Raw genomic sequence first — 115,343 nt, forward strand, 5'->3', positions numbered from 1 at the left:
TCCTCGCGCTCAAGGGCGAGTTCGGCATCGGTGTCAACGACGGCGAGGTCAAGCAGCTGCTCACCGAGCTGGCCCGATTCCTGCCGGACGCCAAGGCTTCCGGTCAGCTGACCGACCAGGAGCTCGCCGAGGTCTCGCGCCGCCTGGCCGTGACCAACATCGTCGACTTCATCGCCGACCGCATCAGCGCGACCGTCTGAGACCGGCGGCAGCACGCGAGCCACGGGAGTGACCAGTGGGTGAACAGGTATGGATCACCGGTATCGGCGCAGTGACGCCAGCCGGGTGGACGGCGGCGGAGACCTGGTCGGCGGTGGCCGCCGGTAAACGGTTCGGCCAGGCGCTGCGGCGGTTCCCGCTGTTCGACGCGGCCACCAAGGTCGGCGCCCCGGTGCCGGGCCGCGAACTGGTCGCGTCCGAGGGCTCGCACGCCATCGAGTTCGGCATCGCCGCGGCCGGCGAGGCGCTGACCAGCGCCGGGCTGGCCGAGGACGAGGCCATCGACGTGGCGATCGTCGCGACCCACGGCGAGCGGCAGCTGCCGGGGCCCGGCCGCCCGGCGCAGCTCGGCAAGGTCGCGGACATCGTCGCGGCGGTGCAGGGCAGGGCGAACGCCGCCCGCCGGACCGCGCTGTACGGCGCGTGCGCGGGCGGCGGGCTCGCGGTCGGCTCCGCGGCCAAGCTCATCCGCTCCGGGCAGGCGGACATCGTGCTCGCGGGCGGTACGGACAACCTGTTGCGGGAGATCGACTTCTTCTCCTTTTGCAGCCTGTACGCGATGACCTCGCGCGACTGCCCGCCGGAAGAGGCGTCGGCCCCGTTCGACGCGCGGCGTGACGGCTTCCTGCTCGCCGAAGGCTCCGGGTTCGTTGTGCTGGAGTCTGAGCGGCACGCGCGGGCGCGCGGCGCCGAGCGACTGGCCACTGTGGACGGTTTCGGCTTCTCGCAGAACGCGTACCACATGGTCGCGTCGCCACCGGACGCGCTCGGCCCGCAGTACGCGATGCAGCGTGCGCTCGACGACGCCCAGCTCAACCCGGCGGACATCGACTACATCAACGCGCACGGCACCAGCACCCGTGACAACGACTGGTGCGAGACGCTCGCCATCCGGCAGGCGTTCGGCGCCGAGGCCGACGGCATCCCGGTGAGCTCGGTCAAGGGCGTGCTCGGCCACAGCATGGCTTCGGCGGGCGCGATCGAGACGGTCCTTTGTGTCCAGGCGCTGCGTGACCAGATCGCGCCGCCGACGGCCAACATCACCGTGCCGGACCCGAAGTGCGACCTCGACTACATCCCGAACGGCGCCCGTGAGATGAAACTGGACAAGATCGTGAACAACAGCTTCGGCTTCGGCGGCCACAACGCTTCGCTGATCCTGGGCAAGGGGTGACCCATGCGGGAAATCGGTTCGTTCGACCAGTTCTCCGTCATCGCGTCACTCGGCTCCGACGAGCTGCCGGAGGATCTACGCGAGTATTCCAAGAAAGCCTCGCAGCGCAAGGTGAGCAGGCTGCTCGACCGGGTCTTCTACGCGCCGTACGTCGCGGCCGTCGAGCTGCACAAGCAGCACGGGTTCGGTGAGCTGGACCGGATCGCGCTGTACACCGTGAGCGGCTGGGACCCGTCGATCCCGGTGCCGGACTACGCGTTCGAGGACGCGCCGGACCGCGTCGAGAAGCTCAGTCATTTCTACACCCACCCGGCCAATCCGACCGACTGGCTGCGCCGGATGCCGAACAACCCGATCTGCAACATCGCGATCACCACGCTGTTCCGCGGGCCGTGCATGCACTACATCGGGGACGCCGAGTCGCTGTCGATGCTGACCTCGATCGCGATCAGCACGGTCGCCGACGGGTCCGCGGACGCGGCGATCGTCGTCGCCTTCGACCTTCCCGAGGGCGAGCAACATTTGCTCGCGCACGAGGGTGACTCCAGCGCGGCGGCTGTCCTTATCGGACCCGGCGGCCAGGGTCCTTCGGCGGGCGGACTGGTCGAAGCGGGCAAGCCCGGCACGTCCGCGCTCGCGGCCATGCAGGAGTTCATCGTGGGCACGAGGGCGGGTGCGCGATGAAGACCGCCTTGGTCACCGGCGCCTCGGGCGCGCTCGGCGCGGCGATCGCGAAAGTGCTGGACGGCAAGGGTTACCGGCTCGCGCTGCACTACTCGGCCAACGAGGAGAGCGCGCGCAAGCTCCAGGCCGAGCTGACCAACGAGTCCATTGTGGTCCAGGCGGACGTCGCGGACTGGGAGTCCGTCAAGGCGATGGACGAGACCGTCCACGGTGAACTCGGCGTGGTCTCGGTGCTCGTCAACTCGGGCGCCATCCGCAAGGACGGCCTGATGGCCACGCAGTCGGTCGCCGACTGGCACGAGACCATCCAGACCAATCTGATCGGCACCTTCCACACCTGCCGGGCCGTGCTGCCCGGGATGCTGCGGCAGCGCTGGGGACGGATCATCAACGTCGTCTCCCCCGCCGGGCTCATCGGCAGCCGCGGCCAGACCGCGTACTCCGCCTCGAAGGCGGGCGTGATCGGGATGACCCGGTCGCTCGCGCTGGAATGCGGCAAGCGCAAGGTCACGGTGAACGCGCTGTCGCCGGGTTTCATGGAGACCAAGCTGACCGACGAGGTCCCCGAAGAGGTGCGCAAGGCGTTCTACGACCGCACCGCGATCCGGCGCTTCGGCACCCCGGACGAGGTCGCGGCCGGCGTCGGCCTCCTGGTCGACGCCGAGTACATGACCGGGCAGGTGCTGTCCATCGACGGCGGGATCTCGATCTCATGACCGATCACATCCTGCCTGGCGTCGCTTTTCCCGGCCAGGGCAACAAGCCCGACGCGACCGTCGCCGCGCTGCGTGAGCATCGTGGACACTTCCTCGTCGCGGAGTTCCTGCTCCGCAACGGCACGGTCGATCCGTCCACAGTGGATCTCGGCGACACTTCGGTGTCGCAGCCCGCGACCTACGCGGCGGGCATCGCCTCGGCCGAGTGGATGCTCGGCAAGGCCGCCCCGGTTCCGCTCGTGCTCGGGCACAGCCTCGGCGAACTCACCGCCGCCGCGTACGCCGGGATGATCGACCCGGCCGACGGTTTCCACCTGGCCGTGCGGCGCGGTGAGATCTGCAAGGCACAGCAAGGCATCCGCGCCGGGGCGATGCTCGCCGTGATGGGCACCGACATCACCGGCGTGGAATGGCTGCGGCGCCAGGCGATCTGGCGCTCCGGCGCGATACTGGAGGTCGCCGGGCTCAACGGCCGCAGGCAGACCGTGCTCTCCGGTGACGTCGCGGCCATCGAAGCGGGGATCGCGATCGCCGCCGAAATGGGCGTGCTGGCCGAGATCATCCCGGTCGGCGGCTCGTTCCACAGCCCGCTCATGCTCGACGCGGTCGCCGAGTGGCGCGAGACGGTCGACTCGGTCGAGTTCACCACCGGCCACACCCCGCTGATCTCCACTGTGGACGGCCGGGTGCACACCGATCCGGCCGAGGTCAAGGAACTGCTCGTCCGCGCGCTGCTGCTGCCGGTCCGCTGGCTGGACGCGCTGCGCGCGGCCCGCGACTTCGGCGTCACCACGCTGTGGGACGCCGGTCCCGGCCGCACGCTGGAAAAGCTCGGCCGCCGCGAGGGCGTCGTCGAATTCGCCAGGCTGACCCAGCCACTGGCCGCTTTGGAGGCAGCCGAATGACGCTGTTGGTATCCGGTGGGACGGGGTTCCTCGGATTGGCACTGCTGCGGCAAGTCCGCGAGCCCGTGGTCGCGGTCATCCGCGGCAACGACTTCGAGCACCGCGCCCGCTCGCTCGCCCGCAAGAGCGGCGCCGAGATCGAGGGTGTGCGGGGCGATCTGTCCCTGCCGAACTGGGGGCTCACCGACGAGAAGATCGCCGAACTGCGCGGCCGGATCCGCGCGGTCGTCAACGTCGCCGGTGACGTCGCCTGGTCCGCGCCCTGGTCACGGCTCGCGCAGATCAACATCGACGGCGCCGCGCACGGCGCCGAGCTGGCCCACCGCCTGAACGCGAAGCTACTGCACGCGGGCTCCCTCTATGTCGGGTACGAGTCCGGCGACGAGGTCGGCGAGGTGCTGCTCGAGGAGAAGGAAGGCCTCACCAAGTACGAGCGCAGCAAGCTGCGAGGCGAGTGGGCGGTCGCGCGCGCTGCGAAGAAGTACGAGGTGCCGACCGTGCTCGCGCGCATTCCCGCGCTGTCGGGCGACCTCGACCCGGTCGAGGGCGACAACGGCGCGAAGAAGGTCCCGCTGGCCAGGCTGATCACCAGCGGCTGGTGGCGGGTGCTGCCGTACGCCACCGGCGCGCGGCTCGACGTCTGCCCGCGTGACCTGGTGGCCGCCAAGCTCGTCGAGCTGCTCGGCGAGGACCACTCCGAGCTGGTCGACGTGCGCAATATCGGCCAGGCCGCGGCGGCGCCGTTCGTCGAGTCGTTCATCCGGGAGGCCGCGGTCGCCAGCGAGCGCGAGCCGCGGTCGTTCCCGCGCCCGGTGCGGATGCCGGCGACCTGGCTGAAGGCCGTGTCCAAGCAGGCAGACCGGCTCGACGAGCATCCGAAGAACGCGGCGGCCATCGGCCTGCGGTACTTCGCGTCGCGGACCGTCTACACCGGATCCGGGCTGGGCCGCGAGGTCTCGGTGCGCAGCCTCGTCAAGACGCTCGGCATGCCGCTGCACGACGATCCTCCGAAAATCAACGGTTTCTACGCGGGGTGGCCGACATGAGCGTCCTGATCATCGGTGCCGGCGGGCAGCTCGGCTCGGCGCTGGCCGAGTCGGCCGCCAAGCAGGACCTCGAGGTCGACGGCCTGGTCCGCCGCCCGGCGCCGCGCATCGAGAGCTTCGGCAAGGTGCATGTCGGCGACGCCAGGCGCGCCGGGCTGGGCCTGGCCGAGGACGAAGCGGCCGAGCTGGCGGGCAAGGTCGAGAGCATCGTCGTCACGGTCGGCTCGTTCGACCTGTCGATCTCGCTGGCCCGCGCGCAGGCCGAGCACGTCGTGCCGCTGCGCGGGGTGCTCGACTTCGCGAAGGGCTGCGGCAAGCTGCGCAACGTCGTGCTCGTGTCGAGCCTGCTCGCGCTCGGCGACGTCGACCAGCGGCTGCGCAGTGACTTCATGCCGCCGGGCATGCGGCACCGCAACTTCTACGAATGGGCCAAGCTGCACGGCGAGAAGCTCGCGCAGGCCTCCGGGCTGCCGGTGGACATCGTCCGCGCCGGGCACATCGTCGGCACCGGCGACGCTCCCCCGCAGGCGCTGTTCGAGCTGCTCAGGATGCTCGCGGCGGGCTGGCCGCTGCCGGTGGTCGGGTCCAACCGCTACTGGGCGTGCCCGCCGGACTTCGCCACCGACGTGATCATGGACAAGGTCCGCCACGGCACCGGTGGCTCTTCGATCTGGGCCGTCGACCCGGCCTCGCCGACGTACGCGGAGATCTTCGACCTGATCAACGCGCGGTTCGGCGTGCGCACCAAGCGGGTGCGCAGCGCGAAGCTGGCCCGCGCGCTCGGCGCGGTGGTCAAGCCTTCGTGGCTCGACCTGCCGATGTCGCGTGAGGTGTTCGACTACTGCACCGCGCGCTGGGATCTGGAACTGCGGTGCCTCACCGCGCTGCTCGACACCGGCCGGGTGACCGCGCCGTCCGACCGCGGCTACCTCGTCCGCGCGCTCGACCACGAATTCGCCCGACTGCGGGAGCTGCTGCCGTGACCACACTTCCGGGTTTCTCACTCGACACCCCGCCGACCGACCGCCACACCATCCACAGTGGACACAACTTCCGCGAGGTCGCGCCCGAGCTGATCTCCCCGCTCGCCTGGTCGATCATCGGCGCCGGGATGGAGCAGGGTTTCCGGGGCGCGGCGCAGAAGTTCGGCAGGGAGCGCCCGCGTGGCGCGCGGCCGTACTACGTCAGCTACTTCGGGTTCCGGCCGTTCTTCAACATGACCACCATCGAGCGGCTCGCCGACGAGCTGCCGCTGGTCGACCCCGAGGACATCTGGGAGCTGCTGCTCGGCGGGCCGGCGCCGGACGTCAAGCGCGAGAAGCGGCCGAGCCAGCTGCACCGCTGGAGCAGGCTGCGCGGCGGGCTGTCGTTCCTCGGCTCGAACGCCGACGCGTTCGGGAAGGCACAGGCCGACCTCGCCGCGGCGGAGAACGCGACGCTCGACGCGATCGACTCCGGCAGCGCCTGGCAGAACGGCGTGGCCTGCGAGAAGGCGATCCAGGCCGGGCGCTCGGCGTGGGCGTTGCACATCCGCACCACCTGCGTCGCGTATGTCGCGGCTTCGGCGGCCAAGCGGATCCTGCGGCTGCAGTACGACGAGGACACCGCGCTCGAACTACTGCGTGCGAGCGCGCACCGCGACGACGACGGCCAGGGCGCGAGCGCCAGGGCCGGGCTGCTGACGGTGGACCTCGACCGGCTGAACAACTACGAGGTCGCGGACGGCACGTCGGCGTTCGGGCGGTTCACCTCGGCGAGCCTGTCCTCGGCGGCTTCGCTGCTGCGTGCTTCGCCCGCGCCGGCCCGGAGCGCCGTCGTGCCCGATCATGTGGGTGTTCCGCTGGGTACCGCGCTCGGGCCGCTGTACGAACGCGTCATCAAGTTCATGGGGCTCGCGCTGGGTGAGCGTGAACGGTCCAAAGAGGTCGGTCTGCGGGCGCTGCACTGCACGCGCGTGCTGCTCGACCACGGCGCGTTCGGCACGGACCTCGAAGAGGCTTCGCTGCTCGGCGTCGACGAGCTGCGGTCGGCGACCGCGGTGGAGCGCAAGCGTCTCGCGGCCATGCGGTCCGAGGAGCTGGAGGCCGCGGCGGCGCTGGACTACCCCGTCGACCTGCAGCATCAGCCGCGCGGGCTCACCGAGGCCCGGCGGACCAAACGGCATGGCGGCGGTTCGGGCAACGCGCTCGCGCCCGGCTGGGCCGAGGGCACGCTCGTCCGCGAGAGCGACGGCGAGGAAGGCCGGATCGTGGTCGGCGACCGCGTCGACGGCAACTACGTGCTCGCGGTGCTGCCCGACGGCGTGGTGAGCAAGTACGGCAGTGTGCTCTCGCATGTGGCGATCGTCTGCCGCGAACTCGGGATCCCTTTCGTGGCAGGGGTTTCCGTGCCGCCGGAGGACCTGGGCAGTCATGCCATCGTGGACGGCTGGACCGGCGCCGTCACCGTCACCCCGAAGACGGTGGCGAGCTGACCATGATCCAGCCGATACGGCGCTCAGCGGGCGGGTGGCACAGCCCGCCCGCTGAGCGCGCGGTGCGCGGCGCCGGTCACCAGCACATACGTGGCATGCTTCACGAAGTCGACGGCCAGCTCCCGCTTGCCGATCCTGGTGTTCTTGGCCTTGCTGGCCGCGAGCAGCAGCCGCCACGGCAGCCAGATCACGGCGAGATGCGCGACTTCGGCCTTGGCGCCGGTGAGCTTCTTCGCGACGAGAGCCCTGGCGATGCCGCCCCAGGCACCGTAACCCCAGTGCAGGGACGCGTTGACCATTGTGGACTTCGCGCTCTCCGGCTCACGCGCGGTGAGCGCGGTCAGCGGCTGAACCGACTCCTGGCGCACGGCCCGCTTCTTCAGCCGGGAACTCAGGACGGTGTAGGCGGCGGTACCCGCGAGCCCCGCGACAACTCCGGCCGCGAGGTCGTTCTTCTTCGTACTCATAGGAAAAACCCTATGTCACCCCCAACTTCGAGCGCCCCCGCAAGTGCGGGACTAGAGCCCGAAAGTGGCTTTCGTCAGGTCCTATCTGACAAAAGTGGCTTTCGGGCTATCACATCTGACGAAAGTCACTTTCGGGCTCAAGGGGGCGAGCGATGACGGTGGTCGGTGAGGCGCCGGCGATCTCGGCCGGGCAAAGGGTTCAGGCGTTCGCCAGGCTGGGCAAGGTCAAGCTGTTCGAGATCTGGCTCGGGCCGGTGCTGGCGTGGTCGCTGGTGATCGGGGCCGGGCTGGTCGACGTGAAGTCCGGGGTGCTGTGCGCGTTGTTCTTCGGCGCGCTCGCGACCGGGATGTGGGCGACGCACGCGTTCGACGACATCACCGGGTTCAAGGACGGCAGCGACGTCAGGACCTACGCGCCCGAGCGGAAGCGCAGCCAGGTGAAACCGTTGGTGCACGGGCATCTTTCGGTCAAGCAGGCGCAGGTCTTCGCGTACACGACCGCCGCGGTCGCCATCGGGTGCGTGGTCGCGTTCTGCGCGGTCACGGCGTTCCGGCCGTGGTGGCTGTTCGTCGGCGGGCTGGCCGTGATCGTGTTCGGCGCGCAGTATTCGGCGGGCATCAACTTCAGCTACCGGTTCATCGCGGGCGGGGAGACGCTGACCGGCGTCACGCTCGCGGCCAGCGTCATCCTGCCGTACGCGGCCGCGTTGCAGCGGGTCGACTGGGTCGCCGTCGTGCAGGGCGTGCTCTTCGGGACCTGGCTGGTGCAGGTGCTGATCTGCTCCAACAGCGCCGACGCCGAGGACGACCGCCAGGTCGGCAGGCGGACCGTCGCGGCGCGGACGTCCGTGCAAGGCAACAAGATCTTCGTCGCGTCGGTGTTCGGGTTCACCTGGGCGCTGGCCATCGTGGCCGTCGCGACCGGGGTGATGACGTTCTGGGCGATCCCGGCGCTGCTGCCCGCCTGGGCACTGCAGGCGTACGTGCTGCGCAACGGGATGCGCGGCCAGTGGCGTAACCGCCGCAACTACGGCTTCCAGGCGTTGCGGCTCGCTATCGCAGGATTGGTGATCGTCAATGTCCTCACCTAAGAAGTCCTCACCCAAGACAACCGATGTCGTCGTGGTAGGCGCCCGGATCGCGGGCGCCTCACTGGCGATCCACCTGGCCAGGGCCGGGTTCTCGGTCACACTGGTCGACCGCGCCAAGTTCCCCAGCGACACGCTGTCCACCCACCTGATCCAGGTCAGCGGCGTGCGCTGCATGCAGCAGCTCGGCGTGCTGGACGAGCTGGTCAACACCGGCGCCCCGTTCCTCACCGCGATGCGGCCGATCTACGACGGCATCAGCCTCGACTCCGTCGTCCAGGCGCACGAGGACTGGCCGCCGGGCGGGGTCAGCATCAACCGCAACCTCCTCGACAAGATCCTCATCGACGTCGCCGAGAAGGAAGGCGTCGAAGTCCGCCTGCGCACCACGGTCACCGGGGTGCGCAAGGACATCACCGGCCGGGTCACCGGTGTCGAGCTGCGCGGCGGCGAGACGCTCGGCGCGCGGCTGGTGATCGGCGCGGACGGCCGGAACTCCAAGGTCAGCGAGCTGGTCGGCGCGCGGACCTACAATGTCACCGCGAACCAGCGGTTCGTGTACTGGGCGGACTACGAGGGCGCCGTCGAGCCGGGCCCGGCCGCCGTGCACCACTACCGGTCCGGGCCGGACCTGACGCTCGGTTTCCGCTCCGACAGCGGCCGCTTCACCGTCATGGTCTCCCCCGGCCTCGACGAGTTCGCGGCGTTCAAGTCCAACCTGCCGGAGAGCTTCGACAACGCCGTCGCCGCCTGCGAGCCGCTGAAGCCGTTCATCGCCGACGCCACCCGGGTCGGCGGGCTCACCGGAACCGCTTACGTGCCAGGGTACTTCCGCGACTCGGCCGGTCCGGGCTGGGCGCTGGTCGGAGACTCCGGGCACTTCAAGGACCCCACGGTCGGACAGGGCATCTCGGATGCCTTGCGCCAGGCCGAAAAGCTGGCCGGGTTCATCGCGGGCGCCAACCTGCACGACCGCGCGGCCACCGACCGCGCGCTCCAGCGCTGGTGGCGCTGGCGTGACCGTGACGCGACCCCGATGTACTGGCTCGCCTGGGACCTCGCCAAAGCCGGTCCGATGGCGCCGCTCGAACGCGAACTCCTGCGCTGCATCTCCGCGAATCCCGTGCTGCGGCATCGATTCGTCGACGAAGTGCTGTCGCACCGGGCTTCCCCCTACGCGGTGCTCACCCCCGCACTGATGCTCAAGGCCGCGGCCGGGTTGCTGCGCCGCGGCGAGCTGAACGCCAGGCAGACGGCCGCGCTCATCGGCGAGCGCGTCAAGCTCGAAATCCAGCGGCAGTGGCTGCTGCGCAGACCGAAGTACGCCCCGCTGCCCAAACCACCCGGCAAGGCGGCCCGCGACGGTGACGCGTGGGCGGGCGACATCCGGCACGACGATCTTGTGGAGCGACGATGACGACAGTGGAGACCGTGGACTTCGCGCTGGACGACCCGGCGTTCCGCGCCGACCCGAACGGCATGTGGCGGCGGCTGCGCGAGCAGCACCGCATCTTCTGGCACGAGGGGTTCAACGCGTACGTCGTGCCGAGGTACGACGACGTCGCCGAGGTGCTCAAGAGCAGCCGCTGGCACGTGCGCCCCGGCGCCGACTTCATCGAGCGGCAGAAGGCCGCCAACGAGACGGTCGACCAGCTCATGCAGGGCTTCTACTACTTCCTCGACGAGCCTGCCCACCGGCGGCTGCGCAGTGTCGTCTCGACGACGTTCACCCCGCGCATCGTGACCGGTTTCCGGCCCCGTATCAAGGAAATCGCCGACGAGCTGCTCGACAAGTCACTCGGCGAACGCGGCGAGATGGAGTTCATGGCCGATCTCGCCTATCCGATGACCATCCGCGTGGTCACCGAGATCCTCGGCGCCACCAGCCCCGAGGACCAGGCGTTCTTCTACGAGAAGGGCGCCGCGCTCGCGGGCCTGCTCGAGTGGGACGCGCCCGCCGAGCGCGTCGAGGCGGGCGGCCAGTCGATGCTGGAGATCAGCGAGCGCTTCGTCGACATCCTCGAAGCCCGCCGCGACAAGCCGGCGAACGACCTGGTCAGCAGCCTGATCGCGGCGCACGCCGAGGGCCGCGCCTCGGACAGCTTCGAGATCATCTTCATGTGCGTCCTGCTGGTCACGGTCGGCTATGAGACGACCATGAACCACCTCGGCAACGGCGTGCACTCGCTGCTCACGAACCGCGACCAGTTCGAGCGGATCCAGCGCGAGCCCGGCCTGGTCGTCCCCGGCGTCGACGAGCTGCTGCGCCACGAGGCGCCGGTGCAGGTCACCGCGCGCAAGGCCATGGAGGACATCCAGGTCGCGGGCACCACGATCCGCGAGGGCGAGATGGTGGTCGTGCTGCTCGGCGGCGCCAACCGCGACCCGAGTGTCTTCCCCGAGCCCGACCGCCTGGACCTGACCAGGGAGAACGCCAACCGGCACATGACGTTCGCGCACGGCCCGCACTTCTGCCTCGGCGCCGCGCTCGCCAAGGCGGAGGCCGAGATCGTCTTCGGCGCGCTCGCCGAGCGGTACCCGGGCGTCCGCATCACCGGCGCGCCCCAGTGGCGTGAAACCTCGATCCTCCGCTCGCTCGACAAGCTCCCCCTCGGTCTGGAGAAGTAGACATGACAAGGCTCAACGACCCGCGTGTGCTGCGGCTGGGCGGCTGGCTCGCGATCGCGGGCACGATCCTCTCGGTCGTGGTCAACGCGCTGCATCCGCACCAGGACATCGGCACCGACCCGTTCATGGTCGAGGTGCACGAGGCGGGCGGGATGTGGATCCCGCTGCACTACGGCATCTCCGTCGCGGTGGTGCTCGACCTGTTCGCCATGCTCGCGATCGGCAAGACACTGCGCGGCATCGACCGGCCCGACATCGTCCGTTACGCGAACGGGACCGCGGTGGTCTCGGCGGCGGTGATGCTCGTGCTGATGGGCATCGACGGCTTCTCCACCAAGCACATCGCGGACTTCTACGTCGCCGCCCAGGGCGCGGAGAAGACCGCCGCGTATCCGGTGGCGTACCTGATCTTGTTGCTGCTGCTGGCTTTGCTGGGTCTTTGGTACGCGTTGTTCTTCGGCGTGGCGATGCCGCTGTACTCGATCGCGATGCTGCGCAGCACCTTCTACCCGCGGTGGCTCGGCCTGCTCGGGCTGACCGCGGGCATCGGCGGCCTGATCACCGGTTCGCTCACGTATCTGCTCGGCTCGTCGTTCCTGGTCACCACGCTGATGTTCCTGCTGTTCTCCTCACTCGGTTTCCTGTGGCTGCTGCTGGCCGGTGTCCGCCAGCTCAAGGTCGCTTCCGAAGAGGCCAAGGTTCCCGAGACCGCCGAAGGAGCCTTGCGATGACGACCGTGACCGATCCAGCGGTGGCGGTCGTCCAGCGGCTTTACGACGCCTACAACAAGCAGGATCTCGACGGCGTGATGGCTTGCTGGCACCCTGACGGCACGGAATTCCTGCCGCTGGTCGGCGAGATGGCCCCGGACCGGCTTTGCGAGCACCTCAAAGGCTTCTACGCCGCGTTCCCCGACGCGCGCACCGAGGTCGTGAGCATCTTCTCCGACGGAGAGGGCCACGTCTGCGCGCAGGTCCAGCTGTCCGGCACGTTCACCGGCGGGAAGTTCGACGGCCTGATCGCCAACGGCGCGCACTGGTCGGCGCGGATGGCGGAGGTGTTCACCGTCACCGGCGGGCTGATCCTGCGGATGGACGCCTACATGGACAGCATGGACCTCGCGCGCCAGCTGAACCTGCTGCCGCCCACCGGCAGTCCCGCCGAACGGTTCATGCGCGGCGCGTTCAACCTCAAGACCCGCCTCGGCAGGCTCTTCCACTGATCAAGGGGTCGTGAGTGGTATGGCCGGTTCTAACCGGCCATACCACTCACGACTCTTTGCTATGTGCGTAGTTGGCCGTGGCTTGCCGCCGCGCGATTGCCGCGTCCGACGCGCCGACCCTATGCTCGGATTCGGTTGGGTGGGCCTTTCTCATAGGGTGGTCGTCTTCAGGTGAAAGAATTCACGAAGCGGAAATCGAAAAACGTTCTGTACGCCGCGATCGCCATCTTGTTCGTGACGCTCGGCGTCGGAATCGGAGTCGTTCCCCACCTTTCCGGCGGCGGTTTCGACGCCAGTGACACCGAATCCGCGCGGACCACCGAGAAGCTCGAAAAGGAATTCAAGGTCGGCGAGTCCGACGCGGTGTTCCTGCTGACGGCGAAGACCGGCACGGTCGACGGCCCGGAGGCCGCGGCCGACGGTTCTTCGATCGCGGGCGACCTCAAGCGCGAGCCGATGGTCAAGTCGGTCGTCTCCTACTGGGAGGCCAAGCAGCTCGGCGGGCTGCGCAGCAACGACGGCGCCTCGGCGATCGTGATCGTCCAGCTCGACGGCAGCCAGAACGACAAGAGCGAGTGGCTGCGCTCGATGCACGAGCGCTACGACGCCCACCAGGGCGCGGTCGGCGTGCGCATCGGCGGCAACGCCGAGGTGTTCCGCGCCATCCAGGACCAGATCATGGCCGACCTGCTGCTCGCCGAGGCCATCGCGGTCCCGATCAGCATGCTCCTGCTGCTGTTCGTGTTCCGCAGCGTGATGGCCGCGCTGCTGCCCATCGCGATGGGCGCGCTGTCGGCGTGCGTGACGCTCGCCGTGCTCCGCCTGCTGACCACGTTCACCGAGGTCTCGATCTTCTCGCTCAACCTCACCAGCGCGCTGGCGCTGGGCCTCGGCATCGACTACGCGCTGCTGATCGTCACCAGGTACCGCGAAGAGCTCGCACTCGGCCGGACCGTGGACGACGCGGTCAAGCGGACCATGAAGACCGCCGGGCGGACCGTGCTGTTCAGCGGCATGACGGTCGCGCTCTCGCTCGGCACGCTCCTGCTGTTCCCGCTGCCGTTCCTGCGCTCCTTCGGCTTCGCCGCCGTGCCGGTGGTCTTCGTCGCGATGCTCGGCGCGCTGCTGGTGCTGCCCGCGATGCTGAAACTGCTGGGCCACAAGGTCGAAAAGGGCTCACTGCACCGGCTGCCGAGCATCAACCCGAGCGAGCGCAGCTGGGAACGGCTGTCGCAGTGGACGATCCGGCACAAGGCTCCGGTCGCGCTGGCCGGGGTGATCGGCTTGGCGCTGCTGGCGATCCCGTTCTTCCACGTCAGCATCGGCAAGTCCGACGACCGGGTGCTGCCGCAGGACGCGTCCGTGCGCGCGGTCGGGCAGGAGATCCGCGGCAACTTTCCCGGCAACACCGCGTTCCCCGTGAACGTCTACCTGCCGGAACTCGGCAAGGCGCCGGCCGATCAGCAGGCGCTCAACGAGCTCTCGGTGAAGATCTCCGGGCTGCCCGAGATCGGCCTGGTCCGCGGCGGCGAGGGCATCTACGAAAAGGGCAAGCTGGTCCAGCCGATGCCGGGCGTGGCCGCGGTCATGTCGACCGAGCACAGCTCGTTCCTGTCCGTGCTGCTCCGGCCCGACATCGAGGTCTACTCGACCGAGGCGGCCGACGCGATCACGAAGATCCGAGAGCTGGGCGGCGCCCAGCACGCCATGGTCGGCGGCGAGTCGGCGCGGCTGGTCGACAACAAGGACGTCATCGGGCAGCGGCTGCCGATCGCCATCGGGCTGATCATCCTGTTCACGCTGATACTGGTCTTCCTGCTCACCGGCAGCGTGGTCGTGCCGATCAAGGCGCTGGTGCTGAACCTGCTCAGCCTGACCGCCACCTTCGGCGTGATGGTGTGGGGCTTCCAGGACGGCAACCTGGCCGGGCTGCTCGGGTTCACCTCGTCCGGGTATCTCGACAACGCCATGCCGGTGCTGATGTTCTGCGCCGCGTTCGGGCTGTCGATGGACTACGAGCTGTTCCTGGTCGCGCGGATCCGCGAGGAGTACCTCAAGTCCGGCGACAACAACACCGCGGTCGTCGAGGGGATCAAGAAGACCGGCGCAGTGTTCACCTCCGCTGCGCTGCTGCTGGCCGTGGTGTTCGCGGGCCTGATCGCGTCGAAGGTGTCGATCATCCAGATGGCCGGGCTGGGCATCGTGCTGGCGATCCTGCTGGACGCGACCCTCATCCGCTCGATACTCGTGCCGTCGCTGATGAGCCTGATGGGCAAGGCGAACTGGTGGGCGCCCGGCTTCCTGCGCAAGGTCCACAACCGGTTCCAGCTCTCGGAAGGCCCGGCAGCCGGCGAGCCCGACCAGGCGCCGAAGGTGCGCGATGCCGTCAACCACTGACACCTGGCTGGTCTCGACCGCGACGTGCCTGCCCCCGCCGGTCAGCGCGGAAGACGCGGTGGCGCGCGGGATCTTCAACCGCAAGAGCTTCCGCCGGTGTGAGATCGAGGCCGTCCGCGTGGCGGGCGAGGAGTCCGCGCCCGAGATGGCCGCCACCGCGGCGGCGGAGGCGTTGACCGGCATCGATCCCGGGCGGATCGAGCTGCTCCTGCACGCGAACATGTACTACCAGGGCCGCGAGATGTGGCCGGCGGCGTCGTACGTGCAGCGGGTGGCCGTCGGCAACCGCTGCGCGGCCATCGACGTGCGGCAGATGTCCAACGGGGGCATGGCCGCGCTGCATCTCGCCAAGTCCTTTGTGGACGGCCGGTCCGACGAGACGCTCGCGCTGGTCACCACCGGCGACAAGTTCTGCGAGCCGGGCTTCGACCGCTGGAACACCGACCCCGGCACGGTCTACGCCGACGGTGGCACGGCGGCCGTGGTGTCCAACCGGCCCGGGTTCGCCAAGATCCTTTCGCTGGCCATGGTTTCGGACTCGTCGCTGGAGCAGATGCACCGCGGCACCGACCCGTTCGAGACCGCGGCCTCGGTCTCACCGCAGCCGATCAGCCTGGAGCTGCGCAAGGACCAGTTCGTCGACACGGTCGGCATGCAGTTCGCGATCGACCGGGTCGACCGCGGCCAGGACGAGGTCATCGACCAGGCGTTGAGCGAGGCCGGGATCAAGCTGAGCGAGATCGACTGGTTCGTGCTGCCCGCGTTCGGCAGGCGGCGGCTCGACCTCGGGCTGTTCCGCAAGCTCGGCGTCGATCCCGGGCGCACCACGTGGCCGTGGGCGCGCCAGGTCGGCCATCTCGGCGCGGGCGACCAGATCGCCGGGCTGCACCACCTCGTCACCTCCGGTCAGGCCGTGCCCGGCCAGACCTGCCTGCTGATCGGCACCGGCGCCGGCTTCTCGTGGTCGTGCGCCGCCGTCGAGATCCACCGTCCTTGAGCCACGCCTGGGAGAGAAATGCCTGCACTGAGCCGACCGGCCGCCTTCATCGTGGTCGGCGTGCGGATCGCGGTGAGCCTCGCGTTCGCGGCGCTGCCCGACCGGACGATGACCGGGCTGTTCGGTGTCCCGGCGAAGGGCAAGGCCGCCAAGGCGGTGGCCGTGCACTACGTGCTGCGTGACCTGGCGCTGGGCGCGGGCCTGTGGCGTGCGCTGCTGCGGCGGCGCGGTGAGCGGGCGTGGATGGTCGCGGGCACGGTCGCCGACATCGTCGACTACGCCGCGATCGTCGCGACGGCCAGCCGCAAGAAGCCCACTGAGCAGAAGTTCCTGATCGCGCAGATGAGCACCGTGGTGATACTGGACTGCGCCATCGCCGCGACGGTGGGCCGTGCTCCGGTCAACGACTGAGCGGTCTCCGGGCGTTCTCGCGCCCGCAGCCGTCGCGGCCGGCGGGGCGCTCGCCGCGGTACTGCTCGGGACGGCTTTCGTCACGGTCACCCCGATTCCCGGCCTGCTCTCGCCGGGCGACGGCGTCCGCTTCGGGCTGCCGGTCGCGAAGGCCACGCTGAACCTGGCCGGGGTGGCGACGATCGCGTTCCTGCTCACGCCGCTGCTCGGCGGCCCTGACCGCTGGCGTCGCTGCGCGGTGCTGAGCAGCGCGCTGTGGTTCGTGGCGGCGCTCGTCGCGTTGTGCTTGCACACGGCCGAATTGCGGCCGGGGCGGACGCTCGACCTGTCGGCGGTGGCCACGTTCGCGACCACCGTGACCACCGGGCAGGCGCTGCTCGGGGTGCTGGCCTGCCTGGTGCTGCTGCTCGCCTGCACGGTGCTCGGCGTCCGCAAGCCCGGCGCGGTTCCCGCCGAACTCCGGCTGATACTGGCGTTCGCCACGCTCGTGCCGTTGCCGGTGACCGGGCATTCCGAAGCGTCGGCCGCGCACGGTGTCACCACGCCGATGCTGCTGGTGCACGTGGTCGCCGCGGCGGGCTGGCTCGGCGGCCTGTTCGCCGTCCTTTTGGGACTCTCGGCCGACCGGAAGTCGATCGAGACCACGCTGCCCAAGTTCTCGATGATCGCCACCGGCGCGCTCGCCGCCAGCGCGGTGACCGGTGTGGTGCTCGCCCTGATCCAGCTGCTGAACAGCCGCTTCGGGCTCGCCGGTCTGGTCACCACGCAGTACGGGCAGCTGTGCCTGGCGAAGGCGGCGTGTCTGGGCGCGGCCGCGTGCCTCGGCGCGCACATCCGGTTCCGGCTGCTCCCCGCGATTTCGGCGGGCGTCGGCTCCGCCGTCGCGCGCTGGGCGACGGCGGAGCTGGGCCTGCTCGGGTTCGCCTTCGGGCTCGGCACCGCGCTGGCGAGGACCCCGGTCGGCGGGTGAGCTCAGGACTCCAGATGGGCCTTGAGCCTGGCGAGCTCCGCGGGCACGTCCTTGGCCAGCCACCGGTTCAGCAGCGGGTCCATCAGCCACGAAAACGGCTTGGCGAACGTGAATTCCAGCCGCCTGCGCACCCGTGTTCCGGAGCCATCGGCGGTGCATTCGAGCAGCCCCGCGAACCCGGCGACCCGGTCCATCGCGCTCGGCACCGGGGTGATGTTCACCCGCTCCCCCGGCGTCAGCGCCACCCGCTGCGTGGTCATCGGGCCGGGCAGTCCCATCAGCTTGGGCCGGAACCGGAACGTCGTGATGCCCGGCTCCCGCTTCACCCACTTGATCGTCTTCAGCCGCGGGTCGACCGCGCGATAGGCCTCGACATCCATGATGAAGTCGAGGATCTCCGCCGCGGGCCTGGCCACCACCGTGGTGGCTTCACCGACTGCCATCCGTCCCCCTTACACGCGTTAGCTTGACAGCTGTCAGGTAGCACTCGTAGGCTACCTGACAAATGTCAGGCAAACCAGTGCGTCCACCACGGGAGCGGCTCTCGTCGAGCGAGCGGCGTGCAGTGATCCTCGCCGCCAGCACGCAGGTCATCGCCGCGCAGGGCTACGACAAGGCGTCCATGCGCGACATCGCCAAAGCCGCGAACGTCACCACCCCGGTGCTCTACGACCATTTCTCCTCGAAGACGGACATCTACCTGGAGGTCGTGCAGCACCACGCGAGCAACCTGATCGCGAGCTGGAGCGAGACGAAGGAGGCAGGCAGCGCCGAGGAGTTCTTCGTGCAGGCCACCACCACGTTCTTCACCTGGATCAAGGAGAACGAGCTCAGCTGGCGGATCCTGTTCCTGGATCAGCCACGAGCACCCGAGGCGATCGAGATCAACCGGCAGGTCCGCAGGCTCGCGGACGAGGCGATGGCCGCGATGATCACCCGCTTGCCGCCGCTCGACCTGCCGGAGTCACTCGACATCGAGGTCGCGACGAGGGCGATCTCCGCGCAGGTGACCGGGGCGGGTAACGCTTTGGCGACCTGGTGGTGGGAAAACCGTCATATTCCGGTCAAGACTGTTGTAGAACTGAACCACGGACTGGTCTGGTCCGGTTTGGAACGTCTCATCAAATGAGACGGCAGTACCAGCTGTAGAGGGATTCTTGCCGCCGGGGGGCATAGCGGAGTCGAGGGGCACAAGCAAGAAACACTCACTGATTGTTTCTTCTTTTCGGCTGAATGAACTTTATGGGGGGCTTTACCAATGGGGAACGTCAACAAGACTCAGTACGAACAATGGTTGAAAGTGGTATATGACCGAATAGCACCGAACTTCACCCGCGCGGAACCCCGCCGCCGGGCCTGGACTTATCTGCTGGACCTGCCGAGCGCCTATTCGGCAGGCCTGCGTGGCGGCGACAACGTCGGCCACTACGAAGGCGAACGCCGCGCCGACGGCGCCCAGCGGCTGCTGACCTCGGCGCAGTGGGACGAATCTGTCGTCCGCGACGAGCTGCGCACGATCGCCGTCCAGCACGGCGGCCACACCGGCGGCAGCTTTTACGTCACCGAGGTCGCGTTCCCGAAGAAGGGCCGCAGCGCCGTCGCCGTCGAACGCCAGTACAGCAACGACACCAAGAAGGCCGAGAACTGCCAGATCGGGCTCGTCCTGTTCTACGTCACCATGGACGGTCTCGCCTTCCTCATCGACCGCGAGCTCTACCTCCCGAAGAGCTGGGCCGACGACGCGTCCCGCCGCCGCCGCGCCCGCATCCCCGCCCACGTCACGTATCGCAGCAAGTCCACCATCGCCGCCACCATGATCAACCGCGCCCTCAAGGTCAACATCCGCCCGGAGTGGGTCGCGATCTCGTTGGTGTGCACCGAAAAAGCCCAGCTGCACCACCTGCTCCGGCAGAAGCAGCTCCAGCACATCATCACCAGCACCGCCGGCGAGCTGCACACGGGTTCGTTCGGCACCCCGTTCACCACCCCGCACACGACCTTGCGCCTGAAGGCCTCCCCGCCTGGCCACGAGGTCTACACGTACCACCGCGACGCACTCCACCGCTTCGCGGCCGAACCCGCCGAAGCCACCAAGTTCGACACCGCGTTCCTCGTCACGGCGACCGCGGGCCACTACGCCAAGCCCCGCTCGTACTTCCTGGCCCACACCCGCCGTCACACCAGCCTGGCCGACGTGGCCCCGATCGTCTTCCTGATGGAGTCGGCAGGCGCGTACTGCCGACTGGCCAAAGAGGACATCGGACTCGGGCATTACGAGGTCCGCAGCTGGCGAGGCTGGTACCGCCACATCACCCTGGCCGCGGCGGCCCACACCGCACTCGAGCTAGCCAAGTCCCACAGCCGCCGCGCCGCCCTGGCCGGCTGACCCGCCCAACACCCGGGGGTCGTGAGTGGTACGACCGGTTCTAACCGGCCTAAACACTCACGACACCCGGGTCACCAGCGAGAGTTCGCGGCCGCCTGAACCGACGGCGTGGCTTGCGTTGTCAATCGACGCGTGAGCACGCGAAACCCGAGTCTGGGCCATCCACTGGCCCAAACTCGGGTTTCGCGAAGGCCGGGCCACCGTCAGCGGGGAGGGTGGACGTAATGAGCGGGGCGTATGCGTCGCTCAGCGTTGTGAACGCCCCGTTCACAACGTTCGACTGGCCCTGCGGCACCCGCCGAACAGCGGGTCACTGGACGTCGGGGCCGGTCGTGCCGCCGTAGGTCGCGATCTTGTACTCGGTCGCGGTGAGCGACAGCGTCAGCTCACGAATCCGCCGCCGGATGGTGTCCCGGTGCTCGATCAGCATGTCCAGCCGCTCGGGCACCGTCTCCGCGCCGGCGTCCACCAGCGACACGTAGTGCTGCAGGTCCCGCATCGGCATCCCCGACAGCCGCATCCGCGTGAGGAAGACCAGCCGCCGCACCGCTTCCTTGTCGTAGAGCCGGTACCCGTTGGCGTCGCGCGCCACCTCGACCAGCCCGGCCCGCTCGTAGTAGCGCAGGGTGTGCGGCGTGAGGTCGAGCAGCTCGGCGACCTCGGCGATCGCCAGCGGCGCGGGTATGTCGGCCAGGTCGGTGAGGAGGTGGATCACCTCGACCGAGGCCTCGTCGTCGCCGAGCGAGTCGAGTGCGCGGGTCATCAAGTCGTCGGTGGCCATGATCAGCAGCCTAGACCGGCCGGACCGACGCCGGGACGCCCTCGAAGTCGGCGCTGCGCGCGGTCTCCGCCCAGCGCTCGACCTCGGCGAGCCCCCGCCGGTAGGCGCCCGAGATCCGTTCGACGGCCTCGCGGCCCAGCGCGAGCCGCAGCGGCACGTCGTCGCCGTGGGCCAGCTCGACGATGATCTCGGCGGCCTTGACCGGGTCGCCCTCCTGCTTGCCGTCGACCCCGGCCAGGTCCCCGCGCACGGCGGCGAGGATGTCGCGGTAGGTGTCGGTCGCCTCGGCGAACTCGAGGACGTCGGAGGCGTTGAAGTCGGTGCGGAACCGGCTGGGCTCGACGAGCATCACCCGGATCCCGAACGGCGCGACCTCCCCGGCCAGCGCCTCGGACCACCCCTCGAGCGCGAACTTCGACGCGCAGTAGGCGGAGACGCCGGGGTACGCCATGCGCCCACCCTGGCTGCTCATCTGGACGATCGTGCCGCTCTTCCGCTCGCGCATGCCGGGCAGCGCGGCCCGGACGAGCGCGGCGGGGCCGAACAGGTGCAGGTCCATCAGGTCTTTCAACGGCGCGTCCCCGACTTCTTCGGCGGCACCGACGATGGCCCGGCCCGCGTTGTTGACCAGGACGTCGAGGCGGCCGAAACGGTCGACGGTGGCCTGGACGAGGCCGTCGGCCGCGGCGGTGTCGCGGACGTCGAAGGCCTTGACCAGGCAGGTGCCCGGGTAGGCGGCTTCGAGGTCGGCGACGCTTTCGGGGCGGCGGACGGCGGCCACGACGTTGTCGCCGCCTTTGAGCGCCGCCTCGGCCAGTGCACGGCCGAAGCCTCGGGAAGCGCCGGTGATGATCCAGGTCTGTGTTGTCATGAGAAGGACGCTATGGCTTTGAGCGCGCTCAAACGCAAGCCTCGAATTCGCCTTGCCCCGGACTCTCCTCGACGGAGTCCGGAGCCGGGCCCTCGGCCTCCACCGGGGCCTCGCCGCGCTCCTCGGCGAGAGCGGCGAGCATCCCCGGCAGGTGATAGAGGCACATCAGGACGCGGCCGCGAGGGAAGCGGCCTCCCACGCGAACCCGTCCGGGTCCGTGAACGGCCCGGCGCCGCCGATCGCGATGCGGTGCGAACCAGCGCCCTCCGGGGCCACGCCCGCGTCCTTCGCCAGCGCCTTGTGCCGGTAAAGGGCCAGCTTGACCGGGCTCGAGCCGCTCTCGAACTCCACGTACATCCGGCCGAAGCTCTTGCCGACCGTGAAGCCCTGCTCGGTGTAGAAACGCTTGCTGGCGGCCACGTCCGCGACGCCGAGCAGCAGGACCATGTCGTCGAACGTCTTGGACGCCGGGGCGGTGTCCTTCTTGGCGGAGGTGGCGATCTTCCAGATCGTGCCGTCAGGGGCTTGGACGGTGCCGCCGTAGCCCCACATCGACTTCGTGGCGGGCTTGAGGGTGGTGGCGCCCGCGGCGAGTGCGGCGTCGATGAGGGCGTTGACGTTGGCGGGCTGGGACACGGTGAGTGACAGGGTGAAGCCGCGGAAGCCAGTGGTGGGCTCCTGCGACGGGCGGACGCGGAGGCGGGAGCCGAGGCCGAAGGCCGTGTTGTAGAAGCGCTCGGCGGCGGGGGCGTCGGCCGCCTCGATGGTGATCGCGGTGATTGAGGTCATGCCGGTAACGCTAGGCGCGGGGCGGTGACCTGTGCTTCTTGATTCCTGATCGGTCTCAGCAGGGCTTGACGGCGAACTCGTACTTCGCCCGGAGCGCGCCCCGAGAGGCGTCCGCGACGAGGAAGCTGCGCTTCGACGGGTCCGTGGTGCGGACTCGTAACTCCGCGTTGATGTTGAGGTTGCGGTCGTCTCCGCACGGGGAGTAGACGATCTCGGCGGGGCGGTAGTCCGAGCGCCACTCGCCGGTCAGCGGGCCGGTGAACGGGTGGTCCACCGCCACGGTCGGCGAGGTGCCCTGGAAGTAGAAGCTGACGCGGTGCAGGGCGGACGCGCCCTCTTCCACGTGCGCGAACCCGGTGTACGAGGTGGCCGCGAGGCCGTAGGTGTAGCCGGGCGGGAGACTCACACGCAGGCTCAGCTGGCAGTTCCTGCGGGAGTCGGCCGGGTTCGCTCCCCCGCCCGCCTGCGCGAAGAACGCGCGGTAGGACACGCTGAACGTGTTACCGCTGGCCGACGTGTCCGCGGTGCCCGCGGGGCAGCCCGAGCCGTTGACCGAGGCGACCTCGACGCTCGCCGGGACCTCGTCCGTTCCGGTGGCCGGGACGACCGCTGAGGAGACAGCCAGAAGTGTTGCCGCAGCCGTGGTCAGCATGAGGAGCCTCTCTGGATCCGTGCGCGGTGACGGCGGTAGCACCGAAAACGGTATCGGAAGCCGCGGCGGCGGAACTCCGCCAGAAGACGGATCCGCCGCCGCGCCGCTCAGCCGAGTACGGCGCCGCCGAGGATGACCGTGCGGACGGTCCTGGTGTTGGCGATGTCGTCGAGCGGGTTCGCCTGGAGCAGCACCAGATCCGCGGTCATGCCGGGCGCGATGGCGCCGAACCTGTTGCCCGCGCCGAGAAACCGCGCGGGCGCGACGGTCGCGGTGCGCAGCGCCTCCAGCGGGGTCAGCCCGGCGCGGACGAGCAGGCCCAGCTCGTCGTGCAGGCTGTGGCCGGGCACGAACGTGTCGGTGCCCGCGAGCAACGGGACACCGGCCCGGTGCAGCTCGCGCACCAGATGCAGGCTGTGCTCGAACACCTCCCGCTCGCCCGTCCCCGCCGACCACGAACCGACGCGGGACCATGCGGGCCGCAGCGCCGGTTCGATGTCCGGAAGGTATGGGGTGAGCGGAAAATCCGGGGTGCCGACCGTGGACTTGGCGTGCAGCACCGCCAGCGTCGGCACATGCCAGGTGCCGCGTTCAAGGAACACGTGGCACAACGCGGCCAGCCGAGCGGGATCGTGTGTGGTGGCGGCCAAGTGATTGAGCCTGCCGAACTCGGCGAACATCGCCGCAGGATCACTCGGATCCAAAGTGGACAGACCACGCCGGATTTCGGCTTCACGAGAAGAAGTGCCCAGTGCCAAGCCATCCAGGTGTTCCACACTGTGCTGCCCGGACAACGCGGCCGTCTCGATCGGCACCTCGAACGGCACGTGACCGGCGAAGGGAACGCCCGAGGCGGCGATGGCGGCGTAGGCCTCGGCGGGCAACCCCGAGTAGACCTTGAGGAACTCGGCGCCGTCCGCGACGCTGCGGGCCACGGCAGCCTTGGCGTCTTCGGCCGTCGTCACCGCGATCGAGCCGGGGCGGGTCGGCCTCGGTCCGTCCAGGATCGGGCTCGCGAACACCATCCGGGGTGCTTGCCAGTCACCACCGTGCAGCTTGGCCTGCCATTGGGCGTGCACGGGCGCGGCGCCCATGTGCCGGATGCCGGTGACGCCGCGGGCGAGGAACTTCGGAAGGGTGGCCTCGTCGAAGGTGTGGACGTGCATGTCCCAGAATCCGGGCAGCGCGACCAGGCCCGCGCCGGGCAGCACTTCCGCTTCGGGATCTCTCAGCGCGGCGCCTACTCGCACCACGCGACCTTCGGCCATGAGGATGTCTTGACCGGTGCTCACCGAGCCGGACGCGGGGTCGACCACATCGACCTCGGTGACCAACAACGGCTTACGAGCGCGGAAACCGGCCAGTTCGGGAATCGCACGAAACTCTGTCATGCCCTCCCAGAATAACATCTCGCTCTACAGTCGGCGGCATGGATGAACCTGTCACCCCGTGCGTGTTCTGTGAGATCGCGGCGGGCCGCGAGGGCGCCGGGCGGGTGCTGTTCGAGGACGAGCACACGATCGCGTTCCTCGACCACACCGCCGTCATGCCGGGTCACACCCTTGTCGTGCCCCGGATCCACGCCGCGGACCTCTGGGAGATCTCGGCAGGCGACGCGGCCGCCGTGATGCGCACCGTCCACTTGATGGCCGCGCGGATCCGGGACGTGCTGCGGCCAGATGGCCTAACTTTGTTCCAGGCCAACCGATCCGCGGGCTGGCAGGATGTTTTCCATCTGCATGTCCATCTCGTGCCGCGATCGGCGGATGATCACCTGGCCAGACCCTGGGTCGCCGCCCCGAAAAGTGACGCGGAGTTGGCGGCCGTGCGCGCCCTGCTCGTGAACGGCCACCGAACTCCACCCGAACCGTGAGATCTCTCTTGACAGCAAGGCAACCCGGTTGCAGAATTAAATAGGAAAGTTTCTTTACTATTTACCGCCGCATCGTCGCGGATCCGGAACTGGGGGACAGTTCACGGCATTCGTCCATAGTGGACAGCTGATGGCGCCCCCTTCATCCCGCACTCCACCAAAGAAGGAAGTCCATCGCCGTGACGCGTCCTGAGCCTGCCGTCCTTCGCGCCAGAATGGCCGTGGTGGCCGTTTTCTGGCTCTGCGGGCTGATCTGCGCCATCTGGAGCGCGTCGCTGCCCGCGATCAACGCCCGGCTGCACCTCGGCGAGGGCCGGATCGGACTGGTGCTGCTGCTCACCGCGCTCGGTTCGATGGCGTGCATGCCGGTCGCCGGGCGGCTGGCCGACGCCTGGTCGAGCCGCGCGGTGCTGCGCGTGATCGCCCCCGTCGCGGCGCTCGCGCTGCTCGGGCCCGCGCTGGCGCCGAACTTCCCGATCCTGCTGGTGGCCGCGTTCGCGCTCGGCGGCACGCTCGGCTCGCTCGACGTCGCGATGAACGCGCAGGCCGTCGAGGTGGAAACTCGGTACGGGCGCTCGATCATGTCGACGTTCCACGGCGTGTGGAGCTTGGGCGGGGTCGTCGGCGGGCTCACGATCACCGTCGGCTTGCACCTCCACACGAGCGGCACCGCGCTGATGATCGGCGCCGGTGTGGTCGCCGCCGTGCTGTTCCTCTTACCCGGCAAGCACTTGCTGACAGGCAAAGCCCCACGTGAGGACGGCGAGCCGGTCGTGTCGTCCGGCGGCCTGCCCACCCTCACCATCCTGCTGCTCGGGGTGGTCGCGCTGGCCGGGTTCGTCAGCGAAGGCGCTGGCTACAGCTGGGCTTCGCTGCACGCCGAAGAAATGCTCAACGCGGATCCGGCGACGGCTTCGTTCGCCTACACGGTGTTCGCGGCCGCGCTGACCGTCACCCGCCTTACCGCCGATCGGCTTAGGTCGAAAGTGGACCCGGCGAACTGGATGCGGCTCGCGGGTTCGGTCGCGGTGCTGGGTTACGCGCTCGTGCTCGTCGCGCCTTTGCTCCCCGGTGGACGGCTGGCTTTCGGCCTGGCCGGCTGGGTGGTCGTCGCGGCCGGGCTGGCGACCGTCGTCCCGGCGATCTTCAGCGCGGTCGGCGCCGGTGGCGCGAACGTCGGGAAAGCGCTTTCTTGGGTGACCACCATGGCCTACGCGGGACAGCTGGGCGGCCCCGCGGTCATCGGCCCGCTCGCCGACGTCACGTCGCTGGGCGTCGCCATGCTGGTGCCCGGCCTGCTCGCGGCGGTGATCGCCGTCGCCGGGCCGCTCGCCGTCCGGCGCACGGCCGCCAAGGAACTCGCCACCGTCTAGCCCGTTCGAACGCACACTGGGGGTAAATCGATGCTGTATGCCGGAATCGGCTGGACCGCGGCGGGTTTCGAGGTCGCGGTCGTGGACGGGAACGGGCGCGGTGACCGGCCCGCCGTGCGGTTCGCCGCCGACCGCAGCAAGGAGATCGCGTCCTATCTGAAAGGCCTCGGCGGGCCGGTGACCACGGTCGTCGACAGCACCAACGGCATGCTGGACGGCGGTTTCATGGCCGCCGGGCTGGACATGTACCGCGCCGACCCGGCGATCCTGCCGCGCCGCCCGGATTTCGGCTCGGTACCGGCGGCCGAGCTGGCGCGAGCGGCGTGGCGTGATCCCGCTTCCGTCGTGCGCCTGGTGATCGAGTCGGGCTCGCTGACCGGCAGGCTCGACGAACACCGCGCTGCGATGGCGTCCAGCGACGAGGCGCTCGCCGCGATGACGGCGGCTGGGCGCTCAGTGGCGCACGGCGACCGAAGCCGCCAGCAGATCGCGCTCACCTTCGACGACGGCCCGCATCCTCCTTACACCGGAAGGATTCTCGACGTCCTGGAGTCGTACGGGGTGTGCGCGACCTTCTTCTGTGTCGGCCTCAACGCGGGCGCGCGCGGCGAAGACGTCCAGCGCATGGTGGAGCAGGGCCACGGCCTCGGCAACCACACGTGGTCCCATCCGTACCTGCCCGACCTGTCCACGACCGAGCTGGCCGATCAGCTCACCCGCACCGGCGACGTGATCGAGGCGGCGGCGGGCACCGCGCCTGCCTTCTTCCGCCCGCCCTATGGATCGCGGACGCCCGCGGTGCTCCGCTCGCTGGCGAACCTCGGCACGCGGATCGCGCTGTGGGACGTCGACACCGAGGACTGGGCGATGCCCGGACCGGACGTGATCGCGCACACCGTGCTGAGTCAGGCACGGCCCGGCTCGATCGTGCTGATGCACGACGGCGGCGGCGACCGGTCCCAGACCGTCGCCGCGCTGCCCGCCGTGATCGAAGGACTGCTTGCCCGCGGACTCGAGTTCGTCCGCGTCGAAGACCTGGCCACCCTCGCGACAGAAACGAGATAGCGATGCATCCCATCGAGCTTGCCGAGACCCACGTCGGCCCGAGCATGCTGCGCAGGCTGGCGGCGGCCTGGCCCAAGCGCGCGACCATCCGCACGGACATGGCCGGGGTCGTCAACCCCGGCGAGTACGACCCCGGCCTGCTGGACTACCCACTGCACCTGATGCCGTTCTCCCGGCACCCGCGCTTCCTCGAAGCGTCGGAAGAGCAGCGGTTGCTCGTGAACACGCTGGCGTGGATCGCTTACAACGAGCGTGTCATCGCCGCCGAGGAGCACGTGGCGAACCCGACGTTCGAGAAGCTCGCGCACGGCGTGTTCCCCGGCGTCGACCGGTACGAGGTCAAGGAAGTCGTGCAGCAGTCCCACATCGACGAGGTGTGGCACACCTACATGCACATGATGGCAATGCAGCGCACCCGCGAGGCACGCGAGATCACCCTTGAGGATTCCTTTGTGGAGCCCGTGACCAACCGCAGGCTCTACGCGCTGGCGGGCAGCATGGACGAGCAGTGGCAGAAGGACCTGCTCTATCTGATGTGGACGGTCGTCGGCGAGGTCAGCATCAACGCCTTCCTCGACCTGCTGGCAGGCGACAAGTCCATCCAGCCGATGCACGCGCTCATCGCCAGGCTGCACGCCCGCGACGAAGCGGCGCACGGTCCCGTGCTGGCCGAGCTGATGAAGGAGATCTACCCGAAGCTGGAGCCGGAGCAGCAGGAGTTCTTCATCCAGTACCTGCCCGACGCGATCACCGCGTTCGGCGCGGAGGACTACGAACTCTGGCCGCAGGTACTGCGGTTCGCGGGGATCGAGCACGTCGACGAGATCATCGCGGACTGCCGCGCGCAGGAGGACGGCGAGATCATGATGAACGACTTCGCGACCGTCCGAAGGCTGCTACGCGACCTCGAGATCGAAGACAAGGTGAAGTACGACTTCGTGACGGCCAAGGGCGGCGTCAAATGATACTGACCGGGCCGGAGATCACCGAGTCGGTGACCGACGGACGGATCGCGATCTCGCCGTTCAGCCCCGACCAGGTCAACCCGAACAGCTACAACGTCAGGCTCGGCGGCACGCTGCTGTCCTATCGGGACAAGATCGTCGACGCGTATCACCCGAACCCGACCAAGACGATCCAGCTGCCCGAAGACGGGTACGTGCTCCAGCCCGATCAGCTGTATCTCGGGCACACCGAGGAGCGCATCGGCTCGGACATCTACGTCCCGCTGCTGTTCGGCCGGTCCTCGGTCGGCAGGCTCGGACTGTTCGTCGAGATCACCGCGCCGATCGGGGACATCGGCTTCCACGGCCAGTGGACGCTCATGCTCTCCCCCGTGCAGCCGCTGCGCGTCTACCCCGGGATGAAGATCGGCCAGATCATGTTCTTCGTGTCGTCCGGCGAGATCGATCTGTACGCGGGCAAATACCAGGCCGCGGTCGGCCCGCAGGAATCGCGCTACTGGCGTGACCGGGTGGCGGTCGCCTCGTGATCCTCACCCGCAAGGCGATCGAGAAGGCGCTGGAGAGCGGGGACATCGTGATCGATCCGTTCGAGCCGGATCGGTTGTCCCCCAACGCCTACGACTGGCGGCTCGGCGAGAAGATGCGCGTGTTCGACTCGGAGCTGGACGCGGCCAGGTCGACGCCGTTCACGGAGCTGGTGATCCCGCCGGAGGGCCTGGTGCTCGAACCGGGGCGGCTGTATCTGGGCGTCACGCATGAGCGGACGCACTCCGAGCGATACGCGCAGATGATCAACGGTGATCACACGATCGGCGGGCTCGGGATCTGGGTGCACGTGTCGGCGCCGCTCGGGCATGTCGGGCACGCGATCAACTGGACGCTGGAGATCCGGGTCGCCAGGCCGGTCCGGGTCTATCCGCTGATGACCTTCGGCAAGATCATCTTCCTGGTCGCGCACGGATCGCTGGCGAGTTATCAGAACGTCGGCGTGAAGTACACGAGCACGGCCGGTATCGACATTTCGCGGCTGTACGAGGAACTCTCGTGAAGACACTGACGGGAATCGACCTCCCGCTGGGCAGCCCCGGCGGGAGCGTCGAGCTGCTCAAGGATCTGTATCTCGGACCGGAGGCGCCGATCAACGCCGGTGTCTTCATGCTCGGCTCGGGCACGGCCGAGCCGGAGCTGCTGGATGTCCCGGGGAAGCAACTCGACGGGCCAGGCTTTTGGTCCTATGTAGACGCTCTGGCTTCGGCGATACGGTCGCGGTTCGATCCGGCCGACTTCGGCGCGGTGCACTGGCAGCACTTGAGTTTCGGCGCCACGCCCGCCTTGCTCCGTGCGTTTCCAGACCATCCGCGGGTCGCGCTGGTGCACGGCACCGATCTGCTGTTCGCGGCCGATCATCCGACGCAACGCGATGTGCTGCGTGAGGCGGGCGCGGCGGCCGACGCGGTCGTCGTGCCGACTTCGGCGATGGCTGATCTACTGCGTGCGGTCACGCCGGTCGAACCTCGGCGAATCGTCCACGTGCCTTGGGGAATCCCGGACCGGCTGCTGCACTCGCCGCCGCCACGGCCTGAGGCGCGGGAAGGGTTCCGCGTGCTCTACGCGGGACGGCTGACCGCGGAGAAGGGTGCGGCTGAGCTGATCGCGGACCTGACCGGGCTGCCCGGCGTGACCCTGTGCGTCGCGGCGCCCGAGCACGAGTTCGCCGCGCTCACTGTGGACACCACTGAGGTCGAGTACCTCGGCTGGCTCGACCGGCCGGCGTTGTGGGCGGCGTTCGCGCGGCATGACCTGCTCGTGGTGCCGTCGACGACGTTGGAGGCGTTCGGGCTGGTCGCGGTCGAGGCGCAGGCGTGCGGGCTGCCGGTGGCGTATCAGCCGGTGCCGGGACTGACCGAGGTGCTGGGCGACTCGGCGCTCCGGGTCGCGCGGGCCACGCTCGCGGAGACCGTCCGGCTGCTCGCCAAGGACAACGGCGCGCTGACGGACCTGCGTGCGGCCGGTCTGCACAACGCGGCCCGGTTCCCGCTGTCCCGGACCGCGGCCGAGCTGACCGCGCTGACCGCCGAGGTGCGCCGGTGATCGCGCAACGCGGCCTGTTCGCCGGGCCGGATCCGGTGATCAGCAAGGATCTCTACGCGCAGGTCATCTCGGGCGGCGCGAGCCGTGAGCGGTCCACGCTCACGGTCGAGCCCGCGTCGAAGGTCTCCGGCAACACGTACTTCGGGCGGTTTCCGGCGAGCTACTGGCAGCGCTGGACCGCGGTCGAAGCCGTCGAAGTCTCGCTGGAGGTCAGTGGTTCCGGCGTGGTCTCGTTGCTGGCCTCGGATTTCGAAGGCGAGCCACGAGTCGTGGCGGCGCGAGTCGTCGACGACGAGGCCGTCTCGCTGACGGCTCCGCTCGACCGGTTCGTCGACGGCGGCGCGTTGTGGCTGGAATGGGAAACCGAGCCAGGACAACGGCTTTCCGTCCGCGACGTGCGCTGGACGGTCCCGGAGGCGGAACGGTCACGGCCGACGTCGGTGACCATCTGCACGATGAACCGCCCAGCCGACTGCCTCGCCACGCTGACCGCCATCGCGATGGACAGCCTGGCGTCGGCGTCACTGCATTCGGTGTACGTGGTCGATCAGGGGACCGATCACGTGCGGGCCGACGGTGTGCTGCCGGGGAAGCTGCGGTACCTGCGGCAGCCGAACCTCGGTGGCGCGGGCGGGTTCACGCGTGGCCTGCATGAGGTCGCGGACGAGAACGTGAACGTGCTGTTCATGGACGACGACATCGTGCTGGAGCCCGATCTGATCGTCCGGATGACCGCGTTCTCGGCGTCCACTGTGGAGCCGCTGATCCTCGGCGGGCAGATGCTGAACCTGTTGCATCCCACCCGGTTGCACGCGGCGGCCGAGTACACGGACCTGGACGGCATCCGGCCGGGCATGCCGATCCGCCGCAGCCTGCACGCGGTCGACCTGCTGGCCACGGATCCGGCGACCGGCAGGCCATACCGGCAGGAGTTCCGCGTCGATGCCGGGTACAACGGCTGGTGGGCCTGCCTGATCCCGTACGAGGTGGTCAAGGAGATAGGTTTTCCGCTCCCCCTGTTCTTCCAGGGTGACGACGCCGAGTACTCGTATCGGGCGCGGGAGCACGGGTTCCCGACGGTGACGCTGCCGGGCGCGGGCCTGTGGCACACGGACTTCCCGTGGAAGGACGCCGACGAGCTGAACCGGTACTTCATCCTGCGCAACTACACGATCATTTCGGCGCTGCACGGGGACTTCCCGGTGCTGAAGATCGCCGGAACGCTGCTCGCCGAGCTGATCCCGTACTTGCTCGGGATGCAGTACGGCGCCGCCGCGACATTGATCCAGGCAGTCTCCGATTTCCTGGATGGACCGTCCATTCTGGACGATGGCGGCGCGTCCGCGCTGACGCGGGTCCGTGAGCTGCGCGCCCGGTATCCGGAAACGGTCGCGCATCCGCCGACGGCCGCGCCGGGGCTCGCGTCGAACGACATCGTGATCAGCGAACCGAGCGTCTTCGACCGGCTGGCGCTCGGGCCGTTGCTCGGCGTGCACCGGCTGGCGGTGGGGTCGGTGCCGGTCACGGAAGCCGACTGGTGGCGGGTCGGCGCCCTGCGCACGGCTGTCGTGACCGACGCGTCCCAACGCGGCGTCCGGGTCCGGACATATGACCGCTCGCACCTGGTTCGCCTGGCAGCTCAGGGCGCGCGGGTGCTCACCCGGTTCCTCCGTGACGGCCCAGCCGTCCGCGAGCAGTACCGCGCGGCGCTGCCGCGGCTGACCAGCCGGGCCGCGTGGTCCGGATTGTTCTCGACCGAAGGACTGATTCCATGACGCCCTTGCTGGTGGCGACGGACCTCGACGGCACGGTGGTGCGCCCGGACGGCACGATCTCCGAGCGGACGGTGGCGGCGTTCGCGCTGGTCGAAGCGTCGGGCGCCGAGTTCGTGGTCGCCACGGGGCGGCCACCCCGGCTGGTGGACGAGATCGCCGAGAAGTTCGGCGGCCGGGGCCTCGCGATCTGTTCCAACGGCGCCTACCTGTACGACATGCGCGCCAGGAAGGTCGTCGAGGAATACGCCATCACGACGCCGGACCTGGCCGAGGCCGTCGCCCGGCTGCGCGCGGCGATCCCCGGCATCGGCATCGCGGTGGAGCACGCCGACCGGCTGGTCGCGGACTCGCTCTACGAGCCGTGGGACTGGGACCGCGGCGCGAAGCTCGAACGCGCCGATGACGCGACGCTGCTCAGCCTGCCCGCGCCGAAGCTGCTCGGCCGTCACCCGTCGCTGTCGGCCGACGAACTCCTCGCGCTGGCCAAGCCCGCGCTGGACGGGCTCGTCGCCGCGTATCACTCCAACGGCTCGCGCCTGGTGGAGGCGATCGCGATCGGCGTGAACAAGGCGGCCGCTTTGGCCCGGCTGGCGGAGCGCAGCGGAGTGGCGGCGCAGGACGTGATCGCGTTCGGCGACATGCCCAACGACCTGCAGATGCTGTCGTGGGCTGGCACGTCGTACGGCGTCGCGAACGCGCATCCCGACGTGCTGGCGCTGGTGGATCACGTGATCGGCGGCAACAGCGAAGACGGCGTCGCCGTCGTACTCGAACAGCTCTACGCGAAGGAGAACTCCGTTGTCGGTGACTGAACTCGACCGGCTCGTCAACGCTTGCCTGCTGGGCGGCTACACCGGCGCCGAACCGCCGTCGTGGGTGCACTCGGCGCTCGAGCACGGGCTCGCGGGCGTCACCCTGTTCCCGTCCAATCTGGACGGTGGCAGGCAAGCGGTCGTCCGGCACACCCGCGCGCTGCGGCGTACCGCGCCCGACGCGCTGATCGCGCTGGACGAGGAAGGCGGTGACGTCACCCGCCTCGACTACGAGTCCGGCAGCGCCTACCCGGGCAACCTGGCGCTCGGCGAGATCGACGACCTGGCGCTGACCGCCGAAGTCGCCGCGGCCATCGCGGCGGAGCTGAAGGCGTGCGGGGTCAACCTCAACCTGGCCCCGTCGATCGACGTCAACAGCGACCCCGACAACCCGATCATCGGCGTCCGGTCCTTCGGCGCGCGGCCGGACCTGGTCGCCGCGCACGGCGCCGCGTTCATCGAGTCCATGCAGGACGGTGGCGTGTCCGTCTGCGCCAAGCACTTCCCCGGCCACGGCGCCACGGTGACCGACCCGCATCATGCACTGCCCATTGTGGACGTTTCGGCCGAGACGTTCCGGGCGCGTGAGCTGGCGCCGTTCGTGTCGGCGATCAAGGCGGGCGTCCACGCGATGATGACCGCCCACGTCGTCTACCCGGCGCTGGACCCCGACAACCCGGCGACGCTGAGCCGCCGTCTGCTGCACGACCTGGTCCGCGAGGAGCTGGGCTACAACGGCGTGCTGCTGTCCAGCGCGATCGCCATCGAGGCCGGTCAGGGCAACCCGGACATCGGCGCGGTGGCCGTCCGGGCGTTCCAGGCGGGCTCGGACCTGCTGCTGCTCGGCCCTGACGGCCCGGACCTCACGGCCACCATCCGCGCCTCGGTCACCGAAGCCGTCCGGGCAGGCACCCTTTCGCTGGAGACGCTGGAAACCGCGGCGGCGCGAGTGTCCACTTTGCGCACACTGGCCGCTCCGCGCGCACTCGGGCTCGAAGCCGCCCGGCGGGCTCTGCGCGTCGACGGGCCGGTCGAGCTGACCGCTCCCGCCACCGTGGTCGAACTGCGTGCGGGTGGGAACGCGCTGGGTGAGGCGCACTGGAGCCTCGCCGACCGGTTGACGGCTCTGGGCGCGGCCTCGTCGACGCTGCTCGTCGGCGAAGGCGACCCGGTGGCCCTGCCGTCGAGCGGTCCGGTGGTGCTGGTGGTCAGGGACGCTTACCGGACCCCTTGGCAGGCGGACTGGGTCGCCGCGGCGCTGGCGGCCCGGCCTGACACGATCGTGGTGGCCGTCGGCCTGCCCGACGACGTGACTCCGCAGGTCAAGGCCAGTATCCGGACTTACGGAGCCGGCGCGGTCAACCTCGAGGCGGCGGCGGAACGGCTCTCTGGGCGCGATCTGGGCGGCGAGTCCTGATACTGGGGCCTTATGACGAAAGCAAAGGTCGCAGGGGTACTGGCAGGCGCGTTCATGCTGATGGGCTTCGGCGCCGAAATGGCTTCGGCGGCCCCCGTCGAGACCGCGGCGCCCACGGTCCGCATCATGACGGACGGCTGCACCAACGTCCCGGACTCCTTCTTCGGCGCGAACTTCAAGCCGGCGTGCGACACGCACGACCGGTGCTACAGCCGCAGCAGCACCACCAGCAGGCTCAACTGCGACAAGCGCCTCTTCACCGACCTCAAGAAGGCGTGCACCTCGAAGTTCGGCAAGTTCAACCCGCTCCGCTACGAGTGCGTCAGGATGGCGGGCGTCTACTACGTCGGCGTCCGCGAACTCGGCCGCTCCCACTACCACGGCAAGGGCGACCCCTCGTAAGCACTCGGGGATCCCCGTTTCACGGCGTGGCCGCGGACACTGGGGGTCGTGAGTGTTGCGGCCGGTTCTAACCGGCCGCAACACTCACGAGCCATTAGCAGGGGTCGGCTTCGGCCGTGGTCTTGAGGGCGCCGAGCCAAGCGTCGAGGCCCATCTTGAGGAACTCGTTGGCCAGGCCCACCTCGGTCTCGATCTGCTTGCCCGCGTGGGTCTCCTCGGTCCGCACGAGCACGCCGCCCGGCACCTCGACGAAGTTCCAGACGTGGACGCCACGGTCGATGCGCAGGCCGTCGCCGATGGCGGGGCCGGTCCAGCGGAGGCACTTGCCGGGCTGGAGCTGCTCCACCGTCGAGGTGATGACCAGGGTGGTGGCCGGGCTGACCGGGGTCGGCGGCACCGGGGTGGTCCACCGGAACCGCGAGCGCGGCCGCAGCGGCCCGTGGTCGAGCCGCTTCGCACTCGTGACCGGCTCCTGCCAGGACGGCCACCGCGCCACGTCGGTCTGGAGCCGCCAGATGGTGCTCAAAGGCGCCTTGACCAGCGTTTCGGCGCGGTAGCGGATCTTGGCGTCCGGGTCGACGCCCTGGCCGCGGCAGGTCAGCGAAGCGGAGCCTGGAGCAGGGGCCGGGGTGGCCGCTTGGGCCGGGGTGGCGCCGAAGATGGCGGCGGCGACCAGCGGGATGGCGAGCAGGGTGCGCATGAGGTGCTCCTCGGTTTCGGCTTCGTTCGGTGTCGAAGCCGACCTTGCCGCCACCGCCCGGGCTCCCGCGTCGGTAAGACCTACCTAGATCGGCCCCTTAGGCAATCCGCCGAGACCGGGCCCATCGTGCGCCCCCTCGACGCACGATGAGCCAGCCTCAGATGTTCTAACAAGCACCGCTGACATCCCGATGACTTCTCGTTGACTCCGCCGGAGCCGTCGCTCCCACTGACCTACGATGAGTAGTGATGCGAGGACAAGTAGTTCGTTGACCGCCGACTTCCACCTTCTGGGGCCTTTGACAGCCGCTGTAGACGAAACGCCCGTTCCGCTCCCGTCGGCCAAGGTCCGCATCGTGCTGGCCAGTCTTCTTCTCAGGTCGAACCGGTTGATCTCGGTCGACGAACTCATCGCCCGGCTCTGGGACGAAGATCCGCCGAAGGGCGCACGCAACGCGACACAGACCTACGTCATGCGCCTGCGCAACGCGCTGGGCAGCGCCGGGAACCTCGTGCGCACGCAGCCGAACGGCTACGTGCTCGATGTCGCACCCGCCGCGCTCGACCTCGATCGGTTCCACGACCGAGTCGCCGCGGCCGATCTGGCCCGGTCGACCCAGGACATGGCCGCGGAAGCGTGGGAACTACGCGACGCGATGGCGTTGTGGCGCGGCGACCCGCTTTCCGATGTCCCGTCGGAGTTCTTGCGTGCCCAGGAGGGGCCACGGCTGATAGAAGAGCGCCTGCGAACGCGGGAACGGCTCACCGACGTCGAACTGGCGTTGGGCAGGCACACTGAGCTGATCGGCGAGCTTTACGTGCTCACCGAGGAAAATCCCCTCCGCGAACGTTTCTGGGGACAGCTGATGCTCGCACTGCACCGCTCGGACAGGCAGTCGGACGCGCTGGCCGCCTATCAGAAGATCACCGCGGTGCTGCGTGACGAGCTCGGCGTGGATCCAAGCGGCTCGCTGCGGGAACTACACCAGCGGATACTCGCCGACGACTGCTCCGATCCACCGCGGAGCCTGCCACGGGCCGCGACCTTCCAGGTGCCCGCGGACATCCCCGATTTCGTCGGCCGCGCCGACCTGCTGGACAGGCTGCTGGACCTGACGACCAGCCCCGCCTCGAACCGGCTCGCGGTTCCCATCGGGATCCTGTCCGGCCCACCGGGGGTGGGGAAGACCGCGCTGGCTGTCCATGTCGCTCACCGGCTGCGCCCCCACTTCCCCGATGGCCAGCTCTACGCCGACCTGCGCGGCTTTTCCACCAGCCCACCGCTCGGCCCCGACGACGCGCTGACCCGGTTCCTGCGCGCGCTCGGCGTGCCCGGCGACCGGATTCCCGGAGACACCGACGAACAGGGTGCGCTGCTGCGGTCCCGGCTGAGCGGACGCAAGGTGCTCATGATCCTCGACAACGCGGCGAGCCCGGACCAGGTGCGACCGCTGCTCCCCGCCGACGCCGGCTGTGCGGTGCTCATCACCAGCCGCAACGACCTGCGGGGCTTGGCCGCGCTCAACGGCGCCCGGCCGTTCCCGGTCGGCATGGTCTCGGCGCAGGAAGCCAAGACGATACTGGCCAATGTCATCGGCGCCGAGCAGGTCGCGGCGGAACCGGAGGCCGCGGACGCGTTCGTCGCCGCCTGCGGGCTGCTGCCGCTGGGCCTGCGGCTCGCCTCGAGCAACCTGGCGAGTTCGGCCAGCCCGAGTATCGCGGACTACCTCCGTAAACTGCGGCCCGGCGGCAGGCTCGACGCGATGCAGATCGAAGGCGACTCCCAGGCCGCCGTCCGGGTCACCTTCGATTTGTCGTACAGCGCGCTGGAGCCATCGCTGTCCCGCTTCTTCAAGAAGCTGAGCCTGATTCCCGGCCCCGATTTCGACGCGGGCGCCGCGGCGGCGGTGAGCGGGCTGGATCCATCCGGGGCCTTACGCATGCTCGACAGGCTGACCGCGTCGAACCTCCTCGGCAGGCACACCCGCGAGCGATTCCATTTCCACGACCTGATCAGGGAATTCGCCGCCGAGCGAGCCGGCGAAGAAGACAGCGCGGACGAACGCGGACAAGCCTTGGGCGAGCTGTTCGCGTTTTATCTGCGCTGGGCACGTCCGGCGTGCCTCCTGCTCTACCCGGACGCGCACACCTTGGCGGCACCGGATTCGGCCGGACAGCCATGGGAGGACCCGGCCGCCGCCATGGACTGGCTGGACACCGAAGCCGAGAACCTCGTGGCCATGGTCGGCGCGCCGTCCGCGACCGGCCTGCCGGTCTGGTCGCTCGCCGACGCCATGCAGACCTATTTGCAGCGTCAGCGCCATGATTCGAGCTGGCTCGCCGTCTTCAGCACGGCTCTCGCCGCCGCCGAACGCTCCGGCGATCCGCTCGCCCAGGCGGGCATGCATCGCGGACTGGGGCAACTGCATCTCCACCACACGCGGTACGCCGAAGCACGAGCGCACATGGCCGAAGCAGCCCGGCTGTTCCACGCGGCGGGCGACGCGGTCGGGGAAGCGAGGGCGCACACCGGTATTGGCGCCATCTCCTTCGAGACCGGCTACTACGACAAGGCGATCGAGCACTACGAAGTCTCACTCCTGCTCGAAGTCGGCGACGCCGACCCGGCAGGGCTGAGCATCACGCTGTTCGACCTCGGCCTGGCCCTGGTCCACATGGGTCACCGGAACCGCGGCGAGACGCGCCTGAGACAAGCCCAGCGGCTGGCGGCCGAGCTACGCTTGCCCAACACGCAGATGCGCTGCGAACTCATCCTCGCGATGAGCGATCTGTACTGCGGTGAACTGGGCTCCGCGCTTCAGGGATTCACCAGGGCCCTCGACGGTTGGCAAGGCCTGAAGGACCAAATGGGCATGATCGAGGCGGTCACCTACCTCGCCGAGACCAGTTTGGCCGCCCAGCGGCCCGATCTGGCATTGACGCTGGCTCAGCGGACGCTGACGCGCGCGCGGCGGTTCAACTCGCCATGGCTCCAGATCAGCTCACTCGTGGTGCTCGGGCGCTCGGCACTGGCGACAGACGATGTCGAGGCTGCCGGCCGACACCTCAAAGAGGCTCGGAATCTCGCACAGGACAACGACGACCTGACCTATTGGAACCCGGCGATCGCGCAGAGCCTGGCCGCCTACCATCGGCGATCAGGCTGCCTCGCCGAGGCGGCGAACCTGGCGTCGGCGGGCACGACGGAGCCTCGACCGCGCGAACGGGCACGCGCGTACCTCGAACTCGCCGCCATCCGGCTGGCTGACGACGATCCCGCCGACGCGATCCGGCACGCACGCCAAGCGTGCGCGATCACGGCCGAACACGGCTACCGCCTCGACGAGGCCCGCGCCCTGCAGACGTTGGCCATGGCCGAAACCATCGACGGTGATCCGGTTTCGGCTCAGCGGGCAACGGATCGAGCTGCGGCGATTTTCAAGCCGGTCAAGGAAGACACCGAGCAAGCGCTGACCGACGTCATGGCGCGCCTTCACGGCTGGGTCTAGCTAAAGATCCGGGATGCCCAGGTCCAGGTTCGGGCCTTCGATGCCGCCGTCGACCTGCAGCACCTTGCCGGTGAGGTACGAGCCAGCCGCCGACGACAGGTACAGGACGGCGGCCGCGACGTCTTCGGCCTCGCCGAGCTTCCGCAAAGGGGTCGCCTGCTCCATGGGTTCGCGGACCGCGTCGTTCGCCAAGATGTCGCGCAACCCCGAGGTCGCCACCGACCCGACCGCGACGGCGTTCACCCGGATCCTCGGTGCGAGGTCAGCCGCCGCGAGTCGCGTGTACTGCAGGCACGCGCCCGAAGCCGCGCCGTAGGCGAGAAAACCGCGGCCCGGCGCCCTGCCGAGGACGGCCGAGATGTTCACCACCGAACCGCCACCGCCGCCGAGCATCGCCGGGATGGCCGCGCTCGTCAGCGCGTGCGCGACGGAAACGTTGAAACTGAAGGCTTCTTCGAGATGCTCGACCGTGGTGGACAGGATATGTCTCGGCAACGCGCCGCCGACATGGTTCACCACGATGTCCAGCCTGCCGAAAGTGTTCACGGCCTCTTCCGCGAGCGCGGCGGCGGCCTCGGGCTCACGCAGATCCGCGACGACGACATGGGCTTTGCGTCCGGCCGATTCCACTCGCGACGCCACTTCGGTGAGGTCTTCCACGGTGCGGGAAGCGATTACCACGTCGGCGCCCGCCTCGGCGAGCGCGATCGCCGTGGCGGCCCCGATTCCCCGGCCCGCACCGGTGATGACCGCGACTTTGTCCGTGACGAGAAACCGTTCGAGGATCATGCTTCGCACGCTAGCGACGGCATCCGGCGCCCACTAGGCGGTAAGTGACCGACTAATCATAAAACGGCGGATCATCGGCCCTTATGACCCCGGGATAAAGCCCGCTTTATCCCGGGGTCCACAGTGGACTCAAGCGAGCTCGCGGACCGGGGTCGTGAGTGTTGCGGCCGGTTCTAACCGGTCGGAACACTCACGACCCCGGCGCGACGTCACGGGGCCCAGTAGTTCCCGGACATCACGAGGTAGACGAGCATCTTGATGGTCTCGCCGTAGTAGCCCTCCCCGTACGGGTTGGTCGCGAGGTAGTTCCAGTGCGCGTCGGTCCACGCCTGGTCGCCCGCGGCCATCGCGGCCACGCCGACCGGGTTGGTGGCGCACTCGCACGTGTCGCTCGTGTCGTACGGGGTGCCGTCGAGCTTGGTGTGCGGGTAGATCTTCGCCGGGTTGCCGCCCGAGCGGCTCTTGTAGCTGGCGGATTCCTTCTTCGCGATGTTCAGCGCCACCGAACCGCCGTACACCAGCGCGTCGGTGCCCATGTGCCACGGGACGCGGACGGAGTTGTAGCCGACGATGTTGTCCGGCTGCTCTTCCTGATAGTCCGCGGGCGCGGGCTTCGGGCTGCTGCCGTCGGCGCCGATGACGAAGTCGGAGAGCAGGCCGGCGGTCGGCGAGTACTTGTTGGTGAACGCGGTGATGATCGCCTCGGTGCGGGTGACGACCTTGTCCCAGTCGTGCGCGGTGTCGTACTTGGCGAACGCGCGCAGGTGGTCGAGCATGAAGTCGGACGGCCGCGTGTCGTTGCTCGGCCCGTCGTCGGCGGTCCTCAGGTGACCGTCCGAGGTGACGTCGGCCTTGTAGAGCTTGTCCAGCCAGTCCTTGGCCGCGGTGGTGTAACCGCCCCACTGCTTGTCGGCCAGTATCAGGCCGTAGCCGACGTCGAGGTCGCCGTCGGTGGCGGAGTCAGGGGTGCCGCCGTCGGCGTACTTGCAGGACTTGCCGTCGATCTTCCACTGCATCATGCCCTTGCCGGTGCGGTGGCTCTGCACGACCTTCCACAGGCCGTCGAACTCGGCCTTGGCGTTCGTGTCGTAGCCGGCCATCAGCGGCACGATGTTCATGCCGTAGCCCTGCGCCTCGGACACGGTGCCCTGGTTGGGCGCGGTGCCGGAGTCGACGGCGACCAGGTAGCCGCCGCAGGCGGAGCGCAGGTACTTCGACTTCCAGGAGTCGTACTGCTTCTTGACCGCGGCGTCGCGCGACGACTGGCTCGCCGACGGCAGGACACCGGTCTGGTAGGTGACGTGGGCGGGGAATGGGTGGTTCTCCGCCGCGGCGGACGCGGACGTCCCAGCGGAGAGAGCCATCGGCACCATCAGGAAGGCGGCCGCGGCACAGGCGGCTCTCCGAAGTGAAGGCATAGCAGGACTCCTTGTTAGTAAAGGTTCCTAACGAGGCGGCGGGTTGAAAGAACTTTCGGTCTCCGTCAACGGAATGTCAAGCAACCTGCGAACAGGACGAAGACGACTTACCGGACTACACATCGCCGACGGGAAGTGCCGGTCGATCAGCGCGTTGACCAGGCAAAGTGCCTGCGTATAGCCCTGCGGACGGCCGGAGACGACGTTTCTGTACGCCACGGCGACGTGCGGTGTAGAGCAGCCCGTGCCATTTCGGGCAGCACGCTTGCACTGAACTCGGCATTCGTCATTACCGAGAATTCACAAGTGCTTTAGCGCCACGACGGCAGCCACAACTCCGCCTGCCAGCGCTCGCCGGTGATGGCGTCGGCGTTCAGGATCGGCCACAGCCACACGAAGTTCGCGACCACGAGGCCGACGTAGAGCGCCACGACGAGCAGACCGGTGCCCCGTCTTTCGAAGCCGCGCCGCGCGCTGCCGAGGATCTGGCCGAGTATCAGCGTCAGCCCGAGGATGAGGAACGGCGCCATCGGTGTGGCGTAGAAGAAGTACATCTGGCGGTCGAGGTTGAGGAACCAGGGCAGCAGGCCCGCGAGGTAGCCGACCAGCACGGCGGCATACCGCCAGTCCATTGTGAACAGTGAGCGCCACAGGCCCCAGCCGAGCATCGGCAGCGCGAGCCACCACAGCGCTGGCGTGCCGATCAGCATGGTCGCGCGCACGCAGTCCCGGTCGCCGCAGCCGGTGACCGTGTCCCCGGATTCGTAGTGGTACAGCATCGGCCGCAGGCCCATCGGCCACGTCCACGGCTTCGACTCGTACGCGTGCGGGCTGTCCTTGGGCGTCAGCAAATGCGCGTGGAAGTCCAGCACGCTGACGGTGTACGCGCCGAGCGAGCGCAAGGCCGCCGGTACCCAGGCCCAGAAGCCGGGATCGAGGTTCTTCGTCTCGGCGAGATTGCGGTCGGTCGCCGTTTCGCTGGCGAACCAGGCCGCGTAGTCGCCGAGGTAGACCAGGACCGGGATCGCGACGATCGCCCACAGCGCGGGCGCGACATCCCGCACGACCGTGCCGAGCCACGGGCGCTCGACCCCGGCGGCGCGGCGGGCCGCGACGTCGAAGAACACACAGAGCAGGCCGAACGCGAGCATGTAGTACAGCCCGGACCACTTCACGGCGAACGCCAGCCCGAGCATCAGCCCGGCCCCGAAGCGCCACCAGCGGAATCCGAGCCGGGGCCCGAACTTCGACTCGTCGGCCCAGCCTTCGCCGACCGCAACGGCCAGCCGCTCGCGAACCTGGTCGCGATCGCACAGCAGACAGCCGAAAGCCGCGAGCACGAACAACGCGATGAAGATGTCCAGCATCCCCATCCTGGACTGCAAATGCAGCACACCGTCACAGATGACGAGCACGCCCGCGATCGCGCCGAGCAGGGTCGAACGCGTCAGACGCCGCGCGATCCGCACGGTCAGGAAGACGATCAGCACACCGGCCAGCGCGGCGGAAAGCCGCCAGCCCCAACTGTTGTAGCCGACCAGCCACTCCCCTGCCGCGATCAACTGTTTCGCCAGCGGCGGATGGACGACGAGTTCGTAGCCGTAGTTGTCCTCGTACCCGCCATTGCGCAGCATTTGCCACGCCTGGGGCACGTAATGCTTCTCGTCGAAGACCGGAGTGCCTTGATTGGTGGGGAATCCCAGGTTCTGCAGGCGCAGGTAGCCGCCGACGAGCGTGATGATCCCGGTGATCACCCAGCCGCGCACCCGGTCGTCCGGCATGGGTTTACCCAGCAGCGCAGCTTCGCGATCGGACGGCGGCTTCGTCGGCGATACCTGAATGAGCTGATCCTGTCGTCGGAATTGTTGATCTTCCGGCTTCGACCTTACAACCTCTTGCCGTCTCGGACGTCCTTCAGTGCATGACGTGGAAGAAGTCAGTCGCGCTGCTGTCCATGATCATCGCCACCTCGGTTTCGGTGGCGGTGCCCGCGTCCGCCGCGAGCGCGGGCCAGGTCGTCACGAGATTCAGCGAGGCCGACCGCGCCGCGGCACTGGCCTACTGGACGCCGGAGCGCATGAAGCGGCTCGGCGAGCAGGAATGGCTGCCACCGGCGGAAACCGTGGGCAAGCTGTGGGACGGCGCGCTGCCCGCGGGCGTCGGCAGGCTGTTCTTCCACGCCGAGCCGGGTGGCTACGACGAGTCGTGCTCGGCGACCGTGGTGCCCAGTGCCACCAAGGACGTGGTGCTCACCGCGGGCCATTGCCTCAACGGCGGCTTCGACCGGTGGGACAACGTGATCAAGCACGTCGACATGGTGTTCGTCCCCGGCTACGGCGCGGGCCGGCACAAGGTGTTCGCGGCCCGCGCGTTCGCCTGGTCTGACACATACAAGGGCCCGACCAGCGCGGCCGACGACGACGGCGTCATCGCGCTCGACCCGCTCGGCGGCGAGCACGTCGCCGACGTGGCCGGTGTCCAGCAGGTCTCGTTCGAGCGGCCGCCGTCGCCGGTGGCCACGACCATGCTCGGCTATCCGGTATCCCAGCTGGCGCGCGGCGAAAAGCTGGTCTCGTGTGAGCGACCGGCCACGTTGAACACCGACAGTGTGTCCACGGTCTGGGAGACGAACTGCGACCTCGCAGGCGGCTCCAGCGGCGGGCCGTGGCTGCGTGACTTCGATCCGGCGACGGGCAAGGGCACGATCTATGGCGTGACGAGTCGCGGCACCATGGACGAGAACGGCGTGACCACGGATCTCAGCGCGGCCCTGTTCTCCGACGCCGTGCGTGACCTCTACGCGAGCGCCGACTCGCTCTGACCCTCAGGGGTCGTGAGTGTTCCGGCCGGTTCTAACCGGTCAAAACACTCACGACCCGAGGGGGACGCAGAGCAGGGCGTCGGGGGTGCTGCGCGAGCCGACGCGGCCGGTGTACGCCACCCCGGCGACGTATTCGTCCACAGTGCACTGTCCCTTGTAGTTTCCGTAGGCGAACTCGCCGCCGGGCGAGCCTGCGGGCCGGTTGTCGCCGCGGTCGAACCAGACCGTGCGGCCGCCGCGTCCCAGCGGCGTCGCCGACTTTCCGCACAGTGCGGCCGAAAACGCCACGCCCTTGACGCTGTACCCGGCCAGGAAGTGACCGGGTGGGCACTGCACCTTCGTGTAGCCGCTCGCCCAGTCCCGATCCACAAAGGACTCGTCGCGAACGGTCGCGTACGCCGTCGGCGCGGCCGAGACGCTCGTGCACAGCCCGCGATTGCCGGTGTGGCTCAACCCGATGACACGCTGCCCGTCCGGGCAAGCTCCCTTGCGGGCGCCCGAATCCCAGTCCGGCAGTGCGCGAATTGCGCGCGAGGCCTGGAAGTCCCCGTAGTCCAGATTCAGCATCGACCAGCGGCTCGTGACCGGGATCTGCCCGGTCCGCGCCGGGGCGTTGACCAGGCGCCGCCAGGCCGGGGCACGCCAGTCCCCCGCGTCGTACACGCTGATCCGGCGGCCCGCCGCATCCCAAGCCAGCAGGGACCAGCCGTCGCCGGAACCGTTGGTGTGGAAGCCGACCATCGGCCAGTACGCGAAGTCGGCGTCGGTCTCCACGAGATAGTCCACGAACCGCTCGAACCAGTCGCGGGCCTTCGCGTCGGAGCTCCGCCCGGCACCGAACTCGCTGATCCACAGTGGCGCCGTGAAGTGCGCGCCGGTCTCGGCCGAGACGAAGAAAGCCTGCCGGTACAACACATCCCGCAATTCCTGCGGGCTCAGGTCTTGGTAACGCGGGTCGCTCGTCTCGCCGACACCGGTCGCGCCCGAGTGGTTCGGGCCGGTGTAGCCGTAGAAGTGCGCGGCGTAGACGAGCTTGCCGGAGTCGATGAGCGTGTGGGACAGGGTGCGCGCCGGTTCGAGGGTGGGCCTGCCGTGCGGGAAGCCGTCGACCGGGATGCCGGTCCAGTTGATGCCCTCGACGATGATCAGGAGGTCGCGGTTGGCTTCGGCGAGGATCCGGTCGCCCGCCTGCTGGCTGGCGCGCTGCCAGTCGGTGTTGTTGCCCCAGCCCCAGTTCGGGTCGTCCAGGACGTTGCGGCGGACCTCGTTGTAGAGGTCGGCGCCGACCACGCGCTTGTTGGCGGCGTAGCGGCGCGCCATGAAGACCCAGTCGTCCTGCCAGGTCCGCTCGTCCTGGCTGGTGTTCCAGCGCTCGTTGCCGTCGACGCCGCAGCACCACTTCGAGGTGGTCGTGTGGTTGTTGAGGATCACCGCGAAACCACGCGCAGTCAGCCTGTCGACGACGGCGTCATAAACCTGCAGCGGGGTCTTGCCGCGCAGGCCGGGGTTGGCGGGCAGGTCGGGCACCGGCGCGGAATCGTGGATCATCTGGTTGGAGAACGGCAGGCGCACGCTGTTGAGGCCCAGCTCGGCGAAGCCGTCGATGATGGTGTCGATCGACGCGCGGTCCAGCCCGAGCGGTGTCTCGTAGGCGATCTCGCCCGCGTGGTGGTTCGCCGGGTCCGTGGCCGAGCCCGAGCCGGTCCACGTTCCGCTGGCGCCGTGCCAGTTCCCAGCCTTGAGCTTGAACCGGGCGCCGGTCGCGTCGACGATGTAGCGGCCGCGCGTGCTCAGCGGACCCGTCCACGACGCCTCGGTGCTCTGGGATACCGCCGCGGTGGCGGGCGGGGCCGTCACGCTCACGGCCGACAGTACGACGAGTGCGACAGCCGCGATCCTCATGGCCGAACGGTAACCAGCCGGGCACAGCGCGTCCAGGCTCCGTGCCCACGCGGCCACCAACCCGGCCCGGATGGCCACCGGGGTCGTGAGTGTTCCGGCCGGTTAGAACCGGCCGGAACACTCACGAGCCCTAGGAGCCGGGCTGGACCGGTGGGAACGTCCACTTCGAGGCGTCACCGGAGCAACTGGCCGCCGACAGTGTCGTGCCCGAGGCGCGGAAGCACTTCTTGCTCGTCTGGATGTCGGAGATGGTGCTGTTGCTCAGGTTGATCGACCACTGCTGTTTCGGCCCGCCGCTGCAGGTCTGCAGTTCGATCGAGCTGCCGTTCATGCCGGCGCACCGGTCGTTGATGACCAGGAAGGCGCCGTGGAACGAGAACTTCTGCGCGGCGGCCCCGCTGCACGCGGCCAGTTTCAGCTTGGTGCCGGTGGTCGACGAGTTGTTCGGGTCCTCCAGGCAGGTGCTGGTCGACTTGTTGCGGAACGGCCCGACATAGGTGTTCGGCTTCGCGCCGCCGTAGCAGGCTCCGGTGCTGGTGTTGAAGATCGGCGTCGAGTCGTACGCCTCGTTCGGCGACGGGTCGACGACGACCGGCTCCATCACCGGGGTGCCGTCGGAGTTGTAGTGCGTGAGCGCGTCTTCGCAGTCGATCGCGTTGAACGCGCTGCCACCCTTGCCGCCCAGCCACAGGTCGATGTGCCGCAGCTTCGGGCCGCCGTTCGGGCCGTGGCCGTTCCAGTCCTGCGAACACTCTTCGCAGCTGTCTTCCATGATGAAGTACTTGCGCACCCTCGGCACCCAGACCTTGGTGCCCGCCTTGAGTTCCGAGGTGCTGGTGGCGAAGGTGATCGGGTCGGCGTAGGTGCCCTTGCCGCCCGCCGTGTCGTGGATCTTGGGGTAGGAGATGTCCCCGCCGGGCGGGGTGTTGTCCCACCAGCCGTAGAAGGTCAGGAAGGTCTGCTGGGTGGTGGCGGCTTGCGCCGTGCCGCCACCGGACAGTGCCGCCGTCGCCACGAACATCAAGCTCGCGAGCGCGACCAGCGCACGCCGGATCATGGTGCCTCCGCAGGTGAAGTGTCGGCTGGGATGACGAGCGGCGGTCGCCGCCTTCAGCATCCGACTCGATCACACCCACGTCAAGACCGTTTGTAAACTTTACTAACAAACACCCCCTTATGCCTCCCCCAGTCAAGGTTGTGAACGAGGCGTTCACAACCTTGAGCGTTGTGAGCGCCTCTTTTATTACGTTCGCTTATTACGCGGGCACCGGGCGGTGTCCGGTCGCGAGGCCGCGGCCGACGAGGTAGTCGTAGCAAGACCGGAGCAAACCGTACATTTCGTAATGCGATCTATCCATCTCGACGATATTCCACCGCACGGATCGATTGGCCTTGACCACTCCGTCGACGTCGATGACGCCTTGGCCGTACGGCACCATGTAGTCGTCCATGCCCTTCGCGGGCCCGTCCTTGATGTGGATGTACTCGAGCCGTTTGCCCAGCGAAGCGGCGACGGCCTTGGGATCGACGCCGCCGGTCTGGGCCCAGTAGGTGTCCAGCTCGATGACCACGGACGGATCGAGTTCGCTCAGCAGGATCTTGTAGGCCGAGCGCCCGTTGAACTTGTTACGGAACTCGGCGAAATGATTGTGGTAGCCGATGCGCATGCCGTACGCGGCGGCGTTGGCGACGGCCTCGTTGATCCGCGCCGCGCCGCGGCGGATTCCGTCCAGTGAGGTGAATTCCTCGGGTTCCAGGCTCCAGACGAGCGTTTTCGCGCCCAGCTCGGCGTACTGGTCGAGGATCGCCTTGGCCTCGGAGCCCGAGGGGAACGGGGCGTGCGAACTGCACAGGCCGAGGCCGAGTTCGGTGAGGCGGGCCTTGACCGCCTTCGGGGAATGGCCGTACAGCTCGTAACTCTCGATGGCCACGTACCCGATCTCGGCGACGCGGGCGAGGGTGCCCATGAGATCCTGCTCGGCCTGTTCGTGGAGTGACCACATCTGCAGTGCGATCGGCGCGGGCTCGCACCGCTTCGGGCTCGCCTGGGCCGTTCCGGGGAGCACGGCCAATGCCGCGGCCGACATCAGCATGGATCGGCGACTGAACTGCCGGACCGCCATGGGACTCCTCACGGCCGCTGGACTCGATCTTCATCGAAGCTAGCGCGGGAGGACGATCGCTGTACAGAGCGGCCCATCGATAAATGCCCACCCCCGGCTCAGGGGTCGTGAGTGTTGCGGCCGGTTCTAACCGGCCTAAACACTCACGACCCCCGGGGATCAGCCGACCACGGGTGGCGGCCAGCTGAAGAAGTTCCACTTCTGCCAGTTCACGTCGCCGCAGTCCATCTGGCGGAGATCAGCCGGTGCGACGCGGTTGTTGCCCTCGATGCTCAGGCATTTGCCGCTGTGCTGGGGATGCAGCTCGGGGCTTTGGAAGGCCCCTCGGTAGACGGGCTGCCAGCGCTGGTTCGGCGCTCCCGCGCAGGGTTGCTGCACGATGTCCTCATTGGACAGTGTGCCGCCGCCGAGCACGGTCAGGCACAGGTCGGACCCGACGGACTGGTACGAATACCAGCTGCCGCCGTGGTCGATGGTGCGCCAGGCCTGGCCGCGGGTGTTGTCGCAGACCTCGTAGCCGACGTAGGCGCCCGCGTCCTTGCTGCCCCACAACGGCACCAGGCAGCCCTTGCCGATCGTGATCACCTGCAGGTATTCGTCCGCCGCGTGGGCCGGGGTGACGGCGGCCGCCGTGAGCAGGCCGGCCGCGAGCACGGCTTGGATGAGTCTCTTCATTGCCTTACCCCTGGAGTGTCTTGAGTTTTTGCTTGGCGGTGGCGAGCGGACCGGCATAGGTGGCCGGGTCGCTTTCGGCGAGACGGGTGTAGATGTCCACCGCTTCCTTGGCCATGGCGATCGCGTCGTCGTGCTTGCCGCTCGCCTCGGCGTAGTCGACGGCCGGGGACAGCAGCCAGGCTCCGAGGTGGGCGCTGAACACCGGGCCGGACGGGGCCAGCTGGCGTGCCAGCTTGATTCCGTCGAGCACCCTGGTCAGGCCGAGCGGGTGGTCACCCTTGTTCCACGTGCGGATGCCTTGCCAGATGGTCGCGTCGGCCAGGTTGACCTTGTGCTGGAGGTTGCCGGGATCCTGCTGGATCAGCTTCTGGTAGGCCGTCATCGCCTCACCGAGCAGCGCGATGGCTTCGTCGTGCCGTCCGGTGTCCGCGAGGAAACCGCTGACCGGCGAGCGCGCCCACTGGGCGAACGCGGCGGCCGGGCCGGGGCCCGTGCTGATCAGGGGACGGGCGAGGTTGATGCCTTCGACCGAGCGGTCGCGGCCCTTGTCCTTGTCCCCCTTGTTCCAGATGCGGACGCCCTGCCAGATCGTGGCATCGGCCTGGTTGAGCTTGTACTGGACGTTCGCGGGCTCCTGCCGGATCAGGTTCTGGTACGTGGTGATGGCCTCACCGAGCACCGCGATGGCCTGGTCGTGCTGCCCCGTGTCCGCGAGGAAACCGCTGACCGGCCAGCGCGCCCACTGCGCGAACACCGCCGCCGGGCCGGGTCCCTTCGGCACCAGGGTGCGGGCGAGGTTCAGGCCCTCGACCGAACGGTCCCTGCCCTTTTCCTTGTCGCCCTTGTTCCACACCCGGACGCCCTGCCAGACCGTGGAATCGGCCTCGTTGACCTTGAACTGGACGTTCTGCGGGTCGCGCTCGGCCAGCCGCCGGTAGAGCGTGATGGACTCGTCCAGCAGCGCGATCGACTCGTCGTGGCGGCCCGCGTCGGCGAGGTAGCCACTGATCGGCGAGCGGATCCAGTCGGCGACGACCGCTTCGTAAGCGGGACTTTCGGCTGCCAGCCGGCGTGCGATCGCGAGTGCTTCCATGGCCTTCGCTATGGCCCCTTCACGGTTCGAAGCGTTCCAGAGCTTTCCGGCCTCGGTGAGCAGCGCTTCACCGGCCCGTTGCCGCGCGTCCGGCGAAAGCTGGTTGATCGGCGCCGGCGCGGTCCAGGTGATGCCGTCGGCACTGGTGGAGACGTTGACGCGCTTGCCGTCGACGCCGTCGCGCCAGATCGCCGCCAGCTGCCCGCCCACCACACCGAGCGACGGTGCGCCGATGGCGTGCGCGTCAGCGTGCAGTGCGCGCGGTGACGCCCAGGCGGCCCCGTCCGCGGTGTCGCTGACGGAAAGCCCGTCGTTCACCCCGTTGCGCCAGACGGCGAACACCTTGCCGTTGAAGACGACCGGGCTCGGCCCGCCGTCCCCGGTGGCGTTGGCGAGCACCGCCTGGTCGGTCCAGTCCAGGCCGTTGACGCTGGTCGCGGAGAACATCCGCTGGTCGGTGCCGTAGCCCTTCCACAGCTGGACCAGCTTGCCGCCCAGCGCGGTGACGCCGGGCGCGGCGCTCGTGCCGCCGTTGTTGACCGCGGGCAGCGGCCGCTTCCAGTTCTTGGCGTCATAGCTGGACGTGACGTACTTCCCGCCGTCCGTACCGGCGCCGCGGAAGACGAGCTGCAGCTTGTCACCCAGCACGGTCAGGCTGATGCCCGCCGAACCGACGGTCACCGGGACCAGCCGCGACGGCGGAGTCCACGTCTTGCCGTCCGTGCTCGTGGAGATCGCCAGTGTGCGGTCATTGTTGCCGTCGGACCACGAGAACGGCCCGCTGCGCCAGACCGCCACCAGCTTGTCCTTGAACACCACGATCGCGGGCGCGTCGCTGGAGGCGTGCGGCCCGGCGATCGTCACCGGCGGCCACCACTGCTTACCGTCCACACTGGACGCGACCAGCACCTCGTCCTGCTTTCCTTGCCAGGCGAAGAAATGCGTCTGCCCCAGCGTCGCACGCGACGAGCCGCCGACCGCGCCGACCGTCTCACCCAGCGACCCAGGCGGGACGGGAGCGGGACCGCCCGGCGACTCGACCGGGAAGTCCGGGTGCGTCGCCTTGGCTTCGATCCGCAGCGCCCGCATGAGCGCGGTGGTCGTCTGCGGGTCCTGCGCGGCGGGATTGTGCGTCAAGTCGGTCGAGTAGAATTCGATGCGCTCGCCGAACGCGGCGCGGCGCAGCCCCGCGACGGTCGCGAGGCACCTCGCCACCGGGTCCGCCGTCTTGACCTCGGCAGGCGCCGCCGTGCAGCCGGGCGCCTCGGCCTTGCTGAACACGACCTGGTCGGCCATGGCGTCCTTCTGGGCGTCCAGGTTCTGCGCCGCCTTGGCGAACAGCACGGTCAACGGGCTCGCGTCGCCGAGGATCTTGCTGGTGTTCAGCGAGGACGGGAGCGACCTGGTGCCGTACAACAGCTCCCGCAGCCGCGCGTCGGTCTGCAACGCTGTCGGGAACGCGATCTCCGAGAAGGCACGCACCAGGCGCATGTTGGTGTCGATGGCCTTCGCGGACGCGAGCTTGCCGTCGTTGAGCTGGCCCGCGACGAGCCGGTAGTACCTGGCGCGGCGCTCGATCAGCTGACGGTCGAGGAAGGGGTTGAGCCAGTCGTCGCCCCAAGAGGCCATCGGGGCGACAGGCTCGTAGCCGACCTTCGCCACCCGCTTCGCGAGTTCGTCCGGATGCAGGCTGCACCCGATCCAGCTGTCGTCGGCCCAGGACGGTTTCGCCCACGGCTCATCGTCGGGAGGAGTGCCGGGGTAGTGGCAGATCTCAACCTCGGCCTTGCCGACGACCGAGGCGACATAGGTCCGGTTCTGGCCTGGAAGCTGCGTCCAGATCTGGAATTCGACACCGAGTTCCGACATTTTGTGCGACTCGTCGGTCGTGGTCTTGTTGCAGCCCGGCGGCGGGTCGGTGCTGAACTTGCACGGGATCGTGATCGGCGTTTCGCGCCTCGTCTGGTAGGTCCAGTCCCTGCGGCTGCGCACGTCCGACCAGCAGGTGGTCAGCTTGATTTCGGGATTGAGCTGTTTCAGCAACCGCACGGTGGCAGGCAGCTTGTCGCTGGTCACGAACCCCGGCATCGGGTTGATGATCTGGTCCGGCTTAGCCTGGACACAGTTCCCGACCCCGGCGATGTCGTCCTTCATGTCTCCGTCGACGTGCTGATTGCGATCGCCCCAGAGGTTGAACCTCCGGTCCGCCGCCATCACCGTGCTGTCGCTCTCGAGCCGGATCAGTTCGTTGGCGAAGTCGGCGACCTTGGCCGCGTTGTCCGCCTGCAGGCCGCTGAACAGCGAGTTCGTCGCGACCCATTCGCCGGTCGCCGGGCGGGTGCGCGGCTGGTTGAACCGCCGCGCCGCGCCGACGAGGTCACCGCCCGCCTTGAGCATGTCGTTGACCCGCGCGACCGTCTTCTTCTCGTCGATGGTGACGAGCGGTTCCTGCGCCGCGAGCGGCCCGTTCTGGTCCATCAGGAGCGCGTAGGCACGTGCCGCGGCGGCGAACATCTCGGCGTTCGGCATGCCTTCGGCGGGATAGTCCTGCAGGTACTGCGTCCCGTAGCGGGTCGCGGCGTACTTGGCCAGGTAGTTCACCGAGGAGGCCGCGCTGTTGGTCGTCAGGATGTCGTCCGGCGCGGCGTCGGTCGCCTGGCGCATGAACACCTTGCTCCTGGCGAGCGTGTCACCGGAGGAGGAGAACTTCTCCGCGGCGTCCTTGTAGTTGTCGCCGGGCGGGCCGTACGACGGGATCGGGTGGTTCTCGCGCGTGGCGTAGTCGATGTACTTCTTGACGAACTCCTTGAACGGCAACGCCGAGGCGTCCTCGAGCGAGTCGAGGATCTGCCGGTGGTTGCTCTGCATGGTCGCGGCCAGGCCGAGGATCTCACCGTGCAGCGTCTGGATCTCCTGCGTCAGCTCGAAGTTCGACTGTCCGATCGCGACCAGCACCTGGTTGAACTTCACCATCATGTCGCCGTAGATCTTGTTCAGCGCGGCGTCGATCTGGTCGAAGCGGACGTTGACCTGCTTCTGGAACTGGGTCAGGAAATCCTTGAGCTGCGTGAAGCTTTCCCGCATCTCCTTGTGCATCGCCTGGATGGCCTGCAGCTCCGGGCTCGGCCCGCCGCCACCGCTGCCGAGCAGCGCGACCAGGGTGACGACCAGGCCGACGACCGCGCCGATGACCGTGCCGATCACCGGCACCACCGAGCCGATCGTGGCGCCCGCGCCGATGGCGGTCAGCGCGCTGATCGCGGTGATCAGCGGGACCACGTTCTTGCCGATCGCGTACAGCGTCTCGGCGAACTTCACGATGTCCTTGGAGTACCGCGAATTCAGGATCTTCGCGATGGTCGCGATGGCCATCAGGCCACCCTTGAGCTTGTCGAGGTAGCCGTCGAACTCCTTGGCACGCTCCAGGAACTCCTTCTGGGCCTGCTCGTCCGACTTGATGATCTCGCCGGTGACCGGGTCGACGTACTTCTTGACCCACTCCATCGCCTGGCCCAGCGGGGTGTTCGGCGAATTGGGGTCGCCCAGCACCTTCAGCAGCGGCTTGATCTGCTTGGTCAGCGCGTCGAGACCCTGTTTGGTGCCCTGCTTGAAGGCATCCTGGATCGCGTCGACGTCGATGACCTTCCTGATCTGCGGGAGTTTCTTGAGATCGTCGACCGGCGCGACCGGGTCGACCGCCGCGGCGTCGGCCGTCGTGGCCGTGCCCATCCGGGTCTTCCAGGTACTGTTCAGCGTGCCGTCGCGGCCCGCGGCTTCGCGCAACGCGGCCCAGACGCGGGAACCGATCTCGGAGGTCGTCGCGCTGAACTGCTGCAGCACCCCGCGCAGCGTGTCCGGGTCGCCGGAGGACTTGAGGTCGCGCGCGGTCAGCGCGCCGACCAGCCCCTTGAGCTGGGCGCCGCCCTTGTCGACCTCGGGGATGGAATACAGCGCCTCCACGGAACGGCCGAACACGTCGGGCACCGGGTCACGGTCACTGGCCGGCGCGATCGCCGTGCCGACCACCTTCTCGACGGCGGCCGCGTGCTTGTCGAGCGAGTCGGCGGAAGCGGCCGGGTTCTTGGCGCGCCAGTCCAGCAGTTCGGCGCTGAGGATCAGGTTGCGCTCGTAGACCCTGCCCGGGTCCTTCAGCTGGATCGCGGCGCTGAACAGCGCGTTCGACAGCTGCTCCGGCGGGATGCCGGGGTCGGCGGCCACCGCGGCGGGAGGCACGGCGACGAGGCCTGCCAGCACGGCCGCCGCCACGAACGGCGCGACCACGCGTCTGGCGAATCCGTTCCCCCTCATGAGCGTTCCTCGTGTCCGGTCGCACGTTCCATCACAAAAGCCCCTTGCTCGGATTTAGGCGGGTGAAGATCAAACCCGGAGCGGGAGTCTTCACAGCGGCCTCACCTCGCGCCAGGGCCATTAGTGGCGCCGATATCGGAGGATTTCGCCTGTGACCAGCGGGAAAGCGCGTAGGCGTCCGTGCGAGTGTGCCCGCAGGACCGCCCTATCGGGCACCCGATTCCCGCCGCCCGTGCACCCTGGTGATCTTGCCGACCGATAGGGCCCGGCCGGTGCCCGGATCCCCGCCCTTTCGGCCTCGCCGCGGCGGGCGCCCGTCACGCAGGCTCGGCATGATCACGTTCATCGAGCAGAAGGATGCGTTCATGCGCAGCGTCAAAGGAATCGCTCTCGCCGCCACACTCGCCGCGGGGCTGATGGCCGTGCCCGGCGCCGAGGCGATCGCCGCGGAGCCCGCCATCAAGGCGAGCGACATCAGGTTCCACACCAACGACGACGACAAGGACTACGACACCAACGTCCGCGTCGACGTCATCGACCGCTACGGCACCGTCGCCGCGCACCTCGAGGGCGTGCTCGGGTTGTTCAAGGACAACACCGACAACGGCCCGTTCTCGCTGACCGTGCAGAACCCCTCGGCGACCAAGGACACCGTCCGCGGCGGCACGCTCAAGATCCACCTGGACACCGTCGGCCGCGACGAGTGGCGGTTCAACCTGAACCTGATCGTCCGGTTCGAGGACAACTCGACGCTGGGCACCAGGGTGAACGGTATCCGGATGAGCCACAAGATCCCGGACGGCACCTGGGGCATCGGCTAAGAGCGGTGAGCGGTGTCCCGGCCCGGCCGGGACACCGGTCACTGGTGGCCGGGATACCGCTCTCGTGACACTCCGCGTGGCCCGCGCGAGGCGGGAAGAACAATCGAGGGGAACGCACGTGCGCTGGAGACATGGCCTGATCGCGGCCACCGGACAGGTTCTGGTCGCGGGACTACTGCTGAGCGGGATGGTGGCCCCGCCGGTCGCCGTCGCCGATCCCGGCGCGACGCTGGTGAGCGCCGAGGTCTTCTTCCACACCGACGACAACGACAAGGACGGCGACACCCATGTCACGGTGACCGTCCGCGACCAGGAGAACGTCGAAGCCGCGTCCGTCTCCAGTGACTTCGAACGCTTCCCCGACAACACCGACCACGGCCCCTATCCGCTGGCCGTCAAGCACGCCAGCAGCTGGGACTCGCTGCGGTTCGGTTCGACGAGCATCGTGATCGACCCGAACGGCGACGACACCTGGAAGTTCTATTTCCGGGTCACCCTCGTGTTCTCCGACGGCACGCATCTGGCGACCGAGGCGGGCGGCATCGAGATGAGCGATGAGCGCACCGAGAAGACGTGGAACATCCTGCCCCCGCTCGACGGCGAGTACGGGCGGATGGACTACAGCTGGGTCCCGCAGCCGCGCACCGTCGCCGAGTCGGCTCAGTACCTGCAGGCACGCCGGATTCCCGCGCTGCTCTGGCAGGCCTGTGCCTCGGCGGAGAACAGCGGCCGCGGCGAGGACTACATGTCCCACGTGCTCGCCGAAGCGAGCCTGCTGCGGCTGATCGAAGACCGGGCGGGCCGCGCCCAGCTGACCACGGCGATGACCGGGGCGCGGCCGATCCGTGACACCAAGAACATCTACCGGGATTGCCTCGACCACCTCGCGCCCGGCTGGCGGATGCCGGGCGCCGGCGCGAAGGACGACCTGTCGACCGGGCCCGGCTGGCAGAAGGTCATCGCCGACATGCTGAAGGTGCCCGCGTTCACGGGCAAGCCGGGCACCGACTCGGCGCCCAGCTGCCGGACCGCGGGCGGGCCGACCGATGAGTGGGACTTCACCATGTCCCTGCTGCTGCGGGTGTGGGGCTTCGTGCGCCAGGTGCCGCCGAAGGTGCTGTTCGGCACCGACGACCCGGCGAGGCTGACCCAGCTCAAGAAGGACATCTCCGAGCGGGTCTGGCTGCAGGGCGGCAAGGCGGACGTCGACGCCACCATCTGCGTCCGGCTCGGCATCGCCGTCCCGGAGACCGAGAACCACGAGTGGCTGATCAGGACCACCCGGTTCCTGCACAACGAGATGCTGGACATCCTGCCGGTGCCGGCCTCGGAACCCAAGTACGTCAAGGAATACAACGTCGACCCGAATCCCGACAACAACACCAACGGGATCTCCGGGTACATCCACGGGTTCACCGCGGACCTGCTGAAGAAGGACTGGCTCGAGTACAACTCGCGGCCGTACTCGCGGTATCAGCTGATCGGGCTGCTCAATCTGTACGAGTTCAGCGCCGATCCGAGCATCAAGCAGGACGCGATCAACCTGCTGAACTACATGTCGGTCAAGCACGCGTCGGAGTCGATGGACAACAAGCGTGACGTGCCGTTCCGGCGCAAGAAGGACAAGTCGACCGACAAGTTCTTCCAGGAGGACCCGACCGCGGCCTTCTATCAGGGCTGGGTCGGCGGCATCCCCGACGTCCCGTTCATGCCGCTCAACGTCTCCGAGGAGATGACCATCGCGGCGAGCTCGGAGTACCAGCCGCCGACCTGGGTGAGCGACCAGATGCTGAACCGCGAGCATCGCGATTTCCTGCAGTACTTCAACGGCCAGAAGCAGAAGGAGGCCGCGTACGGCGGCAAGGATTTCGTGATCTCCGGCGGCGGCGCCGACACCGACTGCCCGTATCCGGGCGGCGTCGTCAACGCCTGCGTGGGCGCGGGCAACGACCACGGCACGGTCGAGCCGATCGTCCTGCTGCCGCACCGCGTCAAGGACCAGACCGACGCGGGGCTGGTCAACGCGTGGTATCCCAGCTACAAAGACGAGATCCGGATCCCCGGCTCGGAGGTGAACACCTGCATCGCCCGGAACTTCGCCTGCGGCAAGGAACTGTCCATTCCGGACGCACTGAAGAACGGCTGCACGGTCACGACGGACATCCCCGCCGGGCCCGACCCCGCGGGTGACCCGCGCCATGCAATCGCCTTCAAAGAGATCGCGATGCGGTTCGACGCGCGGTGCGCCGGGCCGCAGTACGCGCAGGGCTGCTTCTTCGCATACACGGCCGACACCGGCCCGATGAAGTACTTCGTGACGCACACGTGTAATCCCGCCGCGCCGGTGGGGGAGACCGACACGGCGTTCAAGGCGTTCATCGAATACATGCGCACCGTCGGGCGGCCGCTGTACCGCAACTTCGCTTGCGGGACTTCAGGTAGTTACATAGAGATGATGGACGTCGTCGTGCCGCCGACGGACGTCATCGATCTGTCGGCGAAACCGCAGGGGCAACCGGCCAACGCGGTCTACAACCCGCGCTGCGGGCTGGAAACCCCGTCCTGGGACGTCGGCGGGCACGACGGCTCGGTCATGCACGGCGACCTGACGCTGTCCGGCGGCCGATACGCGATCACGACGACGACGCTGGCCACCACCGCCGATCACCGGAGCACCGCCGGTCAGCCGATCTCGCTCACCGCGGCCGTCAGCGCGCCGGGCCGCTCCGGTTTCACCGGGACGGTCACCTTCCTCGAAGGCGGGACCGTGCTCGGCACGGCGCCGGTCTCGGGTGGCCAGGCGAAACTGACGCTGGACTCACTGCCTCTCGGCACCCACCGGCTTTCGGCGGTCTACAGCGGCGACACCGTATTCGTCGCCAGCGTCGGCAAGGCCGAGCACACGGTGTCCGGCACGCTGGAGACGGCACAGGCCCTGATCGCGGAGGCGAACAGGCTGTGGGGCCAGGGCGCCCGGCCCCAGGCGACGGCCCGCGCCACGATGGCGGTCGCGATCGTCCGTGAGCTCCCGGCCTACCGCCGCCTGCAGGCGGAATGGTCGATCTACCCCGCCGCCGCGTACCTGGCGGGCACCGGCCGCTTCGACGAGGCGACCGTGCTGGGCGAGGAAGGGATCGCGCTCTATCGCCAGCTGGCCAAGGAAAACCCGGCGGACGACGAACTCGCCTACCGCGTCGGCTGGGCGTATGCGGCACTGGCCGGATCGCTCTGGAACAAGCCGGAGCTGCGGCCCAAGTCGGCCGACCTCGCGGCGGCGGGCGCCGCGGACATCCGGGCACTCGCCGCCAGGAACCCCGCGTACCGCCGTCAGCTCGCGGACGTGACCGGCTACCCGGCCAGCCCGTTCGCGGGCGCCGTCGGCCGGTTCGACGTGGCGACCACGCTGGGCGAAGAGTCGATCGCCCTGTATCGCCAGCTGGCCAAGGAAAAGCCCGCCGACGACGAACTCGCCTACCGCGTCGGCTGGGCGTCGATCACCTTGGCCGGAACCCTGTGGAACAAGCCGGAGCTGCGGCAGAAGGCGGCAGGCCTGGCCGCGGACGCCGTCGCCACCATCCGGCCGGTCGCCGCGCGGAACCCGGCGTACCGCCGCTCGCTGGCGGAGTGGGCCGCGTACCCGGCCAGCCCGTTCCTCGCCGCCGTCGGCCGCTTCGACGAAGCGACCACCTTGGGCGAGGAGGCGATCACGCTCTTCAAGCAGCTCGCCAAGGAAAGCCCCGCCGACGACGAGTTGGCCTACCGCGTCGGCTGGGCGTCGGTGACACTGGCGGGAACCTTGTGGAACAAGCCGGAGGCACGCCCGAAGGCCGCCGACCTCGCGGCCGCCGGTGTCGAGGCGGTCCGTCCGGTCGCGGCCCGCAACCCGGCGTACCGGCGCTCACTGGCGGATTGGTCGGCCTACCCGGCCAGCCCGTTCGCGGGTGCGGTCGGCCGGTTCGACAAGGCGACGGCCATGGGCGAAGAAGCGATCGCGCTGTACGAGAAGCTGGCCAAGGAGAACCCGGCCGACGACGAGGTCGCGTATCGGATCGGCTGGGCGTCGACCACGCTGGCGAACACCTTGTGGGCCAGGCCGGAGTCGCGGTCGAAGGCCGCCGACCTCGGGCTCAAGGCCGTGACCAGCCTGCGCCCGATCGCGACCAGGAACCCGGCCTACCGGGCGCAGCTCGGTGACTGGATTCTCGCGCCCGCGATCCCGTACCTGGCAGGCGTCGGCCGCAAACCCGAGGCGATCCCGCTCGCCCAGGAAGCGGTCGACCTCTTCACCGCGCTGAACCAGGCGGACCCGGCCACCTATGGGCCGAAGCTGGTCCAGGCCAAGCAAAAGCTGGCCGAGCTTCAGCAGTAAGGGCTCGTGAGTGTTGCGGCCGGTTCTAACCGGCCGCAACACTCACGACCCCATCACACGTAGCCGGAGCGCTCTGGTCCGGCGGGCAGCGCCAGGCGCTGGACGATCGGGTTCCGCTTGCCGGTGTCCGTCAACACGAATCCCCCGGCGGCCCGCACTCGCAGCTGGAAACCCTCGCGTGGCTGGAAGGCGGCACGCAGGCGCGTGTTCAGGTCGGTCAGCACCTCGGCCGGTCGGGGTCCTGCCGAGGGGACCACCAAGTCCAGCCAGCCGGCTTCCTCTTGGACCAGCTGGAAATCGGGCAGCCCGGCGGCCGACAGCGCGGCGAGCAGTGCCCACGGCGCGTAGATCTCGCCGGCCAGGCCGACAAAACCCGTCTTGGCGCGGCCCAGCAGGCTCTCGACCGCGGTTCCCGGCAGGCCGCAGCCGCAGGACACGACCGGTCCGGCGCGATCCCCGGTGACGTAGCGGAGGATCGGCATGGGCGTCGACGTCAGCGAGCTGAGCGCGATGTCGCTGACCCCGGCTTCCTCGTTCAGGAACTCCGGCAGCACGAAGTCGTCCTGGAAGTGCATCCTGCGCTCGGGGCACTCCCAGGCCGAATAACCCGTCTCGGACGTCATGTACAGCATGGTCACCCGGCAGCCGAAGGTGCTCTCCACCACTTGCCTGCCGCTGTCGGGCATGTGCTCGTAGCTGGCGACCACGCCATGCGGCCGCAGCCGGATGCCACGCTCGGCGCAATACCGGGCCAAGGCGATGACCCGGCTGGAGGATCCGGTGATCTTGTCCACCGGGAAGCGCCCGACCACGGCCTCGTAGTCGGCGACGACCGACGGCGAAGTGGGATCGAAGCCGCGAAGGTTGCATTTGACGTACGGGCGCGGCAACGGCACGGCTTCGAACAGCGGCGTGTCCGGGTACAGCAGGCCCAGGTTGAGGACCGTCCCGCTTTCGGGGAAACCGAGCTGGCGGTTGAGCCGTTCGTGCAGGGCCGCGTTCGCCATGCCGCCCGTGCTCGTGGTGGTCAGCGACCGCACGGGCTGCCCGGTGCTGCCGCTGGTCTGGTTGAGGAAGAACCTGCCGTTGCCGATCTCCCCTGTCGGATCACGGCTGATCAGGTCGGCGAAGTGGGCACGCAGCTCGGTCTTGCCCATGACCGGGAAATCGGCGAACCCGGCGCCGGCGAACGCCCGGTAGTAGGGCACCCGCTCGACCGCGGTCCGCAGCAGCTCGGCGAGACGCTGCCTGCCCTGCTCGGTATCGAACGGGACCATGCGGTCGATCCTCGCCCGCTTGCGCTGCACGCGCGGCACGGCGGAGAGCTGCGCCAGTTCGGTCCGGCGGTCTTCGAGCGCCTGAGCCGGTTCGACGGTCATTCCCATGGCCGCCAAGCTAATACGGCCGGGTACCGAAAGCGTTCGACGACATCGATCGATGCCATCCGGCTCCACGGCGGCTCATTGATCCGAGCAACGTCCACAGTGGAGCGAGCGGCCGTCCGGCGGCTACGGTTTACCCGTGCTGACCATCTGGGCCGAGCCGGTCGGCGACGGGGTTCCGTACGCCACCGAAGGGCCGACCAACGGCGGCGGTCTCCTTCACCCATGGCAGACCGACGACTATTCCCGGTGGGTGACGCGTGCGCAGATGCGCGAGGCCGTCGAACGCTGCGACCCCGGCAATATGTGGTACTACAGCGGCATTTTCCGGGGAAAGCCCGTGGAGAACTCGGCGAAGGCCACGGCGGCCAGGCATGGCGGGCGGACGATGATGAGCATGATCGAGGAGTTCGGCCTGCCCACCCCGTACTACACGGACTACACCGAACTGGCCGCGGCGTTCTGGCGGCGGGCTTCCGCGGGGTTCTCCGAGGCCGTACGAGGCGAAGTGAAGATCATTTTCGGCGACACGGTCCGGCGCAGGAGCACCTGGGAGCGGGTGGAATATCCGAGCCTGGTGGCGAACCCGCACGTCACCGCCATCTTCTGGGCACTGCCGGGCACGCCGTTCCGGCCACTGTGGACACGAGGCCAGCCCGCGCTGCCCGACGGACTGCCCGGCGAGATCACGCGGCAGGCGTGACAAAGGCCGCCCTTGCGGACAAGGGCGGCCTTCGGATCACGGCTTACGAGGTCCGGATGGGGAACTCGGGGTCGGCGCAGTCGTCCGGCGGGAACGACACGCCACCGGCGAGGCCTTCCAGCTCCTGGTCGGTCAGCTCGGTGTCGACAGCGGGGTTCTTGTCGGTCATCGCTTCTTCTCCTTGGTCAGGCGGCACGCAGCCGCGTCCTGCCGATCTTCTCGATCGCGCCGCGCACGACCGAAGTCAGTTCACTGTGGACGGTCAGCTCCGGCCTCGCGTACTTCAGCTGGGCGACGACATCCTGGCGCCGGAGGTAGCCCGGGCCGGTGCCCACCACGACCGGTCTGCCCGACGCCGCCGCGGCGCCCAGTTCGTACAGGGCGATGGGCTGGTGGGCGTCGCCGTCGGGGAACCAGAACAGGATCAGGTCCGCCAGCCGCAGATGCCGGTGCTCCCAGGCGACCATGTTCTCGTCGAACGCGGGCGCGGAACTCTTGCGCGGGCAGAACACGGCGAGCTCACCCACCGCCGGCTGGAGACGCTCGATCATGCCGATGGCTTCGGAACGCCAGTCCGGGCAGCCGTGCATGCCGCCCGCGAGAAAGATCGCGGGCCTGGCATCGGCTCCGGTGTAGTCGGCCAGCGACTCGACGACTTCGATCCGCACCGGTACCTCCGAGGGGTTCATGACTTCAGGTATCCCGTCCGCTCCGGCACCGACGGGAGGTCGAGCAGCTGGACCACCGGGTTGCGCTTGCCGGATTCCGTGAGCACGAAGGCGCCGGACGGCCGGGCGCGAAGGCGGAAACCCTCTCGCGGCCGGAAAGAAAGCGCGAGACGGGCGTTGATGTCCCGCACGGTCTCGTCGGCGCCGGACCAGGACGGCGGCACGATCAGGTCGAGCAGCCCCGGTGCCTCCTGCACGATCTGGTAATCAGGCAAGCCGGCCGCCACCAGCGCGGCCATCAGCGCGAACGGCGAGTACAGCTCGTGACCGGCGCCGACCAGGCTGGTCCTGGCCCGGCCGAGCAACTGTTCGATCGCCGTTCCCGGCAGGCCGCAGTCACACGGGACCGGCGCGGCCGCCCGGTCGCCGGTGACGTAGCGGATGATCGGCATCGGCGTCGACAGCAGATGCGTCAGCACGATCCCGCCGCCGCCGGCGCCGTCGTCCGGCACGATTTCGGGGCGTACCAGGTCATCCTGGAAATGCAACCGGCCCCGCGAGCACTCCCAGGCCGAATAGCCGGTCTCGGAGGTCGCGTACAGCATCGTCACCTTGCGGCCGAAGGTCTCCTCGACGAGCGCGCGGCCACTGTCCGGCATGTGCTCGTAGGTCGCGATGATCGCTTTCGGCCGGAGCGTGATCCCGCGCTCGGCGCAGTACCGCGCCAGCGCGATGACCCGGCTCGACGAACCGGTGATCTTCTCGACCGGGAAGCGCCCGACGGTGGCGGCGTAGTCCGCGACGATGCCGGGCGAGCCGGGGTCGAACCCGCGCAGGTTGCACTTCACCGTCGGGCTGGGCAGCGCCACTGGCTCGAACATCGGTGTCCGCTCGTACAGCAGGCCGACGTTGAGGGTGATGCCACCGTCCTCGACACCGAGATGACGGTTGATCCGTTCCAGTATCACGGCGTTCGCCATGCCACCGGTCTCGACGGTGGCCAGTATGCGCACCGGCTCACCGGTGCTGCCGCTGGTCTGGTTGAGGAAATACGTCCCCGGTTCCATCCGGCCATCCGGCCCGCGGCTGAGGAAGTCGAAGAATCGGTCCCGCAAATCGGCTTTGCCGACGAGCGGGAAATCACTGAAGGCGGATGGACCGTCCCGGTAAAAGGGAACCCGCGCGACGGCGTGCCGCAGCAGCCGGTTCAACCTTTCTTCGCCCGCTTCGCGATCGAAACCGAGCATTCTTTCGATTTTTTCCCGCTTGGCCGCCACTCGTTCGCTGGCGACCGAGGCGGCGAGTTCCGCATTGGCCCGCGCGAACGCGCTGGCCTGCTCACCGGTGAGTTCCATCGCGGTCCAATCCGGACGGCGGCGGGCCGTGGACGGGCAGCTCGCGTGCCCGCTCACGGCCCAGCCTGGTTCGTCAGATACGTTCCAAGCCGCCGGCCAGGCCGTCCAGGTCGGCGTCCTCGATCTCGGTGTTCGCGGCGGTCTCCGGGTTGACCTTTTCCTCAGCCATGGTTTCTCCCTTTGTCAAAGTGTGCCCCGCCCGTTTCGGGCGACTGAGATCACGTTATTCGAGCTTTTCGGCGCTGGGCAATGAATTCCGGCGCGTGCCATCAAAGCGTGTAATACCTTGCCGGAAAGGAACATCGATCCGCCGAGTACCCTGGGGACCGTGACTGAGACTCTCGTGGTGGGATCCCGGACCGGTTACGACCCGGCGCCTGACGAGAAGTCGCTCTTCCTGGCGGGCGGCATGCGGCATTGCCCGGTCTGGCGGCCCGCCGCGCTGGCCGTCATCGCCGCCTGCGCCTTACCCGGCAGGCTACTCCAAGCCTCGTGAGTGTTCCGGCCGGTTATTGAGGGGAAAACCGAACATGGCGTGTCGCGGGGCAGCTGGGTGAGGGCCTTCCTCACCCAATGCGGGCTACGCGGGTAGTCGGGCGGGCCTGCCGAGTGGGGAGTCGTGAGTGTTTTCGCCGGTTAGAACCGGCCGGAACACTCACGACCCCAGGTGGCCGCGGAGGGTGGTGGCCGAGTACTCGGGGCGGAGGGCGCCGCGGTCGCGGAGCTCGGGCACGACCTTGGCCACGAATTCGTCGAGGCCGCGCGGGGCGGACCGGGGTACCAGGATGAAGCCGTCCGAGCCGCCGCCGCGGACGTAGTCGTCCATCGCCGCGGCCACTTGGCGCGGTGTGCCCGTGAACGGCTTCGGGTCGGTCAGCTTGAGTACCAGCTCGCGGATGCTGAGCCGTTGCTCCGCGGCGAGTGCGCGCCATTTCTCGATGCGGGTGGCGCGGGCGACGGGGTCGGGGGCGGTGGTGAGGTCCGGGTCCAGATCGGGCAGTGGGCCGTCCGGGTCGCATGTGGACAGATCGCGGCCCCAGAAGCGTTCGAGATACCACAACGCTCGGCGTGGGCAGACCTCCTGCAACCGCGCGGCGCGGGCGTTCTCGCGGGCCTCTTCCGGACTGTCGCCGAGTACGAACGACACGCCCGGCATGACCTTCGGGGTGCGGCCGTGGCGGGCGAAGCGGGGACGCAGGTCGCGGTAGAACGCGCGGCCCGCCTCTCCCTTGCAGCCGCTGTAGACGACGTCCGCGTAGGCGGCGCCGAATTCGCGGCCCTGCTCGGACATGCCCGCCTGCAGCATGAGCGGGGTTCCCTGCGGGGACGGCGGGGCGGCGAACTCGCCGCTGACCGAGAACTGCGGGCCATGGTGTTCGAACCGGCCGCCCGCCCAGATTTTCCTGGTCACGTCGACGAACTCGGCGGCTCGCCGGTAGCGGTCGGCGTGGGGCAGGTAGCCGCCCCTGCGGAAGTTCGCGCCGGTCGCCGCGTCCGAGGTGGTGACCACGTTCCAGCCGGCGCGGCCACCCGACAGCCGGTCGAGCGTGCTCAGGCGCCGTGCGATGTCGAACGGTTCGTTGAAGGTGGCGTTGACCGTGGCGACCAGGCCGAGGTGACTGGTCGACGCGGCGACCGCGCTCAGCAGGGTGATCTGGTCGGGCTCGCCCGCGACGCCGAGTTCGAAGAATTCGCCGAGGTGCTCGGCCTGGCGGGGATGGTCGGCGAGGATCAGGAAATCGAAGCAACCACGTTCTGCGGTCCGTGCGAGGTGGGTGAACGACTCGAGCGCGATGTGGCTGCCCACCGGGGAATCGGCCCAGACGGTCAGCTGACTGGACGGGAACAGCACACCCAGATGCATCAGGCCGCCTCCGAGCGAACCAGGCGGTCACGGAAGTGGGTCCCGCGATACTCGGTGCGAAAAGCCCCGCGAGCCATGAGTATCGGCACGACTTCGCCGGCGAACCAATCGAGCGTGTCCGGCAACGTCGCCGGCAAGAGGTGGAACCCGTCGACGAGGCCATGCCAGCGGATCAGATCGTCGGCAAGCTGCCTTGCCGAGTCCTCAAAGGACACAGGGACTTCGAGGATCGTCCTGCCGCCAACCGAACCGAAGTCCTTGACGAACACCATGTCGGCGCCTGGACCATCCACGATGACCGGACGCCCCTGCGGCGGCCGCGGGATCACCGCGGGGCCGCGGACGCTGAAGTACCGCCCTTCGTGGTCCAGCCGGTGCAGTTTCGCGCGGTCGAGGAAACGCCCGGTGCCCCGGTCGCGGATCTCGGCGCCGTCCTCCCAGCTGTCCCACAGCCGGGTCACCACCTCGACGAACTCGGCAGCCTCGGCAAGAGGATCCGCCGCGGGGACCCGGCCGTAGCGCGCCACCTCATCGGCGGACACCCGCACGCGCCAGCCCGCTCGGCCATGGCTGACATGATCGAGCGTCGCGATCGATTTCGAGACGGTGTAAGGCTCGGTGAACGTCGTGCCCACCGTCGCCAGCAGGCCGATCGCGGACGTCAGTGGCGCGATCCCGGCGAGCACGGTCACCGGGTCGGCCACCCCCGAGTCGCCCAGCGAAACGAAATCCAGCTTCGCGTTCTCGGCACGCCTGGCCAGGTTCGCGTACTCCGCCAGTGAAAACTCGCCGTCGATGGCGATGCCCAGGTGCATGGGAAGCCTCTCGATGCACGGGCGTGGTGGGCCCCCGGAGGAACCCACCACGCCTGCTCAGACTGAGCAGCAGGGTGAGCAGCAGGCGCAGGACGAGTCGAGCCCGGCGACCAGTGAGTCCAGCTCCTCTTCGGCCAGCTCACGCGTTCCGGCGAAGTCCGCCGTGGGGATGTAGAGCGTGAGCACGCCGAGTTCGGCGGCGTTCTGCCACGCGTCGACCTGCGTCTGCAGGCCACCGCCCACGTCGGAGCCGTCGCGCTCGATCGAGAGCATGACGCCTTCGGGCACCTCGATGCCGAACTCGGCGACGAGCTTCTCCGGGTTCTGGACCAGCGCCTCCTCCTTGTTGGGGTCGGACCAGACGGCCGCGACCAGGGTGCTGTAGTTCGCGACGAACGCCGCGCGCTGTGCGGGATCCATGGGTTTGTCTCCTTCTTCTGCCGATCAGGCCGGAACGGCCCGGCCTGGTTCTGTTTCCCCAGCGGAGGCCTCCCACAGCTGCCGTTTCGCCAGCTGGTGGAAGAGGCCTCCGGTGTCGGAGAACAAGTCGCGGTAAGTGCCCTGCTGCACGATCCGGCCGCGGTCGAGCACGACGATGACGTCGGCGTTCGCCACGGTGGACAGCCGGTGCGCGATGACGAACCTGGTCGCGGCCAGCTGCTGGGTGCTCGCGGTGACGATCTCCTGCGTGCGGTTGTCCAGCGCGCTGGTCGCCTCGTCGAAGTACAGGACGCGGGGTTTCGACACCAGCGACCTGGCGATCAGCACCCGCTGGCGCTGGCCGACCGACAGTGTCCCGCCGCCGAACGAGACGAGGCTGTTCATCCCCATCGGCATCCGGCCGATGTCCTCGTCGAGGCCCGCCATCTTCGCCGCTTCCCAGACCTGGTCCAGCGGAAGGGGATTCGCGCCGCAGATGTTCTCCCGGATGGTGCCGCCGAACAGCTGCCCGTCCTGCAGCACGACCCCGCACTGCCTGCGGACCGCCTGCACGTCGAGCTCCGCGAGATCCTGCCCGTCGTAGAGCACCGCGCCCGAGCGCGGCGCTTCGAACCCGAGCAGCAGCCGCAGCAGCGTCGACTTGCCGGAACCGCTCGGCCCGACCACCGCGACGAACTGGCCGGGCCGCACCCGCAGCGAGACGTCGTCGAGCACCGGCGTGTCCTCGCCGGGGTAGGCGAACGTCAGGTTCATGACCTCGATCTCGCCACCCAGCTCGGCCGTGGAGAACCGGCTCGGCTCGTACTCGGGGCGCGCGGACAGCACGTCGGACAGTCCTTCGATCCGCGGCAGCACCGCGACGAGGTCCACGGTCGCGGTCAGCAGGGTCAGCATCGACTGCAGCAGCAAGGCGAAACCCGCGTTCAGCGCGAAGAACCGGTCGACCGGCACCTTCCCGCTCAGCGGACCGGCCATCACCGCGAACATCACCAGCTGACCGGCGATCGGCAGGGTCACGGCGAGCGCGGCCATCAGCGACTGGACGTGGCGGACCTTCTGCTGGGCCGACCGCGCGCCCACCGTCGCCTCCGCCCAGCGGCTGAACGCCCGGTGCTCGGCCGCGGCGAGCTTGATCTTGGTGATGCCGGTGAAGATCTCGTTGGTGGTCGCGGCCGCCTGATGCTCCAGCGGCAGCGCGGCCCGCTGCCTGCGTGCCACCGACCTGCCGAGCACGACGCTCAGCACCACCACGCCGAGCACCAGCCCGGCGCCGATCCACGCGAAGAACGCGTCGACCGCGAACACGAACACCAGCCCGGCGCCCGCGGTCAGCAGCGCGAGCAGCGAACGCGTCACCAGGCCGTTCAACGCCTGGCGGGCGTAGGCGAGGCCGAGCACCTTGTTGGCCAGCGCGCCGCTCGTCGTCTTGGTGAAGAACCGCACCGGCAGCCGGATCAGCCGGTCCCACAGCGCGAGCTGCACGCCGGATTCGAACCGGTCCTCGAAGCGGAGGGTGCGCAGGTTCAGCACGACGCCGAGCGCCGCCGCGACGATCGCGCTCGCCGCGTAGAGCACGGTGTTCCATGGCAGTTCGCGCAGGTCACCGCGCACCAGGTGGCTCAGCACGGTGCCGATCAGCACCGGCGTCGCCAGCCCGAGCGCCGCGACCAGCGTGCCGGTCACGAGCATCGAACGGATTTCCCGGGTGTTGCCGAGCAAGCCCCAGCGCAGCAGGTGTTTCAACGTCGCGGCCGCCGGCAGCGGCAGCTGCGGCAGCGTCGCGCTCTCGTCGAACGCCCCGGCCGCGGCGGCGTCCACCGCCGTGCGGGCCCTGGTCTGCGGATCGACCGTCCAATAGCGACCGCGGGAGAACAGCAGCGGGACGGCGACCAGGTCGTCGCCTGCCCGGCGCCACCCGATGAACGGCCCGCCGTCCTCACGCCACCAGCCGGTCCGCAGCCGGACCTGACGCAGCTGGATGCCGGAATTCCTTGCCACGGCGCGAAGTTCTTCGCGGCTGTCGGTGGTGTCCTTGCCACGGTCAGCCGGTTCGACGACGGTCACACTCGCGTGTTCGGTGACCACCCGCAGCACTTCGGCCGCCCAGGCACCTCCGCGCTGGGCGGCGGGTGAGCCGTCGCCGTCGACCGAGGCCTTGCTGCCGAGCGCACCCAGCGCACGCCGTGCGGTCACCGCCACCGCGACCCGGTCGGCGTGCTTGCGTTCTTCGAGTGTGCGCAGGAAGTCCGTGTCGTCACCGGCGGCGCGCTCGCGGACGGTGGCCATCAGCCTGGCCGTGCCGTGGCTGATCGCCTGCGAGAAATCACCTGCCAGCAACAGGTCGTAAGTACTGAGCAGCTCGACCACGGAGTCCTCGGTGGCGAGCACCCAGTCGTTGCGGCCGAGGAACACCGCTTCCTGCCCCGCGGTCACCGTGTAGCGCGGCTCGCCGTTCTTCCGGACGACGCCGTCGGCCAGCCGGAGCCAGCAGGGGCGGCCGCCGACGACGGAGCGTTCCGCTTGCACCGAAACGATTTCCCGGGGCCGGAGCACGGCGGCGTCCCGGGGCGCCACGGCGAGCCGCAGCGCGTCGGTGAGCGCCTGCAGGCCGCGGTCGACCGCGCGGATCAGCACGACCGCGATGAGATCGCCGTGCGCGCACCAGGACTCGCCGGACGGTTGCCCGCCCGTGCCGCGGACCAGGTCCTCGAGCTTGGCCAGACGGCCGAGATCGAGTTCACGCAGCCGGGTTCCGGGCAGTGGCACCAGTTTCAGCTGCCACTCCCCCTCGACACCCGCCGAAGGGAACACGCTGGCGGCCGGGAACCGGGCGACGAAGTGCTGGCGCGAGACCGTTCCGTCCGGCGCGGTGCGCACCGCGAAGAGGTCGGCGGCGCCGTCCTCGACCAGGTGGACGGTCCGGTCGCTGCCGAGCAGCCGCGGTTCGGTGAACGGCGCGTGCGCCAGTTCGGTCAGCAGGGACCAGTCGGTGGTGGTCATACCGCACCTTCCTGAGCCGAGTGCCTGATGAGGCCCGCGTAGGCGCCGTCGAGGCTGACCAGCTCGTCGTGGGTGCCTCGCTCGGCTTCCGTGCCGTGGTCGAGCACGATGATCTGGTCGCAGTCGCGGACGGTGGAGAGCCGGTGGGCGATGATCAGGCAGGTCGCGCCGCGCCGCCTGAGGTTCGCGTCGATGATCCGCTCGGTCTCGGTGTCGAGCGCGCTGGTCGCCTCGTCGAGGATGAGCAGCCGGGGCCGCCGGACCAGCGCCCGCGCGATCTCCAGGCGCTGCCGCTGGCCGCCGGAGAAGTTGCGGCCGCCTTCGTGCACGGCACCGGCCAGGCCGCCCGGCCGCCCCGCGACCTCGCGGTGGATGCACGCGTCCTGCAAGGCGGCGACGATCTCGTCGTCACCGATGGTCGGGTCCCACAGGGTGATGTTGTCGCGCACGGAGCCCTCGAACATCACCTTGTCCTGGTCGACCATGGCCATGGTCGCCGCCCAGAGGTCATGGTCGAGTTCGCCGGGTTCACGGCCGTCGATCGTGATCCGCCCCGACCACGGCTGATACAGCCCGGCGAGCAGCCTGCCGACCGTCGACTTGCCGCTGCCCGAGCCGCCGACCAGCGCGACCCGCGAACCCGGTGGCAGATCGAGCGAGAAGTCCTTGAGCAGCGGCGGAAGCAGCGGGTTGTAGCCGAAGGTGACCTTGTCGAGCACGACATGCCCTTCGAGCGGGGCCAGGACGGCCGCCGAGCGCGGCCTGGTCTCGGCCGGGTAGTGCTCGACGTCCTCCAGGCGCTTGAGGTCGACGCCGATCTCCTGGACCTGCGCGCTGATCGCGCTCAGGTTCGAGATCGGCCGGTTCATCGCGGTCACCAGGCCCTGCATGGCGACCAGCAGGCCGACGGTCAGCGCGCCGGTCACGACGAGACCGCTGCCCAGCACCAGCAGCACCGCGGTGTTCACCGCCGCGAGCAGCGCGGGCACCACGGCGAACACCGCCGACGGGATGCCCGCCTTCTGCTGGCCGGTGGTCACCGCGGCCTGGCGGGCGGCGAACTGCTGGAAGCTCAGGTCCTCCTGCCCGCTCGCCTTCATCGTCTCGATCATCGAAATCGTGGTGTAGACGGTGGAGAACAGCCTGCCGCGCTCGGCTTGCAGCCCGGCGACGGCCGCGGTCCGCATCGACGACAGGAATCGCAGCACCGCCACGTTGAGCCCGGAGAACACCATGGCGCACAAGCCGAGCACGAGGTCGTAGCCGCACAGCAGCACGCCATAAGCCAGCACGAGCGCCAAGTCGACGGCGGTCGCCGCGAGCCGCCGGGTGAAGATGTCGGCGACCTGGTCGTTGGTCCGCACCCGGCGGGCCAGGTCCGCGGAAAGCCGCTGGTTGAAGAAACCCAGTGGCAGCTTGAGCATGTGCCGGAACAGCCGTGACGCGCTCCCCAGCGCCACAGCGGTCTCGGCCCGGGTCAGCAACCGCTGCTGGAGCAGGCTCGCCACAAAGGTCATCACCGTGGCGACCACCAGCGCCGACACCAGCCCCGCCGACGCGCCCGCGTCACCGCCGAGCAGCACCCGGTCGACGAAAACCCTGGCCAGCGCGGGCAAAGCGATGCCGACCAGTGCGATCAGCAGGCCCAGCAGGATGGTCTGCGGGATGACCGAGCCGAGGTTGCGCCAGCGTCGTCCCATCGCGGCGAGCAGGCTGAACGCCCGGCCTTCGCGGCGGAACTCCGGGCCGGGCGCGGGTTCGATCGCGATGCCGGTGTAGGACCGCTCGAACTCCTCCCACGGCACCGCGCGCTGCCCTAGCGCGGGATCGTTGAGCCAAACCTTCTTACGGCTCAGGCCTTCCAACACGAGGAAGTGCTCGAACCGCCAGTAGAGGATCGAAGGCAACTGCAGTTCGGCCAAGCCCGCGATGTCGCACTGACGGCCCTTCGCGGTGAGCCCGTACTTGCGCGCGGCCTTGACGACGCTCGACGCGCTGGAGCCGTCCCGGCTGACCCCGCAGGTCTGCCTCAGCTCCTCAAGCGGGACATGCCGCCCATAGTGGCTGAGCACGATGCCGAGCGAAGCGGCGCCGCATTCGGTCGCCTCCATCTGGATCAGCGTCGGCGTGCGGACGCGCTTGGTCCTCGGCCGGGTCTCGGCGGCGGTCATCGGCCGACCAGCCACGAGATCGGGTGCTCGTCGGCGACCGTGAAGGCCGCCGACACCTCGCTCTGCGAGTTCAGCGCGAACGGCGGGGCGGTGCGCGACCACTTGAGCCCGGTCGCGGTGTCCGGCACCGAGACGAGGTCGACCGTGACCGCGACGACCGGGCCGGAGCCGAGGAACGGCCGGACATCGCGGGCGTCGCCGAGGAACGCGTGCAGCGAGGCGTCGGTCTCGGGGAACGAGCCGACCGAGGACACCGTCCCGGCGAACGAGCCGTAGACGTTGACCGGCGCGGCCGAGGTGGTCAGCTCGACGTGCATGCCGGGATAGAGCAGCGGCGCGGAGCCCGCCGGGACGTAGACGAGGGCACGCAGCCGGTCGCCTGGGGTGTCGAGGCGTTCGAGGTCGGCGACCTTCTTGCCGGGCTCCAGCCACTGGCCCGGTGAGATGACCAGGCTGATGACATGGGCGGTCCACGGCGACACGACGGTCTTGGTCGTGCCGTCGCGGCCGAGCACGCTGTAGAGCGGCTGGCCCTTTTCGACGCGCTGGTTCGGCGCCGTCCACACGGCACCGACCTGCCCCTGTTCAGTGGCGTCCAAAGCGGACACACCGGCGAAGTGGGTCAGGACCCCTTGCGCGGACACGGTTCTCGGCACGGTGCCGAAAGCGGCCCACGCGCCGGTCACCAGCACGACGACGGCCATCACCAGGGTGGTCAGCCACGCGGGAACCGGGGCGAGCCGGGAGACCTCGTCCAGCTGTTCGGGTGATTCGAGCGTGCGTAAGGCTTCGCGGCGGAACTTCATCAGTCCTCCTCGGTCGCGGGTGGCAGAGAGCCGAGGGTGAACTCGGCGATGCTGGGTTCGCGGAGCGGGTCGAGCCCGGACAGCGCGGTGAAGGTGGCGGAGTCGCCCGCGCCGAGCGCGCAGGGCGCGAGGCCCATCGCGGTGGCCACCAGGTACATCCAGCCGGTGAGCACGCCCGCGTCCTTGAGCGCGAGCGCGTACGGGATGCCCTCGTACTTCCACATCAGCCGCTGGACCCGCGCCGTGATCACGAACAGCACCTGGGGCGGCGAAGGCATCACCGAAGCCGCGGTGGCGAAGGACGCCAGCTTGGCCGTCTCGGCGTTGTGCGCCGACACGAGTTCGAGCGCGTGCCGCACGGAGTCGTAGTGATAGAGCCCGGGCTCGAGGCCGTCGCAACGGGAGATCAACGGGTAGATCTCCAGCTCGGCGATGGACCCGGCGCCGGGGTACGGGCGTTTCCCGGTCTCCATCTCGCCGGCTTGCTCACCGGCGGGCTCGAGATGCTGGACGCGGTACAGGAATTCGGCCAGTTCAGCGGCGGTGATCGGGTTCGCGTCGTCGTGCCGCCGGACGCTCTTGCGCCGGGAAGCCAATTCCTGCAAGGAATCCTGGCCGTGCTGGGGTTCCGGCAGCGCGATCGGCGCGCCGGCGCGCGGCAACCGGTACGCGAGCGGCTCGGGCTCGATGACGCCGCGGAACCGGTAGGTACCGCCGATCGGGTCGGCGTGGTTCATCGGCCGGGTGCGGTCGTGCAGCCAGAGTTCTTCCGGCGACCACAGCGCCATGGGCGCCGCGGTCGTCTCGGCCTCGCTTTCGTCATGGGACACGAGCACCCCGGCGGTGAGCAGCTCGTCGAGCAGCAGCCCGGCGGTCAGCAGATCCGTGTCCGCGCGCTTGGCGATGTCGGCGACCGTGCAGCCGCCGGTCGCTGCCAGCACCAGCAGCGCGCCCAATTCCGCCTGTACACAGGAAATCTGGATGTTGCTCAGTGGCGAATGGACGATCATCCGGCCGCCTTCCCCGCGCATGACGGCGAATCGCGAGAGCCGGTACGGCGTCGCCGCGACATGCGCGCGGCGGGTGCGCGTCCCGCCCGCCCCGACCCCGCGCGGGCTGATGTCGATCAGCGGGCGGCCACCGAAGGAGATCCGCCGCTGCAGCCACGAATGCGACATGAGCCGCCGGATCAGCAGCTGGGCGGGCAGGATCTTGCTCTCGCCGTCGAACCCGGTGATGAGCCTCGCGACGTCGAGGTCGCTCACCCAGGTTTCGGACAGCCTGAGCAGCAGCGCGCGCCTGCTCACGTCCAGCCCGCCCGGCCGGAGGCGGAACCGGGACTGTTCGAGCACCACCTGGCCGTCGGGCGTGGTGGTGAGGGTCGCGTCGGAGCGGAGGCGATAGCTCTCGGTGTTTCGGATCATCTGTTCGCCAGTCTCGTCAGAAGAACACACTGAGTGGGTTGCACTGCGACTCATCGGGCACCGGCGCGGCGGGCACGTCCCAGAGCCGTCCGGGGCCGAGCCTGCGCCAGAAATGGCGCAGCCCCGGCGCGACCACCTTGGCCACCTTGAGGTCGATCTCGGGCCTGGACTGGTCCAGCACCAGCACCTCCAGCCCGGCGTCCGCCGCGCGGCGCACGCACAGGCGCACGTCATCGGCCAGGTCACCGGAAGCCAGCGAGGACCGGCTTTCCGCGGTCACGAACGGCCGATCCGGGTCCGGCAGCAGCCATGGCTGATCGGCGACCTCGACGGTGTTCAGCCACCGCGCGGTCTCCTCGTCCTCGGAGCCGCCGCCCCGCGCGATCCGCTCGGCCATCGGCAGGAACTGGCTCACCTCGGTCAGTGCCCTGGTGAGCGCCACGCGCGGGTCGAGATGCGCGCCGAAGCCAAGCAGCACCCGCTCCGGCCCGTCGGTGCGCCGCGACACCGCGGCGAACGCCGGGATGCCGAGGTCGGCGGTGAGGTCCAGCGCCCACAGCTCGCGGCCGAGCCGGTCGCGGAAGTCGCGGAACAGCAGCTCGATCCACGGATCGTCGAACGAGCGGAGGTCGACGCCGGGGCGGGAAGCGCTGTGGTACCACCACAACGCGACGCTGTCGCGCTCGGCCAGTTCGCAGAACCCTTGCAGGATGGCCTCTTCGAGGACATTGCCTGCGGCGCAGCCGTTCGAGTCGGCGGCGCTGATGCCGGTGGCGCTGTCCGGGTGGCCGTACCAGCAGTAGACCGAAGGCAGGTAACGGGTTTCGCCGCCGGTCAGCGACCACGCGGCCGACCAGTCGATCCGCTGGTCGTCGGGGCACCGGCGGGGAATCTGGTGGAAGCGGCCGAGACCGGGGTTGAGTTCGGCGCGCCGGTCGTACTGCCGGTCCGAGAAAAGCAGCAGTTCGCGCAGTGGCACCGCGGATCCAGGTGCCAGGTCCGCGTAAGCCGAGCGGAGGACCTGGCGGTCGTCACGCCAGACCCCGCTGTACCGCTCGATCGCCTCGCCGAGCGCGCTGGCCTTCGCCTGGGCTTCGGTCCGGCCCTTGCCGCCGCTGAGCCCGCGCAGATTTCGCTTGAGCAGCACCGGGTTCGTCGCGACGGCGAAGTTGTGGCCAGCTCCGAAGGTGAAGACCGGCCCGTCCTGATCCCCCAGCGGTTCGAGCGCGGTGACGGCGCCGACGTAGCGGCTCACGTGCCGGGTCAACCGGCGGCAGGTCGATTCGGCGCTCTCGGTGCGCGCGCCCGCGTCGGCGGCTCGGCTGGTCAGGTCGACGCGGACGGGGTTGCCGATCACGCCGCCACTGCCACAGGCCTGGCAGTGCGGCAGCCGGATCAGCTCGTGCGAGGTGGTGGTCAGGTCGCGGGTGTCCAGCGCGGTGAACCGCCCGCTCAGCCGGGGTGACCAGCCCGCGGCGGCGATCACCGGCAGTTCGGCGGCCAGCAGCCCGGCCAGCGCGGTGGCCGTCGACGGCAGCGCGGCGGTGGTGGCGGCCGGGTTGCCCGGCGCCGCGTCCCGCAGGAAGTTCCCGACCTGCTCGTTGTCGTGCCAGCGGCGGCGCAGGCAGTCCCAGCAGGCGGTCTTGCCCGGCACGAAGTGCGGGCCGAGCAGCAGCACGTTGCCGACCGGCCGGACCAGCAGCCACTCCCGGCCGGTTTCCAGGCAGTGGTCGTTGACGGCGGCCAGCCGCGGATCGGTGTACCGCGCGGCCGAAACCACCACGAGCGAGCCCAGGGGCGCCGACACGGCGTCACCGTCCAGCGCCGGGACGCCGATGGCGCGCAGCCGCTCGGCCAGCCCGCCGTCCGCGCCGAGGTCGGCGACGGTCACCGCGCCGGTCGCGTGCCACGACTCCGCGGCGTCCGGGGCGATCTCCCGTGCGTCCCAGGCCGCCGCGCGCCGCTCGTCGACTCCGGCGGGCCCGTCGGCGAGCACGCCCAGCCTGCCGAGCCGTCCCAGCGCCCGCGCGACGTGGTCGATCGGATGGCTTTCGGCGGTCAGCCGGATGAGTTCCGACAACGGCCGGGTGCCGTCGAGCAGGCCGCTGAGTTCGGCGGCCACCGCGTCCTCGATCACGAACTCGCGGGTCTCACCGGCCACGACGAGATAGGCCCCGTCTTCGCCGGTCAGCCTGACCGCTTGGTAATCGGCTCGCAGCCTGGGTCGCCGCATCGGTTTTCTCCCGTGCCTCAGTGGCCGGTGACGGCGGTGGCCGTGTCGCTCAGCCCGAGCACGGCGGCGGGGCCGCCTGCCGGGATGAGCAACAAGAACGATTCGGCGCGGGAGATCTCGACCGAAGTGCCGCGAACGGCCTCGGCATGCCCGGTCGCCACCAGGTCGGGGGTCCCCGCCGCCAGCTCGACCGGCGCGCCGCCGGTCGACTCGAGTACGTCCGTGACGCGCACGGTCACGAAGACGACGGTCCCGCCGCCGACCGGCGCGCCGCACGCGGACCACACCGCGCCGTCGAGCCGCCGCTTCACTTTCCGCTGCTGGCCGGCGAGCGTCTGCTCATAGGTCTTCCACCCGGCGGCGAACTGGTTGTCCAGCACGGGACTCGGCGCGACGGTGCCGCCGCCGGGGGTCCCGGTGCCGGTCGTGCGGGCGAACAGCTCGTCACGCAGCTTCGCCTTGACGTCGTCGGCGGGGAACCCGCTGACCGCGCCGCCCTGCCCGAAGCCGGCGACCGAGGTCGCGGCGCCCTGGGTGAGGTTGATGCTGTTGTCCATTTTCCACGCGCCGGAGGCGTCCTTGGCGAAATGGCTGACGGACTGCTTGCTGAGTTCCTCACCGAGCAGGCTGACCTTGCCGGAAACGAGCAGGCAGTCCGCGGCGCGCCCCGGTAGTGCGAAAAGCGGGTCGCGATGGGTGAATCCGGGCTGGGGCCGATTCTCTTGTTTCGCGCGCCTCGACGCCGCGATCGACGCGGAAAGCAGGGGTTCGGCTTCGTGCTTCGCGAGCGCGGCGGGATCACCACTGGTGGTGGCGGCGGAATCACCCTCGTCGAATTCCCGCAGAATCGTCTGAGCCTGGTCTTTGGTCAGCCCGGACTCGGCCGCCGAGGGCGCCGACTCCGCGGCGCCGCACCCCGAAACGGCCACGATCGCCGTCAGTGCGAGGACCGCTCCACTTGTTCTGCGCATTTGTCCAACCCCTCGGGCCGCAAACTCTTTCTCGTCGGCAGAAGCTAACCCACTGAACACCGCGTTCCGGCTGATGACTTGGTTCCGTGCCGCCGGGCCGGATCGCCGTGACACCGATCCGTGTCATCCGTTCTCATGTCACCCGTTCTCATGGACGATGGCGTCCTCGACCCACGGATCGGCATCGCCCGTTTTCCACATCGCGCCTTCGACGACGGCCTGGCTGCGATGCTCCACGGCGGCGCGGAAAGCGCCGACCAGCAGCTCGACCAGCCCCTGCCCGAAAGTGGCGACCATGCCGTCGAGATCGGACTCGGCGACGGCGGGCTGCGACCGCATTCCGGCCAGCCGATCGGCGGAGGAGTCGACGAGCGTGCCCGCGACCGAGCCGACCTTGTCCATCACCTCGCCGAGGAACCGCAGCGTCGCCAGCGGCGGCACCCCGGCCTTCGCCATGTCGACGGCCGCGCGCAGCACACCCGGCCGCGCGATCCTGACCTCGCCGGACTCGTCCCAGCCGAGCATCCCGTGCCGGTTGAGCGAGTAGAAGATGCCGGGGTGGTCACGGGCGATGTCGCCCATGGCCGAGGTGAGCCGCTCGAGGTCGCGGTCGGCCGTGCCGGTGCCCAGCACCGCGGCGATGGAGACCAGGTTGAACCCCTGTTTCTGCAGGGACATGATGTGCTGGAGCCGCCGCGCGTGCGCCAGTCCATAGAAGACGGTCCTGCCGTCCCTGATCGGCGCGGGCAGCAGTCCGCGCGTCTGATGCGCCCGGATGTTGCGGGTCGACATGCCGATGGCGGTCGAGAGCTCTTCGATCGTGTAGCGGATCGCGGTCGACGTCATGCGTTCTCCCTCGTGCGAAACCCCGGTCCGCGCGGGCGATGCCGGCGGTCACAGGCAAGGAAACGCCTGTGACGGCAAAGCCGGGAGGTGTCACGAACCAGTTTCGAATCAATGTTTTGGATGCTTTATGAATAATGTTCACAGATCGTTCATAAGCCGCACATAAACGACCTTGGATTGATCCCGGAACCATAGCGGGAAACCGCTTTCTCGTAAATCCTCCACCGAGGGTAGCTCACCCGGCCCATCCGTGGCACCTACCACGAATTCACACAGGCCAGCGCGTGTCGAGCGGCTTTTCCCGAAGATCAAATCAAGGTTATGGGGCCGCCCGGCAGAACGACCGGCAGATTTCCTGGTGAATGTTCTGCCGGTCGTTCTGCATGGCGACCGGGAATTTCCGCCGGTAAGTATTCCAGGCAAGAAAGTCGAGGTGATCCGCACACACGACCAGGCCGAATAGTTGGGTGAAAATTCAAAGACGACGTGCCTTCCCCACCCCGGCCGGGCCGGGGGGTCGTGAGTGACGCGGCCGGTTCTAAGCCAATGCTGGGCAGTTAAGGCTTGGCTTGCGTTGTCAAGCGACGCGTGAGCACGCGAAACCCGAGTTTTGGCCATCTACTGGCCCAAACTCGGGTTTCGCGAAGACCCGGCCACAGTCAGCGGCCCGATCCTTAACTGCCCGGCATTGGGTTCTAACCGGTCTGAACACTCACGAGGCCCAGCTCGGCCGCCAGCCTGGAGGCGGCGACCCTGACGCCGGGCGCGTCGTATCGGGCGCATTCGGCCAGTGCGCGCACCCGGTATTCCCTGGCGCGCGCGGGTTCGCCGGTCTTGCCCGCCAGGTCGGCGAGCAGCACGAGTATCTCGATCCGGATCTCCGGCCAGCGCGCTTGCTCCAATGTCGACACCAGCTGCGCGCCTGCCGCAGCGAGGTCGCCCGCGGCGATGAGCGCTTTGCCCCTGGTGAACCGCACCCGCGCCAGGCCGGCGTCCACCCCGTACTTGGCGAACAGCTCTTCGGCCTCGTCCAGCAGGTCCAGCGCGGCGGGCACGTCCCCGACGGCGGCCGAGGTGTCCGCGCAGCGGATCAGCACCAGGCCGAGGCCGAGTAGCTCGTCTTCGCCCAGCTTCCCTTCGGCCGCCCGGAAATAGGACAGGCTCGCCTGGTTCACGGTGACCGCCTCGGCGAACTCGCCCGCCGCGTGCAGCAGCACGCCCAACATCGACATGGCGAGATGACTGCCCACCTGGTAGCCCGCGCTCTCGAACAGGCCGACCGACCGCCGCGCGATGGCGATCGCCTCGGCGGGCGAACCCAGCCGCAGCTCGATGCTCGCGCGGCAGTACCAGGACCACGCCTCGGAAACGAGGTCGCCCGCTTCGACCGCGGCGCGCACCGCGAGTTCGTTGACCTCCAGCGCCTCGCGCGGCTGCTCGCACAGCGCGTACCGCACCCAGGCCAGGCAGTTCAGCTGCTCGGCGGTCGCCGTGGCGTCGCCCAGCGCCCGCGCGGCCGCCACCCCGGCCTCGAACACGCCCTGCCACAGCTCGCCGACCCCGTTCAGGTACGAGTACCAGTACATCCCGGTGGCCAGGTCGAGCACCTTGCGATGCTCGCCGCGCTCGACGGCCGCGCTGAGCGCGCCGTGCCAGTTGGCCTGCTCGGCCACCAGCCACCGCTTCGCGGCCGCCCGGTCGGGCACCGGGTCCGGGCCGTCGATCGGGGCAGCCGTGCCCGCGCGGTCGGGGTCGAAGAACAGCCCGGCCTTGGTCGCGACCGCGACCAGCCAACCCCGGATCCGCTCACCCGCCGCCTCGGCGGCCTCGGGCGGCTCGTCGAGTTCCAGCCGTTCCCTGGCGAACACGCGCAGCAGGTCATGGCAGGTGTAGCGGCCCGCCGCGCCGGGGTCGCTGAGCAGGCTCGCGTCGACGAGTTCCTCGAGCGCCGCCTCCACCCGCGCGGCCGGCTCCCCGGCTAGCACCATGGCGGCCTCGACCGTCGTCTCCGGACCGGGCATCAGTGCCACCAGCCGGAACATCCGCGCCGCCTCGGGCGACAGCTGGTGGTAGGAGATCTCGAACGCCGCCCGCACCTGAAGGTCGCCGGCGGCGAGCACGGTCAGCCGGCGCCGCTCGTCCGCGAGCTGCGCCGCCAGGCTTTCGATCGTCCACTGTGGCCTGCTGGCCAGCCGGTTGCCCGCGATGAGCAGCGCCAGCGGCACCCCGTCGCACAGCCGCGCGATCCGCCGCGCCGCGTCCGGCTCCGCGCTCACCCGCGCGGCGCCCGCGACGACGGCGAGCAGCCGGACGGCCTGGTCCTCGCCGAGCAGCCCGAGCTCCAGCCGGTGGTGCGCGCTCAACCCCGCGAGCGTCTTGCGGCTGGTCACCAGCACCACCGTGCCGGGACTGGCCGTCAGCAGCGGCCTGACCTGCGCCTCGCTCGCGACATTCTCGAGGATCAGCAGGACTTCGCGGTCCAGGAGCAGCGACCGGTAAAGGGCGAACCGGTCATCGGGGTCGACAGGGATCGAGCGGTCCTGGACGCCGAACCCACGCAGCAGCCGGTGCACGGCCTGCTCCGGCGTCAACGGGACGGGGTCCATGCCGCGCATGTCGACGAAGAGACAGCCGTCGGCGAACCGCTCGGCCAGCCGGTTCCCCGCCTCGACGGCGAGCGCCGACTTGCCGACGCCGGGCAGCCCGTGGATCACCACGAGCTGCGCGCCCGGTGACGACGCGGCGTCGGCCGCGAAGCCGGTCAGCAGCCGCAGCTCGTCCTCCCGGCCGGTGAGCTCGGTGAGCACGGGCGGCAGTCCGCGCGCGACGCTCAACTCCAGCGCCCGCTCGCGGCCGGGCTTCTCGACGGCGGTGGCCGCCACGCGGCCGACGCGGGCCTGCGCGGCGAACTCGGCCGCCTCCGGCTCGGCCAGCTCGAGCCCGGTGACGAGCAGATCGACCGTGCGCCGGTGCGGGCTGCGGGCCCGGCCGCGCTCCATGTCGCTGAGCGCCCGCACGCTGAGGCCGGTCCGCTCCGCCAGCTCTTCCTGGGTCAGCGCGAGGCGCAGCCGGTAGAACCGGAGGAAGTCACCGAACACGGTCGCTGTCACGCCGACCCGGCCCCTTTCCGCCGATCGTTGGTCGAAAAGAGTCTGGCACAGAACCGGACATGCGACCCGAGACACTCCGGCACGGATCGGCGACGGCCGCACTCCGCCGATTTCACGAAAGACCGGCATTTACGCGCGGACAGCACCGCGTCGCCTACCTTCGACGCATCGACCTGAGAAAAGTACTCCACCAGTTCGGCGTCGCCGGTATTCGCCGGACACGCCATATCACGACGGGCCTGATGAACCGGTGCTGGGAAGTCGTCGCGCACGACGGGCGACGACTTTTCGTCAAACAGGTTCTCGAACTTTCGGTGACGCAGACCGAATTGCACCACTACGCGACCCGCGCGCTCAATGAACTCGGATTACCCGTCCCGGCCCCGATGCTCACTCGTGCCGGAAACACCCTCGCCGAAACCGGCGAGGGATGGTTCGCCGTTTATCCATGGTCGGCGGGAATTCACCGCCCGGGACCACAGCTGACCATTCGGCAGGCCGCGGACCTCGGCACGTTGTTCGCGAAAATCCAAAGTGGACTGCGCGAGGTCATGCCCGCGGCCGAACCACTGCGGGCGCCACCGCCCTTCGATCCGGCCGAGACACTGCGCGAAGTGGAGCACTTCCGGCTCGTGATCTCCCGGCTGCCCGGCCTGAGCACCTTCGACCGCTTCGTGCTGGCGGATCTTCGCGACCGTGAGGCGATGCTGGCCGCGGCGCCCTCGCCGGGCCCACTGAGCGGGCCAGGCGGCTGGACGCACGGTGACTTCCATGGCCTCAACGTGCTCTGGCGGTCCGGCGAGGTGTCCGCCGTGGTCGACTTCGACCGGCTGAGCTGCCTGCCGTATGCCAGCGAACTGGTGCGTTCGGTCATGATTCTGTTCACTTATGGCGACCGGCGTGGTATGGCGGTCGAACAGGTGGCAGCCTTCATCAACGCCTATCGGGCGGTGTCACCACTCACCGGAGAAGAACTGCGCACCGCGGCGAATCACTATTGGCGAGAACGCCTCGGTAACCTTACTCAGCTTGAAAGGCATTACCACCACGACGAAAAGGCACGTGACCATATCTTCGTGCGATCCGGTATATTGCTCAGCTGGTGGTGGCGGCATCCGGAGCAAGTCGGCTTCCTGTTCTCCAACACCGATCCGCGCAGTGGAGAATCACCGGCGGGCATGGTGTGACGCAATCGCGGAACAGCAATTGCCCGGCGCGCAATTCGCTGGCTACGGTGAGCGCAGTGAACCGCACGAACGACTGAGGAGAGTCACATGAGCGAGGACAAGAACGTCACTCCGGAGAACGCCGACGAGAACGTCGCCACCCCCGCCGTCGAGCTGACCGACGACGAGCTGCAGGGTCTTTCCGGCGGCCTCGAGCGCATCTGACGCCACGCGCCACGCCCCTGCCTGAGAGGGATGCGGAATGAACCTCCCCAGCCAGCGAAGGACCGAGCGCGTGCTGCACCTGATCTCCTTCGGGTACCTCCATCTCGACGACGGCCGTCCCCCGCACGCCGACCGGGTCGAGGACGTCCGCGAGCGGCTCCGTGACCCGGCGGCCGCCCGCGACGTCCTCGATCTGGACGGGCGCGATCCGCGGGTGCAGGACATCGTCGCGCGTACCCCTGGTGCGCGGGAGCTGCTCGCCAACCTGATCGACTACGCCGAGCTGCCGTGCGGCCCCCGGCGCATCGCCATCGGCTGCGCGGGTGGCAGGCACCGGTCCGGCAGCCTCGTCGAGCTGCTGGCCGCCACCTTGCGCGCCCGCGGCCACCAGGTCGAAGTCGAGCACCAGCACATCCATCTCCCCCGCGTGCTGCGGCCCTGACTCTTCACAAGGGCGCCCCTTGTCACGTACAGCGTGACAAGGGGCGCCCTTGTCACGCCGGCTCGACGAGCCCGAGCAGGCTGCCGGGGCGCTGCGGCGGGTGAGGGTCGGACATCATCTCCCGGCGCGCGGTGCCGACCAGCTGCTCGGCGGTGAGCGCGGCCAGCCGCTCGCGCATGACCTGGATCAGCTGGTCCGCGGCCGCGGTGACGCCGGCGTCACCGAGCGGCAGCGCCGGGACGTCGAGCCGGTCGAAGAGCGCCTTCTCGGCTTCGCGACGCAGCTCGCTCAGCCCGATCTCGCGGATCGTGAGCGACAGATGCAGCGAGAAGCCGCCATCGCCGACGGCTTCGTGGCCGAACGAGCGCGGGATGTAGAGGATGTCGCCAGGCTCGGCGGTCACGTCGAGCAGCACCGGGCCCGGTTCGTCGATCCAGCCGAGCTTCCAGTCGCCGCCGGGCGCGCCCCCGTAGATGGTCCAGCGCTTCCTGCCCGCCAGCTGCAGGCAGAGCACATCCGCGTCGTCACGATGGGCGGGCAGCCCCTGCGCGCCCGCGGGCGTCAGGAAGACGAACGCCTCGGTCTTGCGGTACAGCTCGTCGGCGAGCCGGTTCGTCAGGTCCGCGATCTCGGCGTGCCAGTGGTGCGCGCAGCGGAAGAGGAGCGTGGCCCGATCCCGCAGCGCCGCGTGGACCTTGGCGGTGTCCGCGTATCCGCCGATCTGCTTCTCGTAGACATTCCGCGTCACGGTGTAATCCGCGAGGGAAATGCGCTGTTCCGATTTCACCATTTCCACATAGGGCGCGCGAAGAAGGCCACCGGCCAGCAACTCGTCGATATCGCCCAAGGTCAGTATCGACTCCGGCGGCATCGACATCCGCGCCAGGGCAGGCCGGGTTCCCTCACCTTCGGCCAAGAAGGCGGCCAGGTCGGCGACCTGGGACTTCATCGAGTTCTCACGCACCTGTGCTCCTGACATGCTCGGCCCCAGAAACTGTTGTGGCCGAAGATACCCAGGAATCGGGACACCCTGGGGTATGCCATCAATCGATGTAGCGCCCCGGCCGCGCCGGGCACGGCTCCGTGCAAAAGCTCGGATTCCCCTGTCCGGTAGCTACTGTCGAGCTCAGCTTGACCGGCAATTCCACCGTTCGAAAGGAAATCCCCATGAGCGAGCAGGAAATCAAGAACGAGGCCGCCGAGACCCCGGAAGAGGTCACCATCGAGGAGCTCGACCAGCTGGCCGGCGGCGGTGGCGAAACCATCTGAGCAGACTCCCGTATGGCCGAGGCTTCGCATGACCTGAAGCCTCGGCCATACCTGTCCCGAGGACGACTCACATGACTCCGTACATCAGCGCCGAGGAAGAAACCTCCCGAGCCGAAGAGCGGCGGCTGTCGTCCTTGCTGCCGAGGATCTTCGACCTTTTCGATCTCTACCGCCGAGTGGGCACGGACGCGCAGGCGGTCCAGGCCATGCGAACCGAACGCCTGGCGCGCATGCTCCGGCACGCACTGAGCGAAGTGCCTTTTTATAGGCGTTTCGCGGACCTGGCGACCACTGTGGACGACGATCCCCATCTCGCGCTGCGTGCACTGCCCACCCGCACCAAACGGGAACTGGCGGCCGGCCTGCGCTCACACTGCGCGGACAAACTGTCCAAAGAGACCGACTTCGCCGTGCGAACTTCCGGGACGACCGGCATCCCGTTCCGCTTCGTCATCGACGCCGAGCACCTGGCCCACACGATCGCCCAGGGACTGGCCCATCAGGAGCCCGCCGTCCGCGGCGGCGCGTTCCACCTGCGCAAGCTCGAACTCTACGACCGGCGCCACGACGGCTGGTTCGAGTACACCTCGGCCGCGAAGGGACTCGCGCGCGTCGCGAGCCTCAGCCTGCGCGGTCTCGCCTCGGACCGCGAACACCGCGCCGCGGGCTTCGTGTGGCGGTTCGCCCCTGACATGATCTTCTGCCATCCCTCGCAAGCCTGCGAGCTGATCGGCCATTGCACCGAGCACGGCCTGCCGCTGCCCGCACCGTCGGTCGTCTACACCAGCGGCGAGCAGCTGGACGCCCGCGACCGGGCCAGGATCGAGTCGGCGTTCGGCGCGCCGGTGCGCGACACCTACGGCATGCGTGAGGTCGGCGCCATCGCGCACGAGTGCCCGTCCGGGCGCTATCACGTGATGGACGAGCGCCTGTGCGTCGAGATCCTGGATCCCGGCGGCGACGAGCCGGTGCCGGACGGGACTGCGGGCGAAATCGTCGTCACGCACCTGATCAACCGGGCGATGCCGTTCCTGCGCTACCGGACCGGCGACCTCGGCATGATCACCGCCGCCGACCGGCTGCCGTGTGACTGCGGGCGGGCGTCGAGCACGCTCACGCTGACCGAGGGCCGCAAGAACTGGGCCATCACGTTCCCCGGCGGCGAGAGCGTCTCGGTGCTCACCGCGAGCCGCGCCGTCCGCGGCTTCCCGGTCGAGCGGTTCCAGATCCTGCAGCAGGCGGCCGACATCGAAGTGCTGGTCAAATGGCTGCCCGAGGCCACCGGCGCCGACACCGCCGCCCTGCGTTCGTCGCTCACGGAGCTCTTCGGTGACACCGGAGCCCGGGTGCGCTGCACGACGGCGGCCGACCAGGATTTCGTGCGCTCCCCCAGCGGAAAGCAGTCCGAGTTCCTGGCCGGGGTGAGCCGATGAGCACCGCCGTCCAGGCGCCCCGCCTGCACTTGTTCCCGCCGTTCAGCGGCGCGTCCCGCCACCAGGTCCCGATCGCCGAAACGTTCCAGTCGGTCTGGTCGCGGACCCAGCGCGAGCTGCCGCCAGGTCATCCCGACCGGGCTCGGCCGGTCAAACTGCATTATCGGGATGATCCGGCGTGGCAAGGCTGGCAGACTCCGCGTCCACTGTGGACGATGGTCGACCTGGCCGAGCTCGACCACGCCCGGCTGCCCGAGCCCGCGCGCCGCGCGAACCTCGAAACGGCCGCGTTCGTCGACGGCTGGCTGACCGACCACGGGCGCAAGCCGGATCCGGCCGCGGAACACCGGCTCGTGCTGCTGTTGTTCGTCTTCTGGTCGACGATCCGCCTGAACCGCGACGGCCACAAGCGCGACGGCTCGATCGCCGACCTGCCGCCCGCCGCCATCGCGGCGATCTCGTCCTGGCGAACGCTTTCCCTGACCGGCCAGCCGGCCGCCGTCTTCGAGCGCCTGGTCGCCACCCGCTTCCGGCGCACGCCCTATCAGGCGGCCTTGGACCGGCGCATGATCGCGGCCGCGATCGACGTCCGGCTGAACGGAAAGGAAGTCCGATGACCTCGATCAAGGACAACTTCGGCGCCGGTCACGGAGTGCTCGCCCCGTGGCCGGACGACTCGGCCGGCGGCGCCATGACCCGGCTCGAACAACTGCTCGCCACCCACCCGCCCGAGCAGACCTTCCCCGGCATCGACGGCCTGCGCGCCGACCGCCAGAGCTTCTGGCTCGCGTCGGAGTACCTCGCGCCCGAGTTCAGCCGCGACACCGAGTTCCTGACCACATTGGACGGTGACCTCGCGGGAGGCCAAGAAGGCCAACGCTTCCTCGAGCGTTTCCCGTCGGCCGAGGCGCATCTGCTGACGCTCAAGCGGTTGCTGGACAACGCGCTCGCGCAGGCGGTGGCCGAGGTCGGCCTCCCGAGCGCCGGGCTCACGGTCCGGTACCGGGTGATCCGCTACGCCCCGGTCGAGCAGAGCTCGGCGGGCATCGGCCTGCACCCGGACGGCAACGTGATCTCCGCGCTCGTCACCAACGCACCGGGCCTGACCGTCTGGTCGGAGCGGACCGGGTTCACCGCACCCGGCCGGGACGGCACGCTGCTGTTACCCGGCTCGATCCTCTACCGCTGGTCGAAAGGCTGCTACGAGCCCGCTTTCCACCGCGTCGCCGTGGAAAGCCGTGACCACGCCAAGTTCTCGATGGTCGGCTTCCTGAACTTCCCTGATCTCCAGACGGTTCCCGGCTTCGGCGGCGGCACGTACTTCAACGACGTGCGGACCTGCAAGGAAGACGACATGGACCGCGACGGCGACCTGGCCGCACTCTGGAAACGCCTCGACGCCGGGGTCGTGAGTGTTCCGGCCGGTTAGAACCGGCCGCAACACTCACGACCCCACTCGTCAGCCGACCTTCTGCTTCTTGCCGACCACTCGCCAGCCGATCGCCAGCACCACGGCCAGCACCGGGATCGAGTAGAACGCGATCTTCTCCGCACCGTCGGAGAACGCCATCAGCACCACGACGAGGACCAGGAAGCCCAGGGTGGCCCAACCGCTGTAGGGCGCGAGCGGCATCCGGTACGACGGCCGTTCCACCTCACCGCGCAGCGCGGCCTGGCGCAGGCGCAGCTGGCAGAAGATCAGGGTCGCCCAGGTGGTGATCACACCCAGCGAGGCGATGGCGATCGCGATGTCGAACGCGTCCTTCGGGACCAGGTAGTTGAGCACCACGCCGAGCACGTAGGCGGCCGACGTGAACAGGATGCCGCCGTAGGGCACGTGACGGCTGCTCATCCGGCCGACGAACTTGGGCGCCTCGCCCTTGTCGGCCAGCGCGCGCAGGATGCGGCCGGTCGAGTAGAGGCCCGAGTTGCAGCTCGAGAGCGCCGCGGTGAGGACGACCGCGTTCATCACGTCACCGATGCCGGGGATGCCGAGCCTGCTGAACACCGTGACGAACGGGCTCTCGTCGCCGTTGTAGAACGGCCAGGGCAGCAGCATCGCCAGCATCAGCACGGAACCGACGTAGAACACGCCGATCCGCCAGACGACGCTGTTGATCGCCTTCGGCAGCACCTTGCGGGCGTCCTTGGTCTCACCGGCCGCGATACCGACGACCTCGATCGCGGAGTAGGCGAAAATGACCGCCTGCAACGTCATCAGCGCCATGCCGACGCCGGCCGGGAAGAATCCACTGTGGCCGGTCAGGTTGTGCACACCCGCGGTGGTGCCGCCGATGTCCGCGCTGGTGAGCACCAGGCCGGCCGCGGTGACCAGGAAGACGACGATGGCCAGCACCTTGACCACCGAGAACCAGAATTCCAGCTCGCCGAACAGTTTCACCGAAAGTAGGTTCACCGCCAGCAGCACCCCGAGCGCGACCAGCGCGGTGATCCACTGTGGCACGTCCGGCAGCCACTTGTGGACGTAGATCGCCACCGCGGTGATCTCCGCGATGCCGGTCATCGCCCAGTTCACCCAGTACATCCAGCCGGAGGCGAACCCGGCCCACGGCCCGATGAACTTGCGGGCATAGGTGACGAAACTCCCCGAGCTCGGCTCGTGCAGCACGAGCTCGCCGAGCGCGCGCATCACGAAATACGCGGCCACACCGCAGATCGCGTAGGAGAAGACCAGCGACGGGCCGATCTGGTGGAGCTTGCCACCGGCGCCGAGGAAGAGCCCGACGCCGATCGCGCCGCCGATGGCGATCATCTGCACTTGGCGGTTGCCCAGTGCTTTTGAATAGCTTTCACCTTTTTCGGTGAGCAGCGAGGAATCCATGGTTGACAGACGCTAGGGCTTTGTGTGGCAGGTCACCAAGCCCGCTAAGGAAGACTTAAGGTGTGCCACAGATCACGTCAGTGGTTTCGCTAGGCTGCGGCCGTGGATCTCGCGGCGCTGCTGGACCGGATAGCCGACGACGTCACGCCCGAAATCGGCCGTGGCGCCGTCGCGGATTACATTCCCGCGCTGGCACAAGCCGATCCACATCGGTTCGGCATGGCGGTGGCCGAAGTGGATGGTTCACTGCATGGTGTCGGCGACTGGCGGCAGCCGTTCTCGATCCAGAGCATGTCGAAGGTGTTCACGCTCGCGCTAACGCTCGCGCACGGCGACGACGTATGGACGCGAGTGGGCCGCGAACCGTCGGGCAATCCGTTCAATTCCTTGGTGCAGCTGGAAAACGAGGACGGCATTCCGCGCAACCCGTTCATCAACGCCGGCGCGCTGGTGGTGACCGACGAATTGGCCAGCCACGGCGACGCCGCCGGCGCGTTGCTCACCTTCCTGCGCGAGGAAAGCGGCAACCCCGGAATCGGCGTCGACGCCGAAGTGGCCACCTCCGAAGCTGGGCACGCCGACCGCAACCGGGCATTGGCGTACTTCATGGCCTCCTACGGCAACATACGCAACCCGGTGCCCGACGTGCTCGCCCAGTACGTCCGCCAGTGCTCGATCGCGATGAGCTGCGCCGACGTCGCCCGTTCCGCGGTGTTCCTGGCCCGGCACGGCCTCCGCAACGACGGCACCCGGCTGCTCGGCCTCAGCGCGGCCAAGCGGATCAACGCGGTGATGCTGACCTGCGGCACCTACGACGCCGCCGGCGAGTTCGCCTACCGTGTCGGCCTGCCGGGCAAGAGCGGTGTCGGCGGCGGGATCGTGGCGATCGTGCCGGGGCGCTGCGCGGTCTGCGTGTGGAGCCCCGGCCTGGACGCGCGCGGCAACTCGGTCGCCGGGGTCGCGGCGCTCGACCGCTTCACCACCCTCACCGGCTGGTCGATCTTCTGACCCGCCCGGCGTGTCGTCCGTCCAGGTACGCGTGTCGTCCATCCATGCACGGATGCCGTCCATCCGCGTACGCCGCCGCCCCATACGCGGATGGACGACACGCGTACACAGCCGGACGACACGCGTACCTGGACGGACGACACGATTTCCCATCAAATGGCGACATGACCATATGTCGCGATAACGCATATTGAGAAAGCGCTTACAGCGGTACCTTAAACAACTGGAACAAGCTGGTCAAGACCGGTATTGCCGGACCATTACACAACTACGTGCAATCGAATGGATTGCATGCCATCGGACATTGCCCGGCTTCACGGAGATCGTCTAGCATCGGCGGCAATCGGTTACTCGCATAAGAGACATTTCCGTCGTATTTGCGATCCCCCGCCCCCGTGTGCCCGAGGAGGCGCATCAGTGAAGTCCAGGCAAAAGAGTCCACGCACCGCGGTCCGGTTACTGACGACCACCGCGCTGGTCGGCGCCGTCTGCGGCGCTGCCGTGCTACCCCAGGCCAATGGCGCACCCACCGCGCCCACCGCTTCCAAGGCGGCGACCTCGCTCACCGTGCCCGCAGCCGCGGGCGCCGAGGCGGCGCTTCCCGGCTACCGCATCCAGTCCTCGGCCAAGGTGAGCGACGACGCGGCGGTGAGCAAGCCGGACTTCCCGGCCGACGGCTGGTACCCGGTCTCCGCCCGGTCCACGGTCTTCGCGGGCCTGCTGGAGAACGGCAAGTACCCCGACCCGTTCTATTCGACCAACCTGAAGTCGGCCGACCCGGCGGACTTCACCGTGCCGTGGTGGTACCGCACGCAGCTGAACGTCGACTCGACCGCGCAGCGCACCTACCTCGACTTCTCGGGCGTGCTCTCCCGTGCGGACGTGTGGGTCAACGGCACGAAGGTCGCCGACAGCAAGCAGGTCGTCGGCTCCTACACCCACCACGACCTGGACATCACCTCCGTGGTGAAGCCGGGCGCGAACGCGGTCGCGCTGAAGATCTACCCGAACGACCCGAACCGCGACCTGACCATGGGCTGGATCGACTGGGCCCAGACCCCGCCCGACAAGAACATGGGCATCGTGCGTGACGTGCTGGTCCGCCGCAGCGGCCCGGTCGCGCTGCGGGGCGCGCACGTCAACACGAAGCTGGCGGCCGACCTCAAGCACGCGGACCTCACCGCCGAGGTGGACGTCCGCAACGACTCGGACGCGCCGGTCACCACGACCGTCTCCGGGACCGTCGCGGGCGTCGCGATCAGCCAGAACGTCTCGCTGGCCGCCAAGGAGAAGAAGAACGTCTCCTTCCCCGTGGTCGGCCTCGACAACCCGGACGTCTGGTGGCCGGCGGGCATGGGCGGCCAGCACCGCTACGACCTGAAGCTGGCGGCCACCGTCAACGGCGCCGCGTCCGACGACGCGGCCCAGAAGTTCGGCGTCCGCGAGGTCAAGGCCCCGATCAGGGGCGAGGGCCGCCAGTACTCGATCAACGGCAAGCAGCTGCTGATCCTCGGCGGCGGTTACTCGCCCGACCTGTTCATGCGCTGGGACGCGGCGCAGGCCAGGACCCGCCTGAACTACGTGCTCAACATGGGACTGAACACGGTCCGCCTGGAAGGCCACATCGAAGGGGACGACTTCTTCGACATGGCCGACGAGATGGGCGTGCTGACCATGCCCGGCTGGGAATGCTGTGACAAGTGGGAAGGCGAGGGCAACGACGGCGGCGAGGGCGGCCAGAAGTGGACGCCCGAGGACTACGTCACCGCCAAGCTGTCGATGACCGGTGAGGCCGAGCGCCTGCGCAATCACCCGAGCGTGATCTCGTTCCACATCGGCAGTGACATGGCGCCGAACGCCACCCAGGAGAAGAACTACCTGGACGCGGTCAAGGCCGCGGACTTCGACGTCCCGATCATGAACGCCGCCAAGACGCAGACCACGCCGATCATCGGCAAGTCCGGCATGAAGATGAACGGCCCGTACGAGTGGATCCCGCCGAACTACTGGTACGACAAGGCCCACAAGAAGGCCGGTGGCGCCTGGGGCTTCAACTCGGAGACCAGTGCCGGCGTCAACATCCCGACGCTCGACACCCTCAAGCGGATGCTGTCGGCCGGTGAGCTCGAAGCGCTCTGGAAGAACCCCAAGGCGGTGCAGTACCACCGCTCCCAGTCCACCCAGTTCAACACCATCGAGCGGTTCGCCAACGCGCTGAACAACCGCTACGGCAAATCGTCCAGCCTCGAGGAGTGGGTCAAGAAGTCCCAGCTCGCGCAGTACGAGAACGTCCGCGCCGAGTTCGAGTCGCACGCACGGAACTACACCGACTCGTCGAACCCCTCGACCGGGCTCATCTACTGGATGCTCAACAGCCCCTGGACCTCGCTGCACTGGCAGCTGTTCGACCGCTACATGGACCAGGGCGGCGCCTACTTCGGCGTCAAGAAGGCGAACGAGCCGCTGCACATCCAGTACTCGTACGACAACAACTCGGTCGTGGTGATCAACAAGAACCAGAGCGCCGCGAGCGGCCTGAAGGCCACGACCAAGGTGTACAACCTGGACGGCACCGAGAAGTACAGCAAGACCGCCACCGTCTCGGTCCCGGCGAACGGCGGCAAGGCCACCGCGACGACCATCCCATCGATCAGCGGCCTGTCCGCGACCTACCTGGTCAAGCTGACGCTGACCGACTCGTCCGGCAAGGAGGTCAGCCGCAACGTGTACTGGCTGTCGTCCGGCTCCAAGGACGAGACGAACTGGAGCAAGACGACCTGGTGGGGCTCGGAGATCAAGTCGTACGCGGACCTTTCGGCGCTGAGCAAGCTGGCGTCGACCTCGGTCTCGGCGACCGCGACGTCGAGCACCTCCGGTGACCGGACCACGACCACGGTCACGCTCAAGAACACCGGCACCGGCAAGATCCCGGCGTTCTATCTGGACGCGAAGGTCGTCTCGGGCGGGACCCCGGTCCTGCCGGTCGAGTGGACGGACAACGCGGTCAGCCTGTGGCCCGGCGAGCAGGTCACGCTCACCGCGACCTACCGCACGGCCGACCTGAAGGGCGGCGCGCCGTCCGTGCGGGTCACCGGGCAGAACACCGGCACCCAAACGGTGCCGGCCAAGTAAGTCGCTCGCGCGAAGGCCCCCTCCGAACTTCGGAGGGGGCCTTCGTCTTTGGGGGGTCGTGAGTGTTCCGGCCGGTTCTAACCGGCCTAAACACTCACGACGGGCGCGGGCTCTCTTCTGGACTGCTCGGTTGTTTCCGAGGCCGGGGTTTCACGCCGAACTGGCTGTAGCTTGTCTGCAGTGCCCCGAAAACGTCGCGCTCTGGGGAGGGCGGAGGCGAACGAAACGCGGGAGGCACCCCAGTACGAACCAGCCAAGAAGGGGGACGGGTCATGCCCGCTACTTCGAATCTCGACCAGGTCATCGAGAAGTACGCCACGGGGAGCTTCACCGACGAAACGCCGTTGCTGGCGGCGGGTATCGAATCGCTGGCGCTGCTGCGGCTGGCCGTCGACGTGGTCGATGACGAGGACGCCGAAATCGATCTCACCAGTCTCGTCGACGTGAAGACCATCGGTGACCTCAAGGTCTGGCTGACGGAGCTGGCGGCCGGCGCATGACGAGCCAGGCCTTCTCCATAACCGGGTCCCAGCAAGGACTTCTCGTCGTACACACCCGGGCAGCCGGGCAACCTGTGTACAACATGCTGGTCCGGTTCGACCTCGATCCGCGCCTGGACGCCGCGCGGGTGGAAGCCGCGATCGCCGCCATGGTCGCCATGCAGCCCGCGCTGCGGCAGACCTTCGGTGTGCTGCCCGAGATGCACGCGCGGCTCACGCCCGCGACGCCCACTGTCCCTTGTGAACGGGTGATCGTGGCGGCCGCCGAGTTCGAGGAGGCGGTCGCGACCACCGCGCAGCGGATCGGCAGGCCCGAGTTCGACTTGGAGAACGGCCCGGCGTACCGGTTCGCGACCGTGCGCGCGAGTGATGACAGCGCGTCGGTGATCCTGCTGGCCGATCATCACATCGTCCTGGATGGACTGTCCGTCGGGCCGATGGTCGGTGACCTGGAACGGATGCTGACCGAACCGCTCACGCGAGCCGAGATCGACGCCAAGGTGGAGCTGCGAGAACGCGCCTACCTCAAGGAAATGGCGGCCCAGCTGCGCTCGAGCACCTCCGAAGCCGCGCTCGAGCGGTCCGCGGCCTGGGCGGAGCGGCTGCGCGCGGTTCCGCCGCTGGAGCTGGCTCCCCGGCCGGGCCGTCCCACTCAGACCTCGTTCAGCGGCGCCCGTGTGCGGTGGCGGCTCGACGACGCGGAAGCCACCGCGCTCGCCGCCACCTGCCAGGACCTCAACGTCTCCCCCTTCGTGCTGTTCACCGGGATCTACGGCGCGGTGCTGGCCCGGCACGGCAATGTGCCGGAAGTGCTGGTCGGCAGCCCGTTCCTGGCCAGGCGGACGGTCGGCGCCTTCGATCTGTGCGGGTTCTTCGTCAACACGCTGCCGGTGACCGTAGGGGTCGACTGGACGCGCCCTGTCGCCGACCATCTGTCCACAGTGGTCACCGAGGCGATCGACTTCTGCCGCTCCAACACCGACATCAGCTTCACGCAGCTCGTCGCGGACGTGCGACCCGACCGGACGACGAACCGGAACCCGCTGTTCTCCGCCATGGTGGCGATGCAGGACACGTTCACCGCGGGCCCCGGCGGGCCCGTCCGCCGGGTCACCGAACCCGGCAACGACACCGCCAAGTTCGACCTGTGGCTCGGCCTGACCCCGGTCGACGGCACCTGGCTGCTGGAGCTGGAGTACGACCAGGAGCTCATCGCGCCTGCCGTGGCCGACGATCTGCTCACCTCGCTGCGCACCGCGCTGCGTCGGACGATCGCGGACAGTTCCCTTTCGCTGGCCGAGCTTTTCTCCGACGCTTCGGCGGCGGCCAGCACCCGGTCCGACGGCTGGCGCGCCGAGCCGCAGTACCCCACGCTGGTCGAGGGCGTCGAAGCGACGGCGCGCCGCACCCCGGACGCGATCGCCATCGACGAGCCCGGGCACCAGGTGACCTACGCGGAACTCGTCGCCGCCGTGGAGCGGGCTTCCGGCGGGCTCGCCGAGCGCGGCATCGGCCGCGGTGACCTGGTCGGGCTGGCCGCCGACAACCTCGTCGACACGGTCACGGCCGTGCTGGCGATTCTCCGCCGTGGCGCGGCTTTCCTGCCACTGGACGAAAGCCTGCCCAAGGAACGCCTGACCTACATGGCCGGTAAGGCGGAATGCCGTCTCGTCGCCGGGAACGAAGTCGTGCCCGGTGTGTCCACAGTGGCCATCAAGGAACTGGCGGAGGCCGAACCCGGCGAGGCGACGGGTGACCCGGACGCGCCGGTCTACGTGATGTTCACCTCCGGCTCGACCGGCACGCCCAAGGGTGTCCAAATGGGACAGCGCTGGCTGACCCGGCTCGCCGCCTGGCAGATCGACGCGTTGCGCATGGACCACGACACCCGGTTCCTCCAGTACGCGCCGCTCGGCTTCGACGTCTGCTTCCAGGAGATCCTGCCGACGCTGCTCAGCGGCGGCACGGTGATCTCGCGCGGCGCGGCCGACCGGCGTGACTTCGCCGCGGTGCTGAAGCGGATCGCCGAATCCGAGGCCACGCACGTGTACCTGCCGGTGGCCGCGCTGCGCCCGCTGGTGCTGCACGCGCTCGACCGGGGCACGCGGCTGCCCGCGCTGCGCAAGCTCTGCGTCTCGGGTGAGCAGTTGCTCGTGGACGAGCAGTTGCGCGAGTTCTTCGTCCAGCACCCGCATTGCGAGCTGGTCAACCACTACGGCCCCACCGAGACCCAGGCCGTCACGACGCGGCGGCTGTCCGCCGAGGACGGGACGTGGCCGGTGCACGTGCCGATCGGGACGCCGCTGCCCGGCGTCGCCGCGTACGTGGTCGACGCGACCGGGCACCTGGCGCCGACCGGTGTTCCCGGCGAGCTTTTCCTTGGCGGGCACTGTCTTTCCGACGGCTACCGCAACGACCCCGTGCTGACCGGGGAACGGTTCGTGCCGGACACCTTCGCCGGCTCCGGCCTGATGTACCGCACCGGCGACCTGGTGGTCCGCGATCACCGCGGCGAGCTGATCTTCCTCGGCAGGCTGGACACCCAGGTGAAGATCCGGGGCAACCGGGTCGAGCTGTCCGAGATCGAGGCGGTGGCGACCCGGGTGCTCGGCGTGCGCCAGGCCGTCGCGGTGGTGCACGGCGAAGGCGCGGCCAAGGAGATCGCGCTGCTGCTGGTCCCGCACCCCGGCGCGACGCCGGAGCCGGACCGGGTGCGCACCCACATCGCGGCCACCCTGCCCGAGTACATGCGTCCACTGTGGATCTTCACGGTGGACGCGATCCCGGCGACGCCGACCGGGAAGACCGACCGCAGGGCGCTCGGCCGGATACTCGACGAGCAGCTCGCCGCCCAGCGCGAGGTCGAGGCACCCGTGGCGGAGTACGAGAGCGACCTCGAACGCGAGCTCGCCGCGCTGTGGGCACGGGTGCTCAAGACCGACGGCATCCTCCGCGACCGGCCGGTGCTGGAGTACGGCGCGCATTCGCTGAACATCTTCACCACCTTCGCGGAGATCCAGCAGACGTACGGGGTCACGCTGACGATGGGCGAGTTCTTCGCGTCGCCCACGATCGCCACGCTGGCCTCGCTGATCCACTCGGCTCAGGAGGACGAATGACGACCACGACGGCTTCGAGCAGGCTGGTCCCGCTGGTGCGCAAGGGATCCCGGCCCTCGGCGGTGCTGCTGCCCGGCGCGGGCGGCGGCCTGGGTTACTACCTCAAGCTGGCCGGGTTCCTAGGGAAGACCAGGAACGTCTACGGAATCCGGGCATCGGGGCTGGTGGCCGGTGAAGGCACCGAGAACCGCGTCCCCGACATGGTGGATTCGGTGGTCCAGGTGCTCGACAACGCGGGCGTCGAGCCGGATCTGGTACTCGGCTGGTCGATGGGTGGCGTGATCGGCTGGGAGACGAGCCGCAGGCTGGCCGAGCGTGGCGTCGAGCCGTCGCTGGTCATGCTGGACACCTCGCCGTTCTCCTTCGCGGCGGGCGACGGGTTCGCGGACTGGCTGCTGGACAAGATCGGCGGCATGCTCGGCCCCCGCCCCGACGAGGAGGCCGCGGCCCGGGTGAAGCGGGTGCTGGAGGGCCAGCTGACCGCGCTGTCGGACAACAAGGTCGAACGTGAGTACGCGGGCCGGGTGCTGTACTTCGCCTGCGCCGAGCCGGAAGACGTGCGAGAGCAGAACCTGGCCGCGTGGCGGCAGCTGGCGCCGGACTTCAGCGCGCACCAGGTCGACGTCGATCACTACTCGATCGCCAAGCCGGAGAACTTCCCGGCGCTGCGGGAACCGCTGGCCGCCTTCCTCACCACCTGACATTTGGAGTCTGCCGTCATGACCACTCGTTCACTCTTCGACTGGTTCCACGCTTCCGCGCGGGCGTACCCGGACAACGTGGCGCTGGAGGTCGGCGCCGAGATCTACACCTACCGTGAGCTACTCGGCGCGGTGGAACAGGTCTCGGGCGCGATGCTGGCCGCGCACGACGGCACGCTCAAGCGGATCGGGCTGCTGACCGCGCGCAGCACGCCGGGCTACATCTCCTACCTGGCGGCGCTGCGGCTCGGCGCGACCGTGGTGCCGATGAATCCGGCCAACCCGGCCAGCCGCAACCTGGGCATCACCGCCGAGGCCGGGCTCGACCTGACGATGGTCGACGACAGCGCGGGCGACGGCGCCGCGGAGTACCGGGCGAACGCTGGCGTCGACATCCTCGACCTGACCGGAGACGGCTGGAAGCGTTACCTGACAACGGATCCCGATCTCGTGGTCCCGGAGATCGTCGAACCGCACCCCGACGACCCCGCCTACCTGATCTGCACCAGCGGCACCACCGGCCGCCCCAAGGGCGTGCCGATCACGAACGGCAACGTCCACGGATTCCTGTCCGAGGTGGCGAAGCGCTACCGGTTCGGGCCGACCTCCCGTGGCGCGCAGACGTTCGAGCTGAGCTTCGACGGGCACGCGCTGGCCATGTTCGGGACCTGGGGCGGCGGTGGCGCGGTAGTCGTCGCCCAGCGCCACGACGTGCTCGCGCCGGTGAAGTTCATCAACAAGAAGAGATTGACGCACTGGATGTCCGTGCCGTCGCTGATCTGGTTCGCCAAGCGCCTGCGCGCGCTGGGCCCGGGCAGCATGCCGACACTCGAGCTGAGCTCGTTCGGCGGCGAGGCGCTGACCGTCGAGCACGTCAAGGCCTGGACGACGGCCGCGACGAACACCGCGGTCATCAACTGCTACGGCCCCAGCGAGTGCGCCTGCATCGTCACCGCGTACGAGGTGCCCGCCGATCCGGCGGACCGGGTCGAGACCTCGAACGGCTCGCTGCCGATCGGGGATGTCTTCCCCCGCCTCGAATACGCGCTGCTCGACGAGGACCTCCGGCCCTCCGACGACGGCGAGCTCTGCATCCGCGGCGACCAGCGGTTCCCCGGGTACCTCGACCCCGCCGACAACATCGGCCGCTTCGTGTCCATTGAGGACGGTCAGGTGACGGTCTACGACGGGAGTGTCCCGCTCACCGCCCGGCACTGGTACCGCACCGGCGACCGGATCCGGCGTGAGAACGGCGAACTCGTGCACCAGGGCCGCGTCGACCACCAGGTGAAGGTGCTCGGCAACCGGGTGGAGCTCGGCGAGATCGAGAGCTCGCTGCGCAGGCACGCCGGCATCTCCGAGGCCGTGGTCGTCACGGTCCCCGCTTCCGACGGCGAGGTCGACCTGCACGCCTTCTACCTCGGCGAGGAGCTTTCCGAGGACGAGCTGGTCGCGCTGGTCTCCGATCTGCCGAAGTACATGCGGCCGCGTGGCTTCCACCACCGCGACGGGTTCCCGGTGACCGACAACGGCAAGGTCGATCGCCGCAAGCTCGTCGACGCCTTCCTCGGGCGCTGAGAAGGGAGTCGTCGTGCACATGGGGGTGGAACACGGGACGACCACCGCGACGCCGTCGCAGGCGGCGATGTGGTGGTTGCACCAGCGTGCCAAGGACAAGTCGGTCTACCACATCACCTGGCGGCTGGTGGCCGAGCGCGCGATCGACCAGGCCGCGCTGGCGGCCGCCTGGCAGTGGGTGGTCGACCGGCACGAGGTGCTGCGGACCTCGGTGGTCCGCGAGGACGAGGACGTGCGGCTGCGGGTCCGTCCCCAGCTGCGCGCCTTCGTGCGCCAAGTGGACACGGACGAGACCGCGTCGGAGGAGCTGCTCAGCCTGCTCGCCGAGGAGGCCCAGCAGCAGCCGATGTCGCTCGAGGAAGCGCCGCTCGCCAGGCTCGCGTCCGTGCGGGCGGGCGACCGGCACGAACTCCTGCTGACCGTCCACCACCTGCTGCTCGACGGCTGGGGCCTGCAGCTGCTGGTCGAGGACCTGTCGACCGCCTATGCCGCCGCGGTCGCGGGCACCGAGCCCCGGTTCGACTTCGAACCGGAGCCGTTCAGCCAGTACGCCGTCCGTCAGCAGGCGGGCGCGCCGTGGACGGCCGACGTCGAGTACTGGCGCGAGCGGCTGGACGGCGCGTCCGCCACGACGATCGCCGCGAGCACCGACGCCGAGTTCGTGCCGGGCGCTCCCGGCGTGGTGTTCCGCCACACCTTCGGCGAAGCGGCCACGGCCGGGATCGCGGCGCTGGCCAAGCGCGCGTTCGCCACGCCGTTCGCCGTGTTCCAGGCGGCCATGCACATCGTGCTCGCGCGGGGCGGCGCCGGGCCGGACGTCACGATCGGCACCGAGCTGGCCAACCGGATGACGCCGCAGGAGCAGGGTGTCGTGGGCTATCTCGCCAACCTGTGCCTGTCGCGGGGGCACGTGGCCGACACCGACAGCGTGGCCGACGTGGTGACCGCCGCCCGCGACGACGCCTGGGCGACGATCGCGCACCAGGCCGCGCCGTATCCGGTCGTTTTCGGTGCCCTACCCGAGGAAACCCGGCATCGGCTGACCGACGACTGCCCGGTCGGGCTGAGTCACCTCGGGCCGATCGGCACCGGGCTCGTGCTCGGCGACGTCGGGCTTTCCCTCCAGCCAAGCCCGAACCGGGCCGCTCGAGCCGACTTTTCCATCTCCACTTGGGAAGCCGACGGCCAGTACCACGCGGAGATCGAATACAACACCGGCCGTTACGACCGAGCGACCGCCGAAGCACTGCTCGCCGACCTGGAGACCGTGCTGGCGGCCGACCCGGATCAGCTGGTCGGCGGCATCGAGGTGACCACGAGGTCCACCCCGGCGCGGACCGAACGCGCCGTCGCCGCCGCCCCGGCGGGTCACGGCGGCTCGGACACCTGGCGGCACGTCGACGCGGTGTGGGCGGACCTGCTCGGCAAGCCGCCGGAGGGTCCCGACGTCGACTTCTTCAACGCGGGCGGCAATTCCCTGCTCCTGCTGCGGCTCACCGCCGCGCTGGAGGACGCGACCGGGGTGTTCATCGACGCGGTGGAGTGGCTCGCGGAGCCGACCCCGCGCGCGCTGGTGACCCTGTTGTCGGGCACCGAAGACGGGCCCGGCGAAGCGTCGACGACGGTTTCACTGCGCGAGGGCACCGGCCCGCACCTGCACCTGGTGCCCGGCGCGGGTGGCAGCCCCGGCGACTTCCGGGCGATCGTCGACGCGCTCCCGGCGAACTGGCGTGTGACGGCCTCGCGCGAGCAGGAACCCGCGACGAGCGTCAAGGAGCTGGCGCGGCGGTTCGCGGCCGACCTGGCCGCCGAAGGGCTCGAGCCGGACCTGCTCGGCGGCTGGTCGATGGGCGGGCTGGTGGCCTATGAGATGTCGTCGGAGTCCGCGAAACCGTTGGTGCTGATCGATTCCCCGCCGCCGGTGGGAAGCACGCCCGAGCCGGAGGGCGAGCTGTTCGCTGCCTTCGCGTCGGCGTTCACCACGGGCCTGCCCGCGGTCAACGGCGAATCCGCGTTCCGGGTCCGGGTGCTAGCCACCTGGCTGGCCGCGAGCGGTCAGCCGATCCCGGCCGAGACGCTGGACGAGCGCTGGCACGCCTACGCCAGGCACGCCAGGCTCGGCGAGGCCTACGTCGGCCCGGCGGAACTGCCGGTCACCGCGCTGATCGTCGGCGCGGACCTGGACTCGGCCGGGTGTGAAGACTGGGCGGCCCGGTTCCGCGAGCCGACGGTGCTGCGGACCGGCGCCGACCACCACGGAGTGCTGAGGGACGACGTCGCGCGGCAGGTCGCCGCCGCGATCGCCGAATTCGACCAAGGGCGCCGGGGGTGAACACCGGCAAGCGGGTCGTGCTGAAGATCGGCACCAGCTCCCTGATCAGTGACGGCCGCGTCGACCCCGACCGACTTGACCGGCTTTGCGAGGCGATCCACCGGGGGATCGCCTCAGGCTTGGCGCCGGTGCTGGTGGCGTCCGGCGCCATCGCCGCGGGCCGGACCGCGTACCCGGAGATCGCGCGGTCCGGCGGGGACGCCGCCCAGCAGGTGGCGGCCGCGCTCGGGCAAGGCTTGCTCTATCCGGCGCTGCGGGAGCGTTTCGCCGGCTACGGCCTGGTGACCGGGCAGGTGCTGCTCACCCCGCACGACCTGATCGAGCCCGCTTCCGGGGTCCGGGTGCGTGCCCTGTTCGACGAGATGCACAAACACGGTTACCTGCCGATCGTCAACGAGAACGACGCGCTCGGCGTCCGCAACAACGACGTGCTCGCCGCGTTGCTCTCGGGGTTCCTCGAAGCGGAACTTCTCTTGCTGCTGACCAATGTTCCTGGTCTCTACGACGGCAACCCGATGCTGGGCGGGTCCGCGCGCCGCATCGGCCACGTGCCGTCGCTGAACGCGGAATTCGAGGCCATGGCGGGTGATTCGACCGGTGACGGCGGCACCGGCGGCATGCGGATGAAGCTGGCCGCCTGCTGGATCGCCACCTATTCCGGCGTGCGCACGGTCATCGCCGACACCGCCGACCCCGCGGTGCTCATCGACGCCTACCGCGGCGTCGACGTGGGCACCGACTTCGCGCCACGCCCGGTCACCGGCAAGCCGCCGTCGGCAGGCCGGTTGTGGCGGGCCTTCCGCACCCCGCCCCGGGGCGCGATCACGCTGGCACCGGCCGGGCGGCTGGCCATCGAACACCGGCAGCCGCTGCGCCGGGTGCAGATCACCACGGCGCGCGGGCGGTTCCGCGCGGGGGACGTGGTGGACCTGACCGGGCCCGAGGGGCGGCTGCTCGCCCGCGGCGGCATCCGGTTCGGCGCGCGGAGCGTCGAATTCGGCTGCGCGCCGGACACCGCGCTGCTCGCCGGTTCGGACTACGTACGCATCGGAGAGGACTGATCATCATGACCGTGCTGGACCAGTGCCAGGACGCGGTCGCGGCCTCGGCCGTGATCAAGCAGCTGACCACCGAGAAGAAGAACGCCGTGCTGCGGGACATGGTCGAGGCCATCGAAACGCACTTGGACTCGATCATTGCCGCCAACGCCGAAGACGTCGCCGCCGCGCGCGAGGCGGGCACGTCCGCGACGCTCGTCGACCGGCTGACCCTGACCGAGCGCCGCGCGGCCGGGCTGACCGCCGCGATCAGGACGATCATCGACCTGCCCGATCCTGGCGGGCGGGTGGTCGAGGGCTGGACCCGGCCGAACGGCCTGCGCATCGAACGGGTGCTGGAGCCGCTGGGTGTCATCGCGGTGATCTACGAGGCCCGCCCGAACGTCACGGCCGAGGTCGCCGCGCTGTGCCTGAAGTCGGGGAACTGCGCCATCTTGCGTGGTTCGTCGACGGCCATGCGCACCAACCGCGCCATCATGGCCGCGCTCGACGCCGCGCTCGCGCGACACCCCGGTGTGCCCGCCGCGGCCGTCCAGCTGGTCGACGACCCGTCGCGGGAAGCCGCGCTGGAACTCATGCGGGCCAAAGGTTTCGTCGATCTGCTGGTGCCTCGTGGCGGTCCCGAGCTGATCGCCTCGGTCGAGCGGAACGCGACCGTGCCGACCGTGATCGACGGCGCGGGCAACTGCCACCTCTACATCGACGCCACCGCGCGGCCGGAGATGGCGACCGAGGTGGTCGTCAACGCGAAGACGTCCCGGCCGAGCGTGTGCAACGCGATCGAAACCCTGCTGGTGCACCAGGACCTGGTGACCGACTGGCTGCCGCAGGCCTTGGACGAACTGGCCGCGGCGGGCGTCGAGATCAGAGGCTGCGCTCAGGTGCGCGACGCGTGGCCGAAGGCCGTCGAGGCCACTGTGGACGATTGGGCGACGGAGTACCTGGACCTGGTGCTCGCGGTCCGCGTCGTGTCCGATGTGGACGAAGCGATCGCGCATATCCGGGAGTGGGGCACGGGGAACGCCGAGGGCATCGTGGTCCAGGACATCGCGGTGGCGAACCGGTTCGCCCGCGAGGTCGACTCCGGCAGTGTGTTCGTCAACGCCTCGCCGCGGTATTCCGACGGCGGCGAGTTCGGCTACGGCGTCGAAATCGGGGTGTCCACGCAGAAACTGCACGCCCGCGGCCCGATGGGCCTGGCCTCGCTGATGACCGCGAAGAACGTCGTCTGGGGCAGCGGGCAGACCAGGACGGTGGCCTGATGGCGAACCCGCTACGGCCGAGTTCGCTACTCGAGTCCGTCGATCAGGCGCTCTCCATCAAGTACAACAACCTGGTCTACGACCTCAAGTCGACCGGCCACGACATCATCACCCTGTCGCTCGGCGAGTCGTTCTTCGACGTGCCCGCCCCGGATTTCGACGGCATCGAGCCGGACGAACTGCATCACTACTCCCATTCCCGGGGTTTGCCGGAGCTGCGCAGGCAGCTGGCCAAGTACTACGGGAACCAGTTCGGCCTGTCCGTCGACCCCGACCACGAAATCCTGATCACCGCCGGGTCCAAAGTGGCGATCTACCTGGCGCTGCTGGCGACCGTCGAGCCCGGCGACGAGGTGCTCGTGCTCGAGCCGTTCTGGCTGAGCTACCCGACGCAGGTCAGACTGTGTGGCGGGGTGCCGGTCAGCGTGCCGCACGATGTCAGCGTTTTCGGGCTGGGCGCGTACATCACGGGCCGCACCAGGGCGATCATCGTCAACAACCCGAACAACCCGAGCGGTCACGTCTACACGGCCGCCGAGCTGGACCACCTGCACGAGCTGGCCGACGAGCACGGCCTGCTGCTGATGGTGGACGAGGCGTACAACGAGTTCGTCGCGCCGGGCACCGGGTTCATCACCTGCGGCGCCGCCGATCCCGAGCTGCGGCACACGGTGACGCTCAACTCGATGTCCAAGAACTACGGCATCTCCGGGTGGCGCGTCGGCTACGTCATCGCCCACCGCACGCTGATCGACCAGATCCTCAAGGTCAACCAGCACCTGATCACCTGCGCGCCGACGCCGTTGATGCGCTACCTCGCCGATCACTTCGACACGCTCATCGAACACACCAGACCCCAGATCCAGCAGGTGGTCGCGCGGCGCAACGAGGTCGCGGACTGGCTGGCCGAGCGCGGCATCGAGGTGCTGCCCGGCGAGTCGACGTTCTATCTGTTCGCGTCGCTGGGCCGCTCGAAACTCGGGTCGGACGCGTTCGCCGACCGGCTGCTGCGGGAATCCGGGGTCTGCGTGGTGCCCGGGATCGCGTACGGCGAGTCCTGCGATCACCACATCCGCGTCTCGGTCGGCACCGAGTCGCCCGAGCGGATCCGGCGCGGCCTCGACGCGATCGCGCGGCTCATCGAAAGCACCGGGTAATGCACGTCGACCTGGTCGCGGACCTCGGCGAGGGCTTCGGCGCCTACCGGATGGGCGACGACGCGACCCTGCTCGACGTCGTGTCCTCGGCCAACGTCGCCTGCGGTTTCCACGCGGGCGATCCCCGGCTGATGGAGGAGACGGTGGCCGCGTGCGCCGCGCGCGGGATCGGGGTCGGCGCGCATCCGGGCTTCCCCGATCTCGTGGGGTTCGGCAGGCGTGCCATGGATCTCACGGCCCGCGAGGTGCGGACCGACGTGCTCTATCAGCTCGGCGCGCTCGGGGCGTTCACCACGGCGTGCGGGACCCGGATGCGGCACGTGACCCCGCACGGCAGGCTCGGCAACCTCGCGATGAGTGAGCGTCCGTACGCGGAAGCCGTGGTCGGCGCGGTGGCCGCGTACGACCCGTCGCTGATCATGGTCACCCAGGACGGCGTGCTCGCCGAGACCGCGCGGAAGGCAGGGCTGCCGGTCGCGATCCTCATGCTGGCCGACCGCGGTTACCGCGACGACGGCACGCTGGTGCCGCGCCGGGAGCCGGGCGCGGTCATCACCGATCCCGGGGCGGTGGCCGCCAGGGTGGTGCGGGCGGTCACCGGCGGGGTGGTCCGGACCATCGGCGGCCGTGAACTCCCGATCGCGTGCGACACCGTGCTCGTGCACGGCGACACCCCGGGCGCGGTCGGCCTCGCGCGCGGAATCCGTGACGCACTGCGGGAAGCCGGTGTGGACATCGCGCCGCTCGTGGGTGCGCCGTGAAGATCGAGCCGTACGGCGACTCCGCGCTCTTGGTCCGTCCTGGCGGGGAATCGGCGTGGCAGATCGTGCAGCGGCTCGCGGACGCGCTCGACGTGCCCGGGGTAACCGATCTGGTGGCGACGTACGACAGCCTGCTGGTCGCGTTCGACTGCGTGCGCGTCGGACACGACGAGCTGGCCGCCCGGATTCGTCGACTCAGGCTGGAAAACCTCGACGCGCCAACGGTTTCCCGCCGCTTCGAGATCCCGGTCGTCTATGACGGTCCCGATCTGGCGGACGTCGCCGCGGAACTCGGCTTGAGTGAGGACGAGGTCGTGCGGCTGCACTCCGGGACCGACTGGGTGGTGCGGTTCCTCGGCGCCCCGGCGGGCGCGCCGATGCTCGACGGCTCCCCGTTCCCGGCCCGCGTGAGCCGCCGTCCGCGTCCGCGCACGTCGGTGCCCGCCGGTTCGGTGGCCGTCTCCGGCACCCAAGCGGTGATCTACCCCGTGGTTTCGCCGGGCGGCTGGCGGCTGATCGGCCGGACGCCGCTGCGGCTGGTCGACACCTCGCGTGACCCGATGGTCCCGTACCGGCCGGGTGACCGGTTCCGGTTCGTGCCGGTCTCCGGAGCGCGGCCGTGATCCGGGTGCGGCGGGCCGGGCTCGCCGCCGTCACCGATCTGGGCAGGCCAGGTTTCGCCAGGCAGGGCCTGCCCGCGGGCGGCGCCGCCGACCAGTACTCGGCCGCGGTGGCCAACATCCTGGTGGGCAATCCCGAAGGTGCCCCGCTGATCGAGGTGACGGCGTCGGATTTCGCCTTCACCACGGACCGGCCCGCGTTCCTCGCGGTCACGGGAGCGACCGTGACCGTGAACGGATCCGTCCGCCGGGCCTGGGAACCCTTGTGTGTCAACGCCGATGATCTCGTGGAACTCACCGGTCTGACCGGCTTGCGTGCCTATGTCGCGGTCAACGGCTATTGGCACGTCGCCCGGACACTCGGCAGCTGCGCGGCCGCCCCGGAACTCGGCGTGCGCCCCTGGCTGCGCGCGGGCGACACCATCGACGTGCGTGACGGCCACCGTCCCGTCGACCACCCCGTCTTCGTGCTCGGCGCCCGCCCACCTCGGCTCCCCGACCCGCTGACCATCGACATCACCGCGGGCCCCGACGCGGACGAAGCGGTGGCGGCGGCGCTGACCACCGCCACGTACACGGTCAAGCCCGCGAGCGACGACATCGGCGTCCGCCTGGACGGCCCGGTGCCGTCCGGGGTCGCCAAGACCGACCTGCTGTCGAAAGGCGTGCCGCCCGGCGCGGTCGAGCTGCCGCCCGGTGACGAGCTGCTGGTGCTGCGCAGGTCTCACCCGATCACCGCTGGCTACGCGGTGATCGCGGTCGTGACCCGCGTCGGGCTGTCCACGCTGGGTCAGGCCCGCCCAGGTCAGCGGCTGAGATTCCGGCTCCGCACGATCGAGGATGCGGTCGGCGATCAACGACGGCAACGTCGAGTACTGGACGCACTGACTCGCCGGGCACACACCGCGTTCACCAGCGCGGGCGTCCCATCAGCCGGAAGGACGGCGTCATGACCGAAACGCTCGAACCGCGAGCGCCGGAAGCGGCGGACCACAGCGCGCGTAACACCGCCGTGCTGGTGGCCTTCACCGCGGCCACCAACCTCGCCGACGGCGTGCTCAAGGTGGCGCTGCCGCTCATCGCGACCACCCTGACCAACTCGCCTGCCCTGGTCTCCGGCGTGCTGACCACGCTGATGCTGCCGTGGCTGTTCACCGCGCTGCACGTCGGCGTGCTGGTCGACCGCGGTGACCGCCGGAAACTGCTGTGGCTGGCCAACTTCGTCCGGGTGGTGATGGTCGGCGGGCTGCTCGCCGCGGTGCTGACGGGCACGCTGACGTTGCCGATGATCTACGCGAGCGGGATCATCCTCGGCGTCGCCGAGGTGATCGCGCTGACCGCCGCCGCCGCTTTGCTGCCCTCGGTGGTCGCCGGCCCGAAACGCGAGCGCGCGAATTCCTGGCTGACCGGCGCGGAAACGGTCTGCAACGAGTTCATCGGCCCGTTCCTGGGCGGCCTGCTGGTGGCGGCCGGTGCGGGCATCGTGCTGGGCACGACCGCGATCACCTACGCGATCACCGCGGCCACGCTGGTCTTCCTGATCGGCCGCTTCCGGGTGCCCCCGGCCACGGTCGCCAGGCCCGCCGTCCACGCGCAGATCGCCGAGGGCCTGCGGTACCTGTGGGACCAGCGCGTGCTGCGCGTGATGACCGTGCTGGTGACCGCGTTGAACTCGCTGTGGGGCGCCTGGCTGGCGCTGATGCCGCTGTTCGCCACCACGGCCATGGGCGTGGACAAGGCCGTCTACGGCCTGCTGGTGGGCGCGCTCGGCGCGGGCGGGACGATCGGCGCGCTGCTGGTGGCCACTTGTAATCGGCTCTTCGGCCGCCGCCAGGTCATGCTGGGCAACATCTTCCTGACCGGCACCATGGTCGCCACCCCCGCGTTCAGCACGAACCCCTGGGTGGTCGCGGCCGGCGCGTTCCTCGGCGGCCTCGGCAGCGGCCTGTGGGTGGTCAATTCCCGCACGGTCAGCCAGACGCTGGTCAGCCAGTCGATGATGGGCCGCTACAGCGCCACCGCCCGCCTGTTCGGCTGGGGCGCGGTGCCGCTCGGCGCGTTCCTGTCCGGCCTGCTCGCGGAGTGGGCGGGCACCCAGGTCGCGTTCGCGGTGTTCACCGTGATCGCGCTGACGGTCGTCGTCCCCTTCCTCCGGGTGTACTCGCGCCCGGTCGCCGCCGACATGGAGCGGCGGATCAGCTCAGGCGCGGAACCGGAGGCACAATGACGTTCGTGGCGACGATGCTCGAGTTACTGGACGCTTTCGACGACTTCCCCCAAGCCCGGGTGTTGCGTGAGCGCACCTACGAAGGCCTCACCGGCACGGTCGTCGACGTCGGCTGCGGCAGCGGCCTGGCGGTCGGCGAGCTGGCCGCGCTCGGCGCGACGGCCATCGGCGTCGACCTCGACACGGACATGATCGAGATCGCCGCCGAGCGCTGGCCGGACTGCGAGTTCCACATCGCCGACGTCACCGACCTGCCCTTCGAGGACGGCTCGATCACCGGCTACCGCGCGGACAAGGTCCTGCACGACCTGCCTGACCCCGAGGCGGCCGTCGTCGAGGCGCACCGCGTGCTCGCTGAAGGCGGCCGCGCGATGCTGGTGGCTCAGGACTGGGACGCGTACATGATCGACTCCGACGACCCCGAGCTCACCCGCGACCTGGTCCGCGACCGCGCGGACGGCGTCCAGCACCCATGGGTCGCCCGCCAGTACCGGAACCTCTTGCTGGACAACGGTTTCACCGACGTCACCGCCGAGGTCCACACCATCGTCTGGACCGACGAGGCCGCGCTCCCCATGCTCGCCAACATCGGCGGCCGGGGCCCCTGGCTCGACGAGCAAGCCGCCCGCGCCCGCGAAGACCGCCTCTTCGTCGCGGTCCCCTTCATCCTCACCACCGGCATCAAAGGCTCGTGAGTGTTCTGACCGGTTAGAACCGGCCGTACCACTCACGACCCCCTCTGCCTCGCGATCGCATACACGCGAAACCCGAGTTGGCCACACGCGTGGCAGGGTTGTGCGCGTTGCGGGCGGTTCTAACCGCCCGCAACGCGCACGACCCTCGCTCGTCCGGGGAGCCGCGCCACGCCTGATGCGAGCGAGGCCGCCCAGCCCGGGTCGTGAGTGTTCCGGCCGGTTAGAACCGGCCGCGCCACTCACGACCGCCCCTTCGCTCGTCGTTGCGAGGGACGCAGCATCCGGCACGCCGGTTCAGCGGCGGTTCATTCGCGGATCCGCCGAAGGATCGGCGTACATCGGCGGCGGCCCGTGCTCGATCGCCTCGGGCCGCAGTTCGAAGTGCCAGGGTTCGTTCCGGTAGATCTGGCACAAGCCGTACGCGGCGCCATGCTCGAACAACCACGCCGCGGCGGCGGGTGGCCCGATGTCGACCGCCTGCCCCGACACGTGCGCCGACGTGTCCGGGGTCGCCACCCAGCGAGCGGCCTCCTCCTCCGAGCCGTACCTCGCGACCGCCTCGCGGCGCAGATGTTCCTGGTAGCGCCGGGACCGCCAGCCGCCGTTGACGCGGAACTCGATCCCGAAGTCCGCGGCGACCGTCGCCGCCGCGCGCAGGGCCGCGAGCAGCGCGGGGTCGAGGTTGGCCACGGCCGGGATGGAGTCGAAGACGGTCACGCCGGGCGGGACGGCGCCGAGCGCCGGTTCGGTGTAGGTCATGGCCGTCAGTCAAGGCAACCGGGCATTACCAGGGCGTATCCGGTTTTCGATATGCCGGCGATAGGGCGGGCCCCGTACCGTCCACGGTGTGCGTGTCTTGATCGTCGAGGACGAACCCTATCTCGCGGAAGCGGTTCGCGATGGCCTGCGCCTTGAGGCGATCGCGTCCGACATCGCCGGTGACGGCGACACCGCGCTCGAGCTGCTGAGCGTCAACGCCTACGACATCGCCGTGCTCGACCGCGACATCCCCGGCCCCTCCGGTGACGAGGTGGCCAAGCGGATCATCGCCTCCGGCAGCGGCATGCCGATCCTGATGCTCACCGCCGCCGACCGGCTCGACGACAAGGCGTCCGGGTTCGAGCTCGGCGCCGACGACTACCTCACCAAGCCCTTCGAGCTGCGTGAGCTCGTGCTCAGGCTCAGGGCGCTCGACCGCAGGCGCGCCCACAACCGGCCGCCCGTGCGCGAGATCGCGGGCCTGCGGCTGGACCCGTTCCGCCGCGAGGTCTACCGCGACGGCCGCTACGTCGCGCTGACCAGGAAGCAGTTCGCCGTGCTCGAGGTGCTCGTCGCGGCCGAGGGCGGGGTCGTCAGCGCCGAGGAGCTGCTGGAACGGGCGTGGGACGAGAACGCCGACCCGTTCACCAACGCCGTGCGCATCACGGTCTCGGCGCTGCGCAAACGGCTCGGCGAGCCCTGGCTGATCGCCACGGTGCCCGGCGTCGGCTACCGCATAGACGAGGGCGAACCCGGTGTCTAGGGCACGCGGGCTGAGCGTCCGCCTCAAGCTCACCCTCAGCTACGCCGGGTTCCTCATGGTCGCCGGTCTCCTGCTGCTCGCGGGTGTGCTGGTCTTCTACCTGTACTTCCTGCCCGACGGCTGGATCACCACCGACGCCACCAACTTCTGGATCAACCGCTCGCTCCTCACCCGGGCGTTCCTGCCGTTCATGGGCCTCGTCTTGGTCTTCCTGCTGGTCTTCGGGGTGCTCGGCGGCTGGCTGCTGGCCGGCCGGATGCTCGCGCCGCTGACCCGCATCACCGAGGCCACCCGCACGGTCGCGCGAGGCCGGTTCTCGCACCGGATCCGGCTGCCGGGCCGCAACGACGAGTTCCGCGAACTCGCCGACGCCTTCGACGCGATGCTCGGAAAGCTCGAAGCGCACGTCGCCGAGCAACGCCGATTCGCCGCCAACGCGTCGCACGAGCTGCGCACCCCGCTGACGGTCTCGCGGACGCTGCTCGAGGTGGCCCGCGCCGAGCGCGAGCCGGACGAACTCCTCGACCGCCTGCAGATCGTCAACACGAGGGCGATCGACCTCACCGAGGCACTGCTCCTGCTCAGCCGCGCCGACCAGCGCGCCTTCACCAGCGAGCCCGTCGACCTGTCCCTCAAGGCGGAAGAAGCCGCCGAGACGCTGCTGGCGCTCGCGGAAGAACGCGGCGTCACCATCGAGACCACCGGCGACCAGGCGCCGACCGCCGGCTCGCCGTCGCTTCTGCTGCAGCTGACCACGAACCTCCTGCACAACGCGATCGTCCACAACCTGCCCGAGCACGGCACCGTCCACGTCACGACCCACGCCCACCCCGAAACGGTGGAACTCACGGTCGAGAACACCGGCAAGCGGATCTCGCTGGACCTGGCCTCCACGCTGACCGAGCCGTTCCAGCGCGGCACCGAACGCGTCCGCAGCGATCACGTGGGCGTCGGCCTGGGGCTGGCGATCGTCGCCAGCATCACCCGCGCGCACGACGGCACCCTCACCGTGACCCCGAGGGCCGCGGGCGGGCTCACAGTCACCGTGCGACTGCCCGTCGCTCGGTGATCGCGGCGAGCACGTGCCCGGCCAGCACGACGTCCGCGTCGGACGCGCCCGCCGCCGACGCGCGCGCCGCCATCGCCCCGAGCCGCTCGGGATCGGTGAGCAGCGGGATCAAGGTGGCCTCGATCCAGGCCGAATCGAGCGCGGCGTTGTCGACGAGCAGCGCCCCGCCCGCCGCGACGGCGGACATGGCGTTCAGCCGCTGCTCGCCACCACGCAACGGCAGCGGGACGTACGCGGCGGGCAGCCCGACGGCGGCCAGTTCGGCGCACGTCATCGCCCCGGACCGGCAGACCACGAAATCCGCCGCCGCGTAGGCGTACCGCATCTCGTCGACGTACGGGACGACGACGTACGGCGGCTCACCGTCCGGCACCTCCACGGCGTGCCGGGGCCCGGTGATGTGCAGCACCTGCACACCCGCGGCCCGTAACGCCGACGCGGCGCCGGACACCGCGTCGTTGATCGCCTGAGCCCCCTGCGAACCGCCGGTGACCAGCAGCACCGGTCCCTCGGGACACAAACCGAACCGCCGACGGGCCGCGTCACGCGACGCGGCCCGGTCGAGCCCGGTGATCGCCTGCCGCAGCGGGATCCCGATGGCGGTCGCGTGCGCCAGCCGGACGGCGGGCGAGGCGGTGAACACGTGCGTCGTCATCCGCGCCGCCAGCCGGTTGGCGATGCCGGGCCGGGCGTTCGCCTCATGGACGACGATCGGCAGGCCCCGCCGCCGCGCGGCGAGATAAGCCGACATGGCCACATAACCACCGAAGCCGACCACGACCTCGGCACGCACCCGGTCGAGCACCGCCGCGGCGGCCCGCGCCGACCCGGCCAGCCTGCCCGGTGTCCGCAGCAGCGCCGGGTTCAGCTCGCGGGGCAGCGGCACCGGCGGGATGAGTTCGAGCGGGTAGCCACGGGCCGGGATGAGCGTGGTGTCCAGCCCCCGCACGGTGCCGAGAGCGGTGATCTCCGCCGCGGGCTCCAGCCGCCGCAGCGCGTCGGCGAAGTTCATCATCGGCTCGATATGCCCCGCCGAATGACCACCCGCGACCACGACTCGCGGAGCCGTCACGCCGCGGACCCGACGGGAAAGTCGAAGTACGAGTCCGGATACGGCTCGTCCAGCAGCGTGTAGTGCCACCATTCGCGGTCGTAGCGCCGGAACCCGCAAGCCTCCATGATCTCGCAGAGGTGCCGCCGGTTCACGGCCTCGGTCTCCGTGATCCCGCTCGCGCCGTGATGCGAGATCTCATCCATCAGGTCGTGGTCGCCACCCATGGCGGCGAGTTCGCCGGTGTCCAGATGATAGAGCGTCAAGTCGACGGTGCTGCCCCGGCTGTGCCCCGATTTCGCGGCCACATAACCCTTTTCGAACATCTCGGTCTTGTCGATGTTCGGATAGTGCCGCGCCTTCGTCCGGCCGTCCTCCGGCCGGAGCGACCATCGCAGGAAGTTGTCCACGGCGCGCTGCGGCCGGTAGCCGTCCCACAGCAGCAGCCCGAAGCCGAGCGACTCGGCCTTCTCCTGCGCGTCCTCCAGCGCCGCGCACAATGCCTTGGTGCCGACCACGCGATTCGCCAGATAGCCGTCCACCGGCTTGCCGGTGAAGTTGTCCCAGGTGGCGTACTTGGCGTCCCACCGGATCCCGGGCGCGGCCTCGTCGACGAAGACGAAATCCTTGTTCACTGCTGTTTTCCCGTCAACGCCAGCGAAATCATCCGGTCGATCACCTCGCCGAGCGGCAGTCCCGCGGCGGCCATCATCCTCGGGTACCGGCTGTACGAGGTCAGCCCCGGCATGGTGTTGACCTCGTTGAGCGCCACGGTCCCGTCCTCGGTCAGGAACATGTCCACCCGCGCCAGCCCCCGGCACCCCAGCGCGCGGTAGATGGTCTTCGCCGTCTCCTGCACGAGCGTGCGTGCCTCGGCCGAGATGTCCGCCGGAACGATGAACGTCGAGTTCTCCGAACCACTTTCGGGGTTGCTTTCCTGATGGATCTTGAAGAACCCGTGCGAGAGCGCGACCCGGTCCAGCTCCCCCACGATCAGCTCTTGCTCGTTCCCCAGAATGGAACAGCCGATTTCGCTGCCCGCGACAGCTTCCTCGATCAGCACCTTCGAGTCGTACTGCCGCGCGACCTCCACCGCGCCCGCCAGTTCTTCCGCACTCGAAACCTTGCTGACCCCGAAAGAAGACCCCGAACGCGCGGGCTTCACGAAGACGGGATAGAGGAACTGCCCGGGGTCCGCGCTCTCTCCCGGCATGAGCGTCCAGAAGCTCGGCGTCGCGATCCCCGCGCTCTCGACGACCAGATAGGTGAGCGACTTGTCCATGCACAGAGCGGAACTCTGGACATCACAGCCGGCGTACGGAACGCCGGCGAGTTCCAGTAAACCCTGCACCGCACCATCCTCGCCGAGCCTGCCGTGCAGCACCGGCAGCACGACATCGAGCCTGATCGTCTTGTACTGGCCGTCTTCCAGCACCAGCAGCCCGTGGACGGTGCTGTCCGGCGACAGCACGACCGGACGGCTCTCGGTTTCCCAGTCCGCGACGGGACCGTCACAAAGCCGCCAGGCGCCGGTCTTCGTGATCCCGATCCACACCGGCTCGTACTTGTCGAAATCGAGGTGCTTCGCGACCTCTTGCGCGGACTTGACCGAGACGGGATGTTCTTCGGTCGCACCCCCGAAAATGATTCCGACCTTCACCCTATCCATGCTGTTTCCCACTTTCGAAAGTCAGGCAATTGATGAGACTGTTCTCGACGGTGTCGCTCAGCGCGTGATCCGTGTAGTAGGCGGTGTGCGGGGTGATCAGCACATTCGGCATCTCCTGCAGCCGCGCCAGCACGTCGCTTTCCAGCGGCCTGTCACGCCAGTCGGCGTAGAAGATCCCTTCCTCGCCTTCGATGACGTCCAAAGCCGCGCCGCCCAGCTTGCCGCTTTCCAACGCTTCAAGAAGAGCTTCGGCGTCGACAAGCGGCCCACGCCCGGTATTGACCACGAACGCACCGTTTCGCATCTGCGCGATGCGCCGGTGATCGAGCAAGTGATACGTATCCGCGGTGAGCGGAGTATGCAGCGTGACAATGTCGCTCAACTGCAGAAGCTCGTCGAGCGGAACATAATCGGCGGAATTCTGAGGAAGGCAGTCATAGGCCAAAACCCGGCTTCCGAAGCCCCGCAACCGATCCATGACCGCGACCCCGATCCGCCCGGTCCCCACCACCCCGACCGTGAGATCACGCAGCTCTTTCCCGCGCACCTCATGCAGCCGGTAGTCATGGACATCCGCACGCCTGATCGTGGACTTCGCGTTCCTGATGGCCATCAGCATCAACATCACCGTGTAGTCGGCGACACTGTCCGGCGAATAAGCGATGTTCCCCACCGAAATCCCGACGCTCTCCGCGTACTCGACGTCGATGTGGTTGAACCCGATACTCCTCGTGGAGACATACGCGACGCCGACGCGGCTGAGCGCCCGCAGCGTGGCGTTCGTGATCCGGGCCTTGTGCCCGACGCTGACACACCGGTTCCCGGCCGCCAGCCCGGCATTGGCCTCGGTCACCGCGTCCCCGGTGATGGTCGGCAGCACACCACAGCGCGGCGCCAGCTCCCGGAACAGGGCGGCCTCGTCCGGCCCGCACCCATAGATCGTGATGCCCATCGCCGTACCGGCCGCGGACACCGGCGACCGCGTGCGCAGCCCCGTCGACCGCCCCAGTTCGCTGTAGCTCATGCCGCCCAGCCAACCCGGCACGACGTTGCCACCACGTATCCGCTTTTCGATACGCCCGCAATATGCTACCGCCGAGTAACCTCGACCCTAGCCCCGAATGGACACTCGGCCGTCGAAGCCGAGCGGCACCGGCACGGGGCCGATCGCCATCGCAGGCTCGGCCGTCTCCAGCAGGTCGATCCGATAGGTCGTGACCAGCAAACGGCACAGCAGCACGAGCTGGCACAGGCCGAGCCCGGCGCCCACGCACGCGGTCGGCGCCCAGCCGAACGGCACATAATGCTGTCCGCCCGCCGGGCCGTGCGGCGCCCCGGGCAGCCAGCGGTCGGGGTCGAACACTTCCGGGTCCCGCCAATGCCTCGGGTCCTGGTGCACCATCGCGGGGCTGAGCACGAAGTGCTGGCCGACCGCGAGATCGTGCCCCGCCACCCGCATCGGGGTGCGCACGCTGCGGGTCAGCATCGTCGGCGAGGTCCAGCGGCGCAGCACCTCCTTCACGAACCGGTGCGCCACCGG

98 protein-coding genes (2 of these 98 cut by a window edge) are annotated in these 115,343 nt (G+C 69.2%); 59 read left to right on the forward strand and 39 right to left on the reverse strand.

Annotation, left to right across the window (positions count from 1 at the left end):
* The 8 genes in view from BLV57_RS32615 to BLV57_RS32650 are tightly spaced (at most 35 nt apart) and all read left to right on the forward strand, a layout consistent with a single transcriptional unit that may run on beyond the window.
* Positions 1 to 200: the 3' portion of a phosphopantetheine-binding protein gene (locus BLV57_RS32615; protein ID WP_091295578.1), read on the forward strand. The gene continues 142 nt to the left of window position 1, outside the view; only the last 200 of its 342 coding nucleotides appear in the window; its start codon lies off the left edge, out of view; its stop codon occupies positions 198 to 200.
* 35 nt (positions 201 to 235) lie between these two features.
* A complete protein-coding gene (locus BLV57_RS32620; protein WP_091295580.1) occupies positions 236 to 1,393 on the forward strand; it encodes a beta-ketoacyl-[acyl-carrier-protein] synthase family protein in 1,158 nt (385 codons plus the stop codon).
* Positions 1,394 to 1,396: 3 nt separating this feature from the next.
* Positions 1,397 to 2,077, forward strand: coding sequence for a hypothetical protein (locus BLV57_RS32625; protein WP_091295583.1), 681 nt, complete (start codon positions 1,397 to 1,399; stop codon positions 2,075 to 2,077).
* A complete protein-coding gene (locus BLV57_RS32630) occupies positions 2,074 to 2,793 on the forward strand; it encodes an SDR family NAD(P)-dependent oxidoreductase (RefSeq protein ID WP_091295585.1) in 720 nt (239 codons plus the stop codon). Before BLV57_RS32625 ends, BLV57_RS32630 begins: the two co-directional genes overlap by 4 nt.
* A complete protein-coding gene (locus BLV57_RS32635) occupies positions 2,790 to 3,698 on the forward strand; it encodes an ACP S-malonyltransferase (protein WP_091295587.1) in 909 nt (302 codons plus the stop codon). The genes BLV57_RS32630 and BLV57_RS32635 overlap by 4 nt, the downstream gene beginning before the upstream one ends.
* On the forward strand, positions 3,695 to 4,744 hold the full coding sequence (locus BLV57_RS32640) for an SDR family oxidoreductase (RefSeq protein WP_091295590.1): 1,050 nt from the start codon (positions 3,695 to 3,697) through the stop codon (positions 4,742 to 4,744). The genes BLV57_RS32635 and BLV57_RS32640 overlap by 4 nt, the downstream gene beginning before the upstream one ends.
* Positions 4,741 to 5,727: an NAD-dependent epimerase/dehydratase family protein gene (locus BLV57_RS32645; protein ID WP_143047201.1), complete on the forward strand. Its 987-nt coding sequence runs from the start codon at positions 4,741 to 4,743 to the stop codon at positions 5,725 to 5,727. The genes BLV57_RS32640 and BLV57_RS32645 overlap by 4 nt, the downstream gene beginning before the upstream one ends.
* Positions 5,724 to 7,217: a PEP-utilizing enzyme gene (locus BLV57_RS32650; protein ID WP_091295596.1), complete on the forward strand. Its 1,494-nt coding sequence runs from the start codon at positions 5,724 to 5,726 to the stop codon at positions 7,215 to 7,217. Before BLV57_RS32645 ends, BLV57_RS32650 begins: the two co-directional genes overlap by 4 nt.
* A gap of 23 nt (positions 7,218 to 7,240) precedes the next feature.
* Here the strand turns inward: BLV57_RS32650 and BLV57_RS32655 are convergent, their stop codons facing one another.
* On the reverse strand, positions 7,241 to 7,684 hold the full coding sequence (locus tag BLV57_RS32655; RefSeq protein WP_091295597.1) for a hypothetical protein: 444 nt from the start codon (positions 7,682 to 7,684) through the stop codon (positions 7,241 to 7,243).
* Positions 7,685 to 7,836: 152 nt separating this feature from the next.
* Here BLV57_RS32655 and BLV57_RS32660 point away from each other — a divergent pair, with 152 nt between their 5' ends.
* The 9 genes from BLV57_RS32660 (at position 7,837) to BLV57_RS32700 (ending at position 17,397) form a co-directional block, all read left to right on the forward strand.
* Positions 7,837 to 8,775 carry a UbiA family prenyltransferase gene (locus BLV57_RS32660; RefSeq protein WP_091295600.1) on the forward strand — a complete coding sequence of 313 codons (939 nt, stop codon included), beginning with the start codon at positions 7,837 to 7,839 and terminating at the stop codon, positions 8,773 to 8,775.
* On the forward strand, positions 8,762 to 10,189 hold the full coding sequence (locus tag BLV57_RS32665; protein WP_091295601.1) for an FAD-dependent oxidoreductase: 1,428 nt from the start codon (positions 8,762 to 8,764) through the stop codon (positions 10,187 to 10,189). Before BLV57_RS32660 ends, BLV57_RS32665 begins: the two co-directional genes overlap by 14 nt.
* Entirely contained in the window at positions 10,186 to 11,400 is a 1,215-nt protein-coding gene (locus BLV57_RS32670) for a cytochrome P450 (RefSeq protein ID WP_091295604.1), read from the forward strand. The genes BLV57_RS32665 and BLV57_RS32670 overlap by 4 nt, the downstream gene beginning before the upstream one ends.
* Before the next feature lie 2 nt (positions 11,401 to 11,402).
* Complete coding sequence (locus tag BLV57_RS32675; protein WP_091295606.1) at positions 11,403 to 12,131, forward strand: DUF4386 family protein; 729 nt, start codon at positions 11,403 to 11,405, stop codon at positions 12,129 to 12,131.
* A complete protein-coding gene (locus BLV57_RS32680; protein WP_091295609.1) occupies positions 12,128 to 12,622 on the forward strand; it encodes a nuclear transport factor 2 family protein in 495 nt (164 codons plus the stop codon). The genes BLV57_RS32675 and BLV57_RS32680 overlap by 4 nt, the downstream gene beginning before the upstream one ends.
* Positions 12,623 to 12,793: 171 nt before the next feature.
* Positions 12,794 to 15,019, forward strand: a complete 2,226-nt coding sequence (locus BLV57_RS32685; RefSeq protein WP_091295610.1) for an MMPL family transporter — start codon at positions 12,794 to 12,796, stop codon at positions 15,017 to 15,019.
* Positions 15,003 to 16,016 (forward strand): ketoacyl-ACP synthase III family protein, encoded by a 1,014-nt coding sequence (locus BLV57_RS32690; protein ID WP_091295613.1) that lies wholly within the window; start codon positions 15,003 to 15,005, stop codon positions 16,014 to 16,016. The genes BLV57_RS32685 and BLV57_RS32690 overlap by 17 nt, the downstream gene beginning before the upstream one ends.
* Before the next feature lie 18 nt (positions 16,017 to 16,034).
* A complete protein-coding gene (locus BLV57_RS32695) occupies positions 16,035 to 16,427 on the forward strand; it encodes a hypothetical protein (RefSeq protein ID WP_091295614.1) in 393 nt (130 codons plus the stop codon).
* Positions 16,408 to 17,397 carry a copper resistance D family protein gene (locus BLV57_RS32700; protein ID WP_091295617.1) on the forward strand — a complete coding sequence of 330 codons (990 nt, stop codon included), beginning with the start codon at positions 16,408 to 16,410 and terminating at the stop codon, positions 17,395 to 17,397. The genes BLV57_RS32695 and BLV57_RS32700 overlap by 20 nt, the downstream gene beginning before the upstream one ends.
* 2 nt (positions 17,398 to 17,399) lie before the next feature.
* On the opposite strand, the gene BLV57_RS32705 is transcribed toward BLV57_RS32700, so the two are convergent.
* Entirely contained in the window at positions 17,400 to 17,840 is a 441-nt protein-coding gene (locus BLV57_RS32705) for an SRPBCC family protein (RefSeq protein ID WP_091295618.1), read from the reverse strand.
* A gap of 62 nt (positions 17,841 to 17,902) precedes the next feature.
* Between BLV57_RS32705 and BLV57_RS32710 the strand changes: the two genes are divergently transcribed.
* Positions 17,903 to 18,526, forward strand: a complete 624-nt coding sequence (locus BLV57_RS32710) for a TetR/AcrR family transcriptional regulator (protein ID WP_091295620.1) — start codon at positions 17,903 to 17,905, stop codon at positions 18,524 to 18,526.
* A gap of 171 nt (positions 18,527 to 18,697) precedes the next feature.
* The gene (locus tag BLV57_RS32715) at positions 18,698 to 19,783 is read left to right on the forward strand and encodes an IS701 family transposase (RefSeq protein ID WP_176968908.1); all 1,086 of its coding nucleotides are present in this window, start codon (positions 18,698 to 18,700) and stop codon (positions 19,781 to 19,783) included.
* 310 nt (positions 19,784 to 20,093) lie between these two features.
* Here the strand turns inward: BLV57_RS32715 and BLV57_RS32720 are convergent, their stop codons facing one another.
* From BLV57_RS32720 to BLV57_RS32740, 5 genes are all read right to left on the reverse strand, one after another.
* Complete coding sequence (locus BLV57_RS32720; RefSeq protein WP_091295623.1) at positions 20,094 to 20,564, reverse strand: MerR family transcriptional regulator; 471 nt, start codon at positions 20,562 to 20,564, stop codon at positions 20,094 to 20,096.
* A 10-nt stretch (positions 20,565 to 20,574) separates the two neighbouring features.
* On the reverse strand, positions 20,575 to 21,435 hold the full coding sequence (locus BLV57_RS32725) for an SDR family NAD(P)-dependent oxidoreductase (protein ID WP_091295626.1): 861 nt from the start codon (positions 21,433 to 21,435) through the stop codon (positions 20,575 to 20,577).
* A 165-nt stretch (positions 21,436 to 21,600) separates the two neighbouring features.
* Positions 21,601 to 22,224 carry a VOC family protein gene (locus tag BLV57_RS32730; RefSeq protein ID WP_091295629.1) on the reverse strand — a complete coding sequence of 208 codons (624 nt, stop codon included), beginning with the start codon at positions 22,222 to 22,224 and terminating at the stop codon, positions 21,601 to 21,603.
* A gap of 55 nt (positions 22,225 to 22,279) precedes the next feature.
* Entirely contained in the window at positions 22,280 to 22,876 is a 597-nt protein-coding gene (locus BLV57_RS32735; protein ID WP_091295632.1) for a DUF4360 domain-containing protein, read from the reverse strand.
* 107 nt (positions 22,877 to 22,983) lie between these two features.
* Positions 22,984 to 24,267 carry an amidohydrolase family protein gene (locus tag BLV57_RS32740; RefSeq protein WP_176968909.1) on the reverse strand — a complete coding sequence of 428 codons (1,284 nt, stop codon included), beginning with the start codon at positions 24,265 to 24,267 and terminating at the stop codon, positions 22,984 to 22,986.
* A gap of 38 nt (positions 24,268 to 24,305) precedes the next feature.
* Between BLV57_RS32740 and BLV57_RS32745 the strand changes: the two genes are divergently transcribed.
* From BLV57_RS32745 to BLV57_RS32795, 11 genes are all read left to right on the forward strand, one after another.
* Positions 24,306 to 24,749: an HIT family protein gene (locus BLV57_RS32745; RefSeq protein WP_091295636.1), complete on the forward strand. Its 444-nt coding sequence runs from the start codon at positions 24,306 to 24,308 to the stop codon at positions 24,747 to 24,749.
* A gap of 224 nt (positions 24,750 to 24,973) precedes the next feature.
* A complete protein-coding gene (locus BLV57_RS32750) occupies positions 24,974 to 26,122 on the forward strand; it encodes an MFS transporter (RefSeq protein ID WP_176968910.1) in 1,149 nt (382 codons plus the stop codon).
* 30 nt (positions 26,123 to 26,152) lie between these two features.
* Positions 26,153 to 27,187, forward strand: coding sequence for a polysaccharide deacetylase family protein (locus BLV57_RS32755; protein WP_091295640.1), 1,035 nt, complete (start codon positions 26,153 to 26,155; stop codon positions 27,185 to 27,187).
* Between the two features lie 2 nt (positions 27,188 to 27,189).
* Positions 27,190 to 28,152: a diiron oxygenase gene (locus BLV57_RS32760; RefSeq protein WP_091295643.1), complete on the forward strand. Its 963-nt coding sequence runs from the start codon at positions 27,190 to 27,192 to the stop codon at positions 28,150 to 28,152.
* On the forward strand, positions 28,149 to 28,679 hold the full coding sequence (gene dcd / locus BLV57_RS32765; protein ID WP_091295644.1) for a dCTP deaminase: 531 nt from the start codon (positions 28,149 to 28,151) through the stop codon (positions 28,677 to 28,679). Before BLV57_RS32760 ends, dcd begins: the two co-directional genes overlap by 4 nt.
* Positions 28,676 to 29,200: a dCTP deaminase gene (locus tag BLV57_RS32770; protein ID WP_091295647.1), complete on the forward strand. Its 525-nt coding sequence runs from the start codon at positions 28,676 to 28,678 to the stop codon at positions 29,198 to 29,200. Before dcd ends, BLV57_RS32770 begins: the two co-directional genes overlap by 4 nt.
* Positions 29,197 to 30,243: a glycosyltransferase family 4 protein gene (locus tag BLV57_RS32775; RefSeq protein WP_091295649.1), complete on the forward strand. Its 1,047-nt coding sequence runs from the start codon at positions 29,197 to 29,199 to the stop codon at positions 30,241 to 30,243. The genes BLV57_RS32770 and BLV57_RS32775 overlap by 4 nt, the downstream gene beginning before the upstream one ends.
* Positions 30,240 to 32,018: a glycosyltransferase gene (locus BLV57_RS32780; protein ID WP_091295653.1), complete on the forward strand. Its 1,779-nt coding sequence runs from the start codon at positions 30,240 to 30,242 to the stop codon at positions 32,016 to 32,018. Before BLV57_RS32775 ends, BLV57_RS32780 begins: the two co-directional genes overlap by 4 nt.
* Positions 32,015 to 32,830: an HAD family hydrolase gene (locus tag BLV57_RS32785; protein ID WP_091295655.1), complete on the forward strand. Its 816-nt coding sequence runs from the start codon at positions 32,015 to 32,017 to the stop codon at positions 32,828 to 32,830. The genes BLV57_RS32780 and BLV57_RS32785 overlap by 4 nt, the downstream gene beginning before the upstream one ends.
* Positions 32,823 to 34,247 carry a glycoside hydrolase family 3 protein gene (locus BLV57_RS32790; protein WP_091295658.1) on the forward strand — a complete coding sequence of 475 codons (1,425 nt, stop codon included), beginning with the start codon at positions 32,823 to 32,825 and terminating at the stop codon, positions 34,245 to 34,247. Before BLV57_RS32785 ends, BLV57_RS32790 begins: the two co-directional genes overlap by 8 nt.
* A 12-nt stretch (positions 34,248 to 34,259) precedes the next feature.
* Positions 34,260 to 34,649 carry a phospholipase A2 gene (locus tag BLV57_RS32795; protein WP_091295660.1) on the forward strand — a complete coding sequence of 130 codons (390 nt, stop codon included), beginning with the start codon at positions 34,260 to 34,262 and terminating at the stop codon, positions 34,647 to 34,649.
* A 94-nt stretch (positions 34,650 to 34,743) separates the two neighbouring features.
* Here the strand turns inward: BLV57_RS32795 and BLV57_RS32800 are convergent, their stop codons facing one another.
* Entirely contained in the window at positions 34,744 to 35,349 is a 606-nt protein-coding gene (locus tag BLV57_RS32800; protein WP_091295663.1) for an SRPBCC family protein, read from the reverse strand.
* A 298-nt stretch (positions 35,350 to 35,647) separates the two neighbouring features.
* On the opposite strand from BLV57_RS32800, the gene BLV57_RS32805 reads away from it, so the two are divergent.
* Positions 35,648 to 38,857, forward strand: a complete 3,210-nt coding sequence (locus BLV57_RS32805; protein ID WP_176968911.1) for an AfsR/SARP family transcriptional regulator — start codon at positions 35,648 to 35,650, stop codon at positions 38,855 to 38,857.
* Here the strand turns inward: BLV57_RS32805 and BLV57_RS32810 are convergent, their stop codons facing one another.
* The 3 genes from BLV57_RS32810 to BLV57_RS32820 form a co-directional block, all read right to left on the reverse strand.
* On the reverse strand, positions 38,858 to 39,646 hold the full coding sequence (locus BLV57_RS32810; RefSeq protein ID WP_091295668.1) for an SDR family oxidoreductase: 789 nt from the start codon (positions 39,644 to 39,646) through the stop codon (positions 38,858 to 38,860).
* Between the two features lie 209 nt (positions 39,647 to 39,855).
* The gene (locus BLV57_RS32815; protein ID WP_091295671.1) at positions 39,856 to 41,064 is read right to left on the reverse strand and encodes a glycosyl hydrolase family 8; all 1,209 of its coding nucleotides are present in this window, start codon (positions 41,062 to 41,064) and stop codon (positions 39,856 to 39,858) included.
* Positions 41,065 to 41,375: 311 nt separating this feature from the next.
* On the reverse strand, positions 41,376 to 42,905 hold the full coding sequence (locus tag BLV57_RS32820) for a dolichyl-phosphate-mannose--protein mannosyltransferase (RefSeq protein ID WP_245757622.1): 1,530 nt from the start codon (positions 42,903 to 42,905) through the stop codon (positions 41,376 to 41,378).
* Positions 42,906 to 42,985: 80 nt separating this feature from the next.
* On the opposite strand from BLV57_RS32820, the gene BLV57_RS32825 reads away from it, so the two are divergent.
* A complete protein-coding gene (locus BLV57_RS32825) occupies positions 42,986 to 43,885 on the forward strand; it encodes a trypsin-like serine peptidase (RefSeq protein ID WP_091295675.1) in 900 nt (299 codons plus the stop codon).
* 48 nt (positions 43,886 to 43,933) lie between these two features.
* On the opposite strand, the gene BLV57_RS32830 is transcribed toward BLV57_RS32825, so the two are convergent.
* The 5 genes from BLV57_RS32830 to BLV57_RS32850 all read right to left on the reverse strand — a co-directional run bounded on the left by BLV57_RS32830 (position 43,934) and on the right by BLV57_RS32850 (position 53,986).
* Positions 43,934 to 45,787 carry a glycoside hydrolase family 5 protein gene (locus tag BLV57_RS32830; protein ID WP_091295677.1) on the reverse strand — a complete coding sequence of 618 codons (1,854 nt, stop codon included), beginning with the start codon at positions 45,785 to 45,787 and terminating at the stop codon, positions 43,934 to 43,936.
* 130 nt (positions 45,788 to 45,917) lie between these two features.
* Positions 45,918 to 46,844, reverse strand: coding sequence for a ricin-type beta-trefoil lectin domain protein (locus BLV57_RS32835; protein WP_091295680.1), 927 nt, complete (start codon positions 46,842 to 46,844; stop codon positions 45,918 to 45,920).
* 199 nt (positions 46,845 to 47,043) lie between these two features.
* Positions 47,044 to 47,910 (reverse strand): sugar phosphate isomerase/epimerase family protein, encoded by an 867-nt coding sequence (locus BLV57_RS32840; RefSeq protein ID WP_218134927.1) that lies wholly within the window; start codon positions 47,908 to 47,910, stop codon positions 47,044 to 47,046.
* A 159-nt stretch (positions 47,911 to 48,069) separates the two neighbouring features.
* Complete coding sequence (locus BLV57_RS32845; RefSeq protein WP_176968912.1) at positions 48,070 to 48,585, reverse strand: RICIN domain-containing protein; 516 nt, start codon at positions 48,583 to 48,585, stop codon at positions 48,070 to 48,072.
* 4 nt (positions 48,586 to 48,589) lie between these two features.
* Positions 48,590 to 53,986 carry a sialidase family protein gene (locus BLV57_RS32850; RefSeq protein ID WP_143047203.1) on the reverse strand — a complete coding sequence of 1,799 codons (5,397 nt, stop codon included), beginning with the start codon at positions 53,984 to 53,986 and terminating at the stop codon, positions 48,590 to 48,592.
* Between the two features lie 332 nt (positions 53,987 to 54,318).
* On the opposite strand from BLV57_RS32850, the gene BLV57_RS32855 reads away from it, so the two are divergent.
* Both BLV57_RS32855 and BLV57_RS32860 read left to right on the forward strand, forming a co-directional pair.
* On the forward strand, positions 54,319 to 54,807 hold the full coding sequence (locus BLV57_RS32855; RefSeq protein WP_091295688.1) for a hypothetical protein: 489 nt from the start codon (positions 54,319 to 54,321) through the stop codon (positions 54,805 to 54,807).
* Between the two features lie 118 nt (positions 54,808 to 54,925).
* Positions 54,926 to 59,176, forward strand: a complete 4,251-nt coding sequence (locus tag BLV57_RS32860; RefSeq protein WP_091295690.1) for an Ig-like domain-containing protein — start codon at positions 54,926 to 54,928, stop codon at positions 59,174 to 59,176.
* Between the two features lie 53 nt (positions 59,177 to 59,229).
* Here the strand turns inward: BLV57_RS32860 and BLV57_RS32865 are convergent, their stop codons facing one another.
* Positions 59,230 to 60,561 (reverse strand): phenylacetate--CoA ligase family protein, encoded by a 1,332-nt coding sequence (locus BLV57_RS32865; protein ID WP_143047204.1) that lies wholly within the window; start codon positions 60,559 to 60,561, stop codon positions 59,230 to 59,232.
* 136 nt (positions 60,562 to 60,697) lie between these two features.
* Between BLV57_RS32865 and BLV57_RS32870 the strand changes: the two genes are divergently transcribed.
* Positions 60,698 to 61,261, forward strand: a complete 564-nt coding sequence (locus tag BLV57_RS32870) for a hypothetical protein (RefSeq protein WP_091295696.1) — start codon at positions 60,698 to 60,700, stop codon at positions 61,259 to 61,261.
* A 43-nt stretch (positions 61,262 to 61,304) separates the two neighbouring features.
* On the opposite strand, the gene BLV57_RS44275 is transcribed toward BLV57_RS32870, so the two are convergent.
* The 3 genes from BLV57_RS44275 to BLV57_RS32880 are packed head-to-tail and all read right to left on the reverse strand — an operon-like array spanning position 61,305 to position 63,341.
* Entirely contained in the window at positions 61,305 to 61,430 is a 126-nt protein-coding gene (locus BLV57_RS44275; protein WP_281244451.1) for a hypothetical protein, read from the reverse strand.
* Between the two features lie 16 nt (positions 61,431 to 61,446).
* Complete coding sequence (locus BLV57_RS32875; RefSeq protein ID WP_176968913.1) at positions 61,447 to 61,929, reverse strand: nucleoside 2-deoxyribosyltransferase domain-containing protein; 483 nt, start codon at positions 61,927 to 61,929, stop codon at positions 61,447 to 61,449.
* Between the two features lie 17 nt (positions 61,930 to 61,946).
* Positions 61,947 to 63,341 carry a phenylacetate--CoA ligase family protein gene (locus BLV57_RS32880; RefSeq protein ID WP_143047205.1) on the reverse strand — a complete coding sequence of 465 codons (1,395 nt, stop codon included), beginning with the start codon at positions 63,339 to 63,341 and terminating at the stop codon, positions 61,947 to 61,949.
* Positions 63,342 to 63,612: 271 nt separating this feature from the next.
* Here BLV57_RS32880 and BLV57_RS43465 point away from each other — a divergent pair, with 271 nt between their 5' ends.
* On the forward strand, positions 63,613 to 63,780 hold the full coding sequence (locus tag BLV57_RS43465; RefSeq protein ID WP_176968914.1) for a hypothetical protein: 168 nt from the start codon (positions 63,613 to 63,615) through the stop codon (positions 63,778 to 63,780).
* A gap of 159 nt (positions 63,781 to 63,939) precedes the next feature.
* Here BLV57_RS43465 and BLV57_RS32885 read toward each other — a convergent pair whose 3' ends face one another.
* The 11 genes from BLV57_RS32885 to BLV57_RS32935 all read right to left on the reverse strand — a co-directional run bounded on the left by BLV57_RS32885 (position 63,940) and on the right by BLV57_RS32935 (position 80,965).
* Positions 63,940 to 65,148 (reverse strand): LLM class flavin-dependent oxidoreductase, encoded by a 1,209-nt coding sequence (locus tag BLV57_RS32885; protein WP_091295706.1) that lies wholly within the window; start codon positions 65,146 to 65,148, stop codon positions 63,940 to 63,942.
* On the reverse strand, positions 65,148 to 65,963 hold the full coding sequence (locus BLV57_RS32890; RefSeq protein WP_091295709.1) for an LLM class flavin-dependent oxidoreductase: 816 nt from the start codon (positions 65,961 to 65,963) through the stop codon (positions 65,148 to 65,150). Before BLV57_RS32890 ends, BLV57_RS32885 begins: the two co-directional genes overlap by 1 nt.
* A gap of 57 nt (positions 65,964 to 66,020) precedes the next feature.
* Positions 66,021 to 66,383 carry a hypothetical protein gene (locus BLV57_RS32895; protein WP_091295713.1) on the reverse strand — a complete coding sequence of 121 codons (363 nt, stop codon included), beginning with the start codon at positions 66,381 to 66,383 and terminating at the stop codon, positions 66,021 to 66,023.
* A gap of 24 nt (positions 66,384 to 66,407) precedes the next feature.
* Entirely contained in the window at positions 66,408 to 69,404 is a 2,997-nt protein-coding gene (locus BLV57_RS32900) for an ATP-binding cassette domain-containing protein (RefSeq protein WP_245757616.1), read from the reverse strand.
* Complete coding sequence (locus BLV57_RS32905) at positions 69,401 to 71,575, reverse strand: NHLP family bacteriocin export ABC transporter peptidase/permease/ATPase subunit (RefSeq protein WP_091295716.1); 2,175 nt, start codon at positions 71,573 to 71,575, stop codon at positions 69,401 to 69,403. Before BLV57_RS32905 ends, BLV57_RS32900 begins: the two co-directional genes overlap by 4 nt.
* Positions 71,572 to 72,381 (reverse strand): HlyD family efflux transporter periplasmic adaptor subunit, encoded by an 810-nt coding sequence (locus BLV57_RS32910; RefSeq protein WP_091295721.1) that lies wholly within the window; start codon positions 72,379 to 72,381, stop codon positions 71,572 to 71,574. Before BLV57_RS32910 ends, BLV57_RS32905 begins: the two co-directional genes overlap by 4 nt.
* Positions 72,381 to 73,805 (reverse strand): SagB family peptide dehydrogenase, encoded by a 1,425-nt coding sequence (locus BLV57_RS32915; protein WP_176968915.1) that lies wholly within the window; start codon positions 73,803 to 73,805, stop codon positions 72,381 to 72,383. Before BLV57_RS32915 ends, BLV57_RS32910 begins: the two co-directional genes overlap by 1 nt.
* A 16-nt stretch (positions 73,806 to 73,821) precedes the next feature.
* Positions 73,822 to 76,038, reverse strand: coding sequence for a TOMM precursor leader peptide-binding protein (locus tag BLV57_RS32920; protein WP_091295730.1), 2,217 nt, complete (start codon positions 76,036 to 76,038; stop codon positions 73,822 to 73,824).
* A gap of 17 nt (positions 76,039 to 76,055) precedes the next feature.
* Positions 76,056 to 77,009: a DUF8094 domain-containing protein gene (locus BLV57_RS32925; protein ID WP_143047206.1), complete on the reverse strand. Its 954-nt coding sequence runs from the start codon at positions 77,007 to 77,009 to the stop codon at positions 76,056 to 76,058.
* Positions 77,010 to 77,147: 138 nt separating this feature from the next.
* Positions 77,148 to 77,855 (reverse strand): MerR family transcriptional regulator, encoded by a 708-nt coding sequence (locus BLV57_RS32930; protein WP_091295736.1) that lies wholly within the window; start codon positions 77,853 to 77,855, stop codon positions 77,148 to 77,150.
* Between the two features lie 695 nt (positions 77,856 to 78,550).
* A complete protein-coding gene (locus tag BLV57_RS32935) occupies positions 78,551 to 80,965 on the reverse strand; it encodes an ATP-binding protein (RefSeq protein ID WP_091295739.1) in 2,415 nt (804 codons plus the stop codon).
* A gap of 59 nt (positions 80,966 to 81,024) precedes the next feature.
* Between BLV57_RS32935 and BLV57_RS32940 the strand changes: the two genes are divergently transcribed.
* Together BLV57_RS32940 and BLV57_RS32945 are read left to right on the forward strand one after the other, a co-directional pair.
* A complete protein-coding gene (locus BLV57_RS32940) occupies positions 81,025 to 82,152 on the forward strand; it encodes a phosphotransferase (protein WP_091295742.1) in 1,128 nt (375 codons plus the stop codon).
* 241 nt (positions 82,153 to 82,393) lie between these two features.
* Positions 82,394 to 82,798, forward strand: coding sequence for a RapZ C-terminal domain-containing protein (locus BLV57_RS32945; protein ID WP_091295745.1), 405 nt, complete (start codon positions 82,394 to 82,396; stop codon positions 82,796 to 82,798).
* 52 nt (positions 82,799 to 82,850) lie between these two features.
* Here the strand turns inward: BLV57_RS32945 and BLV57_RS32950 are convergent, their stop codons facing one another.
* Positions 82,851 to 83,762: a cupin domain-containing protein gene (locus BLV57_RS32950; RefSeq protein ID WP_218134928.1), complete on the reverse strand. Its 912-nt coding sequence runs from the start codon at positions 83,760 to 83,762 to the stop codon at positions 82,851 to 82,853.
* Between the two features lie 203 nt (positions 83,763 to 83,965).
* On the opposite strand from BLV57_RS32950, the gene BLV57_RS43030 reads away from it, so the two are divergent.
* The 4 genes from BLV57_RS43030 to BLV57_RS32965 all read left to right on the forward strand — a co-directional run bounded on the left by BLV57_RS43030 (position 83,966) and on the right by BLV57_RS32965 (position 86,929).
* Positions 83,966 to 84,067 (forward strand): type A2 lanthipeptide, encoded by a 102-nt coding sequence (locus tag BLV57_RS43030; protein ID WP_143047207.1) that lies wholly within the window; start codon positions 83,966 to 83,968, stop codon positions 84,065 to 84,067.
* A gap of 71 nt (positions 84,068 to 84,138) precedes the next feature.
* Positions 84,139 to 85,500, forward strand: a complete 1,362-nt coding sequence (locus BLV57_RS32955; protein WP_091295751.1) for a phenylacetate--CoA ligase family protein — start codon at positions 84,139 to 84,141, stop codon at positions 85,498 to 85,500.
* The gene (locus BLV57_RS32960; protein WP_091295794.1) at positions 85,497 to 86,117 is read left to right on the forward strand and encodes a hypothetical protein; all 621 of its coding nucleotides are present in this window, start codon (positions 85,497 to 85,499) and stop codon (positions 86,115 to 86,117) included. The genes BLV57_RS32955 and BLV57_RS32960 overlap by 4 nt, the downstream gene beginning before the upstream one ends.
* Positions 86,114 to 86,929 carry a 2OG-Fe(II) oxygenase family protein gene (locus tag BLV57_RS32965; RefSeq protein WP_091295796.1) on the forward strand — a complete coding sequence of 272 codons (816 nt, stop codon included), beginning with the start codon at positions 86,114 to 86,116 and terminating at the stop codon, positions 86,927 to 86,929. Before BLV57_RS32960 ends, BLV57_RS32965 begins: the two co-directional genes overlap by 4 nt.
* A 30-nt stretch (positions 86,930 to 86,959) precedes the next feature.
* On the opposite strand, the gene BLV57_RS32970 is transcribed toward BLV57_RS32965, so the two are convergent.
* The gene (locus BLV57_RS32970; RefSeq protein WP_091295799.1) at positions 86,960 to 88,342 is read right to left on the reverse strand and encodes an amino acid permease; all 1,383 of its coding nucleotides are present in this window, start codon (positions 88,340 to 88,342) and stop codon (positions 86,960 to 86,962) included.
* A gap of 102 nt (positions 88,343 to 88,444) precedes the next feature.
* On the opposite strand from BLV57_RS32970, the gene BLV57_RS32975 reads away from it, so the two are divergent.
* From BLV57_RS32975 to BLV57_RS33045, 15 genes are all read left to right on the forward strand, one after another.
* A complete protein-coding gene (locus BLV57_RS32975; RefSeq protein ID WP_091295802.1) occupies positions 88,445 to 89,350 on the forward strand; it encodes a glutaminase in 906 nt (301 codons plus the stop codon).
* 417 nt (positions 89,351 to 89,767) lie between these two features.
* A complete protein-coding gene (locus BLV57_RS32980) occupies positions 89,768 to 92,482 on the forward strand; it encodes a glycoside hydrolase family 2 protein (RefSeq protein WP_425426057.1) in 2,715 nt (904 codons plus the stop codon).
* A 272-nt stretch (positions 92,483 to 92,754) separates the two neighbouring features.
* Positions 92,755 to 92,982 carry a phosphopantetheine-binding protein gene (locus BLV57_RS32985; protein WP_091295807.1) on the forward strand — a complete coding sequence of 76 codons (228 nt, stop codon included), beginning with the start codon at positions 92,755 to 92,757 and terminating at the stop codon, positions 92,980 to 92,982.
* Positions 92,979 to 96,101: a non-ribosomal peptide synthetase gene (locus BLV57_RS32990; RefSeq protein WP_218134929.1), complete on the forward strand. Its 3,123-nt coding sequence runs from the start codon at positions 92,979 to 92,981 to the stop codon at positions 96,099 to 96,101. The genes BLV57_RS32985 and BLV57_RS32990 overlap by 4 nt, the downstream gene beginning before the upstream one ends.
* Positions 96,098 to 96,802, forward strand: coding sequence for a thioesterase domain-containing protein (locus BLV57_RS32995; RefSeq protein ID WP_091296046.1), 705 nt, complete (start codon positions 96,098 to 96,100; stop codon positions 96,800 to 96,802). The genes BLV57_RS32990 and BLV57_RS32995 overlap by 4 nt, the downstream gene beginning before the upstream one ends.
* A gap of 18 nt (positions 96,803 to 96,820) precedes the next feature.
* Entirely contained in the window at positions 96,821 to 98,380 is a 1,560-nt protein-coding gene (locus BLV57_RS33000) for an AMP-binding protein (protein ID WP_091295810.1), read from the forward strand.
* 19 nt (positions 98,381 to 98,399) lie between these two features.
* Complete coding sequence (locus BLV57_RS33005; protein ID WP_091295811.1) at positions 98,400 to 100,712, forward strand: condensation domain-containing protein; 2,313 nt, start codon at positions 98,400 to 98,402, stop codon at positions 100,710 to 100,712.
* On the forward strand, positions 100,709 to 101,773 hold the full coding sequence (proB, locus tag BLV57_RS33010) for a glutamate 5-kinase (RefSeq protein ID WP_176968916.1): 1,065 nt from the start codon (positions 100,709 to 100,711) through the stop codon (positions 101,771 to 101,773). Before BLV57_RS33005 ends, proB begins: the two co-directional genes overlap by 4 nt.
* 5 nt (positions 101,774 to 101,778) lie before the next feature.
* On the forward strand, positions 101,779 to 103,032 hold the full coding sequence (locus BLV57_RS33015; protein WP_091295816.1) for a glutamate-5-semialdehyde dehydrogenase: 1,254 nt from the start codon (positions 101,779 to 101,781) through the stop codon (positions 103,030 to 103,032).
* Positions 103,032 to 104,189, forward strand: a complete 1,158-nt coding sequence (locus BLV57_RS33020; RefSeq protein WP_091295818.1) for a pyridoxal phosphate-dependent aminotransferase — start codon at positions 103,032 to 103,034, stop codon at positions 104,187 to 104,189. The genes BLV57_RS33015 and BLV57_RS33020 overlap by 1 nt, the downstream gene beginning before the upstream one ends.
* Positions 104,189 to 104,950, forward strand: a complete 762-nt coding sequence (locus BLV57_RS33025; protein ID WP_091295820.1) for a LamB/YcsF family protein — start codon at positions 104,189 to 104,191, stop codon at positions 104,948 to 104,950. Before BLV57_RS33020 ends, BLV57_RS33025 begins: the two co-directional genes overlap by 1 nt.
* Entirely contained in the window at positions 104,947 to 105,573 is a 627-nt protein-coding gene (locus BLV57_RS33030) for a 5-oxoprolinase subunit B family protein (protein WP_091295822.1), read from the forward strand. Before BLV57_RS33025 ends, BLV57_RS33030 begins: the two co-directional genes overlap by 4 nt.
* A complete protein-coding gene (locus BLV57_RS33035; RefSeq protein ID WP_091295824.1) occupies positions 105,570 to 106,523 on the forward strand; it encodes a 5-oxoprolinase subunit C family protein in 954 nt (317 codons plus the stop codon). The genes BLV57_RS33030 and BLV57_RS33035 overlap by 4 nt, the downstream gene beginning before the upstream one ends.
* Positions 106,520 to 107,797 (forward strand): MFS transporter, encoded by a 1,278-nt coding sequence (locus BLV57_RS33040; protein ID WP_091295826.1) that lies wholly within the window; start codon positions 106,520 to 106,522, stop codon positions 107,795 to 107,797. Before BLV57_RS33035 ends, BLV57_RS33040 begins: the two co-directional genes overlap by 4 nt.
* Positions 107,798 to 107,811: 14 nt before the next feature.
* Positions 107,812 to 108,492 carry a methyltransferase domain-containing protein gene (locus tag BLV57_RS33045; RefSeq protein ID WP_245757624.1) on the forward strand — a complete coding sequence of 227 codons (681 nt, stop codon included), beginning with the start codon at positions 107,812 to 107,814 and terminating at the stop codon, positions 108,490 to 108,492.
* A 294-nt stretch (positions 108,493 to 108,786) separates the two neighbouring features.
* Here the strand turns inward: BLV57_RS33045 and BLV57_RS33050 are convergent, their stop codons facing one another.
* On the reverse strand, positions 108,787 to 109,251 hold the full coding sequence (locus BLV57_RS33050) for a M15 family metallopeptidase (protein WP_091295828.1): 465 nt from the start codon (positions 109,249 to 109,251) through the stop codon (positions 108,787 to 108,789).
* Positions 109,252 to 109,339: 88 nt separating this feature from the next.
* On the opposite strand from BLV57_RS33050, the gene vanR-Sc reads away from it, so the two are divergent.
* Positions 109,340 to 110,014 (forward strand): VanSc-type vancomycin resistance response regulator transcription factor VanR, encoded by a 675-nt coding sequence (gene vanR-Sc / locus BLV57_RS33055; RefSeq protein WP_091295830.1) that lies wholly within the window; start codon positions 109,340 to 109,342, stop codon positions 110,012 to 110,014.
* On the forward strand, positions 110,007 to 111,083 hold the full coding sequence (locus BLV57_RS33060; protein WP_218134931.1) for a sensor histidine kinase: 1,077 nt from the start codon (positions 110,007 to 110,009) through the stop codon (positions 111,081 to 111,083). The genes vanR-Sc and BLV57_RS33060 overlap by 8 nt, the downstream gene beginning before the upstream one ends.
* On the opposite strand, the gene BLV57_RS33065 is transcribed toward BLV57_RS33060, so the two are convergent.
* The 5 genes from BLV57_RS33065 to BLV57_RS33085 all read right to left on the reverse strand — a co-directional run.
* Positions 111,055 to 112,155, reverse strand: coding sequence for a UDP-N-acetylglucosamine--N-acetylmuramyl-(pentapeptide) pyrophosphoryl-undecaprenol N-acetylglucosamine transferase (locus tag BLV57_RS33065; RefSeq protein WP_091295833.1), 1,101 nt, complete (start codon positions 112,153 to 112,155; stop codon positions 111,055 to 111,057). The two genes, BLV57_RS33060 and BLV57_RS33065, sit on opposite strands and share 29 nt — an antisense overlap.
* Positions 112,152 to 112,769: a D-Ala-D-Ala dipeptidase VanX gene (vanX, locus tag BLV57_RS33070; RefSeq protein ID WP_091295835.1), complete on the reverse strand. Its 618-nt coding sequence runs from the start codon at positions 112,767 to 112,769 to the stop codon at positions 112,152 to 112,154. The genes BLV57_RS33065 and vanX overlap by 4 nt, the downstream gene beginning before the upstream one ends.
* Complete coding sequence (vanA, locus tag BLV57_RS33075) at positions 112,766 to 113,803, reverse strand: D-alanine--(R)-lactate ligase (RefSeq protein ID WP_091295837.1); 1,038 nt, start codon at positions 113,801 to 113,803, stop codon at positions 112,766 to 112,768. The genes vanX and vanA overlap by 4 nt, the downstream gene beginning before the upstream one ends.
* A complete protein-coding gene (locus tag BLV57_RS33080) occupies positions 113,796 to 114,755 on the reverse strand; it encodes a D-isomer specific 2-hydroxyacid dehydrogenase family protein (RefSeq protein ID WP_218134937.1) in 960 nt (319 codons plus the stop codon). The genes vanA and BLV57_RS33080 overlap by 8 nt, the downstream gene beginning before the upstream one ends.
* 159 nt (positions 114,756 to 114,914) lie before the next feature.
* Positions 114,915 to 115,343, reverse strand: partial view of a cytochrome P450 gene (locus BLV57_RS33085; RefSeq protein WP_091295840.1) — the final stretch only. Its footprint extends 789 nt past the window's final position; the window shows 429 of its 1,218 coding nt (coding positions 790-1,218); its start codon lies beyond the right edge, outside the window; it ends in the stop codon at positions 114,915 to 114,917.

The sequence above is a fragment of the Amycolatopsis xylanica genome (assembly GCF_900107045.1).
Classification (GTDB): domain Bacteria; phylum Actinomycetota; class Actinomycetes; order Mycobacteriales; family Pseudonocardiaceae; genus Amycolatopsis; species Amycolatopsis xylanica.

Bases quoted from the DNA above. Each gene is read 5' to 3' on its own strand.
- BLV57_RS32925 (WP_143047206.1), bottom strand. From the start codon at position 77,009: ATGCGCAGAACAAGTGGAGCGGTCCTCGCACTGACGGCGATCGTGGCC.
- BLV57_RS32835 (WP_091295680.1), bottom strand. From the start codon at position 46,844: ATGATCCGGCGTGCGCTGGTCGCGCTCGCGAGCTTGATGTTCGTGGCG.
- BLV57_RS33040 (WP_091295826.1), top strand. From the start codon at position 106,520: ATGACCGAAACGCTCGAACCGCGAGCGCCGGAAGCGGCGGACCACAGC.
- BLV57_RS32740 (WP_176968909.1), bottom strand. From the start codon at position 24,267: ATGACAGAGTTTCGTGCGATTCCCGAACTGGCCGGTTTCCGCGCTCGT.
- BLV57_RS32625 (WP_091295583.1), top strand. From the start codon at position 1,397: ATGCGGGAAATCGGTTCGTTCGACCAGTTCTCCGTCATCGCGTCACTC.
- BLV57_RS32910 (WP_091295721.1), bottom strand. From the start codon at position 72,381: ATGAAGTTCCGCCGCGAAGCCTTACGCACGCTCGAATCACCCGAACAG.
- BLV57_RS32645 (WP_143047201.1), top strand. From the start codon at position 4,741: ATGAGCGTCCTGATCATCGGTGCCGGCGGGCAGCTCGGCTCGGCGCTG.
- BLV57_RS32930 (WP_091295736.1), bottom strand. From the start codon at position 77,855: ATGACGTCGACCGCGATCCGCTACACGATCGAAGAGCTCTCGACCGCC.
- BLV57_RS32920 (WP_091295730.1), bottom strand. From the start codon at position 76,038: ATGCGGCGACCCAGGCTGCGAGCCGATTACCAAGCGGTCAGGCTGACC.
- BLV57_RS32940 (WP_091295742.1), top strand. From the start codon at position 81,025: ATGCGACCCGAGACACTCCGGCACGGATCGGCGACGGCCGCACTCCGC.
- BLV57_RS32955 (WP_091295751.1), top strand. From the start codon at position 84,139: ATGACTCCGTACATCAGCGCCGAGGAAGAAACCTCCCGAGCCGAAGAG.
- BLV57_RS32855 (WP_091295688.1), top strand. From the start codon at position 54,319: ATGATCACGTTCATCGAGCAGAAGGATGCGTTCATGCGCAGCGTCAAA.
- BLV57_RS44275 (WP_281244451.1), bottom strand. From the start codon at position 61,430: ATGACCGACAAGAACCCCGCTGTCGACACCGAGCTGACCGACCAGGAG.
- BLV57_RS32845 (WP_176968912.1), bottom strand. From the start codon at position 48,585: ATGAAGAGACTCATCCAAGCCGTGCTCGCGGCCGGCCTGCTCACGGCG.
- BLV57_RS32785 (WP_091295655.1), top strand. From the start codon at position 32,015: ATGACGCCCTTGCTGGTGGCGACGGACCTCGACGGCACGGTGGTGCGC.
- BLV57_RS32800 (WP_091295663.1), bottom strand. From the start codon at position 35,349: ATGCGCACCCTGCTCGCCATCCCGCTGGTCGCCGCCGCCATCTTCGGC.
- BLV57_RS32970 (WP_091295799.1), bottom strand. From the start codon at position 88,342: ATGGATTCCTCGCTGCTCACCGAAAAAGGTGAAAGCTATTCAAAAGCA.
- BLV57_RS32635 (WP_091295587.1), top strand. From the start codon at position 2,790: ATGACCGATCACATCCTGCCTGGCGTCGCTTTTCCCGGCCAGGGCAAC.
- dcd (WP_091295644.1), top strand. From the start codon at position 28,149: ATGATACTGACCGGGCCGGAGATCACCGAGTCGGTGACCGACGGACGG.
- BLV57_RS33020 (WP_091295818.1), top strand. From the start codon at position 103,032: ATGGCGAACCCGCTACGGCCGAGTTCGCTACTCGAGTCCGTCGATCAG.
- BLV57_RS32680 (WP_091295609.1), top strand. From the start codon at position 12,128: ATGACGACCGTGACCGATCCAGCGGTGGCGGTCGTCCAGCGGCTTTAC.
- BLV57_RS32960 (WP_091295794.1), top strand. From the start codon at position 85,497: ATGAGCACCGCCGTCCAGGCGCCCCGCCTGCACTTGTTCCCGCCGTTC.
- BLV57_RS32850 (WP_143047203.1), bottom strand. From the start codon at position 53,986: ATGAGGGGGAACGGATTCGCCAGACGCGTGGTCGCGCCGTTCGTGGCG.
- BLV57_RS32660 (WP_091295600.1), top strand. From the start codon at position 7,837: ATGACGGTGGTCGGTGAGGCGCCGGCGATCTCGGCCGGGCAAAGGGTT.
- BLV57_RS32710 (WP_091295620.1), top strand. From the start codon at position 17,903: ATGTCAGGCAAACCAGTGCGTCCACCACGGGAGCGGCTCTCGTCGAGC.
- BLV57_RS32665 (WP_091295601.1), top strand. From the start codon at position 8,762: ATGTCCTCACCTAAGAAGTCCTCACCCAAGACAACCGATGTCGTCGTG.
- BLV57_RS32885 (WP_091295706.1), bottom strand. From the start codon at position 65,148: ATGCATCTGGGTGTGCTGTTCCCGTCCAGTCAGCTGACCGTCTGGGCC.
- BLV57_RS32675 (WP_091295606.1), top strand. From the start codon at position 11,403: ATGACAAGGCTCAACGACCCGCGTGTGCTGCGGCTGGGCGGCTGGCTC.
- BLV57_RS32640 (WP_091295590.1), top strand. From the start codon at position 3,695: ATGACGCTGTTGGTATCCGGTGGGACGGGGTTCCTCGGATTGGCACTG.
- BLV57_RS32865 (WP_143047204.1), bottom strand. From the start codon at position 60,561: ATGGGAATGACCGTCGAACCGGCTCAGGCGCTCGAAGACCGCCGGACC.
- BLV57_RS32755 (WP_091295640.1), top strand. From the start codon at position 26,153: ATGCTGTATGCCGGAATCGGCTGGACCGCGGCGGGTTTCGAGGTCGCG.
- BLV57_RS32720 (WP_091295623.1), bottom strand. From the start codon at position 20,564: ATGGCCACCGACGACTTGATGACCCGCGCACTCGACTCGCTCGGCGAC.
- BLV57_RS32730 (WP_091295629.1), bottom strand. From the start codon at position 22,224: ATGACCTCAATCACCGCGATCACCATCGAGGCGGCCGACGCCCCCGCC.
- BLV57_RS32825 (WP_091295675.1), top strand. From the start codon at position 42,986: ATGACGTGGAAGAAGTCAGTCGCGCTGCTGTCCATGATCATCGCCACC.
- BLV57_RS32670 (WP_091295604.1), top strand. From the start codon at position 10,186: ATGACGACAGTGGAGACCGTGGACTTCGCGCTGGACGACCCGGCGTTC.
- BLV57_RS32705 (WP_091295618.1), bottom strand. From the start codon at position 17,840: ATGGCAGTCGGTGAAGCCACCACGGTGGTGGCCAGGCCCGCGGCGGAG.
- BLV57_RS32985 (WP_091295807.1), top strand. From the start codon at position 92,755: ATGCCCGCTACTTCGAATCTCGACCAGGTCATCGAGAAGTACGCCACG.
- BLV57_RS32900 (WP_245757616.1), bottom strand. From the start codon at position 69,404: ATGACCACCACCGACTGGTCCCTGCTGACCGAACTGGCGCACGCGCCG.
- BLV57_RS32725 (WP_091295626.1), bottom strand. From the start codon at position 21,435: ATGACAACACAGACCTGGATCATCACCGGCGCTTCCCGAGGCTTCGGC.
- BLV57_RS33050 (WP_091295828.1), bottom strand. From the start codon at position 109,251: ATGACCTACACCGAACCGGCGCTCGGCGCCGTCCCGCCCGGCGTGACC.
- BLV57_RS32810 (WP_091295668.1), bottom strand. From the start codon at position 39,646: ATGATCCTCGAACGGTTTCTCGTCACGGACAAAGTCGCGGTCATCACC.
- BLV57_RS32840 (WP_218134927.1), bottom strand. From the start codon at position 47,910: ATGGCGGTCCGGCAGTTCAGTCGCCGATCCATGCTGATGTCGGCCGCG.
- BLV57_RS32760 (WP_091295643.1), top strand. From the start codon at position 27,190: ATGCATCCCATCGAGCTTGCCGAGACCCACGTCGGCCCGAGCATGCTG.
- BLV57_RS33005 (WP_091295811.1), top strand. From the start codon at position 98,400: ATGGGGGTGGAACACGGGACGACCACCGCGACGCCGTCGCAGGCGGCG.
- BLV57_RS32745 (WP_091295636.1), top strand. From the start codon at position 24,306: ATGGATGAACCTGTCACCCCGTGCGTGTTCTGTGAGATCGCGGCGGGC.
- BLV57_RS32915 (WP_176968915.1), bottom strand. From the start codon at position 73,805: ATGATCCGAAACACCGAGAGCTATCGCCTCCGCTCCGACGCGACCCTC.
- BLV57_RS32655 (WP_091295597.1), bottom strand. From the start codon at position 7,684: ATGAGTACGAAGAAGAACGACCTCGCGGCCGGAGTTGTCGCGGGGCTC.
- BLV57_RS32905 (WP_091295716.1), bottom strand. From the start codon at position 71,575: ATGACCGCCGCCGAGACCCGGCCGAGGACCAAGCGCGTCCGCACGCCG.
- BLV57_RS32815 (WP_091295671.1), bottom strand. From the start codon at position 41,064: ATGCCTTCACTTCGGAGAGCCGCCTGTGCCGCGGCCGCCTTCCTGATG.
- BLV57_RS32890 (WP_091295709.1), bottom strand. From the start codon at position 65,963: ATGCACCTGGGCATCGCCATCGACGGCGAGTTTTCACTGGCGGAGTAC.
- BLV57_RS32895 (WP_091295713.1), bottom strand. From the start codon at position 66,383: ATGGATCCCGCACAGCGCGCGGCGTTCGTCGCGAACTACAGCACCCTG.
- BLV57_RS32690 (WP_091295613.1), top strand. From the start codon at position 15,003: ATGCCGTCAACCACTGACACCTGGCTGGTCTCGACCGCGACGTGCCTG.
- vanA (WP_091295837.1), bottom strand. From the start codon at position 113,803: ATGGATAGGGTGAAGGTCGGAATCATTTTCGGGGGTGCGACCGAAGAA.
- BLV57_RS32795 (WP_091295660.1), top strand. From the start codon at position 34,260: ATGACGAAAGCAAAGGTCGCAGGGGTACTGGCAGGCGCGTTCATGCTG.
- BLV57_RS33080 (WP_218134937.1), bottom strand. From the start codon at position 114,755: ATGGGCATCACGATCTATGGGTGCGGGCCGGACGAGGCCGCCCTGTTC.
- BLV57_RS43030 (WP_143047207.1), top strand. From the start codon at position 83,966: ATGAGCGAGCAGGAAATCAAGAACGAGGCCGCCGAGACCCCGGAAGAG.
- BLV57_RS32995 (WP_091296046.1), top strand. From the start codon at position 96,098: ATGACGACCACGACGGCTTCGAGCAGGCTGGTCCCGCTGGTGCGCAAG.
- BLV57_RS32990 (WP_218134929.1), top strand. From the start codon at position 92,979: ATGACGAGCCAGGCCTTCTCCATAACCGGGTCCCAGCAAGGACTTCTC.
- BLV57_RS32630 (WP_091295585.1), top strand. From the start codon at position 2,074: ATGAAGACCGCCTTGGTCACCGGCGCCTCGGGCGCGCTCGGCGCGGCG.
- BLV57_RS33045 (WP_245757624.1), top strand. From the start codon at position 107,812: ATGCTCGAGTTACTGGACGCTTTCGACGACTTCCCCCAAGCCCGGGTG.
- BLV57_RS33015 (WP_091295816.1), top strand. From the start codon at position 101,779: ATGACCGTGCTGGACCAGTGCCAGGACGCGGTCGCGGCCTCGGCCGTG.
- BLV57_RS33025 (WP_091295820.1), top strand. From the start codon at position 104,189: ATGCACGTCGACCTGGTCGCGGACCTCGGCGAGGGCTTCGGCGCCTAC.
- BLV57_RS32945 (WP_091295745.1), top strand. From the start codon at position 82,394: ATGAACCTCCCCAGCCAGCGAAGGACCGAGCGCGTGCTGCACCTGATC.
- BLV57_RS32830 (WP_091295677.1), bottom strand. From the start codon at position 45,787: ATGAGGATCGCGGCTGTCGCACTCGTCGTACTGTCGGCCGTGAGCGTG.
- BLV57_RS32695 (WP_091295614.1), top strand. From the start codon at position 16,035: ATGCCTGCACTGAGCCGACCGGCCGCCTTCATCGTGGTCGGCGTGCGG.
- BLV57_RS32965 (WP_091295796.1), top strand. From the start codon at position 86,114: ATGACCTCGATCAAGGACAACTTCGGCGCCGGTCACGGAGTGCTCGCC.
- BLV57_RS32735 (WP_091295632.1), bottom strand. From the start codon at position 22,876: ATGCTGACCACGGCTGCGGCAACACTTCTGGCTGTCTCCTCAGCGGTC.
- BLV57_RS33000 (WP_091295810.1), top strand. From the start codon at position 96,821: ATGACCACTCGTTCACTCTTCGACTGGTTCCACGCTTCCGCGCGGGCG.